This is a genomic window from Glutamicibacter sp. MNS18, assembly GCF_026107515.2.
Taxonomy (GTDB): Bacteria; Actinomycetota; Actinomycetes; order Actinomycetales; family Micrococcaceae; genus Glutamicibacter.
Genome location: NZ_JAPCHW010000012.1, coordinates 1 through 115,343, shown reverse-complemented (window position 1 = coordinate 115,343; position 115,343 = coordinate 1). Strand labels below are relative to the sequence as shown.

Below are 115,343 nucleotides of genomic sequence, written 5' to 3'. Positions count from 1 at the left end.
TTGTTTTGCACCGGCTGGTCGGTGAATTTGTTCAGCTGCGCGGCGTTCATCGCATCGATGACCTGCTCGCTGCGGGCCACCGAGTAGTAGAACGAGATGTTCTTGCCCTTGTCGACACCCTCGACATTCAGCGAGTCCTGCAGCAACAGGTCCACGCGCTGGTCGCCGTCGAAGATCTTGGCCTCGGTGACGTTGCCCGAGCGCAACTGGTTCAGCCCCACCGAGGTGTCCACCTGTGAACTGTTCTGCCCGAAGAGCATGGGCAGGAACAGCAGCATCGCGGTGACACCGACCAGGACCCAAATGATCCAGCTGTTAAATATTTTCTTGGTTTTCATCGATCCGGAGGTTCCCGTTCCTCCGCATCCCCCTCACGCAATCAATCGACGTCCGGGTTACGCCTGTCTATCGATGGTTATCAACGCACAAGGCGTCGAAAAGGTTCCCTAGGAGTAGATGTGCGGGGCCAGGGTGCCGATGCAGTCCAGGTTCCGGTACTTTTCCGCGTAGTCCAGACCGTAGCCGACCACGAACTCGTTGGGGATTTCCATACCCACGTACTTCACGTCGATCTTGACCTTGGCGGCCTCCGGCTTGCGCAGCAGGGTGCAGATCTCCACGCTGGCCGGGCCACGGGATTCCAGGTTGCCCTTCAACCAGGACAGGGTCAGTCCCGAGTCGATGATGTCCTCGACGATCAGCACGTGCTTGCCCATCAGGTCGGTATCCAGGTCCTTGAGGATCCGCACGACGCCGGAGGACTGGGTGCCCGAACCGTAGGAGGACACCGCCATCCAGTCCATGGTCACATGGGATTCCAGTGCGCGGGAGAGATCCGCCATGACCATGACCGCGCCCTTGAGTACGCCCACCACGAGGATGTCGCGACCTGCGTAGTCCTTGTCAATCTGCGCAGCCAGCTCTTCGATCCGTGCCTGGATTTCTTCCCTGGTGTACAGCACATTGGCCAGATCGGCCTTGATCGCATTTGAATCCACGTCGGATCTCCTGATTTTCGAGGGGTGGTACGTACCTAGATTGCCACAATCCGCGGCATTGTGTTTAGCCGGGTCGGGTGAAAACTATCACCGGACCCCGCCGGAAGGCGGCCACATGGCCTTCAAGCTGGATTGGTCCCGCGGATTTGCTCTTGGGATAACCCAGGCCGGCCAGCCGCATCAGCGCCTCGGTGCGCTCGCGCGTGGGGGTGGTGCCCCCGGCCGCGGCCGCGGCCAGCCGCAGCACCCGGGAGGACACGGCCAGGGGCAGTTCTCCCAGCTCAGCCAGCTCGAGGCTGCTGGAACCGCCCAGCTGGGCGTAGCATCGCTCAGCCCACTGGTCCAGGGCATCGGCATCCTGGGCGGCCAGCGTGGCGGTGGCGGCCAGGGCCTGGGGCAGGTGGGCCCCGAGCTCGGACTCCAGTAGCGGCAGGATGCGGTGTCGGATGCGATTGCGCCGGTAGCGCACATCGGTATTGCTGGGGTCCTGCCACCAGTCCAGACCGGCCTGGGTGCAGATCTGTTCCATGTCGCTGCGTTCCATGCCCAGCAACGGGCGCAGGTAAGGCCCGCGGCGGACCGGGATGCCGGCCACCGATCGGGTCCCGGAGCCACGCAATAACCCCAGCAGCACCTGCTCGGCCTGGTCGTTGAGGGTGTGGGCCAGCAGCACCGTCTGGGCGCCGCTGTCTTCCAAAGCGTGTTCGAAGGCCGCATAGCGGGCCCGGCGGGCGGCGGCCTCGTCGGGCCCGGTCTCCACGTGCCGCAGCAGTACCGGGTCCAGGCCCAGTGCCCGGCATTGCCCGGCAGCGGTGCGGGCGATGCCGTCGCTGCCCGGCTGCAACCCGTGGTCGACGATAATCGCCCCGGCACGCAGTTTCCCGGCACGCGCCAGTTCACCGGCGGCCACCGCCAGCGCGAGCGAGTCGGCGCCCCCGGATACCGCTACCAGCACGAACTGCCCGTGTGCCATCCGGTCAATGGCGGTGCGGGCCCGGGCCAGGGCGGTACTCATGCCATCCGGGCGACCCATTGCGCCGGGTTGTCCAGTTCCCCGGCGGTGGGGAAGTTCTCGCGTGCCTCGAAGATCCGGTTGAAGCCCTCGTACCCGATCTGCCCCACGATGTGACGGACGAACTTCTCCCCGCGCTCGTATTGCCGGGCCTTGGCGTCCATGCCCAGCAGCTTGCCGATCCAGGTGGCCAGCGCCCCCCGGTTCTGGCCGCGGGCGGCGAAGCGTTGCCTGATGGTCTTGATGGTGGCGATGTCGTGGACATCGTTCATCACCGCCATGGCGTGCCCCTCCAGCACGGACATGATGGCGGTGAGTTCACCCACCTCGCTGCGCAGGGCCTTCATCCGTTCCCCGATCTCGGCCATGGTGCGGGTCTTGCCGTTGGCTTCGGAGAAGATCGAGGCCAGGGATTCACGCATCACCCCGGGGATCCAGTGCGCCACCTCGAACTGCAACCGGTGGGTTTGCTCATGGGTGGCGATCCACAGGTAGAAGTCCTTGGCGTTCAGGTTCATCTCGCCGCGGATCTGGGTGATGGTCGGCGCATTGAGCAGCAACCGGGAACCCGAGTACGGGTCGAACTGGCCTAGCACCCGGGTGGCCAGGAAGGAGAGCACCGCACCGAGTTCGGCGCCTGCGATCACCGGCACGGTCGGTGGGGAGTGGGGCAGGTCCGGCATCATCGCGGCAAAGTTCTGGCTGACCGCCTTGGCCCACCCGGCACGGTCCACGACCAGCACCTCGGCCGGCCCGGAGGCCCGCAGGCCCGAGATCCGTTCGGCCTTGGCCAGTCCCAGGTCGGCCGCCTCGCGCAGGTCGGCGACGATCCGCGCCGCCTCGCCGGGGGACAGCCCCGGCCCGGCGGGGGTCAGTGCCTTGGCGGTGGTCAATGCCACGTCCCAGTCGATCCACTGGCTCATAAGTCTCTCCTGAAGTTCTTAGCGGCAGCCGCAGGCATGCAGGGTGCCGACCGCCTGGTCAATGGTTGGCCGGTGTGGGGCCAATTCCCCATCGGGGTTGAAGGAGAAGATGCTGAAGGCCACGGCCCGTCCCCCCGCGGTGACGGTCACCCCGCTGAGCGTGGCCACCCCCATCAGCGAACCGGTTTTGGCGCGGACCAGTCCCCGGTCGGCATCCTGGTCCAGCCGGCTGGCCATGGTACCGCTGTATCCGGAGATCGGCAGCGAATAGGCCAGCTCACGCAGCTCCGGTTTGCCGCTGGTGGCCGCAGCCGCCAGCAGGGTGGCCAGGTCCGCTGGCGGAACCCGGTTTCCCGAGGCCAGGCCGCTGGTGTCCAGCAGCTCAAGGTTCCCCGCACCGAATTTTTCGGCAACCGACTGGACCGCCACGGCGGCCTGCTCCGGTGGCAGCTGCCGGTTGATCGCCACCAGTCGCCCGATGGCCTCGGTCAGGTAGTTGTCCGAGACCAGCAGCATGTGCCTGATCTGATCGCGCAGCGGCGCCGAGCGTACCTGGGCCAGTTCCTCCCCGCCCTGGTAGGCACCGCGACCGCCTTCAACCACGGTAATACGCTGCTCTGGTGACTGGCTGGACGTCCCGCCAGCGGATCCTGATGGGACGGTCTGCTCGGCCAGGGCACGGCTGAACACCGTACGCACCTGGGCCGCTGCGTCATGTTCGTAGGTGGCACGCGGCGCTGCGGACACCCTGCCGGCATAGTGCGCGACCGGGTAGACCGGGGCGATGTTGTTGGTGGTGAACAGGGACTGTTCCCAGGCCGGATTAACCTGGGACTGCCCGAACAGGGAGTCGTCAAGCCAGACGCTGACCGTGTTGATACCGCGTTCCCGCAATTTCTCCGCGGTGAGTTCGGCCAGCGTTGCCAGCCCGGCGTATCCCACAGTGCCCTGCTCATCGGATGGCCCGTCACCCAGCAGCACGTCACCGCCACCACGCAGGACCAGGGTCTCCCCGTCCAGCAGCACGCTGGTGGCAAACCGGGCATCCCCGCCCAGGGTGTCCAACGCGGCCATCGCCGTGGCGATCTTCAGGCTGGATGCCGGGGTGCCCTGCTGCTGGCCGTTCTTTTCATAGAGCACCTTTCCGGTGTCGATGTCCAGCACCTGGGCGCTGAAGGAGGTACCGTCGCCTTGGGTGGCCAGGATGGCGTCGAGTTTCGCGGTCAGGATCGCGGTATCCGGCATGGGTGCATCCGCGTCCAGCCCGGTGACATCTGCCGGCTGCGGTTCGGGTAGCGAGGCACTGGCCGGGGTGAAAAAAGCCTCGGGTGAACCGGTGAAGAACCGGGGAGCACTGAGCATGGCGATGACCATGGCCACGGCGGCAACCAGCGCGGCCGTCAATGTCACCAGTCGTCGTGTGGACGCCTTCATGCGCGAGCGATTCCCTTCGGCGGTTTATCAACTGAGCGTCATTGGCATATACGCTTAGATCCGGATAACCCTAAGACTAGTTTAGGAGTGAGCTTTTAATGGGCCACGACGTAACCATCGAGATCCCCACCGGATCGCGTGTGAAGTACGAAATCGACCACGAAACCCACCGCCTGCGCCTGGATCGCGTGCTGTTCACCTCGATGCAGTACCCGACCCATTACGGTTACTTTGACGACACCCTGGGTGAGGACGGCGATCCGCTGGACGCCATGGTCTACATCCCGGGAGTCGATCTGATCCCCGGCGTGGTTGTCGAGGCCCGCCCCATCGGCGTGTTCAACATGACCGATGACGGTGGTGGAGATGCCAAGCTGCTGTGCGTGCCGACCGACAAGCGCTTCGACCACATCAAGGAGCTCGAGGATGTCGACCAGTGGCTGATCAAGGAGATCGAGCACTTCTTCACCCGCTACAAGGACCTGGAACCGGGCAAGTGGGTTAAGGCCGAGGGCTGGGAAGGCCGCGAGGCGGCCGAAGCCGAACTGACCCGTTCCATCGCACGCTTCAAGGGATAGGCTCCATCCTCCCGCTTGAAAGGCGGCAACTCCTCCAGGGAGTTGCCGCCTTTTGCTTTGGATCTGCCCGGCGTCCCGGGAGCAGGGTTGCTACTGCCGGATACCCAACAGCCGATAAACTTAATTTCCGCATAATTCTTACCCTGTCATTATTTGGGCAATAATGAGCATTAAATGGGATCTTGATTAACCTCCCTGAACAGCTCGGATTCAACCCCCATAATGATGCGGTCCCCCACCCTTGATGAACCCAGGAATTCATTGACGGTAGCCAGATCCGTGGAGATGCAACCCCAGGTTTCACTCATTCCCGCATGCAGGAATATCGCGAAAGTCCGACCATGTACCGCCTCCATGTCCGGCGGGCGGTTGTAGTTGATCACCGCGGCCTGCTCATAGTCGCCCTCCTGCATGTACCGCCACAGCGGCTCGTCGGGAAACCGGCCCTCGCCTTCGAAGTAGTGGTTGAAGTCCGGGCCGGGCCGCCCGCCCCAGTATGAGCTTTCCTTGAGCTGCCGGTAAGGGAGCGTGGTACCCGGGTTACTCCGCCCAAAGGCCTCGCTGACACTATAGGAGCCGGTGGGTGTCTGCAGGGAGTTGGTATAGACGGGGCCCGGGGCGGCGAAGCCCGCACTTCCGGCGAATCCCGGGGCCTGCCACTGCTGCGCATACCCCAGCGGCCCACGCAGGCAACTGGTGATCGTCACCCTGCTCTGCCCGTACCCGGAGGCCAGCACGAAGGTCAGGCGCGGCCCCGAACCCAGGGCGTATTCCGGCTTGAGCCGGTGCACCCTTTCGCACACTCCCGCCTCGCTGACGGCCAGATTCGGTGGCGGAACGGCCACCCCTGCGGTACCGGCAACCAGGCACGACAGCAGGACGCCAATCATCCGGTTGCGTACTCCCATATGCCCATCTTCGCAGATTTACCGTCGATATCGGACGGCGCGCTATGACCGGCACCGGGCATCCACGGCCGTTGACCAACGAGGAAATATTCGACATAAGTTCGTAACAATTCCAACCCGCCCCTCACTTGGAAGCAAAAAGATATTCGCGAAAATAAATGTCGAAAATGACGAATAGAAACCGAACCGAAAGTGAATAAAAGATGGCTCAATTGACCTTAGGGCAGGCATTGGTCATGATTTCCATAGACGACTCACAGATCCGGAAAGTCGGCGCGCGTTGGAGCGGGCCCCGGCTCGAGGAACACGACGCTCCCCTTTCACGGGGGCCGGTGGCAAGATCGGTGGGTCTCAAGGACTGGTGGCGGAGCCGCGGGTGAACACGATCGCTGGGGGCGATCCATCCGGAACCCGGCACAGGTCGAACAAGCAATTATTCTTGGGGGAAAATTGACTCATAGAGCTTATTCCGTGCTGCCCGAAGACCATTCGGGCAGCGCCGAAGCGGACGACATAGCCGGCGCCATCGCCGGCCTGCCGGAGGCGGATCCGATCCCGCCTCCGCAATTCGACAGTGGGCTGGCGCTGTTTCCCAGCACCACACCGGCACCGGCACGGACCCTGGTTGATGTCATCAGCACGACCATGGACATCTACCCGTCGGCGGCAGCCATCGATGACGGATCCAGCCTGCTGACCTACGAGCAGCTGCGCCAGCACGTCCAGGACCTGGCCAAACGGCTGTGGGCCATGGACGTCGGGGCCGGGGACCGGGTCGGGGTTCGTGTCCCGTCCGGCTCCAAGGACCTGTACATCGCCATCCTCGGCACCCTGTTCGCCGGGGCCGCCTACGTACCGGTTGATGCCGATGAGCCCGAGGAACGCGCCAGCACGGTGTGGGAGGAAGCCGGGGTCTGCGTGGTCATCGGCGAGAATCTCACGTTGACCCATCGTCACGGGGTGCGCACCCGCGGCAACAGCCCGGTCCCCTCACCCGATGACGATGCGTGGATCATCTTCACCTCCGGTTCCACCGGCAAACCCAAGGGTGTGGCGATCACGCACCGTTCCGCGGCGGCCTGGGCCGACGCCGAGGCCGAGATGTTCCTGCAACATGACCCGCTCACCCGCGGCGACCGGGTCATGGCCGGGCTGTCGGTGGCCTTTGACGCATCCTGCGAGGAAATGTGGTTGGCCTGGCGCCATGGGGCCTGCCTGGTTCCCGCGCCGCGCTCCATTGTGCGTTCCGGGGCGGATCTGGGCGACTGGCTGACCGAACGCAAGATCAGTGTGGTCTCCACGGTGCCCACCCTGGCCGCCATGTGGCCCGCCGAAACCCTGGAGAACATCCGGCTGCTGATCTTCGGCGGCGAGGCACTGCCACCGGAACTCGTCGAACGCCTGGCCGGCCCCACCCGCGAGGTGTGGAATACCTACGGGCCCACCGAGGCCACGGTGATCGCCTGCGGCGCGGCCGTGGACGGAAACGGGCCGGTGTCCATTGGTGTTCCGCTGCGCGGCTGGGACCTGGCCGTGGTCGATCCGGACGGGACTCCGGTCCCGTGGGGCGACGAAGGCGAACTGATCATCGGCGGTGTGGGCCTGGGCCGCTACCTGGATGCGGATAAGGATGCCGAGAAATACGCCCCGATGCCCACCCTGGGATGGGAACGCGCCTACCGCAGTGGGGATATCGTCCGTGCCGACCCCAACGGCCTGTTGTTCGTCGGCCGCGCCGACGAACAGGTCAAGTTGGGTGGGCGCCGCGTGGAACTCGGCGAAATCGACGAGACCCTGGCCGCCCTGCCCGGGGTGGCGCAGGCCGCCGCCGCGGTGCAGTCCACCCCGAGCGGCAACAAGGTGCTGGCCGGTTACCTGGTACCGGAATCCGGGTTGTCCCCCGATTTGGCGGACTACCGTACCCGGCTGGCCGAGGTGCTTCCGGCGCAGTTGGTCCCCGCCCTGGGGATCGTGGACGAGCTTCCGATAAAGACCTCGGGCAAGGTGGACCGCAAGGCGCTGCCTTGGCCGCTGCACTCCGGTGACGACACCGGAACCGGGCATACGCTGACCGGTACCGAGGGGTGGATCGCCGATATCTGGACCGATTTGCTCGGGCCGGTTCCGCTGGACGGGGACAGCGACTTCTTCGCCCTGGGCGGGGCCAGCGTGGCCGCCGCCCAGCTGGTGGGTATCCTGCGCACCCGGCACCCGGAGGTGTCGATCGCCGATGTCTACGCCCATCCGGCGCTCGGTTCACTGGCCGCGCACCTGGATGCCCAGGGCCTGAGTGAGGTCGAGGTCCGTGAGAACCGTCCCACCCCCTGGTGGACCGCGTTGTTCCAGGCGCCGGTCATCGGTGCCCTGTACTCCATCATCGGGTTGCGGTATGTCACCGGCATGGCGCTGGTGTGCTGGGTGCTGTTCAACTTCCTGGATGCCTTGTGGGTTCCGAACCCGCCACTGGTCCCGGTGCTTGTCGCCTGGGTGGTGCTTTATACGCTGCCCTTCCGACTGCTGTTTGCCGTCGTGGCAGCGCGCACCCTGCTGTACGGGGTGCAACCGGGTCGCTACCAGCGTGGTGGCAGTGTGCACTTGCGTTTGTGGGCCGTGGATCGGATCGTCACCTTCTGCAAGCTCGAACCGATCATGGGCACCCCGCTGGGCATCTGGTATGCCCGGGCACTGGGGAACAGGATTGGCCAGGATGTGCATCTGGATGCCATGCCACCGGTCACCGGGCTGGCCAGCATCGGCACGGATTCCTCGATCGAGTACGAGGTGGACCTGGCCGGGCATTGGCTGGACGGCGACGTCCTGGTCATCGACCGGATCCGTGTTGGCGAAGGGGTGCGCATCGGTACCCGCTCGACCGTGAGCGGCGGAGCCGTGGTGGAAAACGGTGTCGAGATCGAACCAGGCAGCTTCATCGATAGGACGGTGCCACGCGGTGAACGCTGGGCCGGTTCCCCGGTGGAGTACGTGGGACAGGCCGGGGACAACTGGCCCCAGCAGCATTTCCTGCCCGAACACCCCGAATCCCGCGGCCCGGTGCGTGGCCTGTACATGGTGTCGTTGGCCCTGTTGGGGCTCCTGCCCATGCTCTCGGTGCTGCCCGGCGGTTGGCTGATGTTCACTTTGGTGGACCGTACCGCGGAATTGGGCGAGGTGCTGTGGCAGCTTGCACTGCTGGCACCGGTGTTCATCGTCAGCACCGTGGTCTTCTTCCTGGGTTTGACCGCCCTCGCGGTGCGCTACCTGGCCCGGTTCCTGCGGCCCGGTTACCACAGCGCCCATGGGCGGGCCAGCTGGGCGGCCTGGCTGAGCAACCTGTTGCTGGCCAAGACGCTGATGTCGGTGTACCCGATCTACGCGAGCATCATCACCCCGTTGTGGATGCGGATGCTGGGTGCGAAGGTCGGAAAGCAGGCGGAGGTCTCCACACTGGAAACCATCCCCCACCTGACCGCACTGGGAGACCAGACCTTCATGGCCGACCACTCGCTGGCTTCCCATCCACGTGTCCGCGGCGGGTGGATCCACCTGGGTCCCACCCGGGTCGAGGAGAAGTCCTTCGTGGGCAACTCCGGCATCGTCGGACCGGATACGGATGTGCCCCGTGAGTCACTGATCGCGGTGCTCTCCTCGGCGCCGCGGGATATGCCCGAGCGCTCCAACTGGTTCGGTCGCCCGGCCATGGAGCTGCCCCGCCCGGTCGATGAGGCCGATTCCGGGCTGACCTACGATCCGCCACGCGCGCTGCTGGTGGCCCGTACGCTGGTGGAGATCTGCCGGATGCTGCCCATGCTGATCACCAGTTGGCTGGCACTGGCCACCGTCTGGGTGCTGGCCCAGGTGTTCCAGCAATCCGGGCTGGGCCTGACCCTGCTGCTCTCCGGTCCGATCCTATTGGCTTCGGCCACCACGGCCGCGCTGATCGCCCTGGTCGCCAAATGGGCTCTGGTTGGACGGTTCCGGGCTGAGGAGCATCCGCTGTGGACCTCCTTCATCTGGCGGAACGAACTGGCCGATGTCTTCAGCGAGTCGCTGGCGGTGGCCGGGGTTGTGCGGATGAGCCTGGGCACCCCGATGCTGAACTTCTGGTTCCGCTTGCTCGGTGCCCGGATCGGCCGACGGGTCTGGTGCGAGACCTGGTGGCTGCCCGAGCAGGACCTGGTCAGCATCGGCGACGGAGCCAGCGTCAACCGCGGCACCGTCTTGCAGACCCACCTGTTCCACGACCGCATCATGCGCATGGAACCGGTCACCGTGGGCGCGCACGCCACCCTGGCCCCCAACGGGGTCATCCTGCCCGGCAGCCGGATCAGCGACTCGGCCACCGTCGGCCCCTGCTCACTGGTCATGCGTTCCGAGGAAGTTCCGGAAAACGGACGGTGGCAAGGCAACCCCATCCGCAGCTGGTCCTGATTTCCCAGCCCTGATCCACTCATCCCTTCTGATATCGGGAGAAGCATCATGAATGCCAAGAACCAACAAATTGAACAAACCGCCAACCATTTCGGGCGTGTGCTCACCGCCATGGTCACGCCCTTCGACATTTCCGAATCGGTCGATCTGCCCGAGGTGGCTCGCCTGGCCACCCGCTTGACCGCCCCCGGATGGAATGACGGTGTCGTGGTCAACGGCACCACCGGGGAGTCGATTTCCACCGACGAAACCGAAAAAGCCGGGATCGTGGCCGCCGCCCGCCGCGCCCTGGACGGAACCGGCCGGACCGTGATCGCCGGGGTCGGTGCCGCGGACACCGCCAGCAGCATCCGCATGGCGCAGGCCGCGGCAACCGCCGGGGCCGACGGCCTGCTGGTGGTCGCCCCCTACTATTCGCGTCCCACGCAGCAAGGCCTGGTCAAGCATTTCCTGTCCATTGCCGAGAGCACCGAGTTGCCGGTGATGCTCTACGACATCCCGGGACGCACCGGGGTGGCGATCGAGCCGGACACCCTGATCCAGCTGGCCGCCCATCCACGGATCGTGGCGTTGAAGGACGCCAAGGGGGATCTGGAAGCCAGCTCCCTGGTGCTGCGGGAGACTGACCTCGCCCTGTACTCGGGCGATGACGCGTTGAACCTGCCGTGGCTGTCCCTGGGCGCCGTGGGCTTCGTTTCGGTGGTCGGGCATGTGGTGGGTGACCGGCTGCGGGAACTGCTGGACCTCTATTCTGCTGGACGAAATGCCGAGGCACGGGCGATGCACGAACAGTTGCTGCCGATCTACTCCGGCATGTTCCGCGCGCCGGCGGCCGCTTCGGTCAAGTCCGCCCTGGCCAGCCTGGGCCACCTGGACTCCTCGTTGCGTTCGCCGATGGTCCAACTGGGGGCCGAACAGGCCCGGGAACTACGGGCCGATTTGGCAGGCCTCGGGTTGCTGCCGGAATCCCACGTCGAATTGCTGGCACGGTGAAGGCCGCGACCGGTTCGGCAGTGAACCTGCCGCTGCGCGCACATCGGCGCTCCCGGATTGCGGGCATCGATGCCGCGCGCGGGCTGGCCCTGTTGGGCATGATCGCCATCCACGTCATGCCCCAGGCCACCGAGGACCTTGAGCCCACGCTCATCTGGCGGATCGCCGCCGGCACCTCCGCGGCCTTGTTCGCCTTCCTGGCCGGGGTCGGCCTGGCCCTGGGATCCAGGACGGCACGGCACAGTACCGTCGAATTGGCCGGAGCACGGGCGGCGCTGGCCGCCCGCGCCGGGCTGATCCTGACCCTTGGCATGGTGCTGGCCTTGATTGATATCCCGGCCAACATCATCCTGGCCTACTACGGGGTCATGTTCCTGTTGGCTGTCCCGCTGCTGGGATTCGGGGCCCGGGCCCTGTCCTTTCTCGCGCTGGGATTCGCCACCGTGGGCGCTGTCTTCAGCTGGTTGATCTCCGACTCGCTGCCCGGCCTGGGATCCTATGATCCGTCGCTGTCCACGCTGTTCTCCGATCCGGGCGCAACCCTGAGTGCGCTGCTGGTCACCGGCGTGTATCCGGCAATCCCCTGGATGGCCTACCTGTGCGCCGGCATGGCCGTCGGCAAACTGGACCTGCGTACCCTGGATTGCCAGTTGCGGCTGGGGATCACCGGCGCCGTGCTATGGCTAGGATCCTGGGCCACTTCGGCCCTGTTGCTCGGGCCGTTGGGAGGCAAGGATGCCCTGGTGCATTCGACCCGGCATTGGCTGTACCCCGGGGAGGTCGACGAGATCCTGGTCTTCGGCCCGATGGAGGATGTACCCATGGATTCGGGATGGTGGCAGGTCACGCTTGCACCGCATTCGACTACGGTCTTCGACCTGATCCACACCCTGGGTATCGCCCTGCTGGTGTTGGCGGCCATGCTCATCCTGGGCCAACGCTGGGGCTGGTTCTTCCGGCCGCTGTGCATCATCGGCTCGATGACGCTGACCCTGTACTCGGCCCACCTGTTGTTCCTGGCCACCGGCTTGGGCACCAATCACCCGGTGGCCTCGTTCTGGATCCAGATCGGCGCGGCACTGCTGTTGGCCCTCCTTTGGAGGAATATCTCCGGGTTCCGGCAGGGACCCATTGAGCTGCTGACCTCACGGATCAGTAGCGCGGCACGCATCAAGACACTCTCCCGCCGCACCGATTCGGTGGGCGGATAGCAACAAGGTTTCCCCCCTGGAAAGGTGAAGGCCGTACTGGTCCGCGATGGACCGGTACGGCCTTTGTTCCGTCCGGGGGCCGGCTTCCGTTCGCCATGAGATGCAGCACAGGTTGCCCTCGACGGGTCTGGTCAATTGCTTCTGGTGTCCCCGGTACGCGATACTCAATGCCGTGAACACTGCACGAGACCTCGCCGGCCGGGCGCTCTACGAGAGCCGCCTGAAGCACCTGACCGGGCTGATGATGCCCGGCGCCCCGGACTGGACGGAGCTGAGCGAGGATGACCGGGAGCGTTGGCGTGTGAACGCCGAGCATGAGGCCGCCAAGGCCGCCCGGAACCCGAAGGACTAGCCAACGGCTTCGGGGCGCACCGATTCAAGCAGATCGCCCGGTGTCACCTCGATGTTCTGCACATCACGCAGTTTGCGTTCCACCGCCCGGGTTCGGGTGCCTGCCTCGTTGACGGTATTCTGCGCGGCGGAAAGCTGTTTGCCCAGCTTGTCCCAGACATCGCCGTACTTGCGGAATTCCTGCTTCGCCGCGGCCAGCACCTGCCAGACCTCGGAGCTGCGCTGCTCGATGGCCAGGGTGCGGAAACCCATCTGCAGCGAATTCAGAAGGCTCATCAAGGTCGTCGGCCCGGTAACCAAAACCCGGTGTTCGGCCTGCAACCGACTGGCCAGTCCGGGACGGCGTACGACTTCGGCGAAGAGCCCTTCGGTGGGCAGGTACATGATCGCAAAATCGGTGGTGTGCGGCGGGGCGATGTACTTGCCGGCGATCAGCTTCGCCTGCTCGGTAATTGCCCGCTCCAGACCGCGCTGGGCCTTGTCGGTCTCCTGCTTGTCCCCGGATTCCTGGGCGTCAAGCAGGCGTTCGTAGTCCTCTTGCGGGAACTTGGAGTCGATCGGCAGGTAGATCGTTCCGGCTTCGCGCCCCGGTAGCACCACGGCGAACTCCACGCGTTCGCGGCTCGAGGGTACGACCGCCACGTTTTCCTGGTACTGCTCCGCGGTCAGGATGTCCTCCAACTGGCGTGCCAGCTGGACTTCTCCCCAGCTTCCGCGGCTTTTCACGTTGGTCAATACGCGTTTGAGACCACCGACGTCCTGGGCCAGTGTCTGCATTTCACCCAGCCCCTGCTGCACCATTTCCAACCGTTTGCTGACCAGTTCGAAGGACTCGCCCAGGCGTTTTTCCAGGGTGCCCTGCAGTTTCTCGTCCACGGTCTCGCGCATCTTTTCAAGCTTCGCTTCGTTGCCGGCACGCAGCTTGTCCATTTCCTCGCGTAGCAGCGTCTGCAACTGCAGGTGGCGAGCCGAATTCGAATCGGTGAGTCTGCCCAGTTTCTCGTCCAAGGTGGTACGGACCCCGTCGAGTTTGCGTTCGTTGTCCTGGCGCACTTCGTTCAGCACCTGGCGCAGTTCCGAGCGCTGGGCCACTAGATCCTGGCGCAATTCACCGTGTGTGGAACGCACCGCGTCAACGATCCCCTGTTGGTCCGTTTCCTGCCCGTCGGTGCGGCGAACGACCAGCAGGGCAAGAAATGCCGTTCCAAGAATATTCAGGATCACCAGTATGAACACGGTGATGAGCACAAGAATCGACCTCCAGGGCGTGGGCAGCTAGCAACACCTATAGTCATAGCAGCCGCCCCCGACAGTTTGCCGTCATAATGGATGCCATGCATATTCTGGTCACCGGTTTCGAACCCTTCGGGCAAGACAGCATCAACGCCAGCGCCCAGGTTTTGGAACGGTTGCCCTCCCGGCTGGCCGGGCACCGGATCAGCACCGCAATCCTGCCGGTATCCTTTAGCAGGACCGGCCCCGCACTTGAGGCGGCACTGGTCCAGCACCGTCCGGATGCGTTGATTTGCCTGGGGGAAGCCGGCGGACGCACCCGGATCACCCCGGAACTGTGGGCCTACAACCTGGATAAGGCGCGGATCGCCGACAATGACGGGCAGCGACCCGATTCAACCCCGATCGCAACCGATGGTCCCGAGAGGGTTCGTGCAACGCTGGACCCGGAGCCGATGCTCCAGGCGCTGCACGAGATCGGGCTGCCAGCGGCACTATCCCGGGATCCGGGACGTTTCCTGTGCAACCATACGGCCTACCGTGCCTACCGGTCGGCCGTGCCTGCGCTGTTCATCCACCTGCCGGCGGTGCGCGACGCAGGGCAGATGGCCCTGGTGGGTGCGGAAACCGACCAGGCCGCCCCGGTAGCCACCTCACTGGATTTCACGCGGCTGTCACAGGGTATCGAGGTGTGTCTGGGCACATTGTGACCCGGTGCAACTCCGGCTTTTGGGCGGCGCGCGCTGGCGGGCCTAACCTGAAGGGACCATGAGCCTGACAAATCTTTCCCCACTCCAGCAATTGCGTGCCGGTCGGCTGACCTTGCGCCTGGTGTCGTTGATCGTGGGTCTGCTGTTTTTCGCCCTGGCCATGGCCCTGATGATCCGCGCCCAATTGGGAGTGGATCCCTGGAACGTGTTGCATCTGGGCATCGCCAACCATGTGCCCCTGTCCCTGGGGACCATTGCCATTCTCACCGGGGCGTTGGTGCTGGTGTCATGGATTCCGCTGAAGCAGTGGCCGGGGCTGGGTACCGTGGCCAATGTGCTGGTCATCGGCCTGGGGCTGGACCTGTTCCTGGCAATCATCCCGCCCATCAGCGGACTGGGCTGGCAGATCACCGCGTTCCTGTTGGGTGTGGTCATCAACGGGATCGGTGGCGCCATGTACATCGGCAGCCACTTCGGCGCCGGCCCGCGCGACGGGCTGATGACCGGACTGCATCTGAATACCGGCCTGTCGATCCGGCTGATCCGCACCGGCATCGAGCTCACGGTATTGGCCATCGGCTGGCTGCTGGGTGGACCGGTGGGTCTGGGAACGGTGGCCTACGCGCTGCTGATCGGCCCATCGATCCAGTTCTTCATGCGTTTTATGATCATCAGGCTCCCCGAACCGGCCCCCGCTGCCGAACCGGAGACCTGCCGCTAGCCCCGATCGTGGCCGGCGGTCTCATCCAGCAGCCGCGCCAGCGGCACCGCACCCAGCTCCCGCGCCCGATCGGCCATCTGGCGTAGCACCGACAGGTCGGCGAGGCCGCGCAGGTAATCCACCGATACCTGCCGGGCATTGCCCTCGCGCGGCTCCACCGCGGACTGGGTGGCCGTCGCCGGGTCGGCCGACTCCACTTCACGCAGCACCGCTTCCCGATCCGCCTCCGTGGCCCGGGCTTCCAGCATGACCAGGCGCCCATAGACCGCGGGGTTGCCGATCTTGATCCGCCGGCCACCGATCAACTGTGAGAGCATCGGGGCGCTGATCCCCAGCACCTTGGCCAGGGAACGCTGGGATAGCGCGTAACTTTGCATCACGGAGCCGAAACGCTCGGCCAAAGTCGTGCCGTAGATCGCCCGTTGCTGTTCGATGGTGTTATCCATGTACCAAGCTTCGCATGGGTATTTGCAAATGCAAACATTTCCGATATATTTGCATCTGCAAACATCCATTACGGAAGGAACGACCGATGCCTCGCTACCTGACCCGGATAGTGGCACTGTTGGCCACCGGGCTGCTGGCCGTCAGCGGCCTGGGTGCCGCACATGCCGATGAAGCGCCCGCTGCCGAGCTCCAACCCGTCATGGTTGTCATGGACTATTCCAGTTCGATGCTTGAAACGGATGCCGATGATGCCGGCACCAGCCGCATCGATGCCGCCAAGACGGCAACCAAGCACCTGATCAACAACGCCCCCCAGGACGCCTCCATGGGATTGGTGGTCTATGGTTCGCGAACCCCGCAGAAATGCGATGACATCCTCACGGTGCAGAAGCCCGGACCGGTGGACAAGCAGGGTTTGTCGGCCAAACTCGATGACCTCAAGGCCGTAGGGGAAACCCCGATCGGTGCCTCGCTGCTGCATGCGGCCAAGGAGCTGGAGGGCATCGAGGGGGCCAAGTCCATCATCCTGGTCTCCGATGGCGAGGAGAACTGCTCCCAGCCGCCGGCCTGCGAGGCGGCCGAGGAACTGGCCGGACAGGGCATCGACCTGACCGTGCATACCATCGGCTTCAAGGTCAATTCCAAGGCCCGGGCGCAGCTGGAATGCATTGCCAAGGCCACCGGCGGAAGCTATGTCACCGCCGATGATGCCGAGGCGCTGCAGGAGGAACTGACCATCCGCACGCTACGCGCCTTCCAGGGGTACGCCGCCAGCGGCACCCCGATCGAGGGAAGCACCCAGATGCACCAGGCCCCGGCCATGGTCCCCGGACAATACCTGGACACCCTGGAAAAGGGCGAGACACGCAGCTGGAGCAGCAAGGACGGCACCACCAAGTACTACAAGATCGGTCCGCTTTCCCCCGGCGAGCGCGCCCACCTGTCGGCCACGATGATCCCCGACCAGTCGCAGATGCGTACCGGACCGGCCATCGACCATGGCCGGGTGAGCGTGGCACTGGTCAATGGCCAGGGTCGAGAGTGCAGTGTGGGACGCAGCGAGATGACCAACACCACCCAGCTCGGACGGCCGATGAGCGGCTACGTGCACAACCCCGAGTACCGCCAGGATTCCTCCAGCGGGTGTTTCGCCGATGGCACCGGTGAGCTGTTTGCCAAGGTGACCCGCGACGGCGACCTGCAAAAGGACACCCCGATGGATGTCGAGTTGCGCTACGTGCTGGAACCGGCGGTGGACCCCATCCTGCTCGGTGCCGCGGCCTCCGGTCGTGACAATCCGCAATCGGTGGCCGTGACCGGCAGTGCCGAACCGGTGTCTGGGGGTTCGAGTTTCAACGACGCGCTGGCGGTCGAATCCGGGAAGATCTACGCCGACTCGGCCCTGACCAACGAGGCCCGCTACTACAAGGTGCATGTGGGCAACGGCCAGAAGCTCAATGTGCGGGCCACCGGGGGCAACAACACCGAGGCGGGAACCAACGAGGTCCGCTTGCGGGTCTACTCCGCGGTCCGCGACCAGGTGGACATGCTCGGGCAAACGCAGCTCTCCCGCCACCGCCCGGAGGACACCGTGACACTGAATATGGCCACCGCGGTGGACCAGTCCAACCGCGACGGCGGGGTCGGTTCGGATGCCTACCTGGCCGGTGACTACTATGTGGTGGTGCATTCGACGACCTGGTCGCTGGAGACCAACGGGGTTCCCTTCGACTACGAGCTGGCCTTCGAGGTGACCGGCACCGAACAACCCTTCGCCGGGGCAGCCCCGGTTTTCGAAGCCGAGCCGGCCGGCGGGCAGCAGCAGGAACCCGCAGTCGACCCGACCGAGCCGGGCGCCGGGGACGATCCCGATTCCGGAGCCGTGCAGGATGCCACGGATGAGCAGGAGCTCGCGGTCGGCCCCGCCAGCGACAGCAGCCGGGCACTATGGCCCTGGTTCACCGCCGGGCTGGTGGGCACCGCCGCCCTGTTGGGCATCGGCGGTTTCCTGATGCGCCACCGTGCCACCGCCAGGACGGAAACCCCCGCCCAGGACCACACCCAGCCAGGAGGACGGCCATGAAGAAGACAACCTGGGGTATCTGCCTTGGCGCATGCCTGGCACTGACCTCACTGGTGGTCCCGGCACACGCCGCCGGTGACTCCTCCGAATCCAGCGACTCGGTGATCCTGCGGCACCAGAGCGTGGGTGAGCAGGCCGCAGGCAGCCAGGACCTGGGCGGTGCACCGCAGCTGGAGGCCGGCGCCTGGCAGGATCTGCTGCCGGTGACCGGGGAGGACTCGGCCCGCTACTACAGGTTGCCGGCCGTCCAGGAGGGTGAGAACATCAATGTCAGCGCCCAGTTGATCATCGACCCGATGAACCAGCCCAGCAGCCGCGAAAACATCAAGTTCGCCGGCGAGCTGGTGACCGGTGACGGCCGGCGCTGTGCCTCCACCGGCACTGCCACGGTCTCCCGCGACTGGTTCGACCGGCTGGCCCTGGCCAGACTGGACACCGGGGCCAAACGCAGCGACGGCTACACCGGTTGCCTGGCCCAGGGCAATGACGAGGTCTACCTGAAACTCGAGCGCACCGGCACCTGGCAGGCCGACACCGGGATCCCGGTGGAGCTACGGGTCATCGTGGAACCGGCCGTGGATCCCACCACGCTCTCCGGCCAGATCCCTACCACGCTACCTCCGGCCAATGTCACCCTCTCCGGAGCAGCCGAACCGATCAGCGGCGGCAGCGGGTTCAGCAATGCCACCGAACTGGCCGGGGAGTCGATCCATGCCGATTCCGTGCTTCCCTTCGAGATCAAGTACTACAAGGTGCACCTGGCCGAGGGCCAGCGGCTGAACTACCGGCTGACCATGGGCGACTCCCGGGACGCCAGCGCCAACCGGCTGGTCACCCGCACCTACAGCCCGCTGTTGGCCGGCAATGTGGTGGAACGCGATAGCGCGGAGTTATCCCGCGAGGATGTCGGCGCCTCGGTCACCCGCAGCACCCTGAGCGAGGTTTCCCGTGATCTGGTGGATTCCGCGGGCCAGCTGTCCGGGTTACGCACCCCGGGTTACTACTACATCACCGTGGTCGGTGCCGCCCGGGACCCGCGTGGGCTGAATCCGCTGGAGTACGAGCTCGCGGTCCAGGTCACCGGCGAGGCTGGCGGCGGCGGGGCCTGGGAACCGGCCCTGGATACGGGAACCGGTGGCGGCGGGGTCTTGGGCACGGCTACCGGCGGCTGGTGGCCAACGGCCGCACAGTTCGGTGCCCTGCTGGGAGGGGCCGCGGTGGCCCTGGCGGGGTTTGCCGGGCTGTGGCTGCTGCGCCGGCGCAGGCGGACCTAGTCCGCTTCCTGCCAGCGGTGGGCGGCACCCTCGGGCATGCATACCAGGGTGAGGCCGTCGGCGCCGTCCACGGTTAACCCCTCCTCCAGTGCGGTACACTCCTGGCCACGGCGGGCTGTGGAGCTGATCCCCACCTCCAGTGCGGTGCTGGTGGCGCTGTGGGCGGCTGTGGTGGCCGGGGCCGCGGGTTGCTGCGATTCGGTTCCGTCCGGCCGGTCCGTTGCCCGGGTTGTTTCGGCATCCGGTGCCTGCGGGGTCCCGGTGGCCTGCGGGGCAGGGTTCGCGGCATCGGATGCCCCCTGGTCGGTGTCCTGGCCGTAAACCAGCCACAGCGACACCGCCCCCAACAGCAGCGCCACCAGCAGGAAGACCCACGGCTGCCATGGCGGCCGTCCCTTCGGCCCCGGGGACGTGTCCTGCGGCGCGGAACGCTGCGCCGGGGCCGGCGGCCTGGTCTCTGCCCGGGTCGACGCCTCGGGTTCGGCTTCGGGATCGGATGGATGCAGGCCGTCATCGGCGAAGTGGTCGAACACCTCGAAGACCTCCCCGGAGGCGACCCGGTAGCCCTGCCTGTTGCGCAAGGGGTGCAGTTGTTCCAGGGCCCGGCCGGCGGTGTCCTCGCGGACCCCCGGGTCGGTGTCGAGCAGCCCGGCCAATACCGGGCCCAGCGGCGCGGAAGGCAGGTCATGGTGCGATGTTGCCAGTTCGGTGCAACGCCGGCGCAACGACTCCCCGCGCAGCGTGGGATCGAGCAACTGCACCGCAAGGGCACCCAGCGCGTAGAGGTCCTGGGCGGCGTCGGGCTCCTTGCCGGCACGTTGCTCAGGGGCCAGGAACCCCTCGGTACCCACCGTGAGGCCCACTTCGGTCAGCCGCGGGGCATCCTGGTGGGTGGCGATACCGAAATCGGTCAGGCGGACCTTCGGCACCCGGGCAGCGGTCGTTTCCAGCAGCACATTGGCGGGTTTCACATCCCGGTGCACCCAGCCCGAGGCGTGCACATGGCCCAACCCGTCCAACAACTGGGCCAGGATCTCGGCCACCAGTTCGGGCGAAAACGCCCCGTAGTCCTGCATGGCGGTATGCAGGTTCCCCCCTCGCATCAGCTGCGAAGCGATGAGCACCCGGTCATCCACCGCGGCCCACCCGTAGGGGGTCAGCAGGTACGGGTGGTCGAATTTGACGCCTTGTTCGCGCACGAAACGCAGGATCTCGCCGCTGTAGCTCTGCTTCATGACCTTGGCCGCGCAGCGACTGGAGCGCTGAAGGTCGCGGGCCAGCCATACCGACCCGGATCCGCCCTCGGCGATGTGTTCGATCAGCTCGAACCGCCCGGCTATGACCTCTGCTGCCATGCGCTCTCCTTAGCTTCCTCCAGATACCAGCCTAGGACACGCGCCCCCGGTACCACGGTCATATCCGGCCAAACACAGGACAAAGCAGGTGCAACAGGCAATACTTAAGCCATGTTTGTCGTTGCGCTCAGCCCCAGGCCCCGCTCGGTGACCGACGTGGCTGCCGCCAGTGAGGCGTTGTGGCGGCAACTTGAACAGGTGGGCACCCATGCGCCCTTTACCGCGCTGTCCGGCCGCCTGCTGCTCGGGGTACCCAGCGACGCCCCGGCGGCCGTGGACGCGATCCTGCGCACCGCCCGGTTGAACTTCTGCAATATCGGACTGGGCATCGGCCCGCTCTACGAACCCGTCCCCGAGGACGCCGACCTGGTCGATGGACGCGCGGTTCGCCGGGCATTGGGCGCGTTGGACGCGGCCGGGCACCGCGGGGAGCGTGTTCCGATCTGTGTCTCGGGCCCCGATGAGCAGCTGGACACCGGTATCGAGGGACTGCTGCGGCTACTGGGGCAGTCCATCCGCACCCGCAGCGAGGCGGAATGGGCGGTGGTGGATCTGATGATCCCGGGGGTGCGTGGCCAGCAGCGGGCCATCGCCGAGGCCCTGGACATCACCCCGCAGGCGGTATCCGCGGCGATCGTGCGCTCCGGCTTCAACGACGAATACGACGCCCGCGCCGGGATCGCCCGGCTGCTTGAGTTGGCCGACCAGTCCTAGCTATCCAGCACGCCCTGCAGCACGGCCACCAGACCGTCCTCGTCCACCGAGGTGGTCACCGTATCGGCCGCGGCCTTGACCTCGTCCGGGGCCTGGCCCATGGCCACACCGGTTCCGGCCCACTGCAGCATCTCGATGTCGTTTCGCCCATCCCCCACGGCCAACGTGGCCGCTGAGTCGAACCCCAGGGTGCCGCGCAGGCGTTCGAGCCCGCTGGCCTTGGTGGTGCCTTCCGCGGCGATATCCAGCCATGCGGTCCATCCCACCGAATAGGTCACCCCGGATAGACCCAGGCCGTGGACGGCTTGTCCGAACTCCTCGGCGGTCGCGTCCGTGGAGAACACCACCACGCGCACCGCCTTGCTGTTGACCAGTTCGTCGAATCCGACGACGCGGGCCGGGGCACCGAAACTGGCATCGCTGAAATCGTCGCTGGAGAGGAACTCGCCCTGTTCGTTCTCCAACGCATATTTGGCATGGGGCATGGTGCGCCACAGCGTGGCCAGGACCAGCGAGGGGTCGAATACCTCACGGTGGATCACTTCCACCTCTGTGCCGGCGATCTTGGCGATCACCCCACCGTTGCAGGCCACCACGTAGCCGCGGTCGATACCCAGCTCGCGGGCCACCGGCAGGGTCGCGCCCAGCGACCGGCCGGTGGAGACCACGACCTCGTGCCCTGCGGCCACCACGTCACGGGCGGTGTGCCGGACCGGCTGGCTCATTTCGCCCCGGTGATTCACGATCGTGCCGTCAACGTCTAGGCACACCATTAATTTTCCATTGGTCAACCGGTCCTCGTTGCCGGTCTTCGTCATAACAGTCATGGAACCAGTGAACCATCTTGTACCCAAATTGGCGATGACCCGGGGCACACCGGTGATGAACAGCCGGTTAAATGACCGGGAACCGGTGGTTGTCCACCGGTTCCCGGGTACGGGCGGGCCAGCCTGCCTAGGACAGGACTTCCAGTCCACCGAGGTAGGGCTGCAGCGCCTTGGGCACGTTCACGGTACCATCGGGGTTCTGGTGGTTCTCCAGGATGGCGACCAGCCAGCGGGTGGTGGCCAGGGTGCCGTTCAGGGTGGCCACCGCACGGGTCTTGCCGGCCTTGCCGTCCACGATTTCGCGTTCGCGGATGTTCAGGCGGCGGGCCTGGAAGGTGGTGCAGTTCGAGGTCGAGGTCAGCTCGCGGTAGGTCTGCTGCGTCGGCACCCAGGCCTCGCAGTCGAACTTGCGCGCGGCGCTCATGCCCAGGTCGCCGGCTGCGGTGTCGATGACCCGGTAGGACAGCTCCATCTTGGCCAGCATTTCCTCTTCCCACGCCAGCAGGCGGGCGTGTTCGGCCTCCGCCTGCTCGATGGTGGTGTAGACGAACATTTCCAGCTTGTTGAACTGGTGCACACGGATGATGCCGCGGGTATCCTTGCCCGCGGCCCCGGCTTCGCGGCGGTAGCAGGAGGACCAGCCGGCGTACCGCACCGGGCCGTCGGACAGGTTCATGATCTCATTGGCGTGGTAGCCGGCCAGGGCCACCTCGGAGGTACCCACCAGGTACAGGTCATCGCGTTCGAGCTTGTAGATCTCGTCATCGTGTTCCACATCGAAACCGGTACCCTGCATGATCTCCGGGCGCACCAGGGTCGGGGTCATCATCGGGATGAAGCCGTAGGAGACGGCCTGGTCCAGTGCCATGTTCATCATGGCCAGTTCCAGGCGGGCACCGATGCCCTTCAGGAAGTAGAAGCGCGAACCGGAGACCTTGGCGCCACGCTCCATGTCAATGGCACCCAGCTTCTCGGCAATCTGCAGGTGGTCCAGCGGCTCGAAGCCCTCGGCGGCGAAATCGCGCGGGGTTCCCACGGTCTTGATCACCGAGAAGTCCTCTTCACCGCCGGCCGGGATCCCCTCGATGATCAGGTTCGGGAATGACCGCTGCAGCCTCTGGCAGGCCTCGGCGGCCTCGTCCGCGGCCGCCTGCGCCACCTTGACGCGGGCGGCAAGGTCCTTGACCTCCGCCAGCAGCGCGGCGCGCTCCTCGCCCTTGGCTTGGCCGACCTTCTTGGAGAATACGTTCTGTTCGGAACGCAGCGATTCGAAGGCGGCGATGGTTTCACGGCGCGCCACATCGGCTTCCAGCAGTGCATCAACGAGGGATTCGTCGGCGCCGCGGGCACGTTGGGATGCGCGGTATGGATCCGGATTATCGGTGAGCATTTTCAGGTCGATCACACCATAAGCCTAGCAACCCTGAGTACGATGTAGTCACTATGCATAAAAACCGCGTGATCCTCGCCTCGCTGGCAGGCGGTGCCGGAGTCGCAGCAATTCTAAGCTGGATCTCGGTCCGCCGGCTGTCCGAACCGAGCAGCCCCTTGATCCGCAAGCCCGAAGCGGTCGAGCAGACCGCGGCGAAAAAAGTCGCCTTGATCATCAACCCCTCCAAGTCACAGGGTGATCAGGCGCATGCCGCGGTGCAACGGGTCTGCGAGGAAGCCGGACTGGAGGCGCCCCTGTTGCTGGAAACCAGCCTCACCGATGCCGGCCAGGCGATGGCCCAACGGGCGCTGGATGAGGGCTATGACACGGTTCTCGCTGCGGGAGGGGACGGGACGGTGCGCGCGGTCGCCGAAAGACTCGAGGGAACCGACGCAACATTGGGGATCCTGCCGCTGGGTACCGGGAACCTGTTGGCCCGCAATCTGGAGATCCCGATCGATGACCTGCAGACCGCCGCCCTCCTGGCGGTGCGCGGCGAGGTGCGTCGGATCGATGTGGGGCACCTGAAGCTGCAGCACCTGAACGGGACCGTGGCGGACCACGCCTTCCTGGTGATCGCCGGGGTCGGCACCGATGCGGACCTGTTCGACGACACCGACGAGAAGCTGAAGAAGAAGGTGGGGTGGCTGGCCTATTCGGAAGCGGGTCTGCGCCAGTTGCCCGGCCGCCGCAAAAAGGTCTCCTTCCAGCTTTCCGAGGGAAACTGGCAAACCCGTCGGGTGCGTTCGGTGCTCTTTGCCAATTGCGGCAAGTTGCAGGGCCTGGATTTCGTGCCGGATGCCAAGCTCGATGACGGGCTGCTGGATGCCGTGGTGCTCTCCCCGCGGTCCGCGGCCGGTTGGGTATGGATCTTCCTGAAGACCGCCTTCCGGGCCAGGAACAAGATCCCGGTGATCTCCTACTACAAGACCAAGAAACTCTCATTGCGCTGCACCGAACCCATGAACACGCAGATCGACGGGGATCCGACGGGCATGGTCAACAACCTCGAGGTATCGGTCAGCCCGTCGGCCCTGCGCATCCGGACTGCCTAGAGCCGGTTGAGCAGCTCGGCAACCCATTCGCGGGCCTGCACAAAGGCCTCGTTGGAATTATGCGAGTCGATGGTGGGAGTGATCCCCTCGGCGGCATTGTAGGAACCGAGGAACTTCAGGTCCGGGCACAAGCGGTGCAGGCCGGTCAACGCCGCAGCCACCCGCTCCTCGGCCAGGTGGCCATCGATGTCCACGGAGAAGAAATAGCTACCCAGCCCCTGGCCGGTGGGCCGGGACTCGATGCGCGAGAGGTTCACCCCGCGGGCGGCGAACTGTTCCAGTAGCGCCATCAGCGCACCGGGACGGTCCTCGGGCAACGGGACGATCAGCGTGGACTTGTCCACACCGGTGGGTGCCGGAAGCGGGCCCGGCCGGGTGACCAGGAAGAATCTGGTGACCGCACCGACATTGTCCTCGATCCCCTCAACCAGCACCTTCAGGTTGCGTTCGTGCGCCACCAGGGGCGAACAGATCGCGGCCTCATGGTGTTGTTCCGGGTCCTGCAGGCCCAACGCCCCGGCCGCCGTGGATGAGGCCTGGATGAATTCCGCCCCGGGAATATTCGCATGGGCCCAGCCCCGGCATTGCGCCCAGGCATGGCCATGGGTGGAGACCTTGGTGATCTGGTCCAAGGTCTCGATCCCGTCCCTGACAGCCAGGACGAAACTGATCGGGATCAGCACCTCGCGCACAATCTGCAGGTGGTCGACCCGGGCGATCGCGTCCAGTGTGGCCGAAACACCACCCTCGACGGAATTCTCGATCGGCACCATGGCCCCGTCAACCGAACCGTCCAGCACCATCGCCAGGGCCTCGTCCACATTGGCTGCCGGAACCCGTTCGGCGTCATCCGCCCCCGGCACCTGCAGCAGCGCCGCTTCGGTGAAGGTCCCCGCCGGGCCGAGATACGCGTATCTCATCGGACGGTTGGCTCCTGGCCGTTCTCCGCTTCCATGGGCAGCTTGCCTTCCAGCCAGGCATCAGTACCCCCGGCCACATTGAAGGCCGAAAAACCCATTCCGGTCAGCCAGGCCGCGGCCTGTGCCGAACGTCCACCGGTACGGCAAATGACATAGGTGTCGGTATCCATGTCCAGTTCCTCGAAACGCTCGGGAAGCAGGCCCAGCGGAATATGCACCGCACCGGCGGCGTGCCCCTCCACCCACTCAAAATCCTCGCGCACATCCAGGATCAGCGCGCCCTCGGGCACCTCGGTGACGGCAACGGTTTCGAAGTCACTCATGATTGGCGTTCCTTTCGCATAGGGTGTTGATCCCCAGCCTAATTAATATCGCGGCCGAAAGCAGACACCGCGCGCCTTCGAAACGATACCGGTCGCGCGGGCCGCCAACCCAGTAGGTCCGGCCCACGATTGCTACGATGTTGTTTTGATCTCCCGGCTGCGCCGGAGACCATACGGTCAAGATGTCTGGAGGTGTCGCTATCGCTGGTGACCCGGGGCCCCGTGCTCCCATTGACTCGATCAACGCGGCGAAAATGCCCTCGGCCCTGACTTTGCGTAACCAGTTGGCCGCCGGTGAGATCTCCAGCCGCGAGGTCACCGAGCATTTCCTGCGCCAAAGCGAGCAGTTCACCTCGCTCGGGGCCTTCACATATCTCTCCGAGCGGGCATTGGAGGCCGCCGCCCTGGCCGACCGACGGTTCTCCCGCGGGGATATCGGGCGTTTGCACGGTATGCCCACCGCCTTCAAGGACCTGAACGAGGTGGCGGGGATGCCCACCACCTATGGTTCGGCCGCGGTCAAGCACGTCACCGCGGTCCGTGACCACCCGATGGTGGCCCGGTTGCGGGCCGACGGGGTCATTTTCACCGGCAAGACCCAGGTCCCCGAGTTCGGGTTGAGCAGCTATTCGGAGAACCTGATCGCGCCACCGTCCCGGAACCCGCTGAATCCCGCCTTGTCCTCCGGTGGCTCCTCGGGCGGCCAGGCCGCGGCGGTTGCCGCGGGCATGATTCCCTTCGGTCCGGGAAGCGACGGCGGCGGGTCGGTGCGGATCCCTGCCGCCGCCTGCGGCCTGGTGGGCCTGAAACCGTCATTGGGCCGGGTTCCGGCCGATGTGCAGGATGGCTACTTCGACTCCAACGGGGCACCGAAGTTCACCGTATCCGGGCCGATTGCCCGGGATGCCACGGATGCGGCACTGTTGCTGGATGCGATGACCGGCGCCGATCGCTATCTGCCGATGCTCCAGGACGGGCCGGTGGATGCCTTGCGCGGGCTGCGCATCGGCTACAGCACCAGTTCCCCGTTCGAGTCCGTGTACGACATCAGCTTGGGCAGCGCGGCCCGCGAGGCGTTCGACACCGGATTGCGTCTGCTGGAGCCCCGTCACCGTCTTGCCGAAGCGAGATTGAACTATGCCCAGGACTACCCGGAAACCTTCCTGACCATCTGGACCCAGGGGCTTGCACACCTGAATCTGGTCGACGAGAAGCAGCTGGGCACCCTGGCTACGGGCTTCCGCCGCCGTGCCAAACTGCGCAGCGAGGCCACCGTCTTGACCGCGGTGGCGCGGATCAAGCAGATCGCGGCTGATTTCATTTCGCAGTGGTCCGCCTTCGACGTGGTGGTGACCCCGGCCATGGCCCATACCCCGCCGGAGATCGGCTACTACACCAGTCATGGTGCCGAGACCGATTACCGTCTGCAATGCCAATACACCCCCTACACCTCAATGGTGAATGTTGCAGGCTGCGCGGCGATCACCGTCCCGGTGTCGACATCGACGGACGGGATGCCGATGAGCATCCAGCTCATTTCACCCCACGGGGACGAGGGCAAGTTGCTCATTTTGGCACATCAGCTGCTGACCGGAGCCTAGAATCCTGTGACCCACCAAACCATGTGAAATCCCTCTCAGAAGTAGGCATCAAAGTCAACAGAGGCGGAGAATATTACGCATGTCTACTGTTACCCCGAGTACCCAGAAAGCTGGAAGGACCTTTTTTGGTCATCCCGGTGCTCTAGCCAATCTCTTCAGTGTCGAGATGTGGGAGCGTTTCTCCTTCTACGGCATGCAGGCACTGCTGGCCTACTACATGTACCACTCGGTCACCGAAGGTGGCCTGGGCATGGACCAGGGCTTGGCCCTCTCACTGGTTGGCGCCTATGGTGGCGCGGTCTACCTGAGCACCATCCTCGGCGCTTGGATCGCCGACCGCTTGTGGGGCTCGGAACGGGTCCTGTTCGTTTCCGCGGTAGTCATCATGGCCGGTCACCTGGCCCTGGCCTTCCTGCCAGGCTTCCTCGGGTTGGCTATCGGCCTGGTATTGGTGGCCGTGGGTTCCGGTGGCCTGAAGGCGAACGCCACCGCCCTGGTCGGCTCGCTGTACTCCAGGGAGGATCCGAAGGCCGATGCCGGGTTCTCGATCTTCTACATGGGCGTGAACATCGGCGGTCTGCTCGGCCCGCTGCTCACCGGCCTGTTGCATAAGCAGTACGGCTTCCATGTCGGTTTCGGTGCGGCGGCCATCGGCATGGCCCTGGGTCTGGGCATCTACATGTTCGGTCGCAAGAACCTGCCCGCGTCGGTACGCACCGTCGCCAACCCGCTGCCCGCCACCGAACGCAAACGGTACGTACTTGTCTTCGCCGGTGTCATCCTGGCCGTCGTCCTGGCCTTCTCGCTGAAAATCGTCACTCCGGCCAACCTCGCCTCGACCATCGCCTATGTGGTGATCGCCGCCTCGGTGCTCTACTTCGTGCTGATCCTGCGCAGCCCCCGGGTCACTGCCCCCGAACGCAAGCACGTATATGCGTTCATTCCGTTCTACATCGCCTCGGCCGCGTTTTGGGCCCTGTTCCAGCAGCAGTTCACCTTCATTGCCGCGTACTCGGACGCCCGGCTGGACCGCCACCTGTTCGGGTGGGATATGCCGGCGAGCTGGGTCCAGTCCATCAACCCGGTGTTCATCGTCCTGCTGGCCGGTGTCTTCGCCGCCCTGTGGACCAAGCTGGGCACCCGCCAGCCACGCACCAGCGTCAAGTTCGGATTGTCCCTGATCGTGGTGGGCATCGCCTTCCTGTGCTTCATCCCGCTGGACTCGCTGGCCAAGACCCCGCTACTGGCCATGGTCGGCATCCTGCTGCTATGCACCATCGCCGAGTTGCTGCTGTCCCCGATCGGCCAGGCCGTGACCACCAAACTGGCACCGGCCGCTTTCGGTACCCAGATGATCGCCTTGTTCTTCCTGTCGGTCTCACTGGGCACCACGCTGTCCGGTGTGTTGGCCGGCTATTACACCGAGGGCAATGAGATCCCGTATTTCATCGCCATGGGCGGCACCGCCGTCGTGCTGGGCGTGGCCATGGTGGCTGCGACTCCGGCCCTGAAGAAGCTGATGGGTTCGGTGCACTAGCCGTCCCGGGCCCTCGCAAGGAGGCCGGACCGCACGGGAACACCGTGGCGGTCCGGCCTTTTTCGTCATGGCCGCAGGACCAGCAGGTCGCCGATCTCGCATTCCAGTGCGGCGCAGATCGCGGTGAGGGTGGAAAAGCGGATGGCCTTGGCCCGGTTGTTCTTCAATACCGACAGGTTCACCACGCTCACATCCACCAATTCGCTCAGTTGGACCAGGGTCAGTCCGCGCTGCTCCAGCAGTTCCCCCAACCGGCAGCGCACGTTCCCGACTTCCACCCCTAGACCAGCCCGTCGGTGTCGTCCTGCAATTGGCGGTGCGCATCGTCCAGCGCCACCCCCGCACCCACCAGCTCAACCACCACCATGATCCCCAGGGCCATGAAGAACGGCCCGAAGTCGACACTGACGAACAACGTGGGAATCGGCCATGGTGCCGCCAGCTCGCCGGCCAGCCCTTCGGCGGCCCAACCGGTGACGGCCAAGGATTCTTGGCCGGCGCGGCTCACGGCAAGGCCATGGATGACCTGCCCGGCCAGGCTACCCAGGATAACGATCGCCGCGGTAATCCGGCCGGTGCGTCGCAGGCTCTGGCTGAAGGGTCGTGCGGCCCGCAGGCCGTTGCACAGGACGATGACGGCGATCACGACCGAGAGCACCGCCGCTCCCTGCAGTAGCGAACCGGTGGCCAGCAGAATCCGCGTGGTCAGCGACAGGACACTGCTGGTGATATGAACTTCGGTGATTTCATTGTGTACGGCATCCCCGCGGTCCGGCTGCACATCGGTGATATTCGGATGCTCGGGCCAGTACGGCTGGACAGGCACGGTGACTTCCACACCTTCGCCAGCCAAACTGCCAACCACCGCCCAGATATTGGCGATACCCAGCAATACCACCGCGACGATGGCCACGAATCTGGTGAAGCCAACCACTGATCCCGCTGGCCCCGCTGGTTTCCTGATATTTAACACCAACGCACCCACTGCGGCCACCGCCAGACCCGTGGCCAGAAAAATGACCAGAACCCCGTACACCATGGCAAACCAATCGATAGTCGTTATTAACGATAATCGATACGGTATGCCGCCAGTGGCATGAGGTCAACAGCCCGCCGCGGTCGGCGGTACCGGGTGCGGGTTAGGCGAACCCGCAGTCGGTGACCTCGTAGAACTCCCCGAAGATCGAGAACGAGGCGTAGATGGCCCAGATAATCAGGGCAAGGGCCACCACCGAGAGGAGCAGGCTGATCCAGGAGAGGATCAGGCCGGCCAATGCCATGCCCTGCCCGGTCCGTTCCCGCGCGTAGCCGTAGTGGCCGACGATCACCCCGGCCAGCGGAACGATCATGGTGACCCACAGCCCGAGGATCGACAGGATGCCCAGCACCAGCGCGGCGATCGACATGCCGCGTGGTTCGGGACGCTGCGGGTAGGGGTTCTGCGCTTGGTACGGGAAGTATGTCATCGTCTCCATTCTACGAACCTTTCCTTGTTTCCCGGGCACGGGCGACGGGCGGAACCAGGTGATCGGGCTTAGCCCCGGCCCGTATCCTCGATATGATGCCTGTGGGAGCGAACGGTCTGTTCACCCCAGCACAGGTGATTCCCGACTTCGAAGGACGGTTATGGCACACGAACGCGCCGGACAACCAGCACAGGCAGAAGACCTCATTGACCTGCGGGCCGTGCTGGATGCGTACACGTCGATCGTGCCCGACCTCTCCGTGCCGGAACAACGCGTCGCCTTCGGCACCTCCGGGCACCGCGGCAGCTCGCTGAACGGCTCCTTCAATGAGGCCCATATTGCCGCCATCACCCAGGCGGTCGTCGATTACCGGCAATCCGCAGGGATCACCGGCCCCATGTTCGTGGGCAAGGACAGCCACGCGCTGAGTGAACCGGCCTACCGCACCGTCCTGGAGGTGCTGGCCGGCAACGGGATCCGTGTCCTCGCGGAGGACGGATTGACCCCGACCCCTGCCCTGAGCCACGCCATCCTGGTTCACAACGCCGGCGGCGGCGAGCAGGCAGATGGGTTGATCATCACCCCATCGCATAATCCTCCCGCGGATGGCGGGATCAAGTACAACCCTCCCCATGGTGGCCCGGCCGAATCCGAGATCACCGGCCCCATTGCCGCAAGGGCCAACGAGCTGATGGCCTCGGGGCGCATCAACCGGGGTACGGCGAATGCTACGCCCTTTGACTTCCGCGAACTGTACATCGCCGATCTGGCCCGGGTCATCGACTTCCCGGCGATTGCCGCTTCCGGGATTTCCATCGGAGCCGACCCCTTGGGTGGCGCGTCGGCCCGCTACTGGGGCGAGATCGGCCGGCGTTACGGGCTGAACCTGGTGGTGGTCAACGAAGAGGTGGATCCGCGCTTCGGGTTCATGACCCTGGACAAGGACGGCAAGATCCGCATGGACTGCTCCTCGGCCTATGCCATGGCCTCGTTGGTGGCCAACCGGGACAAGTACGACATCGCCACCGGCAATGACGCCGACGCGGACCGCCACGGCATCGTCACCCCGGATGCCGGACTGATGAACCCCAACCACTTCCTGGCGGTGGCCATCGACTACCTGCTCACGCACCGCCCGCAATGGCCTGCAGATGTGCAGATCGGCAAAACCCTGGTCTCCTCTTCGCTCATCGACCAGGTCGTGGCCTCCCATGACCGGGTACTGCGTGAGGTGCCGGTGGGCTTCAAGTACTTCGTCGAGCCCCTGGCTTCCGGCCGTGTCGCATTCTGCGGCGAGGAGTCGGCCGGGGCCTCGTTCCTGGATGTTTCCGGCCGAGTGTTCAGTACCGACAAGGACGGGATCATGCTGGCGTTGCTGGCCAGCGAGATCCGTGCGGTGACCGGAAAGTCACCGAGCCAGCTGCATGCGCAGCTGGTGGAACGCCACGGCGAGAGCTTCTACTCCCGGTTCGACGCTCCGGCCAACCTGGCACAGAAGAGCGTGCTGGCGAAACTGGATCCGTCCATGGTCCAAGCCGTGGAACTGGCAGGGGACCCCATCACCGCCAAGGCCACCGAAGCGAGCGGTTTCGCCATCGGCGGGTTGAAGGTTTCCAGTGACCGGGCATGGTTTGCCGCCCGCCCGTCGGGCACCGAGGACATCTACAAGATCTACGCCGAATCAAACGTCAGCGAAGCGCATCTGGAACAGGTCCTGGCCGAGGCACGGGTCATCGTCGACGCGGCGCTGGCCGGCTGACCGGTCCTGCGGCCGATTTCTTTAATTCTCCCGAGAGAATATATCCAGGTCAGAAGCGCTACATGAGTTTGTTGATGATCTTGCGTTTCGCCCAGGAATACGGCGGGTAGATCGCGTTCATCGTGTCGATCACGGTGGTCTTGCTCAGTTCGGGTCGCATCTGGGACAGCCGCTCGAATCCGAACCTCCCGTGGTAGGCCCCCATTCCACTGTCTCCGACCCCTCCGAATGGCAGCGAGGGAACGATCAGGTGGGTCATCGGGGCGTTGTGGACGATCGCTCCGGCCTGCACACGATCCGAGAAGATCGCCTGCAGGCGGGGGTTCTCGCTCATCAGGTAGGCGGCCAGGGGGGCCGGGCGCTGGGCGATGAAGTCCAGGGCCTCGTCGAAGCCCTTGACCTCGACAACCGGGAGGATCGGCCCGAAGATCTCCTCGGTCATCAACGGGCTGTCAAGATCCACATTGCGCATCACCGTGGGGGCAATCCGCAATGTCGCCGTATCCGTTTCGCCACCGACGACCACGTCCCCGTGCCCCATCAGCGCCGAGAGCCGGTCGAAATGTTGCTGCGAGACGATCCGGCCGTAGTCCGGATGCGCCATGGGTTCCCTGCCGTAGAAGCCGGTGATGGCCTTTTCCAGCCGATCAACCAGCGCATCGGTATCCCCCAGTGACAGGATGTAGTCCGGCGCCACGCAGGTCTGCCCGCTGTTCATGAACTTGGCATAGGCGATGCGCTTGGCCGTGGCCGGTAGGTGGTTGTCCACCACGGTGGGGCATTTGCCGCCTAGTTCCAGGGTGGTCGGGGTCAGATGCTCGGCCGCCGCGCGGGCAATGACCTTCGCGACCTTGGCCCCGCCGGTGAAGAAGATGTGGTCCCAGCGGTTGGCCAACAGTTCGGTGGAGGTGTCCACCCCGCCTTCGCATACCGCATACACCCGCGCATCCAGATACTGCGGAAGCAACCGCGCCAGCACACCCGAGGTGGCCGGAGCCAGTTCCGAGGGCTTGAGTACCGCGGCATTGCCGGCGGCAATGGCTGCCACCAGGGGCGCCAGGACCAGCTGCATCGGGTAGTTCCATGGTCCGATGATCAGCACGACTCCCACCGGCCGGGGCTCGATCCTGGCCAGGGCCGGCTGGAGGGCCACCGGGACCTTGACCGAGACGGGGTCCATCCATTCGGCAAGGTGGCGCTGGGCGTAGTCGATTTCGGCTCGCACGAAGTCGATTTCGCTGAATCTGGCTTCCGTGGCACTCTTGCCCAGGTCATCGGCGAGCGCCTGGACGAAGTCCGCCTCGCGCTCGATGAGCATCTTTTCCAGGGCCTTGAGCTGCTGCATCCTGAAGCGCCGCGGATGGGTGATCCGCGCGTTCACGGACTGGCGCAAATGGGCCAGGATATCGGCGATCCGCGCCGGATGCTCATCCATTGGCGGCGCGGTATCCCCTACGGGTTCGGGGAGTTGATGAGAGGTGAAGATGCCCATATTTCGAGGGTACGGCATCCCTCATTCAAAAGTACGATAACTTTTGTATCAATTGATTGGTACATTGATACAAACGTTAGGAGCACGCATGAACATGAACGGCCTCTCCGACCAGTTCGGCACCTTCGCCGTCACTGCGTTGCTGGTCTACCTGGTGTTGCGCGCCGTCGGTTCACGGCGTGAGGGACACCAGCTGGCGTTGGCGCGCCGGCATGCCTGGTGGTGTGCCGTGATCGCGTTTTTCGCCAGCAGTTCATCCAGCTGGTTCTCCACGTTCTATGAGATCCCCAATGAACCGTTTAATGAATACAGTCTCACTGCGGCATTGGGAACCGCGGCAACCCCGGCCGCATGGATCCTGTTCGTCTACGTCGCCGGCCAGTTCACCTGGCCGCGCAAACTCAAGCCCCAGCGCAGTGCCTCATTGCAGCCACGCACCGTCACGGGTCTGATCCCCAGGACCCTGCTGGCACTGCTGGTTGCGGCTTTTTCCGCGGCCGGCATCGCACTGTGGGCGGTGCGCGACGTCACCGGCCTGCCACCCCAGCGGGAACGCATCATCGAAGGCGAAGACTACTGGGCCCAGGTTCCGGACCAGCCTGGCATCCGGGCGGCCGCGGACAGCACGCCCATGGTCCTGGCCTGCCTGGGACTGCTGCTGATGGTCACGGTGATCGTCACGATCCTGGTGATCTACCGCAAGCCGCTGCCCGGGATTTCCGACCACGATAACCGCCTGCTGCGCAGGACCTGGCTCAACAGGCTGTATCGCACGGTCATTGTCGTGGTTGTCTCTACCGCCGGTGAGCTGCTGCACTACAAGGCGCGCTGGTTCAGTCGCATATCCGATGGCTTCATGACCGACACCGGCTACGACCGGGACAGCTCCGAATACTTCACATCCCTGGTCGGCACCTGGGACAGCGTGGCGAACTATGCGGTGACCGGTGTCGCCGTCCTGATGTTGTTCTGGCGGCCACCGGGCAATTTCAACGGCCTGCCGGCCGTACGTACCAACCCGGTCGCACGGTTGCGCGACCAGTTGTACTCGGTGAATTTCGTGACGACCGCCATCACTTTCATCCTGTTATCCGCGTTCTATGCCCGGGCGGCCTGGGTCGAGCAGACCCAGTCCTTCCCCACCCCGGAGCGCGGGGAGAAGATCATGCTGCTGCTGGCCCTGGCCGCCCTGTTCTATCTGGCCTCCAATGCGGCGGTCATGGCCTATGTCAGCTACAGGTCACGGGGTGTGGCCGCACTGCCACGCCACAGCGGACCGTTGCCGAAATGGTGCTACGCGGTGGCGATCGTGCTGGTGCTGGGCTCAGTGTACGTGACGCTGAATCCGCCCCTGGACTACCTGTGGGGCCTGGTGCCGGCCAGGCCACTGGTTCCCCTCGGACTGGTGCTGCTCCTGGTGCTTGGTTTCACCGGTTTGGCCTGCTTTGCCCGGAGGATGGTACTGCCGTGGGACGTATCGGCGGATATGGAAACCTGGTACCGCAAGGTCCTGGAGTTGCGTGCCCTGCGGGCAGTGACCGCCGCCGTCCTCGCCATGCCGCTGATCGGGTATCCGTTCCCGGACGGTGTCGGCGCCTTCGCACTTGTGGTGTTCTTCCTGCCCTCCGCGCTGTTCCTTGAACGTCCCGCGTTGCATGCCGCGTCCGCGGTTCCGGCAGGGCCGCGGCAATGAACAGCAATGTCACCGTGGATCTGCTCAGTGCGGTCCCGCCCTATGAGCAAATCCGTACCCAGATCGCCACGCTGATCCGGGTCGGGGAACTGGCCGACGGTTCACGGTTGCCCACCGTGAGGGCCCTGGCCATCGACCTGGGAGTGGCAGCCGGAACCGTGGCCCGCGCCTACAAGGAGTTGGAGTCCTCCGGGCTGGTGGTGTCCAGGCGTCGCGCCGGAACCATGGTGACCGCACCGCAATCCGCCACGGAACAGCACGGGGAGCTGGTACAGGCGGTGGACCAGTTACTGGTGCTCGCCCGGGCCGAGGCGGTCGACCTGCCAACCCTGATCACACTGCTCCAACGGCGCGCCGGCCGATAGGGTCACCTTCCCGGCCGGAGTTTGTCAACGCCCGGGCAATTGCGTACGCTCAATCAGAAGTGACACGGGGTGTCGGCGCCGCCGACTGAGATAAGACCCGTTGAACCTGAACTAGTTCAAACTAGCGGAGGGATGTCGCCATGACGCTGTCTGTCGTGATCGAATCCATGCGGGCCACCAGCCCCCTGGTGTTCTGCCTGACCAACCATGTGGTCACCAATTTCACCGCCAATGCCCTGTTGGCCGCCGGGGCCGCCCCCGCCATGACGAACCTGCCCGGTGAGGCCGGGCCCTTCGCCCGGGTGGCCTCGGCGGTGCTGGTGAATCTGGGAACCCCGAGCACCGAGCAATTCGCCGCCATGGACGAGGCCGTTGAGGCCGCATCCGGGGCCGGGACGCCGTGGGTGCTCGACCCCGTGGCAGTGGGCGCGCTGCCGGTGCGGACCGATTTCGCGCACCGTATCGTCACCCTTAAACCCACGCTGATCCGCGGCAACCCCTCGGAAATCCTGGCCCTGGCCGGGCGTGAATCCTCCGGGCGCGGTGTCGACTCCGCCGATACCGTGGAAGCGGCCATCGCCGCCGGGCGTGAGCTGGCTTCACATTTCGGATCCGTGGTGGCCATCTCGGGACGGGCCGACGCGATCATCAGCGCGGATCGCACCGTACTGGTGCAGACCAACGGCATCGAACTGACCAGGGTCACCGGTGGCGGGTGCGCCCTGGGCGCCTTCACGGCGGCGGCCATTGCCGTGTCCGGGGATGTCTTCACCGGGGCCGTGGCCGCCCACGCCTACTACGGCCGTGCCGCCGAACGCGCCGCCGCCACCAGCCTGGGTCCGGGCAGCTTCGCCGTGGAGTTCCTGGACGCCCTGGCACTGACCGATCCGGCCGAGGTGGACTCGGTCCACCTCGAAGAACTCTGATTCCAAGGACTAATATGCGAGAACATGGTGTTTATCTTGTCGCCAATACCGCCAGTTGCACCCCTCACTCCACCCTCGAGGTGATCCGCGCCGCCGTCGCCGGCGGCGTGCAGTGGGTCCAGCTGCGCGCCAAGGAGGAAACCGCCCGCGAGTTCCACGAACTGGTGCTGGCTGCCGCCCGGATCACCCAGGGCAAGGCCGAGCTGCTGGTCAATGACCGGGTGGACGTGTTCCTGGCCGCCCGGGCTGCCGGGGCCGCGGTCACCGGCGTGCACATCGGCCAGAAGGACCTGCCGGTGGACGTGGTCCGCGGGCTGATCGGGGGTGCCATCCTGGGGCTGAGCGCCTCCACCGATGAGCAGCTGCACGCCGCCAATACCCAGTCGGAACTCATCGACTACCTGGGTGTCGGTGCGATCCGGGCAACCCCCACCAAGAAGGACCATCCGACCCCGATCGGGCTCGACGGGTTCGCCCGCGCCAACAAGATCTCCCAGCTGCCCTGCGTGGCCATCGGCGCCCTGGAAGTCCAGGATGCCCCCTTCCTGCGCAGCACCGGTGCCGCGGGCATGGCCGTGGTGCGGGCGATCTGCGCGGCGACGGATCCGCAGGCCGCCAGCCGTGAGCTGGTCTCGGCCTGGGAGGCCGCCAAATGACGAAGAACATCCTCTCGATTGCCGGTTCGGATCCTTCCGGTGGGGCCGGCATCCAGGCCGACTTGAAGGCCATCGCCGCCACCGGCGGCTACGGCATGGCGGTCATCACCGCGCTAACCGCGCAAAACACGCGCGGTGTGGACGGGGTGCAATCCGTTGACCCGCAGTTCATCACCGCGCAGTTGCAGAGCATTGCCAATGACGTGCGTATTGATGCGGTCAAGATCGGAATGCTGGCCAATGCCGGGATCATCCGGGCTGTGGCCCTGTGGCTGGCGGAGCAGCCGGCCGGGTTGCCCGTGGTGTTGGACCCGGTCATGATCGCCACCAGCGGCGACCGGTTGCTCGATGATGCCGCCCAGCAGGCCATCGAGGCCCTGTTGGGCCAGGCGAGCGTCATCACCCCGAATATGGACGAGTTGGCCGTGCTGCTGGGCGAGAAACGTGCTGGCAGTTGGGACTCGGTCCTGGACCAGGCCTCCCGGCTGGCCGCACGCCATGATGTGCTGGTGGTGGCCAAGGGCGGGCACCTGGGCGGGGACACCTGCCCGGATGCGTTGGTCGGCCCCGACGGGGTGCTGGCCGATTACCCCGGCCTGCGCATCGAGACACCCAACACCCACGGCACCGGGTGCACCCTGTCCAGCGCGTTGGCCAGCTTCCATGCCCGCACCGGCGAATGGCCGCAGGCACTCAAGGCGGCCAAGGACTACCTGGCCCACGCGATCTGCGCCTCAGGCACGCTCGAGGTGGGCGGCGGCCATGGCCCGGTCAGCCACTTCGACGCCCTGTGGAACGCGCAGGGCATCCCGCCGGCCCACGACGCGATGGCCGGGTGGTGGGATGCCATCAAAACGATCCGCACCGGGATCGACGAACTGTCCTTCATCAGGCAGCTGGCCGACGGAACCCTGGACCGGGATGATTTCGGCTACTACATCAACCAGGATGCCCTGTATCTGCGCGGCTATGCTCAGGTCCTGGCCCGGGCCAGCATCATCGCCCCGGATGCCGCATCCCAGCGTTTCTGGGCCGCCGCGGCCTCGGCAACCTTCGAGGAGGAAATGGTGTTGCACCGCGAATACGCGGTGGACAGCACCGCACTGTCCAGCGACACCACCGCGAACTACGTGAACCATTTGGCTTCCTGCTCGGATGACTATGCCGAACTGATCGCCGCGATCCTGCCCTGCTACTGGATCTACCAGGATGTCGGTACCCGGCTGGCGGCAGCCAACCATCCCGGGCACCCCTACCGGGACTGGTTGGCCACCTACTCCTCCCCCGAATTCGACGCGGCCACCACCGCGGCGATCGGGATGGTGCGTGAGGCATACCGGACCGCCAGCGATGCAACCAGGTTGCGCATGTGGCGGGCCTTCGAATCCTCCTCCCGCCACGAACTGCTGTTTTTCGCGCAAAGTGCTGCCAGGGCATAAACTACTGGACGGCCCACAGTCACGGAGGACACGCAATGAAATGGTCGATCCACGGTAACGGCAAGACGATCACCCCCGGTGAGGTGGTGGCCCCCGAGGAGCGGCTGCACTGGCCGCAGACCATTTCCATTGGCGCCCAGCACATCCTGGCGATGTTCGGTGCCTCGATCCTGGTGCCGACCATCACCGGGTTCCCGGTGACTACCACGTTGCTCTTCACCGGAGTGGCCACCATCATCTTCCTGTTGATGACCCGCAACCAGGTGCCCAGCTATCTGGGCTCCTCCTTCGCGCTGATCGCCCCGGTGCTGGCAGCCACCGCCGCCCATGACATGTCCGCGGCCCTGGGCGGCATCGTGATGACCGGGGCGGCGTTGTTCCTGGTCGGGGCGATCGTGCAGAAGACCGGGACCGGGTGGATCCATGCGTTGATGCCACCGGTGGTCATGGGCACCATCGTGGCGCTGATCGGACTGAACCTGGCCAGTGCCACGCTGGAGCCGATGCAGCTGTTCCCGGCAACGACCTTCCTCACCGTGCTGGCCGTGGTCGTGGCCACCGTGGCGTTCAAGGGGCTGCTCGGCAGGCTGTCCATCCTGGTGGGCCTGGCGGCCGGCTACCTGATCGCGCTGGCCCAGGGGCAGGTGGATTTTGCCCCCGTCGCCGACGCCTCATGGCTGGGTTTGCCGGACTTCCACACCCCGACCTTCCAGTTCGATACCGCCCTGCTGTTCCTGCCGGCGGTCTTCGTGCTGATCGCCGAGAACATCGGGCATGTGCGTACCGTCGGGGTGATGACCGGACGCGACCTGTCGAAGTTCAACGGACGGGCCCTCATGGCAGATGGTGCCGCCAGCGTGCTGGCCGGCTTCGGCGGCGGGTCGGCCACCACCACCTACGCCGAGAACATCGGTGTGATGGCGGCCTCCCGGGTGTACTCCACCGCCGCCTACTGGGTGGCCGCGATCGTGGCGATGGCATTGGCGTTCATGCCGAAGTTCGGCGCACTGATCGGCACCATCCCGGCCGGGGTGATCGGCGGGCTGGGCATTGTGCTCTACGGCATGATCGGCATTGTCGGGGCCCGGCTGTGGATCGAACACAAGGTGGACTTCGGCAACCCGATCAACCTGATGACCGCGGGTACCGGGCTGATCATCGCGATCGCGGTTACCCAGGAGCTGAGCTTCGGCCAGTTCCAGCTCGGCGGCATCGCGCTGGGCACGTTGGCCACCCTGGTGGTCTTCCACGTGATGCGCACCGTGGCGAAACTGCGCGGTAACAACCTGGAGTCCGTCACCCACGGCAGCGAAGCCACCGGGGGCTGATCCGCCCCGGCCGCATGGCGAATTCCCTGGCACGCGGATTCCCGCGGGGCCGGGTGGCACGCTACTTAGGGTAGACCCACCCCTCCGCATTCACCCGCGCCTTCAGTGCCGTGCACGGGCAGAGCCCCTCGAGCCTGGGGCCGGCCCGGGGGCTGCCGTTGGACAGAACCGGTTAGAGCACCTGCGGGGGCTGCATCACGTCGGCGGAGTCCTCGCGGTGCAGGGCCACCACATGTTCCATAGTGGGCCGTCCCCCGCGATCCGCCCCGTGACCATCAAGCACGATCTCCACCGGCTCGCTGGCCGAAAGCGAGTAGTTTTGCCCGCGGACCTCGAAGTACAGGCTGCCACCGCCTTCCATGGTCAGGCGCATCGACTCCTGGTTCAGGCGCACGGTCACCATCGAGCCCTGCCAGGCCAGCCGGTAGGACAGCGACTGCCAGTTCGCCGGAAGCCGGGGATCGAAGCTGAGCACATCCCCGTCGTCGCGCAGCCCGCCGAAGCCGTAGACGATACTGGCCCATACACCTCCGGTGGAAGCCACATGCACCCCGTCGGCGGTGTTCTTGTGCGAATTGCGCAGATCCACGTGCAACGCCTCGTCGAAGTACTCGTAGGCCAGCTCACGGTAGCCCACCTCGGCGGCCACAATCGACTGCACCGCCGCCGACAACGAGGAATCCCCGGTGGTCAGCGGATCGTAGTAGTTGAAATCCGCGAGCTTCTCCTGGGCCGTGAAATCCCCCGAGCGCAGCCAGAGCGCGAGCACGGTGTCGGCCTGCTTGATCACCTGGAAACGGTAGATCACCAGCGGGTGGTAATGCAGCAGCAACGGCAGCTTCGCGGGATCGGTCGTGGACACATCCCAGATTTCCCGGTTCAGGAAGTGCTCATCCTGGGGGTGGATCCCCACCCTTTCGGAGAAGGGGATATGGAAGCAGTCAGCCGCCTTGCGCCAGTTCTCCGCCTCGTCCGGGGCCAGGCCCAGTTTCCGCGACAGATCCTCCAGGTACCGCGGGAACCTGTTGGCCAACAGGTCCACCATGTCGGCGGCGCAACGCAGGTTAAAGCGCGCCATGACATTCGTGTATACGTTGTCATTGACAATCGCGGTGTACTCATCAGGGCCGGTGACCCCATGGATATGGAAGGTCTGCTTCTCTCCACTGGTCCGCCAGAACCCCAGGGACAACCACATCCGCGCGGTGCCGATCAGGATTTCGGCTCCCCCCGAGCGCAGGAATTCCTCATCCCCGGTGGCCCTGATGTACCGGTTCAGCCCGTAGGCTATATCCGCGTTGATATGGTACTGCGCGGTACCCGCCGGGTAGTAGGCGCTGGCTTCCTCACCATTGATGGTCCGCCAAGGGAAGAGGATCCCGGCCTCGTTCATGGTCTGCGCCCGGCGCTCGGCCGCAGGCAGCATCGAGGCCCGGGCGCGCAGGGCGTTGCGCGCCCATTGCGGATTGGTATAGGTCAAGAACGGCAGCACGTAGATCTCGGTGTCCCAGAAATAATGCCCGGAGTACCCGTTGCCGCTGGTTCCCTTCGCGGAAATCCCGAGCCCGTCCGCCCGGGCCGAGGCCTGCGCCAGTTGGAAGATGTTCCAGCGGATCTTGCGTTGCAGGGACTTGTCATCGCTTTCCACCCGCACATCGCTCCGCCCCCAGAACTCGCCCATGAACCTGCGCTGGGCCCGGAAGTGGTCATCGGCCCCGCGCGGAACCAGGTGGCCCAGTGCGCGGTGTGAGCGTGCGAGCATTTCGCGGGCGCTGTGCCGGCGGGAGGAGTGGTAGACCACGAATTTACTCAGTCGCAGCCCCTCCCCCGGTTCCAGGCTGGCGCTGGCCACATGGTCGGCCCGTTCGGCGGTGACCTCGACACCGCTGGTGACCTCGGCCTGGGAGCCTCCGGTCACCGAAATCCGGTGCTCGACCACGGTGGCGACGCTCATTCCCGAGCCGCGTACGGTGTAGGCCAGACCCGTCCGGCCTTCCCGCTCGTGGTGTCCGGCCGGTTGCAGCGGGTTGCGGCCCGAGGATTCGGATTTGCGCGGATCCTCGATCGGAACGGCCCCGGAATCCAGGTCCGCCGGGGTGGGGACCGGGGACGAGGTGGCAATGCCGATAACCGAGGACTGCACCACCACATGACCCGGCGCATCGAGCAGGCGGACGTTCAAATCCTGGACCGCCAGGTGCCGGTCCGTGAAGGAGACCATCGAGCGGCTGGTCACCGCGACCCGGTGGCCTTCGGCGGTCCGCCACAGCGTGTTGGCCACCAGTGTCCCGTCACGGAAGTCCAGACGCAGGTCATCGCGCACCATTTCGGTTCGCCCGACTTCCAGCGCCTCGTCGTTGATGTACACGCGCAGGGTGCGGAAGTCAGGGGCGGCGATCATGGTCTGTCCGGTGGAGGCCAGACCATAGGCGTTTTCGGCGTAGCGGATCTCCCAGGTTTCGTGTAACCCGTTGATGAAGCTTCCGCCCACCTGGTCGCCGACACCGATCATCGGGGCCTTGGCACCGAGGAAGCCGTTGCCCAGGGAGAACACGGTGTCCTGGGCGCCATTGCCGTCACGGGCCTCGTCGCGGGTAATCGACCACGGGTCGAAGTTCAGCGCATCCTCGGAGTCATCGGTCATCACCTCGGACAGGTCGGTGACCACAAAATGGGCCCCGGCCTCCGACAGCGCGGCCGCGTTGTCCTCCCGGGCCACGCCGATCACCCGGAATCCACCGGCCACCGCGGCCTGCACCCCGGAGACCGCGTCCTCGATGACCACGCATTCCTCGGGCCGCCATCCCAGGTCCGTGGCCGCGGCCAGGAAGGTATCGGGCGCCGGTTTGCCAGGCAATCCACGCAAGGTGGCCTCGGTACCGGAGACCACGGTGGAGAAGAATTCGGCGATTTCCGCGGCATTCAGGACGGTGCGGGCGTTGCGGGAGGAGGACACCACCGCCACATCCAGCCCGGCATCCAGTACCTGGTGCAGGAAATCCAGGGACCCCTGGTACGGGGCGATGCCCTCGCGTTCGAGGATATCGATGAACACATCGTTTTTCAGGTTGCCCAGGGCGCAGACGGTTTCGAATCCCGGCAGGTCGCGCCCGGTGCCGTGCGGCAGACTGATGCCCCGGGAATCCAGGACCGCCTGGACCCCGTCATACCGGGGACGCCCGTCGACCAGTTCGAAGTAGTCCTCGGTGGTATACGGCTCGCTCTCCGGGTGCACGGCCGAGAGGAAACTGTCGAACAGTTCCTGCCAGGCGTGTCGGTGTACCAGTGCGGTCGGGGTCAACACCCCGTCCAGGTCAAAGAGCACTGCCTTGAAGTCGCGGTGTCGGTATGCAGGTCGGGGTGTGTTCACAATCGAAATCCTTCGATGGAGGACAAAACAGGCCGTAGCCCCACGGTAGCAACAACCACGGTTTGCGACGACATACTACGATGGGAAACGTGGCTCATTGGATAGACGTGTGGAACAGCAAGGAATGGCGTGAGGACACCGCCGCCTGGATTGATGCCGCCTGCGAGGCCTACGGCATCCACCGCGAAGGGGAGATCGAATTCTGGCCTGCCGCCTTGCAGCAGATCAGTGCCCTGGTGCATACCGACGCAGCCGATCTGGTCTTCACCGCGAATGCACCGGGGCTAAGTGCCGAACCGTCCATCACGGTGGTGGCCGGTGAACTGGTACCCGAACGGGTGGTGATGCCGCTGGCTATCGACCGCAACGCCGGCTACATGCTCAGCCCGGACTTCGGGCACACCATGGATGCCCTGGAAACCACCGTGGAGAACTGGGAATTCGCCTTGCGGTCGCTGGCTTCCCTGCAGGTTGCCCTGATGGGACAAGAGGAGGCGTTCTTCGATGCCGGAATGCCGGTGATCGATCCGCAGTTCCTACCTGACCAGTTCGACCAGGCACTGATGTTGCACGTCTCGTTGGATGACGGGCATCCATTGGGAATTACCGGCACCCAGGCCGATGAGTTGTTTTCCGGGACCCACGCCCTGCGCGAGGCCTGCGAGCTGCTCCACGCCTCACCGGTCCCGTTGAGCATCGAGCATGGAGCCTTCGGTCTGGACCAGGTGGTCATCCCGGCGGAACCGGGAACCCCGGGACGCATCCTCGGGCTGGGAGCCGCCCATTGGGCCCACCCGCTTTCCTCCCTGGCCCAGCCATTGGGGGAAATGTGCGAACTGTGGAACTGCGACATCGATGACGAACGGATCATGCGGGCCCTGTTCGCGTACCTGGAGGAGTTCTCCGACTACGGAACCCCCGATGAGCTCTACCCGCTGATTGCTCCGGCATGCCTGGTAGCCCCGCTGGCCCAACACGAGTCCTGGCTACGGCTGCTGGTTGACGCCGACACCTCGGAAATCGAGCACTTTGCCCCGCAAATCCTGCAAACACTGAAAATCGGCTAACCGCAAACCACAATGGATGCCGGGACTTCCCCGCTGAGCGAAGAGGTCCCGGCATCCATTGTGACCCTCGGCGGACCGGTGCGGTTCTAGGCGATGGTGCCCCTCGTGTCATAGGACATCCGCGCCTCGTAATAGCCCACGTATCCCGGCTTCTTGACCCACTTGCAGTTCTGCGTCACCCAGACCTTGTAGTATTTGCGCTTCAGCCTCTTCAAGTCGTGATTGAGAATGATCGAGCAGCCCGAGGCCTTTTTCTGGCGCACCAGGTGGCTGCGCACGGTCGATGTTGCCGCCTCGGAGACCGGCGGGGCGCCCGCGGTGGCCAGTACCATTGCCTGGCTGGCTGAGGCCGGTGCGGCCACACCGAATAGCGAACCGGTCAGCAACAGGGCACCGGCAGCGCTTCCCGCCAGAACGGAGTGCAGGTTCCGTGACATGTCTTTTCCTCCTAATGGTGGATTAAATACTTTCGAGCACCACCCTAGCAACAGTGCTTACTCACGCGTCAAGGAAAAGATGGATATTAACTAAATTTGATCTGTAGGTTTTTTCGCTTATTTCTGGAATATCTCGCGGAAAGCACTGATCAGGACTCCCGGCAGCCGCACCCTTCGCAGATGGCTCACCGCGCAGATTTCGCCGCGTAAACTTCGCCGTGACCCGGACCGATACGGCGATACGAATGGTTTCGCTTCGGTTGGAGATGGCGGAATGGACGAACCGGCCTCGGCTTCACAAGACTGAAGCCGAGGCCGGTTCTAACCCGTATCACACTCGTTATAGAGAATTTTCGTGCCTGCTCTAGCTGATGGCCGCCTCCATTTCCGCAATGGCCTTCTGGGCCGCCTCATCCGGGGTCTGGCGCTTGAAGAACACTTCAAGTTCGTAGCGGTAGGCGATATCCTGGATGGCGCTGAATCCCATTGGCGGGATCGGCTCGGCACCACTGAGATCCTCTTCCAGTTCGGTCACGAACCGGGCCGACAGCGCTTCAAGGTCATCGAGTTCGGCGACCACCAGTTCACGCACCTCGGTATTGGCAGGCAAACCGCGATCCATCTGGTTGAGCTGTCCGGCAGTCTCCGAATTGACCATGTAGTCGATGAACTTCTGGGTCTCTTCGGGGTGCTTGGTCCGCGCGGACGCCGACATCAGCATCGAGGACTTGTACCAGAGTCCGGAGTCCTTGGGGTTTCCGGTATGGGTGGGCAAACGCAGGGGAACCAGATCCACACCCGAGGCAGCCGACAGGGCACCGAGCTGGTTGCTCCACCACATGCCGAACGCTGCTGTTCCCGTACCGGTCATGGAACGGTCGGGGCCCGAGTTCTGGTCCTCGGCCAGCCCCGAAGCCCCGGGGTAGGAACCGTTCTCCATCAGGTCCAGGTGGTGTTGGAAGTACCCGCTCAAATCGCTGGCCTCGAAGCCCAGGACCCCTTCATCGGTGGTCAGGTGCTTGCCGCCCTGGCGCAGCCAGCTCTGCAGGCCGGCAGGCTCATTCGGTGCGGCCGCCCCGTACTTGCCATCGACCTCTGCGGAGATCTTCTCGGTGATCTCACGGTAGTCATCCCAGGTCCAGGTGCGGTCATCCGGCATCTCTATACCCGCTTCGGCCAGGATCTCCGGGTTGGTCGTCAGGGTGAAGGAGTTGATTCCGGTGGTAATACCGAATACGCCATCCTCGGTCCGGCCGTTTTCCACTGCCACGTCTTCGAACTTGGAGGTGTCGACATCCGACAGATCCAGCAGCGCGCCGCGGTCCGCGTATTCACGCAGGTATTTATCGTCCATCTGGATGACATCGGGGGCGTCATTGGAGGCCACCTGGGTGGCCAGCTTGTCCCAGTAGCCGCTCCAGTCACCGTATTCACCCTGGATCTTGATTCCCGGGTTTTCCTCTTCAAAGGCCTTGATGATCTCGTTGGTGGTGGTGGCGCGGGCATCGGAACCCCACCAGGAGAAGCGCAGGACAACGTCCCCATCTTCACCCGAGGCATTCGAGCCGCCTCCGCAAGCGGTGAGGGCCATGGCGGCCACGGCTGTCACCGCGATGAGCCTACTGAGTTTTGTTCCGTGACGGCCACGGCGCGAGTTTGAGCTGGACAATGGATTCTCCTTGATAGTCATGGCCATCGGCTTGGTCTGACAGTCGGCCAGGCTGGAAAGCGCTTCCCCAATAATCTAAATGTGATGGTACTCACGCGTCAAGGGGTTTGCTGCGAAAGGTCAATCCCACAATTGGATCGACCGTTGCCCAAAAGGTATCACTGCCGGTGAAGCACTTCGGTGCTCTGCCGGATCACCGGCACACCTTCGATCACCATGCGCTTGGGCTCGCCGCCGGCAAGCACCATTTCACCGGCAAGTCTCCCGATCTCCTCCAGTGGCAGGCGGACCGTGGTCAACGAGGGCACCACGTCGGCCAGCGTGGGGATGTCATCGAAGCCCGCGATGGCCACATCCCGCGGGACATGCACGCCGCGTTCACGCAGTGCCACCAGTGCACCGAGCGCCATCACGTCGCTGACGCACACCACACAGACCTGGCCATCTTCCAGCCCCAGCTCCCCGCTGGCGAGCAAATCGGACATCGCCAGATAGCCCCCCTCCCGGGTGAACGCGCCCTCCTTGACCAGCAGCGGGGTGATTCCGGACTTTTCGAGTTTCGAGATGAACCCCTCGGCGCGGTGTTTGGCCGTCACCAGCTGCTGGTTTCCGGCCAGCACCACGAACCGCCGGTGTCCCAGCCTGAGCAGTTCGGCGGCCAGCAGGCCGGCCGATCCATAGTTGTCGATCTGGATTCCCCCGGCCACCGAGAGGGGCTGGCCCACCATGGCGACCGCACCGCCATTGGACTGGTAGTTCTCCAGCGCCGCGGCCATTTCCTCATCCCCGCTCACCGGGCGCGAACCGGCCAGGATGACCGCCCCGGTGCGGTGCGACATGAAGGAGCGCAGGGCGGACAATTCCAGCTTGGTGTCGGAGCCGGTACTGGAGAGCAGCAGCTGCACCCCGGTATCACCCAATCCGCGCTGCACGCCCTTGGCAATGGACGAGAAGTAGGGGTCGGCGATGTCATGGACCAGCAGACCGATCAGCTGCGTGGAACTGCGGGCAAGCGCTTGCGCCTGGGCATTGGGAAAGTACCCCAGTTTCGTGGCCGCGGCGCGCACCCGTTCGGCAATTCCCTCGGCCGGCTTGCGCGCCGAGCCATTGAGGACACGGGAGGCCGTTGCCAGGGAAACCCCGGCTTCACTGGCCACATCCGTCAATCTGACTGCCATTTCGACTCCTATGCAACGCCTTACCATGGTCTGCCAATGGGGACAAGCATATCTTGGCATATGCCGCCTGTTGACACCTCCGAATGCTATCACTATCGTGGAAAGCGCATTCCAACCATGTTTCCCTTACACGAGGAGTTCCCATGACCGAGACTCGCGTCTTGCGTATCGCCATGAACGGCATCACCGGCCGGATGGGTTACCGCCAGCACCTGATGCGTTCGATTCTTCCCATTCGCGACCAAGGCGGGATCACCCTGGAGGACGGCACCAAGGTGAACGTCGAACCGGTGCTCGTGGGGCGCAATGAGTCCAAGCTCAAGGAACTGGCGGCCCTGCATAATGTGGAGCACTACACCACCGATCTGGAAGGGATCATCCACGATCCCTCGATCGACATCGTCTTCGACGCCTCGATGACCAGCATGCGCTACGCCACCTTGTCCAAGGCCATTGCCGCCGGCAAGCACGTCTTCACCGAGAAGCCCACCGCCGAGACCCTGGAGGAAGCGGTTGACCTGGCCCGCCAGGCCCGGGATCGGAAGATCACCGCAGGTGTCGTGCACGACAAGCTCTACCTGCCCGGGCTGGTCAAGTTGCGCCGGCTGGTGGACGAGGGATTCTTCGGCCGGATCCTGTCGATCCGCGGCGAATTCGGCTACTGGGTCTTCGAAGGAGAAATCCAGGAAGCCCAGCGTCCGTCCTGGAACTACCGGCTGGCCGATGGCGGGTCGATGACCACCGACATGTACTGCCACTGGAACTACGTCCTGGAAGGCATCATCGGCAAGGTGAAGTCGGTGAATTCCAAGACCATGACCCATATCCCGACCCGCTGGGACGAGCAGGGCCAGGCGTACGAGGCCACCGCGGACGATGCCGCCTACGGCATCTTCGAACTGGAAACCCCCGAAGGCCACGATGTGGTTGGCCAGATCAACTCCTCCTGGGCGGTCCGCGTCTACCGTGACGAACTGGTCGAATTCCAGGTCGACGGCACCCTGGGCTCGGCGGTGGCCGGGCTGAACAAGTGCGTTGCCCAGCAGCGCGCCCATACCCCCAAGCCGGTCTGGAACCCGGACCTGCCGGTCACCGAGTCCTTCCGTGACCAGTGGCTGGAAGTCCCGGCCAACGCGCAGCTGGATAACGGCTTCAAGCTGCAGTGGGAGGAATTCCTCGCCGACGTGGTAGCCGGACGCGAACACCGCTTCGGTTTGCTCTCCGCCGCCCGCGGGGTGCAGCTGGCCGAGCTGGGCCTGAAATCCGCCGCCGAACGACGCACCATCGATATCCCGGAGATCACGCTATGACCACCCCGAATGACGGTACCCTGCCGGTCATCGTCCTGCCGCACCCCGACGGCGGGAGCTACGACTACCAGTTGCGCGGGCCCGGGAACTTCAGCCGCCCCAGCGAACCGATCACCTCGCGCAAGGTCTACGCCGCGGCCCATGTGGTTCCGGTAATGACGGCCGATAACACCCCGGGCGCCCCGGCAGCCCTGGACTGGGACGCCACCTTGGCCTACCGCCACGAGCTGTGGTCCTACGGGTTGGGAGTGGCCGATGCCATGGATACCGCCCAACGCGGCATGGGGTTGGACTACGAGGCCACCAAGGAACTGATCCGCCGCTCGGCCGCCGAAGCGGCCACGGTCATTGCCCAGGATCGCTACCCGGCGCTGCGCGGCCGCTCCGTCCGGGACCTGATCTCCTGCGGGGTCGGAACCGACCAGCTGGATCCGGCAGTGATCGAGCGTGGACCCGAAGGCCTGGAGAAGGTCACCGCCGCCTACCTGGAAATGCTCCAGGTTGTTGAACAGTCCGGGGCCAAGGTCATCATCATGTGTTCGCGGGCCATGGTGCGTGCGGCATCCGGCCCGCAGGACTACCTGGACGTGTACGGCAGGCTGCTTGCCGAGGCCAGTGAACCGGTGATCCTGCATTGGCTGGGCGACATGTTCGACCCTGCCTTGGCCGGATACTGGGGAAACCGGGATGTCGAGGCGGCCACCGCCACCTTCCTGGAACTGATCAATTCCAACCCCGGCAAGGTCGACGGGGTGAAGGTCTCGCTACTGGATGCGGCCCACGAGACCGCGCTGCGGACCGCACTGCCGGCCGGGGTGCGCCTGTATACCGGGGACGACTTCAATTACCCGGAACTGATCCATGGCGACGGGACCCTGCACTCGGACGCCCTGTTGGGTATTTTCGCGGCCATCTACCCGGCGGCCTCCACGGCCCTGCAGGCCTTTGATGCCGGCCAGGCCGAGCACGGACGCCGGATCCTGGAAGACACCCAGGAACTGGGACGCCACATCTTCTCGGCACCGACCTTCTACTACAAGACCGGAATCGCGTTCCTGTCCTGGCTCAATGGGCACCAAACCGGGTTCCAGCTGGTAGGCGGGCTGCACGCCGGACGTTCCATCGGCCATCTGGTACGCACCTTTGTCCTGGCCGACCAGGCCGGTCTGCTGCTGCAGCCCGAATTGGCCGCCGAGCGCATGCGGAACCTGCTGCGCGTCAACGGCTTGGACGCCGATATCCCATCCCTGACAGGAGTCTCATGAGCTTCGAACTTTCGCTGAATACCGGCACCACCACCACGCTGGACCTGCGCCAGGCCGCCCAGGCCGCGGCCGAAGGCGGGCTGGCGCATATCGGTCCCTGGCGCCACCTGATCGAGCAAGCCGGCGGGGCGGAGGCCTCGGCACGGATCATCGCCGAAGCCGGGCTGAGCGCCACCACGCTCTGCCGCGGCGGTTTCCTGACCGCGGCGGAAGCCGAAGCCCGGACCGCGGCCCTGGAGTCCAACAGGGCTGCTATCCGCGAGGCGGCGATCATCGGTGCCAACGAGCTGATCATGGTGGTCGGCGGGTTGCCGGCGGCCGCCCATGTGCTTGGCGGCACCGGCGAGCGCCATGACAAGGACATCGCCGCGGCCCGCTCCCGGGTGGCCCGCGGCCTGGATGAGCTGGTCCCCTACGCCAGGGAACACGGGGTGCGGCTGGTGCTGGAGCCCCTGCACCCGATGTACGCGGCGGACCGGGCGGTGCTCTCCACCCTGGGTCAGGCACTGGATTTGGCCGCACCCTACCCGGCGGCCACCGTCGGGGTCGTGGTGGATACCTTCCACGTGTGGTGGGACCCGCAGCTGCAGCAGCAGATCCGGCGTGCCGGGGTCGAAGGCCGTCTGGCCAGCTACCAGGTCTGCGATTTCAACCTTCCCATCGCCTCCGATGCCCTGAAGTCCCGCGGCATGATGGGCGACGGTTATGTGGATTTCGCCAGCATTTCCCAGTGGGTGGCCCAGGCCGGTTACCGGGGTGCGGTGGAGGTCGAGATCTTCAACGAGGAAATCAATGCGCAGGATGCCGGACTGACCATCTCCACCATGTCCCGGCGCTATGCTGAACTGGTCCTGCCCCACCTGCACAGCGCTGCCGGTTTGATCACCGAGCACAGCGCCTCCTAGCCAACTTCCGCACCAGCTTCCGAAGGACTCCCATGGCTCCGATGACAGAGAACCCCAACCTCGCAGCAGCGAACCGCGCGACACGGACAGTTGACGCGCCGACCATCGCCCTGATCGGCCTGAACGGTTTCGGGCGCCAGCACCTGCTCAACATCCACCGGCTGGTCAAGCTGGGCAAGGCCCGGCTGGTGGCCGGGGTCAGCTCCAACGACCCCGGGGCCGATATCCGCGGTGAGGGCGTGCCGGTCTATGCCACGCTTGGCGAGATGGCCGCTGCCGGGATCCGTCCCAGCATCATCATCGCCTCCACGCCCATCAACACCCACCATGATCTGGCATTGCAGGCCCTGGATCTGGGGGCTGACCTGTACCTGGAGAAACCGCCCACCGCAACCCTGGAACAGTACGAGGACCTGTTGCAGGCCGCGCGGCAGGCCGGGCGGCTGGTCCAGGTGGGTTTCCAGGCCGTGGGGTCCAAGGCACTGGGCGAAGTGGCCTCCTGGTTCGCCGAGGCGGAGTCGAGCCCGATCGGCGCGTTGCGGGCCGTCGGTGCCAGCGGCACCTGGGTCCGCACACGCGGCTACTACGATCGTGCGCCCTGGGCCGGGCACCGGGTACTGGACGGGGTGCAGATCGCCGACGGGGTGACCACCAACCCGCTGGCGCACGCGGTGATGAGCGCACTGCACATTGCCGGAGCCAAGGCCTCCGGGGATGTGCAACGCATCGAGGCGGAGCTGCACCACGCCCACGATATCGAGGCCGATGACACCTCGGTCATCCGCTTGCGTACCACCGCCGGGATCCCGGTAACCTGCGCATTGACCTTGTGCTCCACCGAGCAGCGCGACCCGTGGATCACCATCCACGGGACCGAGGGCAAGGCCGTGCTCTACTACACGCGGGACAGGTTGGAGATCACCCCGAACCCCGATCTGGGCGGCCAACCGTCGACAATCGAGTTCGGCCGGGTGGACCTGCTGGAGAATCTGGTCGACGTGCAGCGCGGGGATGCCGAGGCGTTGCTCTGCCCGCTTGAGGCCACCGGCGCGTTCATGCGGGTGCTGGAAACCGTGCGCACCAGCCCCGAACCGCAGGCCATCAAGCCACGGTTCGTCGACGTGGTCGGCGAGGGGCCGGAGGCCCATCCGGTGATCCCGCAGATCGAGAACCTGGTGGACCGTGCGGTGGCGGCCCAGAGCGGATTCTCCTCCCTCGGCGCGCCCTGGGCATCGGAACCGGACCACAGCGGCTTCCTGCAGGTCCCGGATCCCGCCACGGGCACCGGGCAACCGGTGGCCAGGCTGCGGACCGGACATGACATCAGCCCGACCAACTCCCCGCGTCCGTTCCTGGACCAGCTGCGCACCCTGGGTGGTGTCCGGGTCAGCGACCAGCAGCCGCTGGACCACACCTGGCACCTGGGTGTCGGGGTCGCCCTGCAGGATGTCAACGGCAACAACTTCTGGGGCGGTCGCACCTATACCCGTGACCACGGCCGTTACATCTGGCGTGATGACCACGGGGTCATCCACACCCGCCAGGAAGTACTCTCCGCCGACGGTTCGCGGTTGGAGGCGGACCTGGAGTGGATTGGCCGCGACGGGCAGGTGCTGCTGCACGAGCAGCGCACGGTGAAGGCCACCGGCTTCACCCGTGGATCCGGCCACGAACAGGGGTGGATCCTGGATTTCACGTTCACCCTCAGCGCCCCCGGCAACACCGTGGAGTTGGGATCACCCGGCACCAATGGGCGGGACAAGGGCGGCTACGGCGGATTCTTCTGGCGCCTGCCGCAGCTGGACGGTGCCCGGATCCTGTCCGCCGAGGCCGAAGGAGAGGAAGCCACCCACGGTCTGGTCAGTGACTGGCTGGCCATCAGTGCGCGGTTCCAGTCCGATTCGGCGGCGTTGGACCAACTCGGCCAGGCACACGGCCCGGCCACCCTGGTCTTCCTGTCCCGGGACAACGACCCCTGGTTCGTCAGGTGCGCCGGTTACCCGGGTATCGGTTCCTCGCTGGCCTGGGAACGCCCGGTCACGGTTCGTCCCGGGGAACCGGTATCCCGCAACGTCAAGGTCCTGCTCAGTGACGGGGTCCTGGACAAGTCCCGGATCGAGCAGCTGGCTGCACACTACGGCAAGTAATCCGCCGGGCCACGGTGGTTGTGCGCACCCTCCGGGGTACGCGCAACCACCGTGGCCCTTTAACGACCAGAAAGTCCCCCCATATGACACAGAACGACCCCGAACTGTCCTCGAAGCACCAGGCCCTGATCGCGCTCATGGAGTTGCACCAGGTGGATGCGATCCTGCTCGAAACCCAGCCGAGCATCGCCTGGTACCTGTCCGGGGCCCGGGTGCATGTCTCGTTGGCGGCACCACCGGTGGTGCGGGTTCTAGTCCACCGGGGCGGAACCGAGGTGGCCACCCCGTTGGCCGAGGCGGACCGGCTGCAGGCCGAGGAACTGCCTGCCGCACCGGGCCTCGGCCTGCATCCCCTGGACTGGTTCGCCGATCCGGGGCAGGTCGGCACCTGGTTCCCGGACGCCGCCGGCTGGCTCATCGCCTCGGAACAGCAGCTGGAAGCCCCGCTGCGGGCCCTGCGCCAGATCCTCTCGGTGACGGAGATCGCCCGCTACCGGCAGCTGTGCCGGGATGCGGCCGAACTGATGACCGACACCCTGTCCGGGGCCACCGCGCAGCTGACCGAACTCGAACTGGCGGCACGGCTTGCCGCAGGGGCCGTACGGCTGGGCGCCGAACCCACCGTGGTGCTGGTGGCCGGGGCCGGGCGCTACGCCTATCGTCATCCGCTACCCACCGGTGCCGTACTGGGGCGCCGGGCCATGGCGGTGCTGTGCCTACGCCGCCACGGATTAATCGCCAACATCACCCGGTGGGTGCACTTCGGCCCCCGCACCGCCGCGGAGGCCGGGCATGATCGGGCGATCCTGGAAGTGGAAGCCGAGATCTTCGCGGCCCTGCAACCGGGACGGGGGCTTGGGGAACTGCTGCCGGTCATCCAGCAGTCCTACCCCCGGCATGGTTTCGACGCCCGGGAGTGGAGCCGGCACCACCAGGGCGGGATCGCCGGGTACAACGGGCGGGACCCCCGGTTGGCTCCGGGGGCGCAGGATCCCATCCGCGCCCGGCAGGCCTTTGCCTGGAATCCCAGTGCGGCTGCGGCCCCCGGCCAGACGGTCAAGGTGGAGGACACCGTTCTGCTCACCGAGGAGGGCCGGATCGAGGTGCTGACCAACGACCCGCGTTGGCCAAGTGTTGCCGTCGGAACGTTGCAGCGCCCGGTTCCGTTGGAGCTCTAGCCGCCGAAGCCAATGACCCGCCCACCGGCCTGGAGGGCCGGTGGGCGGGTCATTGGCGTTGTCCTGGGGGCCCGGTTTAACGGTGTACGGCGGCTTCCTGTTTCAGTTCGGTACGCCAGCTGCGCTTCGGTTCCCAGCCAAGCACCCGACGGGCCTTGTCGATGCTGAAGGCCGGGGTCGAGCCGGTGAGCCCGGCGGCCAGATCCGCCAGTTCCGGATAGATGCGCGGGATCACTTCGCTCAGCGGTTCGCTGGCCATCGCGTCGGCCGCTCCGACGAAGAAGACCGATCCATTGTCCACGACATCGAATTTCTCCAGCAGCAACAGCAGGAAATCCGCCACATCACGGGCATCGACGTAGTTGAACAGCGCCGGCGCCGACAGGGCCGGATCGGCCAGCCGCTGCCGCACGGTATGCCCCTGTTGGGTTGCGGCACCGGCCCATTCCTCCTCGGCGATCACGTAGCAGGGGCGGAAGGAGGCGAATCTGACCGGGCCATCCGGCCCCTGCGCCGCGGCGAACATCGCCGCGATCTGCTCGGCCACGTATTTCGACAACCCGTAGGCATGCCAGGGGCGTGGGACCAGCTCCTCATCCAACGGCAGGCGTTCGGGGATCCATCCGCCGGGGGAACCGTAGCCCATGATGGAGGGGCTGGAGGCCAGCACCACCTTGCGTGCCCCGCCGGCCACCGCCGCGGCGGTGACATTGTGGGCGATCGCGGCATTGGTGGTCAGCAGGACCTCTTCCGGGGCGCTGAACGGCACCGCGATGGCGGCCAGGGAAACCACCGCATCCGGGCCGAGGTCGGCAAACAGTTCGCTGGTGGCCGCGGCATCCAGCAGATCCACACTGCGGTAGTCCACGCCGTCCACCGGATGCTGCGGCCGCTGCCGGTCCAGGCTCGTCACCTGGTAGCCGGCCTGCGCGAAGCCCTGGACGACGCTGCGTCCCAGCCGCCCGGACCCGCCGGTAATGATTACCTTTGCCATCGTCGGTTACACCGCCACCTTGCCCTGCGCGGCCAGGTCGATACCGAAGTCGACCTCGGCCACGGCCACCGGCGCATTGCCGGCCAGGGACTGGTTTGCGCACACGCCGACGGCAATGGCGTTGATGCCGTCGTGCAGCCCGGCCTGCCGCTGGTAACGGTCGTGGCTCACGCCGCGGAACAGCTCGGCCAGCAGCAGCTTGTCCCCGCCACCGTGGGTTCCCTCGCCGTTGACGATCTCGATCTCCCGGGCTTGTTCCCAGTGGCGTTGCAACACCAGCCGTTCGGACTTGTGGCGGACCAGACCGTCCTGTGCGTCTTCGGACACCGAGGGATCCACGGGGCTGCCACCGGAGGTGGGCAGGACGGCCGCGCGTTCAACGACCTCCAGCTCGATCCGCCCTTCGGTTCCGTTCACTGCCACCCGGTAACCCTCCCAGGGGCTGTGCGCGTTCAGCGAGTAGTTCAGCACCGGGCCCTTGGCGTATTGGACAAGGACCGCGAGATTGTCCTCGATGTCGATATCGCCCTGGAATACCCCCTGGTCGCGCTGGTATCCGTCATGGTGCTCGTTCTTCAGGTACAGGGCGGCCAGCCGCTGATCGCTGCGCAGATCCAGTGCGAACGGGTCGTCCTGGGCCGTGTCGGCGGTCCCGCGTTCGGTGCCGTTGATGCCCCGTTTCGCTGAGCTCTCGGCACCGTAGAACTTCAGCCCCCCAACGGCGTATACGCTTTGGGGAATATCTTCTATCCACCAGTTGACCAGATCGAAATGGTGGGATGACTTGTGGACGAGCAGTCCGCCGGAGTTCTGTTTGAGCCGGTGCCAGCGCCTGAAGTAGTCCGCCCCATGCACGGTGTCCAGAACCCAGCTGAAGTCGACCGAGGTCACCTTGCCGATGGCCCCATCCTGGATCGCCTGCTTCAACGCGGTATTGCGCGGCGAGTAACGGTAGTTGAAGGTCACGATCACCTCGCGCCCGGTATCCTCCACGGCCGCGGCAATGCGTTTGGCCGCCGCGGCATCAACGGTCAACGGCTTTTCCACGATCACGTCGGCCCCGGCCCGCAAGGCGGTGCACACCAGATCCGCATGGGTGTAATCCGGGGAGGTGATGACCACCCGGTCGATCCGCTGGTCCTGGATATACGATGCCAGCTGTTCGGCGGGGAATCCCTGGACCCGCTGGCCGTAGGTCTGCTCGATCACATCCTGGTAGTACTCGATCCGCCCGGGGTTGGTATCGGCCAGTGCCACCAGTTCGGCGACCTCGGCGTGCTCACCGAGCATGGCGTGGATGTACATTTCACAACGGTTGCCGGTTCCGACGATGACATGTCGTGTACGTGGCTGTTCGCTCATTGGGTCAATGGCTCCTTGCAGGATGGATGGGGGTTATTTCAGGCCGGTGGTCGCGATGCCCTTGATCAGGAACTTCTGCCCGAACAGGAAGGCCAGGAAGACCGGTATCAGCGTGACGATCGACATGGCGAACAGCGATCCCCAGTTGGATTCGCCGGTGGAATCGATGAAGGCGCTCAAGGCGACCGGCACCGTGTAGTTGCTCGGGTTGGTCAGGTAGATCAGCGAGGTGAAGAAGTCGCTCCAGGTCCAGATGAAGGTGAAGATGGCGGTGGTCGCCAGCGCCGGCACCATCAGCGGCAGGATCACCTGCAGGAAGGTGCGCAGGTGACCGGCCCCGTCGATGCGCGCCGCCTCGTCCATGTCCTTGGGGATGCCCCGGATGAACTGGATCATCAGGAAGATGAAGAACGCATCGGTGGCCAGCAGCTTGGGTACGATAATCGGCCAGAAGGTATTGACCCAGCCGATCTGGGAGAACATCACATACTGCGGCACGATGATCACGTGGATCGGCAGCATGATGGTCATCAGCATCAGTGCGAACATGGTCTTCTTGAACCGGAAGTTCAACCGGGCAAAGGCATAGGCCGCCATCGAGCAGGAAACCAGGTTACCCAGGATGCACCCGAGGACCACGATGGCCGAGTTCAACAGGAACTGGCTGAAGGGGTGCGACAGCGCGTTCCAGCCGTTGACGTAGTTTTCCCACTCGAAATCCTGCAGCAACAGGCCCGGCTCACGGAAGATCACATCGTTGGGGCGTAGCGAGCTGACCAGCATCCACAGCAGCGGATAGATCATGACCAGGGCCGCGGCGATCAGCAGCACGTGCTTGATGATCGACCGGGTCCGGGCCGCCGGGGTGGGACGGTGGCCGCGGGCCTTCAGGCCCTTCTCATCCGTGCCACCCACGGGCGGATTACCACCCAACAGCGCCTTTTCGTCCAGCGGGCCGCCAGGGGCCGCGGTCGTTTGCGAAATCGAGGTCTGGTTAGTCATCGTAGAACACCCAATACTTTGAGACGAAGAAGTTCACTGCGGTGAAGGCACCGACGATCAGGACCAGCAGCCAGGCCATGGCCGAGGCGTAGCCCATATCGAATTGCTTAAAGCCCTGCTGGTAGAGGTAGAGCGTGAAGAACATGGTTGAATCCGCAGGGCCGCCCGTGCCGTTGGAGACGATGAAGGCCTGGGTGAAGTTCTGGAAGGAACCGATCACCTGCAGCACCAGGTTGAAGAAGATGATCGGGCTGAGCAGCGGCAGGGTGATGGCGAAGAACTGCCGGCGCTTGGTGGCCCCGTCAATGGACGCCGCTTCATAGTACATCCGCGGGATCTGGCGCAGGCCGGCCAGGAAAATCACCATGGGCGAGCCGAAGGTCCAGATGTGCAACAGGATCAGGCTGCCCAATGCGGTGTCCGGGTTGGAGATCCAGCCCATGCCCTCGATGCCGAAGAAGGCCAGGAACTGGTTGACCAGGCCGGTGGTTCCGAAGATCTGCTTCCACAGGACCGCGATGGCCACCGAGGAACCGAGCATCGAGGGAAGGTAGAACACCGAGCGGTAGAACGGCAGTCCGCGCATGCCACGGTCCAGCAGCATCGCGACTGCAAGGGCGGTCATCAGCTGGAGTGGGACACCAACCAGCACATAGGTGAAGGTCACCTGCAGCGAGTTGTGCAGCCGCTCGTCGTTGAACATCCTCTCGATATTCTCCAGGCCGCTCCATTGCGGTGCCTGCAACAGGTTGTAGTCGGTGAACGAGAGGTACAGGGACATCAACATCGGCCCCAGGGTGATCAGGAACAACCCCGCGGTCCAAGGCAGCAGGAACAGATGCCCGGCCTTGTTGTCGCGGTGGTTGACCTTCACACCCTTGGACTTCTTCAGGTTCTGCAGTTCGGCGATGGCACTCATTGACCGCTATCTCCTGCCACGCCGGCACCCCTGTGCCGATCACGGGTTCGCAACAACATGGTTGACTCCTTGGATTGGTGTTCTACTGATGTAGCTCGCAAAGCTGGAATGCGCTTTCCAAACGGTGTTCCCTAACGCTAAACTAAACACCATCGTGAGGTCAACCACATTCCGGATCCGGCATCGCCTTCATGTCATCCACAGCCGGCCCCACGGGTCCCGCAGGGAAACAACAATCCCGCCTTCCTCCGCCACGCAACGATTGGAATCGCATTGCACCAAGTCAATGAGCTGGAACACGGCACCATCAAGACTATCGAGATCATGGTGACTTCGATCGGTTTCTCCGCGCGACGCAACGAAACGACATATGCAAACTCGGAATCCATCGATGCCTTCAACGCATCATCCCGGGAATTCACCTCCATGCAGTGCCTGCTGGTCAAGGTCATCACCCGCGATGGGCTGGTTGGCTGGGGTGAAGCCTTCGGCCACAAATCCAACCCCGCCACCCTGGCCGCCCTGGGGGAGATCGTCTGCCCGTTTTTCATCGGCCGTTCGAGCGACCCGGTCACCCAGACACCGGCCGCGGAGCGGGCCTTCCACGCCTTTGGCCGTACCGGCCCGGTGCACTATGCCCTCTCCGCGGTGGACACCGCACTATGGGATATCACCGCGCAACGCGCCGGCCTCCCCCTGCGTAGGCTGCTCAACCCGGAAGCCCGCAACACCATCACCGGCTATGCCTCGCTGGTGCACTACGGGGAAGACCCGATCCAGGTGGCCGACCAGCTTCGCCTTGCCCAACGGCACGGTTTCCGCGCCTTCAAGCTCCATGAATCCACTCCCACGGCGATTGCCGCGGCCCGTGAAACGGTCGGCCGGGCACCGCTGATGGCGGATGTGAATTGCAAATGGACGGTACAGGAGGCCGAAGCCGTGCTGACGGCCCTGGAGCCACTGGAGTTGTTGTGGATGGAGGAACCCGTTTTCCCTCCCGATGACTCGGCGGGCCTGTTCCGGCTGAACAGCAGGCATCGAAATATCGCGGCCGGGGAAAACCATTCGGGAGTCCGCGCACTGATCGCGGATATGGAATGTGGTGCCCTGGCCTTCGCCCAACCCAGCGTCGGCAAGATCGGCGGGGTCAGTGCCATGTTCGAGGTCATCGCCGCGGGCCGGCGTGTGGATGCCGCAGTGGTCCCCCACAATTTCTACTACGGACCGGCCCTGCTGGCCACGGCGCAGCTGATCGCCACCAGCGCGGCGAATGACCTGCCCGAGTTGGAGATCCCGTTCCTGCACTGGGATTCGCTGCTGCACCCGTTCCATGCCCCGCACCAGAACGGTGTACTGGCGGGGGGCAGCATCCCCCTGCCCGACGCACCGGGCCTGGGCTTCAGCCCCGATCCCCAGGTGCTCGAACGCAGCCGGATCACCCACCGTGTCATCGACTAGGCACCCCGGAGGTTGGCCCGCTAGCCGCGAAGGACCCTGGCCAGTGTCGGGGCCTCGTCGCTGATCAGCGCGTCGACATCCCGGGCCAGCAACCTGCGCATACCCGGTTCGTCATTGACCACCCAGACGTGAACCTGCATCCCGGCGCGGTGCACCGCACGGATGAAACACCGGGTGGTGACCGGGACGATACCGCGGCGCTGCGGCACCTGCACCGCCCAGAATTCGGCGGCGTACTTCGCCGGAACCCGTCCGGCCAGGTGCGCCCAGAGCCAGATGCGGATCATGTCCGCGGTTCCCGGGCTCCGCCGTACCGGCTTCGAGAGCAGGTGGGCGGTCGCACGGGTACGGGCCGTATCAAAGGAGGCCAGGGCAACCCGCTCATGGCTCGCGGTCTTCTCGATGACCCTGGCCAGCGGCGCGATGACCGCCTCGTCCTTCACATCGATATTGAAGGTGACATCCTCGAAGGCCTCGATCAGTTCCTGCAGCCTGGCCAGCGGCTCTCCACCGGCACGCAGCCGGACCACCTGCTCATCGAGCAGCTCGTTGAACCGGCCGCGGCCGTCGGTGATACGTTCCACGCTCTCGTCGTGGAAGGCGTAGACCACCGCATCCGCGGTACATCGTACGTCGGTTTCGAAATGCCGGATACCGGCGTTGTAGGCCCGTTCGAAGGCCAGCCGGGTGTTCTCCTCCGCCCCGTGGCGGTAGCCGCGGTGGGTGAATCCGTAGCTCACTTCAACAGTCCCTCGATCACCTGGGCCACCCCGTCCTCGGCGAAGGGCGGGGCGATCAGTTTCGTGGCCGCCAGGGTTTCGCGGTGCCCGGAGGCCATGGCGTAGCCGTGGCCGGCGTATTGCAGCATCTCGATGTCGTTGGGCATGTCCCCGAAGGCCATGATCTCCGCCGGTTTGATCTGCAGGCGGCGGGCGTATTCATCAAGGGTATTGGCCTTGTGGATCTGCAGGTGCGCCATTTCCAGCAGCGAGACCCCGGTGGCCGAGTGGGTGAGCCATAGTAGCCGGGACAGCTCGGGGAACACCGCCGAATAGAAGGCCTCCACGGCCAGGCCCGGCGAGCGCGCCAGGAACTTGACGATGCCTTCGGCATCCAGTTCCGGGCTGTGCAGGTCCAGTTCGGCCAGCGAGCCCAGGGTGCGTCCGGTTTCGGCGAATCCGGCCCCCAGGTGCAGTCCCTTGGTGGTTTCGGCTGCGAAGCTGGCCTGCGGTTCGTGGTGCAGGATGATCTGCTGGGCCTCGACGGCGGTGGCCGCGTCGATGGTCCGGGACCAGAGCACCTGGTCGTTTTCCAGGTCGTAGAGCACCGCCCCGTTGGAGCAGATCACGGTGCCCAGTCCGCCGAAGGCGTCCACGATCGGGGTCAGCCAACGGTAGGGGCGCCCGGTGACGAAGACAATGTGGATCCCGGCTTCGCGGGCGGCCAGGAAGGCATCCCTGGTGCGGGTCGAGATCTTGCCGGTGGACGAGACGATGGTGCCATCCAGGTCGGAGGCGATCATCTTGATCACGCCAGTTCCTCCCGCCAGGGCGGGTTGGCCCCGGCCCGGGTGACGGTGATAGCCGCGGCCCGCGAGGCGAACTGCAGGGCCTGGCGCAGTTGATCCGTACCCAGAGCGGCCAGTTCGCCGCGTCGGCTTGCACCCATCAGCGAATGGTCGGCCAACCAGCACAGCAGGGCGGCGGTGAAGGAGTCCCCGGCCCCCACGGTGTCGGTGACCTCCACCAGGGTGGAGGCGTGTTCCACCGTGCCGGCGCGGGTGACCCCGAAGGACCCCTTGGAACCGGCGGTGGCGACCACCACGGCCGGTCCGAGGTCCAGCCAGGCGCGGGCGCTGTCATGGACCGAGCGCAGCGGGTAGAGCCAGCGCAGGTCGATGCCGGAGACCCGGACCACGTCGGCGGCGGCAACGAAGCCTTCCACCTGTTCCACGGTCTGGGCGTGGTTGGATACCAGCGAGGGACGCAGGTTGGGGTCGTAGCTGATGGTTGCGTGGCTGCGTGCCCGGGTCACCATCGACAGCAGTTCCCCGGGGCTGAACAGGGTGGCGATGGATCCGGTGTGCACCAGCTGGCTGCTGGAATCCAGTTCCGTACCCAGGGTGGGCAATTGCCAGTAGGCGTTGAAGGCGAAGGTGGCCCCGCCGGCGGGATCCAGCATGCCGTGCGCGATCACGGTGGCCTGGTCGTCGGGTCCGCCCACGAAGCTGACCCGGTTCTCGGCCAGGTAGTCCTCGATGGTGCGCCCCTTGTCATCGTGCCCCCAGCGGGAGACCAGGGTTCCGGGGTAGCCCAGCCGGGCCAGGGAGACGGCGACATTCAGCGGGCTACCGCCCACGAATTCCTGGGGCGCGGAGATTCCCGGGGCCAGGACATCGACCAGCGCCTCGCCGATCACCGTCGGGTTCATCGTGTTCCTCCAAAATGCCAGGGGGCCAGTTGTTCCACGCAGGCCTGCCACTGCTCGGTAGCCGGGTCGATCCAGGTGAAATGGTCTCCGTCGAAGTACCGGGTGTGGTGTTCCTGTCCGCACCCGATCGCCGCACGGCTGGCGTGTTCGGCTATCACGGGCGGGACATCCTCATCCTGGGTCCCATGAAAGATTATGACACGTGCCGCCATTGGCCACTGCGCCACCGGGTTGACCTCGTCCAACGGGGTGTCTGCCAGCATCTCGCGCACCGCCCCCTGGCTCAGCTCCAGGTCCGCGGCCAACTGCAGATCCAACAACCCGGCCTGGCTGATGACCAGGGTGACGCGTTCCTCTGCGGCGGCCAGCAGGCAGGCCAGCTGGCCGCCGGCGGAATGCCCGATCACGGTAACCGGCCCGGGGTCGGGAATGGCGGCCAGCGCGCTGCGCGCGTCCTGGAGCATCCGCAAGGCACTGCCCGGGCCGCGGCGGTATTCGAGGTTATAGGCCTGCAGCCCGCGGGCCGCCAGGTCCTCGGCCAGGCTTTCGCCCAGGCCGGCATCGTAGGTGGTGCGCCAGTACCCTCCGTGGATGACCAGCACCGCCCCGGTACCCCGCGGGGTGCCGGGGGTATGGCTGTACAGGTATTGGTCGGGGTGCGTCCCATAGCGGATTACTTGCCGGGGAATTGTGCTTTCCTCTTTTCCACGAAGGCGGCCCGGCCTTCCACCGAGTCCTCGGTGTCGAAGGCCTGGCGGAAACTGGCCACTTCCACGTCCAGTCCGGCGTGCACGTCCACGTCCATGATCCGGTTCAGCGCGGTTTTCACATTGGCCACTGCTGTGGGCGAGACCGCGGCGATCTCCTCGATGGTGGCCACCGCGGTATCCAGCAGCTCCTCGGCCGGGACCACCTTGTTGGCCAGCCCGATGCGCAGGGCCTCGGCCGAGGTGATCCGCCGTCCGGTGTAGATCAGCTCCCGGGCCATGGCCACCCCGACGCGGCGTGGCAGCCTCACCGATCCGCCGAAACCGGGAACCAGGCCGAGGTTGACCTCCGGCTGCCCGAAGCTGGCGTTCTCCGAGGCGTAGATGAAGTCGCAGGCCAGCGCCAGTTCGCACCCGCCGCCCAGGGCGAAGCCGTTGACCGCGGCGATCACCGGCAGTTGCAAGGCCTCCAGTTCCTCGGTGACCCGGTGCATGCGCCGCCCGTAGGCCTCGGCGGCATCGGCGTCCATCGCGGACATCTGCACGATATTGGCCCCCGCGACGAAGGATTTGTCCCCGGCCCCGGTGATGACCACCCCGCGGTGTTCGAAGGCGCTGCCCTTGAGGTGTTCCACCAGTCGCTCCAGGTCGGCCACGACTTCCAGGGCCAGCGCATTAAGCGAGGCCGGCTGGTTGATGGTGACGACCAGGGCGTTGCCCTGCGTACGTAGGCTCAGTGTGTCGAATTGCTCCATGATCCCACCTTCTCACGGGCAACCGTTGTCCCACTAGACTTCTTTGCCACCGGCGAAGCGATTCAGCGGCGCTTGCGTGGTTTGGGCCGGGCGGGGCGTTTCGGCCCCGGGCCCTTGCCCGGCTTTCCGGAGGACGGCTTGCCGGTGCGCCTGGCCTTGGCCGAACCCTGCTGCTGTTTATCGCGGACCGAACCCTGCCGGGAGCTGCTGGCGCTGCGCCCGCGCACCACCCCGATGAATTCGTCGATCAGCTCCGACTTGTCCGAGTCCACCAGCCAGGCGATGCCGATGTGCGTGGGTTCCGCATCCTGGATGACGCGGTAGATGACATCCTTGCGTGCATGCAGCCGGGCCAGGCTCATGGGCATCCGGGCCACGGATGCGCCGCTGGCCACCACCTCCAGCGCCATCGCCACTCCCCCGGCCACCTCGGGGTAGTCGGCCAGGTCCAGCTGCGGGAAACCGGACGCGTCGGCCGCCGGGATCGTCTCGTCGTAGTACTCGACGTCGTGGTCCTTGGCCGCGCAGAGCACTGGCAGTTCCTCGTAGAGCGGGATGACATGCCGGGTCTCGTCGCGTGGATTGTGCCCGGGAGCGAACCGCACGAAAACCACATCGGCCTCGCCACCGGCCAGCAGGGGCAGCGGATCGCCCTCATCCAGCCGTTGCGCCCGCAGCTCGACCCGCGGATACCGTTCGGTGAAGCGGTCGATCCATTTGCCCGGTACCACCCCGGCGACATAGGTAACGCGTAGCTGTTGCACGTTAAAAGACTACTGCGTGGCGGCCGGGATTCCGGCGGCCACGCAGTAGTGCGGGTGCTTACTTGTCGGTCTTGACAACCAGGACGTCGCACGGGGCGGAGTGGGCGACCGAGGAGGCCACCGAGCCGAGCACGCGGCCCAGGCCCTTCATCCCCACGTTGCCGACCACGATCATCGCCGCGTTGCGTGCAGCGGCTTCAGCGATCAGCACCTCGGCCGGCTTGCCGTGGCCTGCCGCGGCGCTGATGTTGGCCTCGGGCTGGGCGTCACGCACATCGCGGGCCACGCGCTCGGCGAGCTTGCGGGCCTGCTCGGCATCGTCCAGGATCCAGGTGTCGGAGCCGATGGAAACGACTTCGGTGTTGTCCGAGGCATGGGCGGTGACCACAACCAGCTCGCCGCCGAGCTTGGTGGCCAGTTCGGCACCGCGGCGGGCGGCCTTCAGTGCGGTTTCGGAACCGTCGACACCAACGATGATGGTTTCAGACATTATGGGTTTCTCCTTGTGGGTTCGAGCTGTTTCTCGTCTTTGTGTAGCACACTCTATGTGACGTGTGCCACTACATGGTCCTTATGCGGCGTTCTCGCGCAGGAATTTTACGGCGCGTTCCCACGCCAGTGCGGCCTCGGCGGCCTGGTAGTTGCCGGCCGGGTTCTCGTCGTTGTGGAAGGCGTGGTCCGCATCGTAGTAGTGGAAGGTGACCTCGGCGCCGGATTCGTCGCGGATCTGCTGCTCCTGGGCGCGGGCGCTTTCCACCGGGTAGAAGCCGTCGCGGATCGCGTAGTGCCCCTGGATGGCGGCCTTGACCCCGGAGTAGTCCTCGGGAACCCCCTGGCCGACCCCGTAGAACGGGACGGCGGCCGAGATCCTCTGGCCTTGCTGTGCGGCGAGGTTCAGCACGAACCCGCCACCCATGCAGAAACCGATGGTGCCGACCTTGTCGGAGGTCACCTCGTCACGGCCGAGGAGGTAGTCCACGGCCCCGGCCAGCAGGCGGGCCCCTTCGGCCTCGGGCAATTCGCTCATCATCTTGCCGGCTTCGGCCCCGTCATGGGTGATCCACCCGCCGTACAGGTCCGGGGCCAGCGCCACGAAGCCCTCGGCAGCCAGGCGGTCGGCGATGTCGCGGATATGGTCGGTCAGCCCCCACCATTCCTGGATCACGATCACCCCGGGGCCGGTCCCGGATTCGGGTAGCGCGAGATACCCGTGGGCCTGCCCGTTGGCGGAGTCGAAGGTGACGTTCTGATGCGGGGTCTTGACAGCCATGACACAACCTTTACTTCGATGAGCTCAAGTTCATGTTCAGTCTATGTAATCCGGTGGCCATTTGGCATTGATCGCTGTCACAAATCATCGGCCGGGAATAGTGGCGCTGACTACTTTTTGCGTGGTCATTTCGGGCACCCCGGGTGATATGCGGCATCCGGGTCAGCGTGCGCAGGCCCGGGAGGGTGTTTCCGCCGGCTCCACCTCGCCGATATTCTCCAGCGCCTGGATGACCAGATCCCAGAAACGCCGGTGGTCCAGCTCCACCGCCACCGAGGTGTGGCAATCCGCGGCGGCCGGGGTGCGGAAATCCGTCACGGTCATGCCCAGGGTCAGCCCGCCCTGCAATTCGATGTCCACCGGTGCCTTGACGGTGCGCACCACGCTGGGGTCGATGACATAGGCCACCGCGCAGGGATCGTGCACCGGAGGGGCGTCGAAGCCCTGCGCCTGCCTGTAGGCCGTGCGGAGGAATTCCATCAATTCGCCCACGAACCGTGCCGGCAGGGTGCCGATCGCCCCGATACGCGCCACCACCTCGTCGGTGGCCAGCGCCTGGTGGGTCAGGTCCAGCCCGACCATGACCACCGGCCAGGACTCGTTGAAGACGATATGCGCGGCCTCGGGGTCGATCCTGATATTGAACTCGGCCACGGCACTCCAGTTCCCGGTATGGTAGCCCCCGCCCATCAGTACCACCTCGCGCACCCGCGGCACGATGCGCGGCTCCTTGCGCACGGCGAGCGCGATATTGGTCATCGCCCCGGTGGGCACCAGGGTGATCTCCCCCGGCTCGTGGTCCATGATGGTTTCGATCAGCAGGTCCACCGCGTGACGCCCGTCCAGGGTGATGGTCGGTTCGGGCTGCGCGGGCCCGTCCATGCCGGACTGCCCGTGGATGTCGTCGGCGGTTTCCATCGTGCGCACCAGGGGACGCGCACATCCGGCGGCGAAGGGCACGCCGGTGATCCCGGCAACCGTGCCCACCGCCAGGGCGTTGGCGCTCACCCTTTCCAGGGACTGGTTGCCGGCCACCGTCGTGACGGCCAGCAACTCGATCCGCTCACTGCCATGGGCCAACAGCAGGGCCACCGCGTCACCATGCCCGGGATCGCAGTCCAGGATGATTTTTCGTGGCGTGCTACTCGGGTTGGCTTCGGCCATGTCGGCTCATCCCCCTCGGGGTTCGGGAACAGGTGTTCCACGGGCACTTTTCCCAGAATTCCCGGAATCCCGGCTTGTTTAGGCACTATACGTCAAACGCTTGACTTCATGGTGTCCATGGCCGCCCGGCCGCGCGGGACCCCTGGGCCATGAACGTGACCGGCCGCACTAGGATAGATCCCATGAGCGCCCCGGACCCGACAGCACCCAGCACCACACCGCCTCGACGTGTCACCGCGGCCATGGTGGCGCAACACGCCGGGGTGTCCACCGCGACGGTCTCACTGGTGGCCAACGGCAAATCCGCCGGCCGGGTCTCGGAACGCAACGTGATCCGGGTCCGCGAGGCGATTGCGGACCTGGGGTACGTGGTGGACGGTATCGGCAGCTCACTGGCCCGCGGGGTCAGCTCGACGATCATCATGGTGGCCCCCGATATTTCCAATCCCTTCTTCGCCCGTCTGATCGCCGGGGTCCGCCAGGTCCTGGGTTCGGAATACCAGCTACTGCTGGCGGTCACCGACCCCGGCCAGGCACCGGGTATCGCCGAGACCCGACGGCTGCTGGGATTGCGGCCGGCGGGCCTGCTGATCGACGCCCCCAACCCCCGGTTCATCGGGGAGCTGGGTGCCCCGGTGCCGGTGGTGGCAGTGGATGCGCCCGATGCCCCGGGGAATGTTCCCGCGGTCAACCTGGACGTGGCCCAGGGGGCGCGGGATATGGCCGCGCACTTCGCCCGGCTGGGACACCGCAAGGTCGCCTACCTGGATGCCATCAACGACACCGCCACCATGCGCCAGCGCCGGACCGCCTTCGCCGCGGCGGCCGCCGAACTCGGCATGCAGCTCCCGGAAGGTGCGGTGACCTCCTGCACCATCGAACTGGGCCAGGCCGCCAGGCACTTCGCCCTGCACTGGCCACGGTGGCGCGAGCTGGGAATTACCGCGGTCGGTTGCGCCACCGACACCCACGCCTATGGCGTACTGCAGGAAGCGCGGGCCGCCGCCGTGCGTGTGCCCGAGGACCTGGCCGTTGCCGGCTTCGATGACCTTCCCTACTCCGCAACCACTAACCCGCCGCTGACCAGTATCAATCTGGATGCCACCGAGCTCGGTCGCACTGCGGCCACGCAGTTGCGCCAGCTGATCGAGGGTCACCCGCTGGAGCAATCGCATGTGACCCTGGCCGGGCGCCTGATCGAGCGCGGCTCCACCCTCCGGCTGTAGGCGCCACGAGGGAAAGCCCTTTCCGGGGTGTTGCCAAGTGTGGAAGGTGTGCAATAATCGCAGTTACCCATATCACTTTCACTACGGATCGTCGGGCACGTACCTGCCCGTGAAAGGAATGTCATCATGGCATCTGTGACTTTTGAGAAAGCCACGCGTATTTATCCCGGGGCCCTGGTCCCATCGGTCGACGCAATCGACCTGGAGATCGCCGACGGGGAGTTCCTCGTTCTGGTCGGCCCCTCGGGCTGCGGCAAGTCCACCACCCTGCGTATGCTCGCCGGGTTGGAAGACGTTGATGGCGGCACCATCCGCATCGGCGACAAGGACGTCACCAATGTTCCACCCAAGGATCGCGATATCGCGATGGTTTTCCAGAACTATGCCCTCTACCCGCACATGACCGTCGCCGAGAATATGGGCTTCGCGTTGAAGATCGCCGGGGTCGACAAGGACGAACGGGCCCGCCGCGTACTGGAAGCGGCCAAGCTGCTGGATCTGGAGAAGTACCTGGATCGCAAGCCGAAGGCGTTGTCCGGCGGCCAGCGCCAGCGTGTGGCCATGGGCCGCGCGATTGTGCGCTCCCCGCAGGTGTTCCTGATGGATGAACCGCTGTCGAACCTGGATGCCAAACTGCGTGTGCAAACCCGCACCCAGATCTCATCACTGACCCGCCGCCTCGGTGTCACCACCGTGTATGTGACCCACGACCAGGTCGAGGCGCTGACCATGGGCGACCGCGTGGCGGTCCTCAAGGACGGTACCCTGCAGCAGGTCGGCACCCCGCGTGACCTCTACGACCACCCGGAGAACGTCTTCGTGGCAGGGTTCATCGGCTCACCGTCCATGAACCTGATTGAGCTGACCGCCGCCGACGGCCACGTCGCCTTCGGCAACGCCAGCTACGCCGCTCCCGGTGCCACCGGCGGCACCACCTTCGGCATCCGTCCCGAGGACCTGCGCCTGGCCGCCGACGGGGAAGGTGCACCACTGCATGTGGACGTGGTGGAGGAACTGGGCGCGGACGCCTACATCTACGGCACCATGCACCTGGAGGGCAAGGACCACTCGATCGTCATGCGCGTGGACGGGCGCAAGCCCCCGATGCGCGGCGAGACGTTGAACGTCGTACCCGAGCCGGGACATGTCCACCTCTTCGATACGGCCAGCGGCCAGCGCCTGCCGTAGGGCAGGGTTTTCCCCGCGAATGCCAGGGGGCGGCAGGACCAAGCCGGTCCTGCCGCCCCCTGGCGTTTCCCGGCGGATTAGGCCTGCTGGTTGTGCATAACGTGCTTGGTACGCGAGTAGTCATCCAGTGCGTACGCCGACAGGTCGCGGCCGTACCCGGAGCCCTTGAACCCGCCCCACGGCATTTCCGTGGCCAGTACCAGGTGGGAATTGACCCACACGGTTCCGGCATCCAACGCCGAGGCCAGACGGTGGCTGCGGGCCGTATCCCGGGTCCAGACCGAGGCGGCCAACCCGAACGGCACCTCGTTGGCCCGTTCCATGGCCTCGCTCTCCTCCTCGAAGGTTTCCACCGTGACCACCGGGCCGAAGATCTCTTCCTGGGTGCAGGCAGCCCCCTGCGGGACGTCGGCGAGCACGGTCGGGGCGATGAAGTAGCCCGGACCATCCAGTGCACCGCCGCCGACTGCCACCCGGGCCCCGTCCGCGGCGGCCCGTTGCAGGTGCTCGAGCACGCGGTCGTAGTGCTGTCTGGAAATCATCGGCCCGATTTCCACCTCGGATCCGGCGCCCGGTTCCCCGACAACCATTGACGAGACCTCATTGACCAGCAAGGACGTGAATTCCTCGGCCACGGAGGCATGGACCAGCACCCGGCAGGCCGCCCCGCATTCCTGGCCTGCGTTCCAGTATCCCGCGGTGCGCAGCGCGGCCGCGGCGGCGGCTAGGTCGGCATCCGGAAGGATCACCACCGGCGCCTTGCCGCCCAGTTCCAGGTGCACTCGCTTGACGCTTCCGGCGGCAGCCCGGGCCACCGCACTGCCCGACCCCACCGATCCGGTCAATGCCACCATGGCCACATCCGGGTGTTCGGCCAAGCGCTGCCCGATGACCGATCCGCGCCCGGTCACCACGTTGAACACCCCGGCGGGCAACAGGTCCGCGGTCAATTCCGCGAATTTGAGGGTGCTCAACGGGGTACTCTCGGAAGGTTTGATCACCATGGTGTTCCCTGCAGCCAGGATCGGGGCGATCTTCCATACCCCCATCAGCAACGGGTAGTTCCACGGGGTCACGGCGCCGACCACGCCCAGCGGCTCCCGGAGGATCAGCGACAGGTGGCCTTCGGCATACTGCCCCGAGGCCACAGTGGTGGTGGAGCGGGCCGCCCCGGCCATGAAACGGAAGGAGTCCACGGCGCTGGCCACATCATCGGCCGCCACGGCCGGCGGCTTGCCGGTATTCCAGGATTCCAGGGCTGCCAGTTCGGCGGCGTGATCCTCCAGGCGCTGGGCGAGGCGCAATAGGATCTGCGCACGTTCCCTGGGCACCAGTGCACCCCAGGATCGTGCAGCCTCCTTCGCCGCGGCAACTGCCCGGTCGACATCCGCGGCATCGCCCCGTGGAACAGTGCAGATCTCCTGTTCGGTGCCCGGGTCGATGACCACCGCCTGCTCGGAGCCATGCGATGACTGCCATTGGCCGTTGATGAACAGATCCGTTGGCGGCAACAGGCGGGTATCGTCCTGCACGGGACCACGAAGTACCTCGCGGTCTTGGGCATTCACAAGTGCCATTGCGTTCCTTTCACGAAAAATGGGTCCGGCTAGGAGATGAGGGAGTTCTCTGGCAATTCCTGCAGGGCCCGGACCACCAGTTCGGCCTGCTCCGGCGTCAACGGCGAAACCGGGTGGCGGGGGTCACCCACCGGGTGTCCCTGGATCTTCAACGCCTCCTTGATCGCCGAGATGAACGGCAAGGAGAGCAGCGAATCGATTACCGGGTACACCCCGCGCCACTGCTGCAGGGCACCGGTGATATCTCCGGCCCCGATCCGGCGTGCCACGTCCACCAGCTGTTCCGGCACGACATTGGCCGCCCCGGCCATCACGCCGGCCGCTCCCTCGGCCAAGGCCGAGAAGGTGTAGGCGTCCCAGCCGATGAAGGTGGCGATATCCTGCGAGTGGTGATGGATCAGCTGCAGGGCCTGTTCGAAATTCGCGCTGGAATCCTTGACGTAGCGGATGTTCTCCACCTCACGTGCCAATGAGGAAATCGTCTGCGGATCCAGGTTCACCCCGGTGGCATCGGGGATGTTGTAGAGCATCACCGGCAGCGACACCGCTCTGGCCACCGTCTTGATGTAGTCGACGGTTTCCTCCAGCGTCAGCGCCTCATAGTACGGGGTGACCAGCATCAGCACATCCGCACCGGCCGCTTCGGCGGCCTTCGACAGCCGAATCGCCTCGACGGTGCTGGTGGCGCCGGTCTGGGCGATCACCGGAACCCGGCCCGCCGTATGCCTGATCACGGTTTGCACGACAAGTTCGCGTTCGGCCGTGCTCAAGGCGGCGAATTCGCCGGTGGATCCTCCGGCTACCACGCCGCCCACACCTGCATTGACGGATCGGTCCACGAGGAAGCGCAGCTTGGGCAGATCCAGCTCACCGCTCTCGGTGAAGGGGGTGGCCAGTGCGGTCAGTACCCCGCGCAATTCGGTAGTCATTGGATATCTCCTTGGTTGTCGTTTGGTTCAGGCCTGGATGGTGGCGTGTTCTAGTTCCGGGGCCAGCAGGCTGGCCGCGTGGGTGGCTGCAGCGAAACCCGAGGAAATCGCGGTTTCGGTATACAACGTGCCCAGGTAGTCCCCGGCCAGGAAGATGCGCCGTGCGGGATTGGTCAAAACCGGTTGGAGTGCGGCACGGCCGGGGAAACAGTAGGGGGCACCGGTGCGCCAGCGCTGCACCACTGCCTCGGTCACGTCGGCACGGAATCCGGGCAGGGCGTCGTCGAGGTCCCTGAGGTAGGTTTCGGTGATTTCCTCGTCGCTCAGGTCGATGAGCTCGCGGGCCAGGCTGGCCGGGGAGAAGACCATGAGGCTGCCGCCGGGTTGCCGGGTTGAATCCCCGCCGCGAACCACATTGCCCATGTTCAGGGCGATATTGAACGACCGCTTGGGAGTGGCGATCCCGTAGGCACCGTCCCAGGGTCGCGGTGAGGTCTCGTTGGTCAGGAATGCCGCCGACACGTATTCGCCGTACCTGATCTGGCCCAGGGCCTGGTGAAGCTCCTCGGGCAGACCCCGGGTGACCCGGTGGGTCACCGTGGCCGGGGTGGCCATCACCACGGTGCGGGCCTCCACCTCGTGGGCCTTCCCGTCGCGCTCGTAGCGCACCAGTACCGAATCCTCGCGGTGGATGACCTCGGTGACCTGTGCACCGCGTTCGATGCGCTCACCCAGGCAACCGGCGATATTGCCGATCAGCGTGGACGGCCCGCCGGCAATGTGCTGGTTCAGCCCCTGGCCGACGTTGAATACCAGGGAAAAATACCCGATGCCCGCCCCGGCGGCCAGCTGGTCCATATCGGCCGCCGAACGGGTGACCGTCGGCTTGAACAGGGCCTCGACATCCGGGGACAGGTCACCGACGTAGTCCTGGAAGGACCGGGTGTTCTCGAAGTCGTAGATGCGCTGCTGGCGCATTTCCGGGGTTTCCCCCGCGCGTTTGCGGACAACCCTGGCGTAGCGCAGCACATCCAGGCCCACCCGGGCGCCGGTCTTCAGCAGTGCCACACGGGAGGACAACGACATCGGCACCCGGAAAGGGTAGCTGGCGATCTGCCCCTTGAGCAGCAGCTTCCCATTCATCTGCAACCCAGCCAGGACCCCGGGAACGGTCACGGCCCGGGTGCCGGTTTCACCCAACAATGCGTGGGTGCTGCTGCCCTCACCGGCAAAGACGTGTCCGCCCCAGTTCAGGAAGTAGCGGCCGCGCTTTTCCGAGCGGATTCGCCCACCGACCCGGCTTTCCGATTCCAAAACCAGGGTATCGAAGTGGCGGAGGCGCCACGCTGCGGACAGCCCGGCCAGTCCACCGCCAACGATGATGACATCTTTCATCGTAGTTTTCCTTTCAAGAAGTGATTCAGGGTCAACCCGAAGCCAAGGGGCAGGTTCCCTGAAATGACGCCATCTCGAACCCGCGGCCCACCACATCCACCAGATGTGCGCTGCGTCTCACAAGCATAAGATGTGATCACAAATCACACAATAGCTTTCGGCGATCTATTTTCATCGAACCGCTTCCACTTCCGCATTCCATGGAAATCAGGCACGAAAAAGGCCGCCCGGTCGGTGCTAAACCGATAGGGCGGCCGAGGTAGGGGCCGGGGTCGGCAGGCGTCTAGTCGCCGCTCATGGCGTTCATGGCATCCTCGATGCGGCTGGCCGCTTCATCCAGCGAGGCCGCCGTGGCCGTGACGGCGCGCTGGGCATCGTGGGCCCGGACCGCCTCGATCAGTTCCGCCTGGTAATGCCACAGGGCAGGGCTGACGCCGGCGTCCACCGCCTCTTGGGCCCCCACGAGCTTGTATGAACGGCAGCGTTTCCACAGGTTCCCAATCAGTTCGCTGAGCACCGGATTTCCGGCAGCCGCGTAGAACTCCTCGAGCAACGCCTCATCACGATCCAGGTATCCAGCCACATCCCCCTTGGACAAGGCATTCTTCATGAGTCCGAACTCCTCGGTCATCCGCTGGATGGTCTGGCTCGAGGCATTCAATGCGCCCAGCCTGGACGCCTCGATCTCCAAGAGCCTCCGGGTGGAGTAGACGTGTTCCAATTCCTGCGCAGTGAAGCCCTTCACCACCGCGCCGCGGTACGGCACGGTCTCAACCAGCCCGATCTCCTCCAACCGGCGGATCGCTTCGCGCACCGGCATGACACTGGTACCAAGCCCCTCGGCCAGGTCGCGGATCCTCAGGCGGTAACCCGCCTTGAAGTCACCGTTCATGATCGCGTCATGGATGGCGGTGAAGGCCTGGTCTCCGACCAATGCGTTGGGTTCAAGTTTCCGGATGGGCATATCGCCTATTCTATGGTCCGTTGTCTCCACGCGAAGTCCGCCCCCTAAGCTCTGGTCATCGCGTGTTGTTCCCACCCGGGATCACAACGGCCTTCCCGGCAGCCACCCGGTTCTTCTCGACCCAGTAATCCGCCCCCTGGATATCCAAGGCCAGCGGGTCGAAGGTGGGATCGAGCCCCAGCTTGCGTTGGCGGTCGTAGTCGCGCACGATCTTGCGGATAATCGGCGTCAGCAGAAGAACACTGGCCATATTCAACCAGCCGATGATCCCGTAGCCGATATCGCCCACAGCCCACATCGCCTCGGCTTGCACCACACAACCGATGAATGAAATGGACAACGCGCCAACTTTCAACAGGCTTTCCAGCAGCCGGTTGCGTCTCTCCCCGAGCAGGAACACCAGGTTGGTCGTGGCCACGTAGAAGAAGAACACCTGGGAGGTGAAAGCGAACAGGAAGACCGCGATTGCCACGAAAATGGATCCCCACCCCGGAAGCGTCTGGTCGATCCCCAGTTGCACGAAGTTCGGTCCGGCCACGGCCCCCGGGACGTGGTTGACCAGGAAACCCCCGGCCTTGTCGAGCACATGGTAGGAGTTGGTGACAGTGATGATCAGCCCGGTAGACATGCACACCAGCAGGATATCGATGTAGATGCTGAAGGCCTGGACAATGCCCTGTTTGCCCGGATGTGTGGTGTCCGCGGCTGCCGCCGCGAAGGTTCCCTCACCCAGTCCGGTAGCCGAGGCGAACACCGCCCGACGCACACCCCAGGCCACCGCATAGCCCAGCAGGCCACCGAACATCGGCTCGATCCCCACGCCGCTTTGCACGATCATGACAATGGTCTCCGGCACCCGAGGTAGGTTGAAGCAGATGACAATCAAGGCAGTGAGCATGTAGCCCACCGCCATGATCGGCACGATCGTGCTGGCGACGCTAACGATGCGCTTGGTACCACCGACAATGACGATGGCCAGCAGGGAGGTGATCACCACAGCAGTGATCCACGGGGTGAGGTTGAAGGCCTGTTCGACACTCGAGGCGATGTTGTTGGCCTGGATTCCCGGGAACACGAACCCGTAGCCGATCACGGTGACGGTGGCAACAACCGCTGCCAACCAGGGGGCTTTGAGCCCGTACTTGATGTAGTAGGGCATGCCTCCGCGGTCCTCGCCCTGGACCCGGCGCTTGAACACCTGGGCCAGGACCGCTTCGCCATAGGCGCATGTCGCCCCCAGCAAACCGGTGATGGCCATCCACATGATCGCTCCCGGGCCTCCCGCGGCGATCGCTGTCGCCACGCCGGCAATGGAGCCCACGCCCATCCTCGAGGACAAGGTCAACGCCAACGTCTGGAACGAGGACAATCCGCCATCGCCGGATTTGCTCGACTTGAGTTGACGGATCATGTCGGGCAGGCGTCTGAATTGAACACCCTTAGTCAGCAAGGTAAAGAAGACGCCGATCCCCAGCGCAAAGTACGCCATGGGATTCCAGATCCAGGAGCTGATGCTGTTAATGAGTTCCATTTGTCTCTCCAGATGGTCGGTTGACACCCGCACCTGTGGACAAGAAGCGATACTACACGTGATCTGTGATCAGAAACACCCCCTGGAAGGGATTAGTATTTTTCTCAGTGGACCATTGTGTGATTTGTGATCACATATTAGAGTGGTGGTTCAGGGTTCACTATCCGGGCATACTTCCTTCCCTCTGACACCCGCCGAAGGTATGCCCTCCCGTTACGGAAACATCCGTGAGATCCAGCACGCCACGGCCAGTGAACCCTCCACGCCGCAGCGTGGAAAACGGAAGCTACCCGCGCAATGCCCCGGGGCCGGACCCGCAGGCGGCAATCGCACGGCGGTGACACCACCGTTGGATGAACCCGTCCTCAGGCACCGCGGAAGGGCCCAATCCACCCCGGCTTGGCACGCACCGTCGGATCCCGGCATCCCCTGCAGGCCAACAGGGGGCCGACTGGATCCGCGCGGGAAGTTCCGGGGAAACGAAAATGACCCTGGACCGTGAGAATTTCTTCTCTGGTCAAGGGTCATTTCCTTATTGTGCGCGAGGGGGGACTTGAACCCCCACGCCCTTGCGGGCACTGGCACCTGAAGCCAGCGCGTCTACCAATTCCGCCACTCGCGCTTGTTCGCTACTCTCGCAGCAACGAGAATAATCTTATACATACTCGTTTCGATTCTCCTAATCGATCCACCCCGATGTGTCCACCAACACAATCGAAACTCTTTCGACACGCTATTCGTTGGCCTATCGTCGGACTGCGCGCAGGATACTTTCTGCAATTCCACAGCTGAAAACAGTAAGATCGACAATGAAGTTCCGTGCCATGATGGCGGGAGATCCAGACAACCTGTCTGCGACATGCATGTATCCGAGGAAAGGAGCGCTCGAAATGAGCTTTCTCGACAACGTCGAACGTGGTCTAGAGAAGGTCGTCACCAGCTTCTTTCGTGGCAACAGCAGCGCAGCGATCAAACCGGTGGAACTCACCACTGCGCTGCGCAACGAGATGGACCGGGGAATCATGGCCATCAGCGAAGGTCGCAGCCTGGCACCTAACGACTTCGTGGTCCGCCTGAGCGCGGACGACTACGAGACCGCCAAGGGTTGGGGGTCGGAAGTCGTCAACGAAATGGCCAAGGTCACCGCAGACCATGCCGTGAGGCAGGGTTATTCGGTCCAGGATGACATCCGCATCCACTTCGTGAGTGAAGAGGAACACCGTCGCGGTGAGTTCGAGATTGCCGCCGCGATCAAGAAGGGGTCAACGGATGCAGCCGCCTCGGCAGCCGTCAAGGCACCACCTGCCGCGCCGGTGGCACCCACACCGGCCCCGACATCGACCCCGAACCCGGCCAGGACCATGGCACAGCCACGGACCCAGGCTTCCCCGGCGCCGGCGGCCCCCTTGGCCAAGCAGGCCGTCTTGGAAGTCGGCGGCCAACGCTATGCCCTGCACCATCCCTCGATCGTGCTGGGACGCTCGAACTCAACTGACATCCCCATCGAGGATCCAGGGGTCTCGCGCCAGCACTTCCGGGTGGAAAAGCGCCAGAACGGCTACGTCGTGGTGGATTTGGGCTCCACCAACGGAACCTACGTCGACGGTCGGCGGATCACCGGCGAAACGCGCGTCTCGGATGGTTCGGTGATTTCCCTGGGCAAGACCAAGGTCGTCTTCCGCCTCATCACCCACAAATCAGGAGGACACGCATGAACGACCTGGTGTTGGCCCTGTTCCGTCTCGGTTTCCTGGTCCTGCTGTGGCTACTGGTACTCAGCGTGGTTGGTGCCATGCGCCGCGATCTGGTCATCGGAACCCGGGCACGCACCGGTGAACCCAGCGCCCGTGCCAAGAAGAAGAACCCGCAGCTGGCGGAACCGGAACCCACGGCCCGGAAGGCTGCCACCGCGCTGCTGGTTCTCGAAGGCCCCCTGTCGGGCCGTGAAATCAAGCTTGCAGGCACCCCCATCCTCTTCGGCCGCGCCCAGGACGCCACGGTGGTGCTGGATGACGACTATGCCTCCGGGCGCCACGCCCGGCTATTCCCGCAGGGCTCACGATGGTTCATTGAGGATCTGGGCTCCACCAACGGCACCTTTGTCGGGGAAAACCAGCTGGCCCGTCCACAGCAGGTGGAAATCGGCCAGCGCATCCGGATCGGCAAGACCGTGCTGGAGTTGAAAGCCTAGCCTATGGCGTTGAAGCTCAAATTTGCCGCCCTATCCGACGTGGGCCGCGTGCGTTCGAAGAACGACGACTCGGCCTACGCCGGGGAGTACCTCGCGGTTCTGGCCGATGGCATGGGCGGTCATGTTGGCGGGGATGTCGCCTCGGCGTCCACTGTGCTGGATCTGATCCATCTGGATCGACCTCACACCCCGGATCCGCAGAACGCGCTGCCCGACGAGATCCAGGCCGCCAACCTGGTGCTGAACGAATTGGTGGCAGCGAACCCCAAGCTCTCGGGAATGGGCACCACGGTTACCTCGGTCCTGCTTGCAGACCAGGTGCTGCACCTGGCCCATATCGGCGATTCACGGGCCTACCGGCTCAAGGACGGGGTCTTCGAGCAGATCAGCCGCGACCACACCTTTGTCCAACGTCTCGTTGAGGAAGGTCGGATCAGCCCGGCCGAGGCGCTGGTCCATCCGCATAAGAACGTGCTGTTGCGGGTGCTGGGCGATTCGGATGCCTCTCCGGAACTGGATATCCAGCAGTTGCCCGCCGCCGCAGGTGAACGCTGGCTGCTGTGCTCCGACGGGCTGACCGATGTGGTCCCGGATGCCATTATCGAGCAGACCCTGCGGACCACCCACGACATGAACGAGGCGGTGGCCGACTTGGTGGCCACCACCTTGCACAACGGCGCGCCGGACAATGTCACCATCGTCATTTTTGATGTCATTGATGCCGCGGAAGAACCCCGCATCGCCTCCGCCTCGGATGATCCCGAACCGGATACCGGGCAATTGACCATTGCCGCCGAGGGAGATGTCGAGGCCAGCGCCTCCTTGTTGCGCCATGAGATCTCGCAGCGGCCCCACCTGCTGGTGGGCGCAGCGGACCTGGCCACGCAAACCGGCCAGATACCCGTGGTGACGCAGAGCACCGGCGAACGCCGGGCAGCCGCGCTACTGACCCACCGTTCTCCCGAAGCCAGCGACATGCTCGATCCGCTGGAGAGCACCGCACCGCGTCGGCGCTGGTTCCTCCCGGTGTTGCTGACCCTTATGAGCGTGTTGGTGGTCATTGTCGGCGCCTGGGGATACCTCTGGACCCAGACGCAGTACTTCGTTGCCCCCAAGGACGGCAATGTGGCCATCTACCGGGGGGTACCCCAGGAACTGGGGCCGATTTCGCTCTCCGAGGTCGAATCCGTCAGCAACATCCCGCTCGAGGCCCTGCCGGCCTATTCACGCCAGCGTGTTGAGGGTGCGTTGCATGCGCAGGACCTGAACCATGCCCAGTCGATGGTGCATGAGCTGCTGGTGACCGCCAAGCAGAACTGTCCGGTCCAGGCCCCCGGGGGCGATGAATCGGACCCCGAGCAGGAAACCGTACCCGCCTACTGTGAGGAGATCATGCAATGAGCGAATTGCAGACCGCACCGGTCCCCCGGCGCAATTTCGAGCTCCTGTTGCTGGTCCTGGCACTCGGGGTGGGTTTTGCCGCGTTCTACCTGGTGGGTAGCGCCACGGACGAGGTGGATCATACCGACTTCATCGTGGAGATGAGCATCCTCAGCGGATTGGCCCTGCTCTTGCATGTGCTGTTGCGGATTTTCGCCAAATATTCCGATCCGGTAATACTTCCGATCACGGTGGCCTTGAACTCCCTGGGGCTGGCCATGATCCACCGGATCGACCTGTCCCGTTCCACCGAGCAGTCCTTCCGGCAGCTGATCTGGACCGGTATTGCGATGCTGATCGCGGCGGTGGTGCTCTGGGCCCTGCGGGATCACCGTAACCTGCGCCGTTTTACCTATATCGCCCTGCTGGTATCCATCCTGCTGTTGCTGCTGCCGATGATCCCGAAGCTCGGAGTGACCATCAACGGTGCCAGGATCTGGGTACGCGTTGCCGGATTCTCGCTGCAGCCCGGCGAACTGGCCAAGATCACGCTGTCCATCTTCTTTGCCGGATACCTGTCCTCGAACCGCGACCTGATCCTGATGGCAGGGCGCAAGTTCGGTCCGATGCAATTTCCGCGGATGCGCGATATGGCGCCCATGGTGATTGCCTGGCTGGTGTCCATCGGAGTCCTGGTGGTGCAACGTGACCTGGGCTCATCAATCCTGTTCTTCGGCCTGTTTATCGTGATGATCTACGTGGCCACGGCCCGGATCTCCTGGGTGGTGATCGGCCTGCTGATGGTGGTTGTCGGTGGCCTGTTCGCCGCCACCACGATGTCCCATGTGACCCGCCGCCTGAATACCTGGATCAACGCCTTCGACCCGGAGGTGTACCACGCCCAGGGCGGCAGCATGCAGATTGTCGAGGGCCTGTTCGGCATGGCCGACGGCGGGCTGGTCGGGACCGGGCTGGGCAACGGCTCCCCGTATCGGGTGCCGCTGGCCAACTCCGACATGATCATCGCCTCCTTCGGCGAGGAGCTGGGACTGATCGGCTTGGCCGCCATCCTGATGCTCTTCCTGCTGCTGGTCACCCGGGGCATGCGCGCGGCACTCGGTTCGCGCGACACCTTCGGCAAGTTGCTGGCCACCGGCCTGTCCTTCACATTGGCCCTGCAGTGCCTGGTGATCGTCGGTGGTGTTACCCGGTTGATCCCATTGACCGGCTTGGCCACACCGTTCATGGCCGCCGGCGGCTCCTCGCTGTTGGCCAACTGGATCATTGTGGCCTTGTTGCTGCTGATTTCACATAATTCCCGCAGGCCGATGTCCGGCAGTGTGGGGCCCACCGATGAGGTCGCCACACCCGGCGCGGCAAGTACGAAGGCGGTGAAAACCAAGTGAACCAGGCTATTCGACGCGTCTGGATCGCGCTGGTGCTGTTATTTGTCATCTGTTTCGGTGGATTGAGCTACATCCAGTTCTTCGCCGCCGAACAATTGGCCGGCAACTCGCTGAACAAGCGCCAGCTCTATCGTGAATTCGACCTGCCCCGGGGGGCGATCCTGGTCGATGGCAAGCCCATCGCCGAATCGGTTCCCACCGAGGACGGCCAGTTCACCTACCAGCGCACCTACAACGAACCCGAAGCCTATGCGCATCTGACCGGTTTCTACTCGCTGGCCAATATGTCCACGCACCTGGAAAGCGAATTGAACGGCTGGCTGACCGGAAACGATTCCGATCTGCTCTTCGACCGGCTCTCGGCCATGTTCACCGGCAACTCCTCCGAGGGAGCCTCGGTGGAGTTGACCATTGATGACCGGCTGCAGCAGGCCGCCTTCGCCATGCTGCCCGATGACGTCATGGGCAGCATCATCGTCACCGAGGTGAAGACAGGCAACATCCTGGCCATGGCCTCCAAGCCCAGCTTCGACCCGAACGATCTGTCGGTGCACTCCACCAAGCTGGCCAACGAGAACCTGAAGGCGCTGACCGAGGTCAGGGGCTTGAGCCCCTATATCAACCCTGCCATCGGCAATCGTTTCAACCCCGGCTCGAGCTTCAAGATCCTGGATCTGGTTGTCGGTCTGGAATCCGGCGAATACGATCTGGACACCGCGATCGCGAATCCCAACGAGGTGAATATCGCCGGGGCGAGGATCAGCAACTTCGCCGAAGGCCGCTGTTCGACCCGGACCGAGGCATCCCTGCGCTGGATCACCGCCAACAGCTGCAACACCCCGTTCGCACTGATGACCGAGAAGCTGGGCAATACCCCGTTTGAGGATGTGGCGGAGCGTTTCGGGTTCAACCAGCAGCTGAGCATCCCGCTGTCGGTGATCAACAGCCAGTTCCCGCCGAATATGGATGCAGGTCAACTGGCGCAGGGTTCCATTGGCGGGTTCGACAACCAGGCCACCCCGTTGCAGATGAACATGGTGGCCATGGGCATCGCCAACGGCGGGGTGATCATGCAGCCGAACCTGATCAAGAAGGTCATCGCTCCGGATCTGCGGGTCATCGAGGAACCGCAGCCCAAGGAGTTCTCCACCGCCACCACCGAGGAGATCGCCGACCAGGTGGCCGAGCTGATGAAGGAACCGGTGCAGAACGGCACGGCCGTGCGAGCCCAGGTTCCCGGGGTGGATCTGCGGGCCAAGACCGGCACGGCGAATTACGACGTAAACGAAGAAGGGCACGGTCGCACGGTGAACTCCTGGATTACCGGGTTCGCACCGGGCAATGACCCGGAAGTGGCCATTACGGTGGCCTTGCAAAGAGTTGACTACAACACCCACTCCCGGGTGGCAGTAGACCTGATGAAGCAAATGACAGAGGCGGTGTTCAACCAGTGAGACCAGTAACCGGGACAACCCTGGGAGGTCGCTACAAGCTGACCGACCGCATCGCGATCGGTGGCATGGGCGAGGTCTGGAAAGCTCGCGACCAGGTGCTGGGGCGCCTGGTCGCCATCAAGATCCTCAAGGAGGAGTACACCGGCAACGAGGGGTTCCTGACCCGCTTCCGCGTCGAGGCCCGGCATACCGCCTTGCTGAACCACCCGGGGATCGCCGGTGTCTTCGACTACGGCGAAGAAGACGGTTCGGCCTACCTGGTCATGGAACTGGTGCCCGGCCCGCCGCTGTCCACCATCATCGAGCGCGACCGCAAGCTCGATGTGGACCGCACGCTCTCGCTGATTGCGCAAACCGCCCGGGCCCTGGCCGCCGCCCATGAACACGGTCTGGTCCACCGGGATGTGAAACCGGGAAATATCCTGGTCACCCCGTCGGGCAAGGTGAAGATCACCGACTTCGGCATCGCGCGCCTGGCCGACCAGGTCCCGCTGACCGCCACCGGCCAGGTGATGGGTACCGCCCAGTACCTGGCGCCCGAGCAGGCCACCGGTCAGACCGCCACCGGCAGTTCCGACATCTACGCCCTGGGTGTCATCGGTTACGAGCTGCTGGCCGGACGCCGGCCGTTTACCGGAGAATCGCAGATCGCGATCGCGCTGGCCCAGGTCAACGACGCTCCCCCGCCATTGCCCGAGTCCATCCCGGGCCCGGTACGCCAGCTGATCATGTCGATGCTGGCCAAGGATCCTGCCGAACGCCCGAAGAACGCCAATGCCCTGGCCGAGGCCGCCGAGGCCCTGCGGGTCGAGGATACCCGCACTGCGGTCATCGCCGTTCCGGGCATGCTGCTTACCGGCATCGATGACGCCGCAACCCAGGCCCTGGGCCTGGGTGATGACGCCACCCAGGTGCATTCGCAGCAGACTTCCGTCCATGAGGCCTCACCGGCCACCAGCGCCCTGCCGGTGGCCGGACCGGCCGACGAGTCCTTCCAGGCTTCCGCGGGTTACAGCGACTTCGACTCCGATGACCTGGCAGACCACGAGGACGAGCACGACGCCGATGAAAAGAAGTCCAGCCCGTGGCTGATCCCGTTGGTGGTGCTGGTGGTGCTCGGTGTGCTGATCGGCTTGGGCGCCTGGCTGATGCCGCTGCTCACCGGGAATGATGAACCTGGGGAAACCAGCTCCCCCTCACCAACGGTGTCCGTGACCGAAAGCAGCGAGCCGACCACCGAAACCACCGAACCGACCCAGGAGACCACCGAACCGACCCAGGAATCCAGTCCGGAATTGGTGACGGTCCCGGACCTGACCGGACAGCACATCGATTCGGTCACCTCGCAGTTGGAAGGCCTGGGTTTGACGGTCAACGCCACACCTGTGGAATCGGATACCACTGAACCGGGAACCGTAACCTCCATGCGTCCCATGGGCACGGTGGCCCCGGGCTCGACGATCAGCGTCAGCTACGCGATGGCGCCGGAAATCACCGACGTGGAAGTACCCAATGTAGTGGGCCAGCAGTCCAGCCAGGCCCAAACGGCGTTACAGAATGCCGGCTTGGCAGTGGGATCGGTGACCGAACAACCGGACTCACGGGTCGCTGGTACCGTGCTGCAGCAGGATCCCTCAGGCGGTGAGGTACCCCAGGGGACGCGGGTCGACCTGGTGATTTCCTCCGGACCCACAACCAGCCCCACCCCGACGACTACACCCACCGAATCCGCCACGGATGGTAGCGATACGGAGCCGGACGAAGACTGATGAGCGAGCACTCAGCGCTTCCACCGGGGATCCCCGCCCTGATCAATGACCGCTATGAGGTCCAGTCCTTGATCGGGCGTGGTGGCATGGCCGACGTCTACCTGGGAACGGACCGTGTCCTTTCCCGCAAGGTGGCGATCAAGCTGCTGCGCCCCGATACCGCCCGGGATTCGATGGTAGTCACCCGGTTCGAACGGGAGGCCCGGGCCGTGGCCGGGTTGAGCCACCCGAATATCGTGGCCGTCTACGACACCGGGGTCATCGAGGCCGAGGGGCAACGGGCCGAGGACCTGCCGTACATCGTCATGGAGTACGTCACCGGTCAGACGTTGCGCCAGCTGTTGAAGGACGAGGACCTCCAGCCGCAATTCGCGGTGGATGTCATGCACGGGGTCTGCCAGGCCCTGGAGCACTCACATGCCAAGAACGTGGTGCACCGCGATATCAAGCCCGCCAATGTCATGGTGACCGAGGACGGTCACGTCAAGCTCATGGACTTCGGGATTGCCCGGGCCGTGAACGATGCGTCGGCCACCATGACCCAGACCGCCGCCGTCGTGGGCACGGCCCAATACCTGTCCCCGGAACAGGCCCGTGGAGAGATCGTTGATCACCGGACCGACATCTATTCGGCCGGATGCCTGCTCTATGAGCTGCTGGTGCACAAGCCGCCGTTTACCGGCGATTCACCGGTATCCGTGGCCTACCAGCATGTGGGTGAGGATCCGGTTCCCCCCAGCCAGGCCAATCCGGACGTACCGCAGATCTACGATGCGGTGGTGCTCAAGGCGCTGTCAAAGGAACGTGACTCACGTTTCGCCTCGGCTGGGGCCCTGGCCAGTGCCCTGGATGATGCCTACCAGGGAATCCCCTACCGGGATGCCACGCAGGACACCTCGAGCCAGCAAACCGTGGCCCTCTACCAGGATGCGCCGACCAGCAGCTACGCTCCGCTCCAGACCAGCCACGCTGCACATCCCGCCACGGATGAGCACCCGGTTTTCGCCACCCGTCAGCAACATCGGGACAATACCAGCAAGACCAGGTCGAACCGCGGCATGCTGTGGCTGATCTCGATCATCGCGGTGCTCGCAGTGGTCTTCGCCGGCTTCATGGTATTCCGGATGATCCAGATGGAGCAGGAACGCAATGCTCCGGTACAGATCCCCGCCGTCGCCAACATGTCCGAGGACGACGCGTATGCCCAGCTGACCGCCTTGAATTTCACCGTACAGGTCGAGCACGAGTTCAGTGACGAGGTGGATCAGAACCTGGCGACCCGGACCGATCCTGCGGAGGGTGTCTCGATCCCACCGGAGTCCTTGATCCGCCTGTATATCTCCGATGGATCCGAGCAGCGCACCATCCCCGAATCCCTGGCGAACCAAACCGAGGTGGCCGCCCGTGAGGCCCTGCGGGCCGCAGGGCTGGAAGTCGGTGAGGTGACCCGGGAGAACCATCCAAGCATTCCTACCGACTGGGTGGTCAAGACCACTCCCGAGATGGGTTCCAAGGTCAAGGCCGGCACCAAGGTGGATCTGGTGCTGTCCACCGGAAAGGTCACCGTTCCCGGAGTCCTGGAGCTGACCCTGGAAGAGGCCACAGAGAAACTGGAGGCCGAGGACCTGGGGCTGAAGGTGCAGTACAGCTACGAGGAAAGTGATGATGCCGAGCCGGGAACGGTGATCAGGCAGTCCTCGGGTCCCAATGAGGACGTGGCCCAAGGCAGCATCATCCAGTTACTGGTGGCCAGCGAGCCGGTGCAGCCCTCCCCTTCCCCGACCGAGGAAGAAAGTGAAAGTCCCGAGGAACCGACAACGCCCCCATCAGCGGAGGATGAGGGCGATGCGGACGAAGATTAGTCGGTGACCTGACTATTCGGCACTGAACAGCGGGCTGAGTGTGGTCGCCTTCGAGGCGGCTCCACTCAGCCCCACGTGCTCGAGCCAGTTCCCCAGCATGAGATATCCGTCCTGGGTCAAGACCGACTCGGGGTGGTACTGCAGACCCCATAGTGGCTTGCTCCGGTGGGCCAGGCCCATCACCACTCCCCCGTTGGTTTCCGAGATGATCTCCAGTTCCTCGGGAATGGTCTCCCGCACCGCAGCCAGCGAATGGTAGCGCGTGGCGGTGAACGGGTTGGCGACATTCGAGAAAATCGGGTGTCCGGTGTGTTTCAGCTGCGAGGTCTTGCCGTGCATCAGTTCCTCGGCATGGGTGACGGTGGCGCCAAAGGCCTCGGCCAACGCCTGGTGGCCCAGGCAGACCCCCAGCATGGGCTTTGAGTGCTCGCCGCACCACTTGATGAGACCAATACTGACACCGGCCCCCGCAGGGTCCCCGGGACCGGGAGAGACCAGGATGCCGTCATGTGCTGTTGCCATCCCGATCACCTCATCCAGGCTGTACTCGTCATTTCGGATGACGGTGGTTTGCGCACCGAGTTCCTGCAGGTAGCCGACCAATGTGTAAACGAAGCTATCGTAGTTGTCGACTACCAGGATCTTCATCGTGCTCACAGTATCCTCAAACCAATCGTCGATTCGGTAAATGGGCTGAACTGGGTCAGCCACGGAAAAACGTACACCATCAGTAATAGCACGGTGGCCGCGATCAGAATCATCGCAAAGATGATGCGAAGCCACAATGGGCCGGGAAGATTACGAAATATCCATGAATACATGTGCTGTCCCTACGAAGTTGCGTCCTTGACCATATCCCGGATCTCGGCCGGTGGTCCGGCCTCCAACGGCCGCCAACTGGTCAACTCGGAATAGGCGATGATCCGTTCCCGGGTGGAGAACGGTGGGTGGCAGCTGGTCATGGTCAGGATCGAGCTTGTCGGCTCGAGACCATACTCATGTGGAACGGGAAGCAATACCTCACCGGCACTCGGCTGCACAATCTCGGTCGAACGCCAGGTGTAGGTGTAATAGCCTTCCTTGGTTTGCAGGTAGACGCGATCTCCCTGGCCCAACTTGTCGATATCCCAGAACACCTGGCCATGGGTCTGACGGTGTGCCGCTACCGCAAAGTTCCCCAGTTCCCCTGGTTGCTGGGTCTGCGGATAGTGCCCGATCCCGACCCGGTTGATGACCTCAGGGCCGACCCCGTTGGTCACCGGGTGGTGGGTTCCGTTACGGCCGAATGTGGGAAAGTACATGATTCCAAAGGTTTCCCCGTCATTGATCTGGGTCACCGGAGCCGGTCCGTAATCCTTGTCATCGTCCCCATCTTCGGGAATGTGGACGTCCCCCAGGTTCTGCACCAGCTCGTTGGTCACTTGCTTCTGGGCTTGGGCCGAGTCGATATTCGTCCACCACAGTTCCCACGCCACATAGAGCATCAGGACGATTCCAAGGGTGATCAGGATTTCTCCGAAGACACCGAGAATCCGGTTGCCAACGCTAACCTGTGGCCGGGCAGTTCGCCGTCCAGGTTGTGTGACCGTTCGGTTCACTATGCATTCCTCGCAGGAGTAGGCAGATAGGTGCAATGTACTTGGCATAGAAGCGGATTCAACGAGATTCATCGCGTCGGAAACCGCTAGTATGGAAGCTAAGCGAAGTACAGGCGTTCGATTGCCGGCACTTCGCCCTTAAGACTACCGGGAACACCTTGGTGCTTCCCGATTACTACATTGGGCTGAAGAAGCTAGGGAGCTGCACATTGCCTGAATCGAAGCGTCGCACGGATAAGCCGGGGAACAACAAGCAGGCGGCACACAGCGCTGAGACGACCAATCCTGCCTGGTACAAGCCGGTCATGTTCGGCCTCATGTTGCTGGGCCTGGTGTGGGTAATGGTCTACTACATTTCGCAGACCCTCTACCCGATCCCGAATATCGGTGGCTGGAACATCGTCATCGGCTTCGGCATCGCCATGGTCGGCTTTTTCATGACCACAAACTGGAAATAGCTGGCTGGTACCCCCGATTTTCCGGAAACCCCGGTCAGTAACATGCTGACCGGGGTTTCCGCTATACCGGCCACGCTCGATTGCTGCCGCCGTTCACAACGTGCGCAGACCGGCATCACACGACGCCGCCAACAGCATCCGTCCCAGGTCATCCAGGGCGGAGGACGCCACCGACCATCGTTGCCAGTACAGCGGCACCTCGATCATCCACGCAGGATGCAGGACCCGCAACCCCGGCAGCCTTCGCAGTTGCACCTCGGGAAGCATCCCCCAGCCCATTCCGGCCTCGATGGCAGCGGCAAACTGCCACGAGTCCGGGACATAGTGGACCGGGACGTCATCCCAGCGGCGCGTGCCCGTGACCTGTTCGAGCAGATCCTGCTGCAGGGGATCCTCGCGGTCGAAATTCACTACCGGCAGAGCGGAGAGCATCCTGGCATCCAACGCGCCCTGTCCATTGCCGGAGACCAGCGGGTCAGCGGCCACCGCACGGTAGCGCATGGTCCCCAAGTGTTGGGAGGTGCAGCCCTGCAGGGCCTCTGCCCGGGTGGTCACCACTCCACTGGCTTTGCCTTCCTTGAGCAACCGGGAGCTTTGATGCTCATCGGCTCTGATGAACTCGCAGCTCAGATCTCGGCGTTGCGCCAGTTCAGTGAAAACCGGCGCGAACCAGGTGGCCAGTGAGTCGGCGTTCACTCCCACGGTGATGGCCACACGGCCCGACGAGTGGCCGTCACCTTGCAGCTCGGCGCCCAGTTCCCGACCCAACATGGTGATCTGCCGGGCATATCCCAGAATCCGGTGTCCTTGATCCGTAGCGGTTACCGGCCTGGAACGGACGAGCAGCACCGCCCCGGCCCGTGATTCCAGGGCTTTGATCCGCTGGCTGACGGCCGAGGGGGTGATCCCCAAATCGATTGACGCGTCCTCGAAGCTTCCAGCATCGACGACCGCCAGCAGGGTCTGTAACTGCTCAAGATCGAAATTCACATTAGCCATTCTAATGTGGGTTTAGTTAATTAAGTTCGACAGGAAATCCGGACCATCCTACTGTTATCCCATGCTCATTTCCCCAGCCCTGACGGGATTCGGTACCGGTTTGTCCCTGATCGTAGCCATCGGTGCGCAGAACGCCTACATACTGCGCCAGGGCATTACCCGGCAGCATGTCTGGGTTGCCGTGGCCCTGTGCGCAATATCGGATGCGCTCTTGATTGCCGCGGGAATCGCCGGAATTGGTGCGCTGATTGAACGAGCGGCATGGATCCTTCCCATCGCCCGTATTGGCGGGGCGGCATTCCTGGCCAGCTACGCTATTTTCGCATTACGGCGGGCGTTGAAACCCTCGTTCATATCTGCGGGGCAAAATCCTGCCAGCTCCTCCCTGGCTCGGGTCATCCTCACTACCCTGGCCCTCACCTGGCTCAATCCCCACGTGTACCTGGACACGGTGTTACTACTGGGATCTATCGGCAATTCATTCGGCACCGATCGATGGATTTTTGCCATGGGCGCCATCGGCGCCAGCCTCGTGTGGTTCAGCGCCCTGGGCGCAGCTTCGGGAATGCTCTCCAAGGTGTTCTCAAATCCCCGGGCCTGGCAAGTCCTGGACCTGGTGATCTGCATCTTCATGTGCTATCTGGCCATAGAACTGGCTCGACCGCTCTTCTAACAAGACTTATCAACACTTTTCCACAGCTATCCACAGCCATTGTGGACAGTCCAGCCCATATGTTGTTCACAACCTTATCCACAAGTGGGGATAAAGGGGTCGCCCTCAGTGGACCGCGCTCGAAAATCCGCCGAATGACAGTGTTTTCCGGATCTGAATTACAGACCTGTAAGTTATTAACACTGTGGATTACCACTGTGGATACCGTGCGCGAGAGGCCCCAGCCTCCCCGGTTCGGCCATGTCAACCTCGGTTCGCATAAAAATTCGAAGAAATTGCCGGAGCACTGCGCTCGCTCGCAACGACTCTTATCTACACCCCCTGTTTAAAAGTTATCCACAGATGTGAATTAAACTGTGCACAATAGCGTTTGGTGTCGTGGATTTGGCGAAAAACAGGGCATGCACGGCCTCCGGCGGCCGTGCATGCCCGTGAATTACATGTGTGTAAGTTATTAACAGTGTGGACAAGGCTTGTGGATAACGGTTGTCGTCGATGTTCGAATTACAGGTAAGGCCAGCGAATCGCAAAGGCCGAGATGGACAATATGCCGATCACCAGCGCGCTGAGAATCCCCAATAGCACGAACTGAACGGTGGATCGTTTGGGTCCCTTGGGGATAAGTGTGATGGCAGCAGCAGCCACCGCACCGACAACCGCTCCGCCCAGGTGCCCTTGCCATGAAATCCCGGGAACCACGAAACCCATGATCGCGTTCAGGGCCAGGACGATGCCCATTTGACGCAGAGCCGATCGGTTGGTCCTGAAGACGACGAACAGCGCGAGGAACAGCCCGGAGAGTGCACCGGAGGCTCCGAGTGTGGCGCTGAGCGGATCGCTGAGCAGCATAACGCCAAGCGACCCACCCAAAGCGGAGACAAGGTAGAGCCAGATAAACCGCAGTCGGCCCAGACGTGGTTCCAGCAAGGTTCCACAGATATAAACACCGTACATGTTCATCGCGATATGCAGCAGCGACCCCTGGGAGTGGGCGAAGGCGCTGGTGAGGATCCGCCACGGCTCCCAATACGCCAACGTGCCGACCAGCACTATCTGCTGGGTAAAGTTCGGCACGATCCACTGCAAGAGGTACATCAGGGCATTGAGGCCAATGATCCCATAGGTAATGACCGGCGCTCCGGCCCGCGCGGTGCCACCATACTGGGTTTTCGCCTGGGGGATGGCCTTGTTGGCGGCCCGCACGCACTCGATGCATTGGACACCAACAGGAGCCGGGACCTGGCACTCGGGACAGACCGGGCGGCCGCAACGATGGCAGGAGACATAGGAAATCGTCTCGGGATGCCTAAAACAAGTAGGTGCGTGCGTCGGGCCTGGGGACACTTGCCCATATGACATATGGTTTCCCACCTCGGGTGTCGGAGAATCGGTCGGTTTTAAAGGACAAGGCCCCGGTGCTCCCAGAATCGGGGAACTACCGGAGCCTCGGGCGTCAGCGACGCAACAACGATCTAGAGGGCTTCGATGTCGATCGAGTCGATGACAACGTCCTCGAGAGGCTTGTCGCGGCCGTCGGTGGCCACGGAGTTCAGGGAATCGACGATCTTGCGGGAGGCTTCGTCGGTCACTTCACCGAAGATGGTGTGCTTACCCTGCAACCAGTTGGTGGCGATGGTGGTGATGAAGAACTGTGAGCCGTTAGTGCCGCGTCCCATACGGATTCCAGCGTTCGCCATGGCCAGCTTGTAGGGGGAGTTGAAGTCCAGTTCCGGATGGATTTCGTCATCGAACTGGTAGCCCGGCCCGCCGAAGCCCTGGCCCAATGGGTCACCACCCTGGATCATGAAGTCGGCGATGATGCGGTGGAAGATGGTTCCGTTGTACAGCGGGGTATCGGTCTTCTTGTCACCGGTCTCAGGATGAACCCACTCCTGCTTACCAGTGGCCAGGCCGACGAAGTTCTCAACGGTCTTCGGGGCATGGTTGCCGAAGAGGTTGACGACGATGTCGCCCTGATTGGTGTGAATCGTAGCTTTATGCGTAGCAATTGCAGTCATGCGTTCATTCTCCCATGAGGTGATGCGGCACCGCTAAAGCCACACTACGCGTTGAGTGAAAACCGATCCTTTTCACCGCGGTACCTTCGAATCGCATAGCCCGTTGGCCCAAAAGTACCTAGGCTGGATGAGGAACAGGTTAACCGGAGTCAAGGAGAACTGATGGCAAAGAAGAAGTGTGGTTTCACGAAGTTCCTCATCGTCGGACTGATAGCAGCTGCGGTGGCCGCATTGGTCGCCGCGTGGAAGGCATCGAATCCGATCGATGATCCGTGGACGCTGCCGACTCCCAAGGCCACGACACATGACCCGGTTGGAGAAGCCAAGACAGCCAGCGTCGATGAGATCCGCGACCTGGCGTCGGAAAAATAGATTTACGCCAACCGACAAGCCTGTATGCGAATTGACGCATATAGGCTTGTTGGTTTAATTTTCTAGTTTGGGGACTACTTGCTGCGCCTGGCCGCGGATGACCAGCACCAAACCACCAAGGATGATCACCAGACCCAGCACCGTGCCGGCGGGCACCAGCTGACCGATCATAAGTGCCGCGATAAAGGCCGCACCCGGAATCTCGAGCAGGATCAGCGTGGAAACCGTGAGTGGTCCCAGAACGGTCAGCAAGTGGTTGAACGCCGTATGACCTAGTATCTGGGCGCACACGGTCAGTGCGACGATCCCGAACCAGCCCCAGGCATCGAAACCCCAGATTTGCTCACCCGTGACGAGGCAGATCACCAGCAACACGACCGAGGTGATGGCGTAACATACCGAGGTATAGGCCCCGGTGCCCATGGTTCGCCGGGCAACCGAACCGGCGAGGGTATATGCCCCTGCAAGCATTCCTCCGGCTATGGCCAGCAAATCCCCAATGATCGCTTCGCGGCCCTGACCCAGGTCGAACCCGGTGATAACCACGACGCCGACGATTGCCAGGGCGATCCCCACGAATACCTTGGCGGTGTACCGCATGCCGCGGAATCGTTGGAAGAGGACGATCCAGACACCCTGGATGCATACCAGGGCGGTGGCGGCGGCAACCGAGGTCATCCTGACCGAGTACATGAAACAGACGAAGTGCAGGGCCAGCGAGACACCGGCGATGGTACAGAAGATCCATTCTCGCCGCCCCATCCGACGGAAGGATGCAGGATCCTTTACGACCGTGGGGGCCGCCAGCACCGCGGTGGCACCCAGATTGCGCCAGAGAGCCATGGCCAGTACCGGTACGGCGGGGAAGGCTGCAATCAGGGGACCGGACGCCGAGACTCCGAGCACACCGACGATTACAAGAAGTATGGTCACCAGCTAAGGTTACAGTTCGCCGACGGGAATCGATATTCGCTCTCCGGTACGGGCACCGGGCCGCGTCGCGGGGCCGGTATCTGGCGCCACCGGCCGGGTCACGGCGGTCGCGGAACCCCACGCCCTGATCGGTCCGGCATGGCCTGATTCCGGATGTTCACCGACGTGGTACCCCGGGTTCATATGGCAGCCATGGGTACCATTCATCCTTGAAACGTGAAGGTCACCATAGTTGCCGAGTCTTTCCTGCCACATATGAACGGTGTCACCAACTCCGTGCTGAAGACCCTGGAGCACCTTCGTGCCCGCGGGCATCAGGCCGAGGTCATCACTCCGGCAACGTCTCTGGCCGATATCCGTCGCCAGCGACCGGTTCCCGACCAGTATTGCGGATTTCCGGTCCGTACGGTGCCATCCATGGCTTTGGCGAGCTATCCGAGCGTCAGGCTTGCTCCGGGCCCGGTGGCATCGCTACGCCGGATGCTCAGCGCGTCGGCCCCCGATGTGGTGCACCTGGCCAGTCCCTTCCTGTTGGGGTGGCGTGCCGTGCGGGCAGCGGAGGATCTGGGCATACCCAGTGTGGCGGTTTACCAGACGGAGGTTCCCAGCTATGCGGCCCGCTACCAGGTGCCCTGGCTGGAGAACCGGCTTTGGGAACACGTCCGTGTTCTGCACAGCACCGCCGACCTGACCTTGGTTCCCAGCAGCTTTTCCCTGGACCAGCTCGAGCGGCTCCGGGTGCCGAGACTGGCCCTCTGGCGCAGGGGAGTGGACACCTCGCTTTTCACCCCATCACGGCGTGATAAAGAGCTGCGGGCCACCTTGGCCCCCAACGGGGAGCGGATCATCGGCTACGTCGGACGGTTGGCCGCTGAAAAACAGGTCGCGGACCTGAAGGTGCTGGCGGACCTGCCGCAAACCAAACTGGTGGTGGTCGGTTCCGGGCCGTTGCGTGAATCCCTGCGCCAGGAATTGCCCGGAGCGTATTTCCCGGGTTTCCTGTCCGGTGGGGAACTGGCCGGGATGCTGGCCAGTTTCGACCTGTTTGTCCATCCCGGAGAGTCGGAGACCTTCTGCCAGACCATCCAGGAGGCCATGGCCAGCGGAGTCCCCGTGGTCGCGGTGGGGCGCGGTGGACCGGTGGACCTGGTGGATTCCTCACGCACCGGGTGGTTGTACGCCCCGGGGGACCTGGCAGGGCTGCGTGCGAAGGTTGCCGACCTGGTGTACGACGATGCCAAGCGCCTGGCCTTTGCCAGCGCCGCCCACGCCAGCGTGCAGGATCGCTCCTGGAAGTCGATCGGGGACCAGTTGCTGGGCCATTACACCCGGGTACGCGAAAGGGCCTACCTCGGTTAGGTAGGCCCCCTGATCCCGGCTACGGGCCGGGTTCCACCGGTGGCGGCCCCTCCCCGCGGCGTTGGCTGCGTGGCATGTCCCGCCAGCTGATCCGGCCGCGGCTACGACTCATCCGGTAATCGATGCGGTCATCCACGTAGGTGCGCAACTCCGGATAGTCCTCGATATTGTCCATGAACTCGCCCGAGATGTGTTCGGTGACCCGCGCCAAGCGCAGCTGCATCTCCTGGTGCTCGAGCACCCGGCTCTCGTAGCGCAGTCCACGCACCGTGGAGATGCACATCAGGATCAGGATGACACTGAAGGGCAACGCCGTGGCCAGTGCGGCGGCCTGGAGCGAGGACAGCCCTCCGGCCAACAACAGGGCCAGCGCCACGAATCCCTCGATCAGCGACCACAGCACACGTGACCAGATTGGCGGGTTGGGGTGTCCGCCGGAGGCGAGCATGTCCACGACCAGCGACCCGGAGTCCGAGGAGGTGATGAAGAAGATCGCCACGAGCACGATGGCCAGGACCGAGAGGATCTGTCCCAGCGGCAGGTCGCCGAGGACCTGGAAAAGCACTCCCTCGGCCGACACTCCGCCGTCCTGGACCAGGTCACCCTCGCCGAAAATCTGTCGGTAGATTCCCGCCCCGCCGAGGACCGAGAACCAGATGAACCCCACGACCGTGGGAACCAGCAGCACCCCGGCAATGAATTCGCGGATCGTTCGGCCCCGGGAAATGCGGGCAATGAACACCCCGACAAACGGCGCCCAGGAGATCCACCAGCCCCAGTAGAAGACCGTCCACCCGGAGAACCAGGTCTGTGAGGCATCATCGCGTTGGAAGGCCCCGACGTCGAAGGTCATGTTCAGGGCATTGGCCAGATAGGCACCCAGGGACTGCACCAGGTTCTGGAACAGGAACAGGGTCGGCCCGAGCAGCAAGACGCTGATCAAAAGGATCCCGGCCATGGACAGGTTGATATTCGACAGCCACTTGATGCCCGCGGTCAGGCCCGAGACCACGCTCATGGTGGCCAGGAAGGTGATGGCTGTGATCAGGATGACCAGCAGCATATTGTCCACGGTGTCCACGATGCCAATGGCATGCAGCCCCGCGGCGATCTGTTGCACACCCAGCCCCAGGGAGGTGGCCACACCGAAGACGGTACCGAAAATGGCCAGGATGTCGATCAGGTCCCCGACCCAGCCCTTGACCTTGTCGCCGAACAAGGGCTCCAGGGCCCAGCGGATGGACACCGGCCGGCCGCGCCGGTGGATCGCGTAGGCCAGCGAAAGTCCGATCACCGCGTAGATGGCCCAGGGGTGCAGACCCCAGTGGATGAAGGTCTGGGCCATGGCCAAGGCCGCCAGCTGCCCTTCGGTGCCTTCCCAGCCCGGTTTGGGGTCCACCGTGGCATAGGTCAACGGTTCGCCCACACCATAGAACACCAGTCCAATGCCCATGCCCGCGGCGAAGAGCATGCAGAACCAGGTCACCATCCCGAATTCCGGTTTTTCGTTATCCGGACCCAGCCGTATCCGGCCGAGCTTGGAGAATCCGATGATAATGGTTAGCGCCACGAACGCGCCCACGACCAGCATGTAGTACCAGCCCAGGTTCTCCACGATCCAGTCCTGGATCCCGGAGAAGGCGGTCTCGGCGGAGTTCGGAGCCAGTACCGCGAAGAACGCTACGGCGAGCACCACGAGCAGGCTTGGCCAGAAAACCGCCGGGGCCACCCCGAAGCGGCCCAACCGCACACCTTGGCGTCGCAGTTTCTCGGTGATCTGCTCGTCGGTATCATCCTCGGCGATATGCATATGCACCGGGATGGGGGCCGCGGAGAGGTCCTCGGGAGGCGGTACCAGAGCAGCCTGGCCCTTCGTGGTCTCGGCCTCGTCATCTTGCGTTGTACTCATGAAGGTATCCGTCCTATGCAGTCTTAGTGCGGCTTATTTCCCCAGCCTTGTATGCTTTGGCCGAAGTTACAAGAACCAACCCCCAAACCGGGGCCGAATTTTCCGTGTTCCATGCGATGGGGTTGAACCGTGCCCCATAACGGGCCGTACCCGGGCCTTAACGCAAAAAAGAACCCCATCCAGCCGGATGGAGTTCTTTTCTTCTGGTGGAGGTAAGGGGACTCGAACCCCTAACCCCCTGCTTGCAAAGCAGGTGCGCTACCAATTGCGCCATACCCCCGAAAGGTTCAGGAAACCTCGTCGGTGACCTGTTGCCAGGTTTCCTTGGTCTCCGCAGAGCCCTTGGCCTTCTTGATCAGAACCACTGCTGCGGCCGCAATCGATCCGAGAATCAGGAGCTTTTTCATGACTGCCTCTTTCTCGACGGTAAGGATTCCGTGGGCGTACCAAGACTTGAACTTGGGACCTCTTCGTTATCAGCGAAGCGCTCTAACCGCCTGAGCTATACGCCCTTACCATTCCCTTCGGAACGAAATAAAACATTACCGGGGTTTGGTCCCGGACACAAATCGAGCCCCGGTGGCATCCATCACAGTTGCTCCCGGGGCCCGATTCGGTGGCTGATCAGTCGTCAGTCAGGGTCACGCCAACGCCGCCGACCAGCGAGGAGGCGATGTTGTACAGCACCGCTCCAAGCATCGAGATCACGCTGATGACCACCACATTGACCACCGACAGGATGGTCGCATAGGAGGCCACCTGGCCCAGCGAGAAGGCGTCGCGCAGATCGAAGCTGCTCTCTGCGCCGATCGCATCGCGCATCAGCTGGTTGAAGCTGTCGAAGGTGCCGGTCAGGTCCAGCACGGCCCAGAAAGCCACGGCGGCAACCACGGTCAGTACACCGAAGGCCACCGACAGCAGGAACGCCAGCTTCAGCACCGAGAACGGCTCCACCTTGGAAACCAGCAACCGTGCCTTGCGCACCTTGGCCTTGGGGGCCGGACGCACCAGCTTCTCCTGGCCGGCGGCAGGGCGGTTGCCCGGGGCTGCCGGGCGGGACCCGGTGGGACGCGCCGCGGCGCCTGCCGGGCGGGCACCGGCGGCCGGACGACCGGCAGCGGTCTGCGGGCGCGCGGGGGCGGGGCGGGGTGCCCCGGGGCGCGGGGCTGCGTTGCCCTGTGCCGGGCGTTTCACCTGGGTGGTTCGTGGTGTCGCATTTGTTGATTCACCATTACCGCTCGGGCGAGGCGTCGATGGTGTGCTCATGCGTTACCTCCGTCAGTGCTTTCATCCACGGCACCCGGCTCTGCGGGGATTGCTGCCACGGATGATTCATCGGTCGTATTTTCTGGATTCAACGGTACTGCACTTTCCTCCGAGTTCTCTTCGAGCTCGGCCTCGGAGTTCTTGGCCACCGCAATGATGTGGTCCTTCTTGTCCGGCTTGGCGAAGATGACACCCATGGTGTCGCGGCCCTTGGACGGCACCTGGGAAACGGCCGAACGCACGACCTTGCCCGAGCCCATCACCACCAGCACCTCGTCGCTGTCCTCAACCACCAGCGCGCCGACCAGCTCGCCGCGTTCCTCATTCAGCTTGGCAACCTTAATTCCCAAGCCACCACGGGATTGCACACGGTATTCGGCGACTTCGGTACGCTTGGCATACCCCTCGTCGGTGACCGTGAAGACGTAGGAGTCATCGCGCACCACATCGGCGGCCAGCAACTGGTCGCCATCGCGGAACTTCATTCCGGTCACCCCGGAGGTGGCACGTCCCATCGGACGCAATGCGGCATCGGTGGCGGTGAAGCGCACCGACTGCCCCTTGCGTGAGACCAGCATCACGTCGTCGGATTCGCTGATCAGCTGTGCGGAGACCAATTCGTCGTCCTCGCGCAGCTTGATGGCGATGACCCCGGCAGTGCGGTTGGTGTCGTAGTCGGACAGCCTGGTCTTCTTCACCAGCCCGTTGCGGGTGGCCAGCATCAGGTACTCGGCGTCCTCGTAGGTCCGCAGGTCCAGCACCTGGGCAATGTGCTCATCGGGTTGGAAGGCCATGACATTGGCCACGTGCTGGCCCTTGGCGTCGCGTCCCGCCTCGGCCAGTTCATAGCACTTGGTGCGGTAGACCCGGCCGTGGTTGGTGAAGAACAACAACCAGTTGTGCGTGGAGGTGACGAAGAAGTGCTCCACCACATCGTCGCCGCGCAGGTTGGCACCCTTCACGCCCTTGCCGCCACGGGCCTGCGAGCGGTAGTTGTCGATACGGGTGCGCTTGACGTAGCCGCCACGGGTGATGGTGACGACCATTTCCTCTTCGGGGATCAGGTCCTCGACGCTCATGTCCCCGTCGTAACCCATCAGGATCCTGGTGCGGCGATCGTCCCCGTGCTTATCGACGATCTCGGCCAGTTCCTCCGAGACGATGGTGCGCTGGCGCTGCGGGTCGGCGATGATGGCCTTGAATTCGGCGATCATCACCTCCAGTTCCGCATGCCGGTCCTGGATCTTCTGGCGTTCCAGGGCAGCCAGGCGGCGCAACTGCATGTCGAGGATGGCCCGGGCCTGGTCCTCGTCGATGTCCAGCAGCTCCATCAGCCCGTCGCGGGCCGCCTCGGTGGTGGGGGAGCGGCGGATCAGCGCGATGACCTCGTCCAGGGCATCCAGGGCCTTGAGCAGCCCGCGCAGGATGTGGGCTTCCTCCTCGGCCTTCTTCAGCCGGTACTTGGTGCGCCGCACGATCACTTCGATCTGGTGGGTGACCCAGTGGCGGATGAACCCGTCCAGCGGCAGGGTGCGTGGCACCCCGTCGACGATCGCGAGCATGTTCGCGGAGAAGTTCGACTGCAGTTCGGTGTGCTTGTAGAGGTTGTTCAGCACCACCTTGGCCACTGCGTCGCGGCGCAGGATGATGACCAGCCGCTGGCCGGTGCGGCCACTGGTTTCATCGCGCATATCGGCGATGCCGCCGATTTTCCCGTCACGGACCAGATCGGCGATCTTCATCGCCAGGTTGTCCGGGTTGGCCATATACGGCAGTTCGGTGATGACCAGGCAGGTGCGGCCCTGGAGTTCCTCGACGTTGACCACCGCGCGCATGGTGATCGAGCCGCGCCCGGTGCGGTACGCGTCGGCGATGCCCTTGGTGCCCAGGATCATGGCCCCGGAAGGGAAGTCCGGGCCCTTCACCCGCTGCATCAAGGCGGCCAGCAGCTCCTCGCGGGAGGCCTCGGGGTTCTGCAGGTACCATTGCACACCCTCGGCGACTTCGCGCAGGTTGTGCGGTGGGATATTGGTGGCCATACCCACGGCGATGCCCGAGGAACCGTTGACCAGGAGGTTCGGGAAACGGGCCGGCAGAACCGTGGGTTCCTGGTTCTTGCCGTCGTAGTTGTCCTGGAAGTCAACGGTGTCCTCGTTGATGTCCCGGACCATTTCCATGGCCAGCGGGGCCATCTTGGTTTCGGTGTAACGCTGGGCGGCGGCCCCGTCGTTGCCCGGGGAGCCGAAGTTGCCCTGGCCCAGGGCCAGCGGGTAGCGCATGACCCAATCCTGGATCAGGCGCACCAGCGCATCGTAGATCGCGGTGTCACCGTGCGGGTGGTACTGGCCCATGACCTCGCCGACCACGCGGGCGCACTTGTTGTAGGCGCGTTCCGGGCGGTAGCCGCCATCGTACATCGCGTACAGCACGCGGCGGTGCACGGGCTTGAGCCCGTCACGCACGTCGGGCAGGGCGCGTCCCACGATGACCGCCATCGCGTAGTCCAGGTAGGACCGCTGCATTTCGGTTTGGAGGTCGACCTGGTCGATACGGTCGATCGTGTCGCCGGCGGCTACGATCTCACCGTCGATCGGCTCGTTCTCAGGAGTCTGCTCGTCGCTCATTTCATCCCTTTGGGTAAGTCAAGAATTCTTTGGTGCTGGGGGTGCAGTTCTTCGGCTGCGGATCCTAGATGTCCAGGAAGCGCACGTCCTTGGCGTTCTGCTGGATGAAGCTGCGGCGGGACTCGACGTCCTCGCCCATCAGCACCGAGAAAACCTCGTCGGCCGCGGCCGCGTCGTCCATGGCGACCTGGCGCAGGGTGCGATGGGCCGGATCCATGGTGGTGTCCCACAGCTCGGAGTAGTCCATCTCGCCCAGGCCCTTGTAGCGCTGGATGCCGTTTTCCTTGGGCAACCGCTTGTTCGATGCCGCGCCCTTGGCCAGCGAGTCATCGCGCTCCTTGTCCGAATACACGTATTCGTGGGCGGCGTTGGACCACTTGATGCGATACAGCGGCGGCTGGGCCAGGTAGACGTAGCCGTGCTCGATCAGCGGGCGCATGAAACGGAAGATCAGCGTCAGCAGCAGGGTGGTGATGTGCTGTCCATCCACATCCGCGTCGGCCATCAGCACGATCTTGTGGTAGCGCAGCTTGGCCATGTCGAATTCCTCGCCAATGCCGGTACCGAAGGCGGTGATCATCGCCTGGACCTCGGCATTGCCCAGGGCACGGTCCAGCCGGGCGCGCTCCACGTTCAGGATCTTGCCACGCAACGGCAGGATCGCCTGGGTATGCGGATCGCGGCCGCGCTTGGCCGAACCGCCGGCCGAGTCGCCCTCGACGATATAGACCTCGCACTCCACCGGGTTCTTCGATGAGCAGTCCGAGAGCTTGCCCGGCATGCCGAAGGATTCCATGGGGGACTTGCGGCGGGCGTTGTCGCGTGCCTTGCGGGCTGCCAGACGCGCCTGCGAAGCCATCTGCGCCTTGCGGATGATGTCCTTGGCCGCGGACGGGTTGCGCTCGAACCAGTCGCCCAGTTCCTGGTTCACGATGCCCTGCACGAAGCCGCGGGCCACGGAGTTGCCCAGCTTGGTCTTGGTCTGGCCTTCGAACTGCGGTTCGGAGAGCTTCACCGAGATCACCGCGGTCAACCCCTCGCGGGCGTCATCCCCGGTGAGGTTGTCGTCCTTTTCGCGCAGGATCTTGTTATCCCGGGCATACCGGTTGATCAGCGAGGTCAACGCGGCGCGGAAGCCCTCTTCGTGGGTACCGCCTTCGTGGGTATTGATGGTGTTCGCGTAGGTGTGCACGGATTCGGCGTACGCGGTGGTCCACTGCATGGCCACCTCGATGCTGATCCCGCGTTCGGTGTCCTCGGATTCGAAGGCGATGACCTCGTCATGGACCAATTCGATCTTCTTGGCCTGGTTCAGGTGCTTGACATAGTCCAGCAGGCCGTTTTCGTAGAAGTAGTCCACCACGCGGGGCTTCGGTGCGGCATTCTCGCCGGTCTCGTCCTCTTCGGTCTCGACCTCGTTGTCCAGAACCCGTTCGTCGGACAAACGGATACGCAACCCCTTGTTCAGGAATGCCATCTGCTGGAAACGGGCACGCAGGGTCTCGAAATCGAACTCGACCGTGTCGAAGATCTCCGGATCCGGGTAGAACGTCTGCTGGGTGCCGGTGGCCTCGGTGGCCCCACCCTGGGTCAGTTCTTGCCGGGTCACCCCGCCGTCGGCGAAGGAGATGCTCCATTCGTGGCCCTGGCGGCAGATCTTGGTCTCCACCCGTCGGGAGAGCGCGTTGACCACGGAAATACCCACACCATGCAGGCCACCAGAGACGGCGTAGCCGCCGCCACCGAATTTGCCGCCGGCGTGCAGGATCGTCATGACCACTTCCACGGTGGGTTTGCCCTCGGTGGGATGGATATCCACCGGAATGCCGCGGCCGTTGTCCTCCACGCGCACACCACCATCGGACTGCAAGGTGACGTTGATGGTGTCGCAGTATCCGGCCAGTGCCTCGTCCACGGAGTTGTCCACGACTTCATAAACCAGGTGGTGCAGGCCGCGCGGACCGGTGGAACCAATGTACATGCCGGGGCGTTTGCGGACCGCTTCCAGCCCCTCGAGCACGGTGATGTCCTGTGCGCCGTAGGTATGCTCGACTTTGGAAGACATCGATTCCGTGGAGCTAGGGCTGTTGGCCGGCTCCTGCGGTGAAGCGTTTTCGGTAGACACGGGTGCTACGTACTCCTCGAATTTTGATGCGCAGACCGACGGCCCGGATCGCTCCGGTATCTCCGCGGTCAAGTTCTTGTGTCCGGCTGGATGGAAAACTATCCGCACAGCAACGACACACTTGCTTCAATTCTACCCGGTAGATAGAAAATTGCTGGGATCGGCAGCACAAAACAGGCCACTAAACGCACAAGAACCGACATCTGAGCGTTTTGGGGTGATCATCTGAGGGGGGATCCAGCATGGGGGTGCGTGGGTGCGCCATATGGCGCACCAGCAATTGTCAGCCGTAGGTGTCCCGGGGGCCGCGTCCGGTCACCGAGCGCCGACCATGGCGCCAGGATGGGGCATTCGGTCCGAGAACCCGGATCACGGTGACGATCCCGGTTCCCAGTTCGGCGTCGAAACGCTTAAGCAGTTCATGGCTGAGCAAGCGCAGCTGGGTGGCCCAGGAAGTCGAATCACAACGGACCACCACCACGGTGTCCTCGAAGGATTCGGGTTTGCAGTGGGCGGCGATTTCCTCGCCCACGATCTCGGACCAACGCCCCAGTACCGACCCCACTGCCACCTGGGTGCCCCATCCCCGGGATTTGGACAGCCTGCCAATGACTTCGCCGATGGCTCGGGGGTCACGCCCTGCCGTGCCGGGCACCGATGGTGCCGGTTTGGTTCCCGCGTTTCGGGCGGACTTGCGTTGTTGGACCCGGGCCATCCGGGCCGCGTCGATACGCACCTCGCCGCGTTCCTCGGCCAGTTTGCGCATCCGGTTCAGCAGCGCCTTGGCCGGGTCGATTTCCTCTTCAGGCGTCATCGACTTGTCCCGGACTCACTTGGAAGAACGCACCTTTCAGAGCCTTCGGAACATCCTCTGGCACCGCGGCTGTCACCAGCACCTGCTCCGCACCGGCCACGATATGGGCCAAACGGTCACGTCGCGTGGCGTCCAGTTCCGCGAACACATCATCGAGAATCAGGATCGGACCGGCACCGGGTCGGGGGTCGTCATCACCGAAAACCCGGTAGGCGGCCAGCCGCAGAGCCAAGGCAAAAGACCAGGTTTCCCCGTGGGATGCATACCCCTTGGCTGGCGTGTGGCCCAGATACAGTGCCAGATCGTCGCGGTGCGGGCCGAAGAGGGTGATGCCACGTTCCAGCTCCCGGCTCCGGTTGGCTTCCAGCGCCTGCAGCAGCAGTTCCTGCAGCTGGTCCTGGCCCAATTGCGGAAGTTCCGAATGGTCGAGTTCAGCGGTAGGCCCCTCGGAGCTGATGGAGCTGAGATACTGCATGCTGGCGGTCTTGGCCCCATCGGCCAGATCAGCATAGGCAGCGGCCATATACGGCTCGAGCAGTTCAAGAATCTTCAACCGGCCGCGCATGATCCTTGCACCGGTAGCAGCCAGCTGAAGATCCCAAGCCTGCAATGTCGCTTCCTGCGAGGTGCTTAATGCGGACCTACCGCGCACCGATTTCAACAGGGCATTTCGCTGTTTAACAATCCGGTCGTAATCGGTCTTGGTTCCAACCTCCACCGGTCGGAGTGAAAGCAGCAAATCATCCAGGAACTTGCGACGAAATGAAGGTTCGGATTTGATCAGGGATAAGTCTTCGGGCGCGAAAAGCACGGTGCGCACGATTCCCAGGATCTCACGTGCCCGCACCGGGTTTGCCCTATTGATCCGGGCCTTGTTGATCTTTCCGCTGGTGATCTCCACCTCGAGGGACGAGACACGATCGGCATGATGCACGGTTCCACGGATAACCGCCCGTTCGGTCCCGAAACGCAGCAACGGTCCATCATTGCTCACCCGGTGCGATGACAGGTTAGCCAGGTATCCGATCGCCTCGACGATATTCGTTTTACCTACGCCATTGGGACCGATTAATACGTTGATGCCCGGCGATAAACGCACGTCGGCTTGCGCATAGGAGCGGAAGTCGGTGAGCGAAAGCTGAGAGATATACACCAAGGTCCCTGAAATGAATTGCGGTGGGTGGCTTATCCGCCACCCACCGCAAGAAGTTGTTAGTTCGCGTTTGGAAGGCGGACCGGCATGACCAGGTAACGGTACTGGTCCTGGTCTTCTTCATCCAGTGACGCCTGACCGGTCATCATGGCCGGTTTTGGTGCGCTAGTGAAGGAAAAACGCACGAATTCGGTATTAAAGGAGCTCAGACCTTCACCCAGGAACGTGGGGTTGAATGCCACGGTGATGTCCTCGCCGGATAGCTGCGTTTCGATGGCCTCCTCGGCCTGGGCATCTTCACCGGTGCCGGCATCCAAGGTCAGCTGTCCGTCGGTAAAAGCCATGCGTACCGGGGTGTTGCGTTCGGCCACCACTGATACGCGCCGAACCGCTTCACTGAGTTCGTTGGCACGCACTGTGGCATGGATTGGCGTATTTTCCGGGAACAGTGAACGGATCTTGGGGTAGTCTCCGTTGATCAGCAATGACGTGGTGCGCCGGTTTGAGCTTTCAAAGCCCACCATTTCCCCGTTGTCGCTGATGGCGATCTTCAACTCCCCGGCGTGCGCCAACGTCTTGGCGACCTCATTTAAGGTCTTGGCCTTGATGAGCAGGGAAGTGGAAATCTCCGGCTGGTTCGGCTTCCAGTTCAATTCGCGCATCGCCAAACGGTACCGGTCCGTGGCCAGGAAAGTGATCAGGTCATTTTCGATTTCGACCTTGATTCCGGTCAACACCGGCAATGTGTCGTCCTTCGAAGCTGCGACAATAACCTGGGACACCGCCTCGGCAAAACGTTGCCCGTCGACAGTACCGGTGACCTCGGGAAGCTTGGGAAGATCCGGGTATTCATCAACAGGCATGGTAGCCAGGTGGAACCGGGAACGGCCGCAGCTGACGGTGATCTTTGATCCCTCGGTCTCAATAGTCACCGTGGATTGCGGAAGGCTGCGGGTGATATCGGCCAAAAGACGTCCCGAGACAAGAATCGCGCCTTCTTCAGCAATCTCCGCAGGAATCTGGATATGCGATGAGATCTCGTAATCGAAACCTTCAAACCGGACCAGCCCTTGTTGGGCAGTGAGCAAGATGCCTGCCAGAACCGGTGAAGGCGGACGCTGCGACAAAGACCGAGCGGTCCAGGATACGGCTTCAGCCAATACATCCTTTTCAACGCTGAACTTCACGAATCAATCCGCCTTTCGGAGCGTACAAGTTTTACTTCAAGCCTGTGGGCAAGCTTTACCGAGTTCTTAAGCATAGACAACGAACCCAAGACCAATCTCAATCTTGCCACGTTTAGAGTCCTTGATCTCACTCGGGGATGGGGATTCTGGATTCTCGGTGCGGAGAGTACCGAAATAGTTGGTTTTCGGTACTCACGAAGTGGGCGAACGGGGAAGGACTCGTTATTTGAGGATCTAGGTATTAAAGGTAGGAGTGTTAATAACCCCTGTGGATCCTGTGGATAAGCCCTTAAAGGCCAACCAGGTTCACGATTGTGCATGTGTACAGTTTGTTACTAACCGTGGAACTCAGTTCCATTGACCTGTTGATACTCAGTTCCACGGATTTTGGAGTCCACAGGGACCCCTCGAGTTATCCGCAGGCAAGCACGGACCTATCACCATTTCATCCACAGAATTATCCACAGCTGTGATTATCGTTTCTGTCAATGCTCGCGCTGGCTCTGCTTGATCCGGTTGGTCAGCTCCGTGACCTGGTTGAAAATGGCCCGTCGCTCGGCCATTAATTCACGGATCTTCCGGTCCGCATGGATAACGGTCGTATGGTCGCGACCGCCGAGTTCGGCACCGATCTTCGGCAAGGACATATCAGTCAGCTCACGGAGCAGGTACATGGCGATTTGGCGTGCCGTCACCAGTGTGCGGGTTCGTGATTTGCTGTTCAGCTCATCGATGGATAGCCCGAAATACTCTGCGGTCTGCTTGATGATGGTGGAAGGAGTGATTTCCTGCGCACCATCTTCGCTAATCAGGTCCTTGAGAACGGTTTCCGCCAAGGCCAAGTCAACCTGCTGGTTGTTCAAAGAGGCGAAGGCGGTGACTCGAATCAGCGCACCTTCCAATTCACGGATATTCGTTGAGATCCGCGAGGCAATATACTCCATCACATCACTGGGCGCCGACAGGTTTTCCGCATCCGCTTTTTTACGAAGAATCGCGATGCGTGTCTCGAGCTCCGGAGGCTGAATGTCCGTGAGTAGGCCCCATTCAAAACGCGAACGCATCCGGTCCTCGAACCCCTGCAGCTGTTTGGGCGGCAAGTCAGAGGTGATCACTACCTGCTTATTGTGATTATGCAAGGCGTTGAAGGTATGGAAGAACTCCTCCTGGGTGGCATCCTTGTTGGCCAAGAACTGGATGTCATCGATCAGCAGTATGTCCACATTGCGGTAGGTCTGCTTGAAACTGGCACCTTCATCGTCGCGAATCGAGTTGATGAAGTCGTTGGTGAATTCCTCCGAATTCACGTAGCGAACCCTGATGCCCTTGTAGAGATGACGGGCATAGTGGCCAATGGCATGCAACAAGTGGGTTTTACCCAGACCAGAATCACCGTAGATGAACAGTGGGTTGTACGCCTTTGCTGGGGCTTCGGCCACCGCCACGGCTGCAGCATGGGCGAAGCGATTCGACGAACCGATGACGAAGGTATCGAAAATGTACTTGGGATTCAGTCGTCCGAACTCCTGGGAGTTCGACGGGGGAGTGGGTTGCGGAGCAGGTTTAGGGCGAGGGCCGGTCGCCGTGGGTGATTCCTCATCCTCGATCAGGACCGTGGGCGCTGCCGGTTCTTCCTCCGTGGCCTCGTCCTCGGAATCCTCGAGCGTGAGATCCACGCTCACCGCACAGCGGATTTCCTTCTGGAACACGATCCGCAGAGCATCATCGAGGGGCTCACGCAGTTGTGTTTGCAGAATATCCCGGGTGAAATCGTTGGGTACGGCGACCAGCAATGTGCTGCCGATCAGGCCTTGTGCCTTGGCCAATGAAACATACGGCCGGTGCCTGGCCTTAACACGATCGTCGTTCTCGATCTGACGGATCACCTGACGCCATGAGCTGCCAATGGTATTGGTCTCGTCACTGCTCACGTAGGTGCTCCACTTCCTTAGGTAATGCAAGATTGGTCACATTGATGCACTGAAACGGGCACCAAACCACCTCGGTTGACCGGGGCGTGAACTCTGATTCTAGCGCTCATCCACAGCGTTATGCACAGATCTGGGGAAAAAGTTGGCATGATGCCTGTGGAAAACACCTTTTCCCTTGATATCAGCGCTTTTTGAAGGCCGGGATGACGTGGAACTTCGCGGATGCTTGTGAAGTTTGTTTCGTTTTCCAGTGCGTAATCCACAGATTGAGGGTAGATTGTACACAGGTGCCCGGCCTAGCTTTTGGCAGTGGAGCGGATTGTGCTGCGAATTTGACGTAGGGCGCATATTTTTCTATCGTTATTTAGTCCTATGCGTGTGTTTTGTGCCCTGCTCAGAACATTAGAAGAGCCCACGAAACCTCGCATTTTTAACGTACGAGCGTCAGCCTGTTGTTTGCTTACTTCTAGTAACGGGCAAGTCGCATCCCTAGATCGTCTTGGAGATATACCGTGAGCAAGCGGACTTACCAGCCAAATAACCGTCGTCGTGCCAAGAAGCACGGCTTCCGTCTTCGTATGCGTACCCGTGCGGGCCGTGCCATCTTGTCGGCACGCCGCACCAAGGGCCGCAGCACGCTGTCCGCATAACCTTGCGGCAGCTTTTGGTCACAGGGCGATTGCCGGAGCGAATGGGTTCCGAATAGCCAGCCATGTTGCCAAAGAATCAGCGACTGCGACTTTCGCAGGACCTTTCAGCCACAGTACGTTCCGGTGTCCGAAGCGGGCGCCGGAACGTCGTGCTATATGCACGTCGCCAGAGTGAGCCTGGAAACGGCGACCGGGTTGGTTTTATTGTCTCCAAAGCTGTCGGCATTGCGGTGAAACGCAACCTGACCAAGCGGCGGATGCGGGAAATAGCCCGCGAATTGCGAACCGACGATGGCAATCTGGATATCGTTGTGCGCGCCCTTCCGGGAGCCGCGGAACTCGACTGGGTCGAGCTCAAGACGCAGGTATCCACCGCATGGGCTTCGGTCGTACGGAAATGCGGCGATCGGTAATGCGCATGGACACTGAACCTCGCACTGGGCCGCTCTGGTTCGTAATTGATATTCCGCGCAATATCCTGATTGGCCTGCTGATTGCCTATCGCAAGATCATCTCCCCGCTGTACGGGGATGTGTGCAGATACTTTCCCAGCTGTTCGGCCTACGGGCTGGAAGCCGTGACCCAACATGGAGCGGTGAAGGGCATAGGGCTTACCGCGTGGCGAGTATTGCGGTGTAATCCCTTCAGCCATGGCGGAGTTGACCATGTACCGGACGGCCGGCGGATTTGGCCAGAAGGTAAACTGCCCAAGATCATAGTTTTGAATCATCCTGTGATTCCCGACGATGAAGACACCGCAACGTGCGGACACAAGGAGCCTGACCGGTAATGAATTTCTTAGACACGATACTGACACCGTTCACGTACGTTGTCTCGTGGATCCTTTGGGCATTCCACGAATTGTTCACCCTCATTGGCATGGACGAAGGATCCGGTGTTACCTGGACACTTTCGATCATCTTCCTCGTGTTGCTGATCCGTACTGCGCTGATCCCGGTCTTCGTGAAACAGATCAAGGCCCAGCGTGCGATGCAGGCACTGCAACCGGATCTGCGGAAGCTGCAGGCCAAGTACAAGGGCAAGACGGATCAGATGTCCCGTCAGGCCATGGTGCAGGAACAGCAGGCCCTGTTCAAGAAGCACAAGACGAGCCCGCTGTCTTCGTGCTTGCCCCTGTTGGTGCAGATGCCGTTCTTCTTCGCACTGTTTCGGGTGCTCAACACTGCGGCATCCGCGAGCAATGAAGGACGAGGAATCGGCGCCCTGGGTGCCGATCACATCAGGAGTTTCGATAACTCGACCATTTTCGGTGCTCCACTGTCCGAGACCTTCCTTGGAACGATCAACTCCGGTTCCGTCAACTTCGCAGTGATCATCGTTGCCATCTTCATGATCCTGGCAATGACCGCTTCACAGTTCATCACCCAGCGTCAGCTGATGACAAAGAACATGACCAAGGAAGCCCTCGAGGGCCCGTTCATGCAGCAGCAGAAGATGATGCTGTACATCCTTCCGCTGGTCTTTGGCATCGGTGGTATCAACTTCCCTATCGGTGTGCTGATCTACTGGACTGCCTCGAACCTGTGGACCCTGGGACAGCAGTTCTGGGTCATCCGGAATAACCCCACCCCAGGTTCCGAAGCAGAACGCGAACTGAACCGTCGACGTGCGGACAAGGGACTTCCTCCCGTGGGACAGAAGAAGGTCGAAGAAGAACCTGTTGTCGAGCCCAAGGTCCAACGTCAGCAGCCACAGCGCAAGAATCGTAGGAAGAAGAAGTAGCAATGACTGCAACTGAAAATCCAGAGGTTTCGGAAACAGAAGATCAGCTGGAAACCATCCCGCAGGACATCGTTGACGAAGGCGAGGTAGCAGCGGACTACCTCGAAGAGCTGTTGGATATCGCAGATCTCGATGGTGATATTGACATCGAGGTTCGCGGTGGACGCACCTACATTTCCATCGTCACCGAAGACGACGAAGCAGACCTGTCCAGCCTGGTTGGCCAGGACGGCGAAGTGCTTGATGCACTGCAGGAATTGACTCGTCTAGCTGTATTGAGCGCGACTGGTGAACGTTCACGCTTGGTACTGGACATCGCCGGCCACCGGGCTTCACGGGCCGAGAAGCTCCGTACCCTCGCCGAACAGGCGATCAGCGACGCCCGCGAGTCGGGGGAAGCGGTACATCTGGAACCAATGAGCGCCTACGAGCGGAAGCTCGTCCACGACATCGTGGCTGACGCCGGTTTGCATTCGGAGTCCGAGGGTGAAGCCGCCCGCCGTCACATCGTAGTATCCACACTTTAGCAATCAAGGAGCCCACCATTCGGTGGGCTCCTTTGTCCCAGGGAGATAGTTTTCAATGGATCAGGATCTGAGCCTGACGGCTGAAGAGGTCGTTGCCGCCGAGCGGATCTTCGGAGACCGCCTGGAGCTTGCCAAGCGATATGTAGAGCACTTGGCTACTTCCGGGATCGAGCGAGGCCTACTGGGCCCTCGCGAAGTGCCCCGCCTATGGTCCCGTCACGTGTTGAACTGCGCGGTGATCGAATCCCTAATGGGTCAGGATGCCGAAGTCGCCGATATCGGCAGTGGCGCGGGTTTGCCTGGCTTGTGCTTGGCCATAGCCCGCCCGGACCTGAAGCTGACATTGATCGAACCCCTGGAACGTCGTTGTATCTGGCTTAGCGAAGTCATCGACGACCTGGAATTGCAGAACGTGACCGTCATGCGTGGCCGTGCAGAACAGATGGTTGATGTGGTCAATGCGGACTACGTGACAGCCCGTGCGGTATCTGCCCTGTCGAATCTTGCGGGTCTGACCATCCCCCTGTTACATGGAAACGGCGAATTGATTGCCATCAAGGGCCGCTCGGCGGCTGAAGAGGTTACGAAGGCCGCCAAGGTAATTCGCAAGCTTGGTGGGACCGCCACGGAGGTCCTGACGATCGGAGAGCAGCTGCTCGAGGATCCTACAACGGTGGTTCGTATTAAGGTTGGTTAGCCGCAAGGCGATAGTCTAGTAACTGATAATGGTATCTTTCAGGACATTCACACCTTAGCTCCTGTAAAACAACTATTATCATTTGATCTTTTTGTTTCACGTGAAACATGAAAGGTGTCTACACCAGAACGTAGAACACTTATTCACGAGAAGGAGTGCCAACTTTGACCAAGGGTAAGAATTCGTCGAGTAACGTCTTCGATATTAACGATGCGTCTTCCCCGTTAGCTAGTCAGCTGGCCAGCGAGCATCGCCGCCGTGAGGCTCTTTCGGAAAAGTCGGTGCCCATGCCTGAGAAAACTCGCTATTTCACGATATCCAATCAGAAGGGCGGGGTAGGAAAGACCACCACTACGGTCAACCTGGCCGCTGCATTGGCCAAGAACGGCCTGAACGTCTTGGTGATTGACATTGACCCACAGGGCAACGCCTCGACTGCGCTCGGCATTGAACACCACGCTGATGTCGACAGTATTTATGATGTGCTCATCAATGATTTGCCATTGAATGAGGTTGTTGCCACCTGTCCGGATTTGCCCAGCCTACAAGTCGCTCCCGCAACCATCCACCTGGCCGGTGCCGAGATTGAGCTCGTGTCGGTGGTTGCTCGTGAACAACGCCTGCAGAAGGCCTTGGACGCCTATGCGCGCTGGCGTCAGCGCGAAGGCCTGCCCCGCCTGGACTACGTATTCATAGACTGCCCTCCGAGTCTGGGCCTATTGACCGTCAATGCTTTCGTGGCAGCCAGGGAAGTTCTGATTCCCATCCAGTGCGAGTACTATGCCTTGGAAGGGTTGAGCCAGCTACTGAAGAATATTGAAATGATCCAGAAGCATTTGAACTCGCGATTGACTGTTTCCACCATCCTGCTAACCATGTATGACGGACGCACGAATTTGGCCGCCCAAGTCGCCAATGAAGTCCGGGAGCATTTCCCGGAACAGGTTCTGACTGCCGTCATTCCTCGAAGTGTTCGTATTTCAGAAGCACCGAGCTATCAGCAGACAGTCATCACGTATGACCCGAATTCGACTGGGGCCCTGTCTTACCTGGAAGCTGCTGTGGAGATGGCTGAACGAGGCGCGCCCAAATAACTCCTGTTTACCCTTGCAGTCGGTACTAAACAAGGTGATTTCGTTTGGATCTGAGCTTATTTGCAAACAAAATTCGCTGACTATGTGTTTGTTGATGTTCGCAAAGTGATCCTTGCAATGACTTGCCAAGTTCTAAGCCCATTCACCAGTAGACTAGTTAACGGTTGAGGTTAAAGCATGAAAGGGCGTGCCAACACGATGGCTGAAAAGAAGCGTGGCTTGGGTCGGGGACTTGGAGCTTTGATTTCCAGCTCTCCCGCGGTCGCAAACGAGCCCGAAGAGACTGTTTCACGTGAAACATCATCGAAGAGCACCACAAAGCCAGAAAGTGCCTCGGAGAAGTCCCTGCGCCCCGTAGATATGTTCTTTGAACCGGGACGCAAAACCAGTGCAAGCTCGGGAGCAGCGGGTTCTTCACGTGCTTCTAAACGCGGACGTGCGCCCATGCCAGATCTGACGTCAACTGTGAAGCCAAGAGCCGTCGTTCCTAAGCCAGCCGAGCAAGAAGGCACCGTGGAAGCAGCGTCAAAACCTCCACTCAAAGTCGCATCTGACCTTGATGATGGGCTGGTTGATGTTCCTGGCGCTAAGTTTGCTGAAATCAGTGTCACTGACATTCATCCGAATCGGAAGCAGCCTCGGTCTCATTTCGATGAAGAGGACATGGATGAGCTAGTTCATTCGATCAAGGAGATCGGGCTACTCCAACCGATCGTCATCCGTCCGTCGAGGGAAAAGGGCGCAGAGCCCTACGAGCTAGTCATGGGCGAACGCCGTTGGCGTGCCACACAAGTCGCCGGCCTCGCCACGATACCGGCGATCATCCGTGACACCCAGGATACTGACCTCCTGCGTGATGCACTGTTGGAGAACCTGCACCGTTCCGAGTTGAATCCTCTTGAAGAGGCTGCTGCTTATCAACAGTTGTTGCAAGAGTTCGAATGCACGCAAGAAGTGCTTTCGGCACGGATTGGACGATCACGCTCACAGATTTCCAATACAATTCGCTTGATGAAACTTCCAGCGTTGGTGCAACGGCGTGTAGCTGCGGGAGTCCTCTCGGCGGGACATGCCCGTGCGCTGTTGGGTCTCGCTAACAGCGAGGCCATTGAGCAACTGGCGCAGAGGGTAATTAACGAAGGTTTGTCAGTTCGTGCTACGGAAGAAGCCGTGGCGTTGAGTGACGACAAGCCAACAAAGAAGCCGGCCTCCAAACCCCGTGAAACAGTGAGAAATGAGCGTTTGGATTTCCTTGCATCATCCTTGTCGGATCGTCTGGATACCAACGTCAAGATTGCGTTGGGTAGCCGTAAGGGCAAGGTAAGTATCGAGTTCGCTTCGGTCGAAGACCTGAATCGAATTATGGATGTACTTGCACCGGAGATATCCGAAAAGTAGCAATTCCATCCACCGCAATGGCCATGTTTCACGTGAAACATGGCCATTTGCTTTAATGTCTTGGCCGTTCCACTCCGTACAGTTGATCTGCTTCTTCTTGCCGAACGGACCTTGGTCATGGAGGCCCGCAACGTATCTGATCAAGCTTCTCAGTTCTCCGAAATCACCATTCGAGAGGGAAATCCGGTGCCCACCTTGAATCGTTCCTCGAATTATTCGTTCAGTGGCCAAGCCGCTGTAAGCGCTGGTTACCAGCGGCATACGTGAAACGGTCAGTGATCTCTGAGGATACACCGGCGTATTCATCCGGGTGCGTGGAAAAACTGCCGTACGGAGTCCAGATGGAACCAGTGATTGAATAGGATTTTCGTGCATTGGTGAGGATCTCCTTTCACCTCGGGCCTAGAGAGGAAGGTTGGGGAAGCGCATCACTGTAGGTGCCGAAACTGCCAGGATTTGAGCCTTGTAGTGAGGATGGTCTTCCATTGCTCTGATGTTCAAAGACGTAGTGTCATAGTCCCTACAAGCTATGTCGGGAACAGACAAGCGCTGCCCCGTCCCGATTTGAGGTCTATGAGCACGAACGTTTCACGTGAAACATTCCGTGATGGGTGGAACGAGTTTCCCGGCGTAATTGGACATCGCCAATATTGATGCGGGGGTTGCTGTCTCGCACGGAGTGGGGGAGTGGATGCGTAATCCCGCGGTGTAACCAAACGGTAGCACTGATGTAAGTACCCGGTGTGTAAGTACCCGGTAGCATCTCAGACGTTGTGGGACGGAAGGACGAGCCTCACCCACGGCCACCAGGTCGTGACCGGTGAAAGGAAACCCTTCATGCCCGACTGCAATAAAATCATGGACTTGTTGGTCCAGGGCCACTCCTACGGCCAGGTCCAAGCCCTGGCCGGTTGCTCTCATCGAGCAATCTCCAAGGCCAACCGCGTACTGGACGAAGAGCAGTTCAGTACCCGCGAACAGCTTCGCGACCTCTCCGCCAAAGAGCTGGACCGGTTCTTCAGTGACGAAAGTAGGCAGGCTGCCAGCCAGTTCGTAGCTATCGATGTTGAGGCAGTGCTCAAGGCCCGCATCGGGCGTAAAAAACTTGCGTTGACGGTTCTTTGTGCCCGGTATCTGGGTTCCGAAGGTACCGGTAAAACACGTTTTTACTGGTATGAGCGGTTCTGAATGCTCGACTCCCGGAGATCCGCCCAATACTCTTGTTCAGTGCCACCCTGCGTCAGTATGTTTGGTGGACGTAGAGCTGGTGCGGGAGCGATTTTCCAGCTTTGTTTTCCAAGGGGTGACGGAATGTGCCGGCGTTTCCGTCCGTGGCATCGTCGAAAGTTCTGTCGTCGAATCCCTATGGCAGTTCGGGCCTTCCAGCGCTGTGAAGGGTC

103 protein-coding genes, 3 tRNA genes and 1 riboswitch (1 of these 107 running past the window's edge) are annotated in these 115,343 nt (G+C 63.4%); of the genes, 49 read left to right on the top strand and 57 right to left on the bottom strand.

The genetic code is table 11. The features are described 5' to 3' along the window. The 5 genes from ftsH to OK351_RS14600 all read right to left on the bottom strand — a co-directional run. Positions 1-338: the beginning of an ATP-dependent zinc metalloprotease FtsH gene (ftsH, locus tag OK351_RS14620; RefSeq protein ID WP_265160368.1), read on the bottom strand. Its footprint begins 1,591 nt before the window's first position; only the first 338 of its 1,929 coding nucleotides appear in the window; its start codon is at positions 336-338; its stop codon lies beyond the left edge, outside the window. Positions 339-446: 108 nt separating this feature from the next. Beyond that, positions 447-998 carry a hypoxanthine phosphoribosyltransferase gene (hpt, locus tag OK351_RS14615; protein ID WP_265160365.1) on the bottom strand — a complete coding sequence of 184 codons (552 nt, stop codon included), beginning with the start codon at positions 996-998 and terminating at the stop codon, positions 447-449. A 64-nt stretch (positions 999-1,062) separates the two neighbouring features. Further along, positions 1,063-2,013, bottom strand: coding sequence for a tRNA lysidine(34) synthetase TilS (gene tilS / locus OK351_RS14610; protein WP_265160362.1), 951 nt, complete (start codon positions 2,011-2,013; stop codon positions 1,063-1,065). Continuing rightward, positions 2,010-2,933, bottom strand: coding sequence for a zinc-dependent metalloprotease (locus tag OK351_RS14605; RefSeq protein WP_265160359.1), 924 nt, complete (start codon positions 2,931-2,933; stop codon positions 2,010-2,012). The genes tilS and OK351_RS14605 overlap by 4 nt, the downstream gene beginning before the upstream one ends. Positions 2,934-2,951: 18 nt before the next feature. Further along, positions 2,952-4,367 carry a D-alanyl-D-alanine carboxypeptidase/D-alanyl-D-alanine-endopeptidase gene (locus tag OK351_RS14600; protein WP_265160357.1) on the bottom strand — a complete coding sequence of 472 codons (1,416 nt, stop codon included), beginning with the start codon at positions 4,365-4,367 and terminating at the stop codon, positions 2,952-2,954. 98 nt (positions 4,368-4,465) lie between these two features. Between OK351_RS14600 and OK351_RS14595 the strand changes: the two genes are divergently transcribed. Further along, positions 4,466-4,945 carry an inorganic diphosphatase gene (locus tag OK351_RS14595; RefSeq protein WP_265160355.1) on the top strand — a complete coding sequence of 160 codons (480 nt, stop codon included), beginning with the start codon at positions 4,466-4,468 and terminating at the stop codon, positions 4,943-4,945. Between the two features lie 170 nt (positions 4,946-5,115). Here OK351_RS14595 and OK351_RS14590 read toward each other — a convergent pair whose 3' ends face one another. Beyond that, the gene (locus OK351_RS14590; protein WP_265160353.1) at positions 5,116-5,853 is read right to left on the bottom strand and encodes a hypothetical protein; all 738 of its coding nucleotides are present in this window, start codon (positions 5,851-5,853) and stop codon (positions 5,116-5,118) included. 450 nt (positions 5,854-6,303) lie between these two features. On the opposite strand from OK351_RS14590, the gene OK351_RS14585 reads away from it, so the two are divergent. From OK351_RS14585 to OK351_RS14570, 4 genes are all read left to right on the top strand, one after another. Next, positions 6,304-10,281: a Pls/PosA family non-ribosomal peptide synthetase gene (locus OK351_RS14585; RefSeq protein ID WP_265160351.1), complete on the top strand. Its 3,978-nt coding sequence runs from the start codon at positions 6,304-6,306 to the stop codon at positions 10,279-10,281. Between the two features lie 48 nt (positions 10,282-10,329). Beyond that, entirely contained in the window at positions 10,330-11,274 is a 945-nt protein-coding gene (gene dapA / locus OK351_RS14580) for a 4-hydroxy-tetrahydrodipicolinate synthase (protein WP_265160348.1), read from the top strand. Further along, on the top strand, positions 11,271-12,485 hold the full coding sequence (locus tag OK351_RS14575) for a DUF1624 domain-containing protein (protein WP_265160346.1): 1,215 nt from the start codon (positions 11,271-11,273) through the stop codon (positions 12,483-12,485). Before dapA (OK351_RS14580) ends, OK351_RS14575 begins: the two co-directional genes overlap by 4 nt. Positions 12,486-12,657: 172 nt before the next feature. After that, positions 12,658-12,837 carry a hypothetical protein gene (locus OK351_RS14570; protein WP_265160343.1) on the top strand — a complete coding sequence of 60 codons (180 nt, stop codon included), beginning with the start codon at positions 12,658-12,660 and terminating at the stop codon, positions 12,835-12,837. Here OK351_RS14570 and OK351_RS14565 read toward each other — a convergent pair. After that, complete coding sequence (locus tag OK351_RS14565) at positions 12,834-14,084, bottom strand: DNA recombination protein RmuC (protein WP_265160341.1); 1,251 nt, start codon at positions 14,082-14,084, stop codon at positions 12,834-12,836. The genes OK351_RS14570 and OK351_RS14565 overlap by 4 nt on opposite strands. 86 nt (positions 14,085-14,170) lie before the next feature. On the opposite strand from OK351_RS14565, the gene OK351_RS14560 reads away from it, so the two are divergent. Together OK351_RS14560 and OK351_RS14555 are read left to right on the top strand one after the other, a co-directional pair. After that, positions 14,171-14,779 carry a pyroglutamyl-peptidase I gene (locus OK351_RS14560; RefSeq protein WP_265160339.1) on the top strand — a complete coding sequence of 203 codons (609 nt, stop codon included), beginning with the start codon at positions 14,171-14,173 and terminating at the stop codon, positions 14,777-14,779. Positions 14,780-14,837: 58 nt separating this feature from the next. Further along, positions 14,838-15,500 (top strand): membrane protein YczE, encoded by a 663-nt coding sequence (locus tag OK351_RS14555; RefSeq protein WP_265160337.1) that lies wholly within the window; start codon positions 14,838-14,840, stop codon positions 15,498-15,500. On the opposite strand, the gene OK351_RS14550 is transcribed toward OK351_RS14555, so the two are convergent. Further along, complete coding sequence (locus OK351_RS14550) at positions 15,497-15,946, bottom strand: hypothetical protein (RefSeq protein ID WP_265160334.1); 450 nt, start codon at positions 15,944-15,946, stop codon at positions 15,497-15,499. The genes OK351_RS14555 and OK351_RS14550 overlap by 4 nt on opposite strands. Positions 15,947-16,032: 86 nt before the next feature. Between OK351_RS14550 and OK351_RS14545 the strand changes: the two genes are divergently transcribed. Both OK351_RS14545 and OK351_RS14540 read left to right on the top strand, forming a co-directional pair. After that, positions 16,033-18,030, top strand: a complete 1,998-nt coding sequence (locus tag OK351_RS14545) for a vWA domain-containing protein (RefSeq protein WP_265160331.1) — start codon at positions 16,033-16,035, stop codon at positions 18,028-18,030. Next, positions 18,027-19,304, top strand: coding sequence for a hypothetical protein (locus tag OK351_RS14540; RefSeq protein WP_265160327.1), 1,278 nt, complete (start codon positions 18,027-18,029; stop codon positions 19,302-19,304). The genes OK351_RS14545 and OK351_RS14540 overlap by 4 nt, the downstream gene beginning before the upstream one ends. Here the strand turns inward: OK351_RS14540 and OK351_RS14535 are convergent. After that, positions 19,301-20,659 carry a serine/threonine-protein kinase gene (locus OK351_RS14535; protein ID WP_265160325.1) on the bottom strand — a complete coding sequence of 453 codons (1,359 nt, stop codon included), beginning with the start codon at positions 20,657-20,659 and terminating at the stop codon, positions 19,301-19,303. The two genes, OK351_RS14540 and OK351_RS14535, sit on opposite strands and share 4 nt — an antisense overlap. 111 nt (positions 20,660-20,770) lie before the next feature. On the opposite strand from OK351_RS14535, the gene OK351_RS14530 reads away from it, so the two are divergent. After that, entirely contained in the window at positions 20,771-21,373 is a 603-nt protein-coding gene (locus OK351_RS14530) for a hypothetical protein (protein WP_265160323.1), read from the top strand. Here OK351_RS14530 and OK351_RS14525 read toward each other — a convergent pair. Together OK351_RS14525 and serS are read right to left on the bottom strand one after the other, a co-directional pair. Then, positions 21,370-22,200: an HAD family hydrolase gene (locus OK351_RS14525; protein WP_265160320.1), complete on the bottom strand. Its 831-nt coding sequence runs from the start codon at positions 22,198-22,200 to the stop codon at positions 21,370-21,372. The two genes, OK351_RS14530 and OK351_RS14525, sit on opposite strands and share 4 nt — an antisense overlap. Before the next feature lie 127 nt (positions 22,201-22,327). Continuing rightward, positions 22,328-23,605, bottom strand: coding sequence for a serine--tRNA ligase (gene serS / locus OK351_RS14520; protein WP_265160317.1), 1,278 nt, complete (start codon positions 23,603-23,605; stop codon positions 22,328-22,330). Between the two features lie 38 nt (positions 23,606-23,643). On the opposite strand from serS, the gene OK351_RS14515 reads away from it, so the two are divergent. After that, positions 23,644-24,687: a diacylglycerol/lipid kinase family protein gene (locus OK351_RS14515; RefSeq protein WP_265160315.1), complete on the top strand. Its 1,044-nt coding sequence runs from the start codon at positions 23,644-23,646 to the stop codon at positions 24,685-24,687. Here the strand turns inward: OK351_RS14515 and pheA are convergent. Together pheA and OK351_RS14505 are read right to left on the bottom strand one after the other, a co-directional pair. After that, positions 24,684-25,607: a prephenate dehydratase gene (gene pheA, locus OK351_RS14510; RefSeq protein ID WP_265160312.1), complete on the bottom strand. Its 924-nt coding sequence runs from the start codon at positions 25,605-25,607 to the stop codon at positions 24,684-24,686. The genes OK351_RS14515 and pheA overlap by 4 nt on opposite strands. Then, the gene (locus OK351_RS14505; RefSeq protein WP_265160309.1) at positions 25,604-25,930 is read right to left on the bottom strand and encodes a rhodanese-like domain-containing protein; all 327 of its coding nucleotides are present in this window, start codon (positions 25,928-25,930) and stop codon (positions 25,604-25,606) included. Before OK351_RS14505 ends, pheA begins: the two co-directional genes overlap by 4 nt. A 182-nt stretch (positions 25,931-26,112) precedes the next feature. Here OK351_RS14505 and OK351_RS14500 point away from each other — a divergent pair, with 182 nt between their 5' ends. Both OK351_RS14500 and OK351_RS14495 read left to right on the top strand, forming a co-directional pair. Next, complete coding sequence (locus OK351_RS14500; RefSeq protein ID WP_265160307.1) at positions 26,113-27,531, top strand: amidase; 1,419 nt, start codon at positions 26,113-26,115, stop codon at positions 27,529-27,531. A 79-nt stretch (positions 27,532-27,610) separates the two neighbouring features. Then, the gene (locus OK351_RS14495) at positions 27,611-29,068 is read left to right on the top strand and encodes a peptide MFS transporter (protein WP_265160305.1); all 1,458 of its coding nucleotides are present in this window, start codon (positions 27,611-27,613) and stop codon (positions 29,066-29,068) included. 65 nt (positions 29,069-29,133) lie between these two features. Here the strand turns inward: OK351_RS14495 and OK351_RS14490 are convergent, their stop codons facing one another. The 3 genes from OK351_RS14490 to OK351_RS14480 all read right to left on the bottom strand — a co-directional run bounded on the left by OK351_RS14490 (position 29,134) and on the right by OK351_RS14480 (position 30,534). Continuing rightward, a complete protein-coding gene (locus OK351_RS14490) occupies positions 29,134-29,346 on the bottom strand; it encodes a helix-turn-helix domain-containing protein (RefSeq protein WP_265160304.1) in 213 nt (70 codons plus the stop codon). Positions 29,347-29,348: 2 nt separating this feature from the next. Further along, the gene (locus OK351_RS14485) at positions 29,349-30,107 is read right to left on the bottom strand and encodes a hypothetical protein (RefSeq protein WP_265160302.1); all 759 of its coding nucleotides are present in this window, start codon (positions 30,105-30,107) and stop codon (positions 29,349-29,351) included. Between the two features lie 100 nt (positions 30,108-30,207). Continuing rightward, positions 30,208-30,534 (bottom strand): DUF4190 domain-containing protein, encoded by a 327-nt coding sequence (locus OK351_RS14480; RefSeq protein WP_265160300.1) that lies wholly within the window; start codon positions 30,532-30,534, stop codon positions 30,208-30,210. 160 nt (positions 30,535-30,694) lie between these two features. Here OK351_RS14480 and pgm point away from each other — a divergent pair, with 160 nt between their 5' ends. Further along, positions 30,695-32,293 (top strand): phosphoglucomutase (alpha-D-glucose-1,6-bisphosphate-dependent), encoded by a 1,599-nt coding sequence (gene pgm, locus OK351_RS14475; protein WP_265160297.1) that lies wholly within the window; start codon positions 30,695-30,697, stop codon positions 32,291-32,293. A gap of 58 nt (positions 32,294-32,351) precedes the next feature. Here the strand turns inward: pgm and OK351_RS14470 are convergent, their stop codons facing one another. Beyond that, the gene (locus tag OK351_RS14470) at positions 32,352-33,785 is read right to left on the bottom strand and encodes an aldehyde dehydrogenase family protein (protein ID WP_265160295.1); all 1,434 of its coding nucleotides are present in this window, start codon (positions 33,783-33,785) and stop codon (positions 32,352-32,354) included. Between the two features lie 88 nt (positions 33,786-33,873). Between OK351_RS14470 and OK351_RS14465 the strand changes: the two genes are divergently transcribed. The 6 genes from OK351_RS14465 to OK351_RS14440 all read left to right on the top strand — a co-directional run bounded on the left by OK351_RS14465 (position 33,874) and on the right by OK351_RS14440 (position 40,192). Next, a complete protein-coding gene (locus OK351_RS14465) occupies positions 33,874-35,478 on the top strand; it encodes a hypothetical protein (protein ID WP_265160293.1) in 1,605 nt (534 codons plus the stop codon). Further along, positions 35,475-35,843 (top strand): GntR family transcriptional regulator, encoded by a 369-nt coding sequence (locus OK351_RS14460; protein WP_265160290.1) that lies wholly within the window; start codon positions 35,475-35,477, stop codon positions 35,841-35,843. Before OK351_RS14465 ends, OK351_RS14460 begins: the two co-directional genes overlap by 4 nt. A gap of 55 nt (positions 35,844-35,898) precedes the next feature. Beyond that, positions 35,899-35,993: riboswitch (TPP riboswitch) on the top strand. Further along, the gene (gene thiM, locus OK351_RS14455; protein ID WP_265160288.1) at positions 35,984-36,769 is read left to right on the top strand and encodes a hydroxyethylthiazole kinase; all 786 of its coding nucleotides are present in this window, start codon (positions 35,984-35,986) and stop codon (positions 36,767-36,769) included. It overlaps the preceding riboswitch by 10 nt. A 14-nt stretch (positions 36,770-36,783) precedes the next feature. Continuing rightward, positions 36,784-37,425, top strand: coding sequence for a thiamine phosphate synthase (gene thiE, locus OK351_RS14450; RefSeq protein ID WP_265160286.1), 642 nt, complete (start codon positions 36,784-36,786; stop codon positions 37,423-37,425). Beyond that, a complete protein-coding gene (locus tag OK351_RS14445) occupies positions 37,422-38,864 on the top strand; it encodes a bifunctional hydroxymethylpyrimidine kinase/phosphomethylpyrimidine kinase (RefSeq protein WP_265160284.1) in 1,443 nt (480 codons plus the stop codon). The genes thiE and OK351_RS14445 overlap by 4 nt, the downstream gene beginning before the upstream one ends. A gap of 35 nt (positions 38,865-38,899) precedes the next feature. Continuing rightward, a complete protein-coding gene (locus tag OK351_RS14440) occupies positions 38,900-40,192 on the top strand; it encodes a uracil-xanthine permease family protein (protein ID WP_265160282.1) in 1,293 nt (430 codons plus the stop codon). 172 nt (positions 40,193-40,364) lie between these two features. Here the strand turns inward: OK351_RS14440 and OK351_RS14435 are convergent, their stop codons facing one another. After that, entirely contained in the window at positions 40,365-43,562 is a 3,198-nt protein-coding gene (locus tag OK351_RS14435) for a beta-phosphoglucomutase family hydrolase (protein ID WP_265160280.1), read from the bottom strand. Positions 43,563-43,651: 89 nt separating this feature from the next. Here OK351_RS14435 and OK351_RS14430 point away from each other — a divergent pair, with 89 nt between their 5' ends. Continuing rightward, positions 43,652-44,629: a hypothetical protein gene (locus tag OK351_RS14430; protein WP_265160278.1), complete on the top strand. Its 978-nt coding sequence runs from the start codon at positions 43,652-43,654 to the stop codon at positions 44,627-44,629. A gap of 86 nt (positions 44,630-44,715) precedes the next feature. Here the strand turns inward: OK351_RS14430 and OK351_RS14425 are convergent, their stop codons facing one another. The 3 genes from OK351_RS14425 to OK351_RS14415 form a co-directional block, all read right to left on the bottom strand. Next, positions 44,716-45,066 (bottom strand): hypothetical protein, encoded by a 351-nt coding sequence (locus OK351_RS14425; RefSeq protein WP_265160276.1) that lies wholly within the window; start codon positions 45,064-45,066, stop codon positions 44,716-44,718. A gap of 364 nt (positions 45,067-45,430) precedes the next feature. Then, a complete protein-coding gene (locus OK351_RS14420; RefSeq protein ID WP_265160274.1) occupies positions 45,431-46,735 on the bottom strand; it encodes an ABC transporter substrate-binding protein in 1,305 nt (434 codons plus the stop codon). Between the two features lie 158 nt (positions 46,736-46,893). Beyond that, entirely contained in the window at positions 46,894-47,913 is a 1,020-nt protein-coding gene (locus OK351_RS14415; protein ID WP_265160271.1) for a LacI family DNA-binding transcriptional regulator, read from the bottom strand. Positions 47,914-48,056: 143 nt separating this feature from the next. Between OK351_RS14415 and OK351_RS14410 the strand changes: the two genes are divergently transcribed. The 5 genes from OK351_RS14410 to OK351_RS14390 all read left to right on the top strand — a co-directional run bounded on the left by OK351_RS14410 (position 48,057) and on the right by OK351_RS14390 (position 54,718). Beyond that, on the top strand, positions 48,057-49,223 hold the full coding sequence (locus OK351_RS14410) for a Gfo/Idh/MocA family protein (protein ID WP_265160269.1): 1,167 nt from the start codon (positions 48,057-48,059) through the stop codon (positions 49,221-49,223). Between the two features lie 20 nt (positions 49,224-49,243). Continuing rightward, positions 49,244-50,488, top strand: coding sequence for a dihydrodipicolinate synthase family protein (locus OK351_RS14405; RefSeq protein WP_265160403.1), 1,245 nt, complete (start codon positions 49,244-49,246; stop codon positions 50,486-50,488). Next, on the top strand, positions 50,485-51,393 hold the full coding sequence (locus OK351_RS14400; protein WP_265160267.1) for a sugar phosphate isomerase/epimerase family protein: 909 nt from the start codon (positions 50,485-50,487) through the stop codon (positions 51,391-51,393). Before OK351_RS14405 ends, OK351_RS14400 begins: the two co-directional genes overlap by 4 nt. Before the next feature lie 32 nt (positions 51,394-51,425). Then, complete coding sequence (locus OK351_RS14395; protein ID WP_265160264.1) at positions 51,426-53,540, top strand: DUF6807 family protein; 2,115 nt, start codon at positions 51,426-51,428, stop codon at positions 53,538-53,540. An 83-nt stretch (positions 53,541-53,623) separates the two neighbouring features. After that, the gene (locus tag OK351_RS14390; protein ID WP_265160262.1) at positions 53,624-54,718 is read left to right on the top strand and encodes a M24 family metallopeptidase; all 1,095 of its coding nucleotides are present in this window, start codon (positions 53,624-53,626) and stop codon (positions 54,716-54,718) included. Positions 54,719-54,794: 76 nt separating this feature from the next. Here the strand turns inward: OK351_RS14390 and OK351_RS14385 are convergent, their stop codons facing one another. From OK351_RS14385 to OK351_RS14370, 4 genes are read right to left on the bottom strand one after another with little or no spacing between them, the layout of a single operon-like run. After that, complete coding sequence (locus OK351_RS14385; RefSeq protein WP_265160260.1) at positions 54,795-55,712, bottom strand: NAD-dependent epimerase/dehydratase family protein; 918 nt, start codon at positions 55,710-55,712, stop codon at positions 54,795-54,797. Positions 55,713-55,718: 6 nt separating this feature from the next. Then, entirely contained in the window at positions 55,719-57,074 is a 1,356-nt protein-coding gene (locus OK351_RS14380; RefSeq protein ID WP_265160258.1) for a Gfo/Idh/MocA family protein, read from the bottom strand. Between the two features lie 33 nt (positions 57,075-57,107). Continuing rightward, positions 57,108-58,076, bottom strand: a complete 969-nt coding sequence (locus OK351_RS14375; RefSeq protein ID WP_265160255.1) for a carbohydrate ABC transporter permease — start codon at positions 58,074-58,076, stop codon at positions 57,108-57,110. Continuing rightward, positions 58,069-58,995: a carbohydrate ABC transporter permease gene (locus tag OK351_RS14370; RefSeq protein ID WP_265160252.1), complete on the bottom strand. Its 927-nt coding sequence runs from the start codon at positions 58,993-58,995 to the stop codon at positions 58,069-58,071. Before OK351_RS14370 ends, OK351_RS14375 begins: the two co-directional genes overlap by 8 nt. A 273-nt stretch (positions 58,996-59,268) precedes the next feature. Here OK351_RS14370 and OK351_RS14365 point away from each other — a divergent pair, with 273 nt between their 5' ends. Further along, positions 59,269-60,453 carry a mandelate racemase/muconate lactonizing enzyme family protein gene (locus tag OK351_RS14365; protein ID WP_265160249.1) on the top strand — a complete coding sequence of 395 codons (1,185 nt, stop codon included), beginning with the start codon at positions 59,269-59,271 and terminating at the stop codon, positions 60,451-60,453. Positions 60,454-60,473: 20 nt separating this feature from the next. On the opposite strand, the gene OK351_RS14360 is transcribed toward OK351_RS14365, so the two are convergent. From OK351_RS14360 to OK351_RS14320, 9 genes are all read right to left on the bottom strand, one after another. Further along, the gene (locus tag OK351_RS14360; RefSeq protein WP_265160247.1) at positions 60,474-61,193 is read right to left on the bottom strand and encodes a glycerophosphodiester phosphodiesterase family protein; all 720 of its coding nucleotides are present in this window, start codon (positions 61,191-61,193) and stop codon (positions 60,474-60,476) included. Further along, on the bottom strand, positions 61,190-61,975 hold the full coding sequence (locus OK351_RS14355) for an HAD family hydrolase (protein WP_265160401.1): 786 nt from the start codon (positions 61,973-61,975) through the stop codon (positions 61,190-61,192). Before OK351_RS14355 ends, OK351_RS14360 begins: the two co-directional genes overlap by 4 nt. A gap of 5 nt (positions 61,976-61,980) precedes the next feature. Continuing rightward, positions 61,981-62,883: a carbohydrate kinase family protein gene (locus OK351_RS14350; RefSeq protein ID WP_265160245.1), complete on the bottom strand. Its 903-nt coding sequence runs from the start codon at positions 62,881-62,883 to the stop codon at positions 61,981-61,983. Continuing rightward, complete coding sequence (locus OK351_RS14345; protein ID WP_265160243.1) at positions 62,880-63,485, bottom strand: alpha/beta fold hydrolase; 606 nt, start codon at positions 63,483-63,485, stop codon at positions 62,880-62,882. The genes OK351_RS14350 and OK351_RS14345 overlap by 4 nt, the downstream gene beginning before the upstream one ends. A 71-nt stretch (positions 63,486-63,556) precedes the next feature. Further along, complete coding sequence (locus OK351_RS14340) at positions 63,557-64,345, bottom strand: enoyl-CoA hydratase/isomerase family protein (RefSeq protein ID WP_265160240.1); 789 nt, start codon at positions 64,343-64,345, stop codon at positions 63,557-63,559. 62 nt (positions 64,346-64,407) lie between these two features. Continuing rightward, positions 64,408-65,109, bottom strand: a complete 702-nt coding sequence (locus OK351_RS14335; protein WP_265160238.1) for a LysR family transcriptional regulator substrate-binding protein — start codon at positions 65,107-65,109, stop codon at positions 64,408-64,410. 58 nt (positions 65,110-65,167) lie between these two features. Beyond that, the gene (locus OK351_RS14330) at positions 65,168-65,599 is read right to left on the bottom strand and encodes a universal stress protein (RefSeq protein ID WP_265160236.1); all 432 of its coding nucleotides are present in this window, start codon (positions 65,597-65,599) and stop codon (positions 65,168-65,170) included. Between the two features lie 81 nt (positions 65,600-65,680). After that, the gene (locus OK351_RS14325; protein WP_265160233.1) at positions 65,681-66,379 is read right to left on the bottom strand and encodes a dienelactone hydrolase family protein; all 699 of its coding nucleotides are present in this window, start codon (positions 66,377-66,379) and stop codon (positions 65,681-65,683) included. 162 nt (positions 66,380-66,541) lie between these two features. Beyond that, positions 66,542-67,543, bottom strand: coding sequence for a uridine-preferring nucleoside hydrolase UriH (locus OK351_RS14320; RefSeq protein ID WP_265160230.1), 1,002 nt, complete (start codon positions 67,541-67,543; stop codon positions 66,542-66,544). A 182-nt stretch (positions 67,544-67,725) separates the two neighbouring features. Here OK351_RS14320 and OK351_RS14315 point away from each other — a divergent pair, with 182 nt between their 5' ends. Together OK351_RS14315 and OK351_RS14310 are read left to right on the top strand one after the other, a co-directional pair. Continuing rightward, positions 67,726-68,769: a LacI family DNA-binding transcriptional regulator gene (locus OK351_RS14315; protein ID WP_265160227.1), complete on the top strand. Its 1,044-nt coding sequence runs from the start codon at positions 67,726-67,728 to the stop codon at positions 68,767-68,769. A 126-nt stretch (positions 68,770-68,895) separates the two neighbouring features. Beyond that, the gene (locus tag OK351_RS14310; RefSeq protein ID WP_265160225.1) at positions 68,896-69,957 is read left to right on the top strand and encodes an ABC transporter ATP-binding protein; all 1,062 of its coding nucleotides are present in this window, start codon (positions 68,896-68,898) and stop codon (positions 69,955-69,957) included. Between the two features lie 77 nt (positions 69,958-70,034). On the opposite strand, the gene OK351_RS14305 is transcribed toward OK351_RS14310, so the two are convergent. From OK351_RS14305 to OK351_RS14280, 6 genes are all read right to left on the bottom strand, one after another. After that, a complete protein-coding gene (locus OK351_RS14305; RefSeq protein ID WP_265160222.1) occupies positions 70,035-71,534 on the bottom strand; it encodes an aminobutyraldehyde dehydrogenase in 1,500 nt (499 codons plus the stop codon). A gap of 29 nt (positions 71,535-71,563) precedes the next feature. Beyond that, positions 71,564-72,463 (bottom strand): 4-hydroxy-tetrahydrodipicolinate synthase, encoded by a 900-nt coding sequence (dapA, locus tag OK351_RS14300; protein ID WP_265160219.1) that lies wholly within the window; start codon positions 72,461-72,463, stop codon positions 71,564-71,566. Positions 72,464-72,490: 27 nt separating this feature from the next. Beyond that, positions 72,491-73,858: a flavin monoamine oxidase family protein gene (locus OK351_RS14295; protein ID WP_265160217.1), complete on the bottom strand. Its 1,368-nt coding sequence runs from the start codon at positions 73,856-73,858 to the stop codon at positions 72,491-72,493. 283 nt (positions 73,859-74,141) lie between these two features. Further along, positions 74,142-74,822: a GntR family transcriptional regulator gene (locus tag OK351_RS14290; protein ID WP_265160214.1), complete on the bottom strand. Its 681-nt coding sequence runs from the start codon at positions 74,820-74,822 to the stop codon at positions 74,142-74,144. A 55-nt stretch (positions 74,823-74,877) separates the two neighbouring features. Beyond that, positions 74,878-76,353, bottom strand: coding sequence for an alanine/glycine:cation symporter family protein (locus tag OK351_RS14285; protein ID WP_265160212.1), 1,476 nt, complete (start codon positions 76,351-76,353; stop codon positions 74,878-74,880). Between the two features lie 538 nt (positions 76,354-76,891). Further along, positions 76,892-76,975 (bottom strand) — tRNA-Leu (locus OK351_RS14280). Between the two features lie 268 nt (positions 76,976-77,243). Between OK351_RS14280 and OK351_RS14275 the strand changes: the two genes are divergently transcribed. Genes OK351_RS14275 through pknB form a run of 7 tightly spaced genes read left to right on the top strand, consistent with a single transcriptional unit; the run spans position 77,244 to position 86,415 of the window. Continuing rightward, positions 77,244-78,068 (top strand): FhaA domain-containing protein, encoded by an 825-nt coding sequence (locus OK351_RS14275; protein WP_265160209.1) that lies wholly within the window; start codon positions 77,244-77,246, stop codon positions 78,066-78,068. Continuing rightward, positions 78,065-78,544, top strand: coding sequence for an FHA domain-containing protein FhaB/FipA (locus OK351_RS14270; RefSeq protein ID WP_265160206.1), 480 nt, complete (start codon positions 78,065-78,067; stop codon positions 78,542-78,544). Before OK351_RS14275 ends, OK351_RS14270 begins: the two co-directional genes overlap by 4 nt. 3 nt (positions 78,545-78,547) lie before the next feature. Then, complete coding sequence (locus OK351_RS14265) at positions 78,548-79,945, top strand: PP2C family protein-serine/threonine phosphatase (protein WP_265160203.1); 1,398 nt, start codon at positions 78,548-78,550, stop codon at positions 79,943-79,945. Continuing rightward, positions 79,942-81,330 carry an FtsW/RodA/SpoVE family cell cycle protein gene (locus tag OK351_RS14260; protein ID WP_265160201.1) on the top strand — a complete coding sequence of 463 codons (1,389 nt, stop codon included), beginning with the start codon at positions 79,942-79,944 and terminating at the stop codon, positions 81,328-81,330. The genes OK351_RS14265 and OK351_RS14260 overlap by 4 nt, the downstream gene beginning before the upstream one ends. Then, a complete protein-coding gene (locus tag OK351_RS14255) occupies positions 81,327-82,784 on the top strand; it encodes a penicillin-binding transpeptidase domain-containing protein (protein WP_265160198.1) in 1,458 nt (485 codons plus the stop codon). The genes OK351_RS14260 and OK351_RS14255 overlap by 4 nt, the downstream gene beginning before the upstream one ends. Then, positions 82,781-84,553 carry a protein kinase domain-containing protein gene (locus OK351_RS14250; RefSeq protein WP_265160196.1) on the top strand — a complete coding sequence of 591 codons (1,773 nt, stop codon included), beginning with the start codon at positions 82,781-82,783 and terminating at the stop codon, positions 84,551-84,553. The genes OK351_RS14255 and OK351_RS14250 overlap by 4 nt, the downstream gene beginning before the upstream one ends. Further along, a complete protein-coding gene (gene pknB, locus OK351_RS14245) occupies positions 84,553-86,415 on the top strand; it encodes a Stk1 family PASTA domain-containing Ser/Thr kinase (protein ID WP_265160194.1) in 1,863 nt (620 codons plus the stop codon). The genes OK351_RS14250 and pknB overlap by 1 nt, the downstream gene beginning before the upstream one ends. 12 nt (positions 86,416-86,427) lie before the next feature. On the opposite strand, the gene OK351_RS14240 is transcribed toward pknB, so the two are convergent. Then, complete coding sequence (locus OK351_RS14240) at positions 86,428-87,072, bottom strand: anthranilate synthase component II (protein WP_265160192.1); 645 nt, start codon at positions 87,070-87,072, stop codon at positions 86,428-86,430. A gap of 173 nt (positions 87,073-87,245) precedes the next feature. Further along, positions 87,246-88,013 carry a class E sortase gene (locus OK351_RS14235; RefSeq protein WP_265160189.1) on the bottom strand — a complete coding sequence of 256 codons (768 nt, stop codon included), beginning with the start codon at positions 88,011-88,013 and terminating at the stop codon, positions 87,246-87,248. Positions 88,014-88,222: 209 nt separating this feature from the next. Here OK351_RS14235 and OK351_RS14230 point away from each other — a divergent pair, with 209 nt between their 5' ends. Then, positions 88,223-88,471 (top strand): cell division protein CrgA, encoded by a 249-nt coding sequence (locus OK351_RS14230; RefSeq protein ID WP_265160186.1) that lies wholly within the window; start codon positions 88,223-88,225, stop codon positions 88,469-88,471. Between the two features lie 93 nt (positions 88,472-88,564). On the opposite strand, the gene OK351_RS14225 is transcribed toward OK351_RS14230, so the two are convergent. Further along, positions 88,565-89,461: an ArgP/LysG family DNA-binding transcriptional regulator gene (locus OK351_RS14225; protein WP_265160183.1), complete on the bottom strand. Its 897-nt coding sequence runs from the start codon at positions 89,459-89,461 to the stop codon at positions 88,565-88,567. A 70-nt stretch (positions 89,462-89,531) separates the two neighbouring features. Between OK351_RS14225 and OK351_RS14220 the strand changes: the two genes are divergently transcribed. Further along, entirely contained in the window at positions 89,532-90,143 is a 612-nt protein-coding gene (locus OK351_RS14220) for a LysE/ArgO family amino acid transporter (RefSeq protein ID WP_265160180.1), read from the top strand. Positions 90,144-90,647: 504 nt separating this feature from the next. Here the strand turns inward: OK351_RS14220 and OK351_RS14215 are convergent. Both OK351_RS14215 and OK351_RS14210 read right to left on the bottom strand, forming a co-directional pair. Further along, positions 90,648-91,346 (bottom strand): rhomboid family intramembrane serine protease, encoded by a 699-nt coding sequence (locus OK351_RS14215; RefSeq protein WP_265160177.1) that lies wholly within the window; start codon positions 91,344-91,346, stop codon positions 90,648-90,650. 269 nt (positions 91,347-91,615) lie between these two features. After that, positions 91,616-92,161 carry a peptidylprolyl isomerase gene (locus tag OK351_RS14210; RefSeq protein ID WP_265160175.1) on the bottom strand — a complete coding sequence of 182 codons (546 nt, stop codon included), beginning with the start codon at positions 92,159-92,161 and terminating at the stop codon, positions 91,616-91,618. Positions 92,162-92,323: 162 nt separating this feature from the next. On the opposite strand from OK351_RS14210, the gene OK351_RS14205 reads away from it, so the two are divergent. Further along, entirely contained in the window at positions 92,324-92,533 is a 210-nt protein-coding gene (locus OK351_RS14205) for a hypothetical protein (protein WP_265160405.1), read from the top strand. A gap of 54 nt (positions 92,534-92,587) precedes the next feature. On the opposite strand, the gene OK351_RS14200 is transcribed toward OK351_RS14205, so the two are convergent. After that, on the bottom strand, positions 92,588-93,466 hold the full coding sequence (locus tag OK351_RS14200; protein ID WP_265160173.1) for a DMT family transporter: 879 nt from the start codon (positions 93,464-93,466) through the stop codon (positions 92,588-92,590). Between the two features lie 216 nt (positions 93,467-93,682). Here OK351_RS14200 and OK351_RS14195 point away from each other — a divergent pair, with 216 nt between their 5' ends. Continuing rightward, a complete protein-coding gene (locus tag OK351_RS14195) occupies positions 93,683-94,825 on the top strand; it encodes a glycosyltransferase family 4 protein (protein WP_265160171.1) in 1,143 nt (380 codons plus the stop codon). Between the two features lie 19 nt (positions 94,826-94,844). Here the strand turns inward: OK351_RS14195 and OK351_RS14190 are convergent, their stop codons facing one another. The 11 genes from OK351_RS14190 to dnaA all read right to left on the bottom strand — a co-directional run bounded on the left by OK351_RS14190 (position 94,845) and on the right by dnaA (position 107,834). After that, a complete protein-coding gene (locus OK351_RS14190; protein WP_371931458.1) occupies positions 94,845-96,734 on the bottom strand; it encodes a BCCT family transporter in 1,890 nt (629 codons plus the stop codon). A gap of 204 nt (positions 96,735-96,938) precedes the next feature. Then, a tRNA-Ala gene (locus OK351_RS14185) sits at positions 96,939-97,014 on the bottom strand. 7 nt (positions 97,015-97,021) lie between these two features. Continuing rightward, positions 97,022-97,141: a DLW-39 family protein gene (locus OK351_RS14180; RefSeq protein ID WP_265160168.1), complete on the bottom strand. Its 120-nt coding sequence runs from the start codon at positions 97,139-97,141 to the stop codon at positions 97,022-97,024. A gap of 31 nt (positions 97,142-97,172) precedes the next feature. Then, positions 97,173-97,246: transfer RNA gene (locus OK351_RS14175), tRNA-Ile, on the bottom strand. 112 nt (positions 97,247-97,358) lie between these two features. Beyond that, entirely contained in the window at positions 97,359-98,000 is a 642-nt protein-coding gene (locus OK351_RS14170) for a DUF3566 domain-containing protein (protein WP_265160165.1), read from the bottom strand. Beyond that, positions 97,997-100,624 carry a DNA gyrase subunit A gene (gene gyrA, locus OK351_RS14165; protein WP_265160163.1) on the bottom strand — a complete coding sequence of 876 codons (2,628 nt, stop codon included), beginning with the start codon at positions 100,622-100,624 and terminating at the stop codon, positions 97,997-97,999. Before gyrA ends, OK351_RS14170 begins: the two co-directional genes overlap by 4 nt. Positions 100,625-100,688: 64 nt before the next feature. Further along, positions 100,689-102,689: a DNA topoisomerase (ATP-hydrolyzing) subunit B gene (gene gyrB / locus OK351_RS14160; RefSeq protein WP_265160396.1), complete on the bottom strand. Its 2,001-nt coding sequence runs from the start codon at positions 102,687-102,689 to the stop codon at positions 100,689-100,691. A 343-nt stretch (positions 102,690-103,032) separates the two neighbouring features. Further along, complete coding sequence (locus OK351_RS14155; protein ID WP_265160161.1) at positions 103,033-103,563, bottom strand: DciA family protein; 531 nt, start codon at positions 103,561-103,563, stop codon at positions 103,033-103,035. Continuing rightward, complete coding sequence (gene recF / locus OK351_RS14150; protein ID WP_265160159.1) at positions 103,553-104,716, bottom strand: DNA replication/repair protein RecF; 1,164 nt, start codon at positions 104,714-104,716, stop codon at positions 103,553-103,555. Before recF ends, OK351_RS14155 begins: the two co-directional genes overlap by 11 nt. A 59-nt stretch (positions 104,717-104,775) precedes the next feature. Further along, positions 104,776-105,903 (bottom strand): DNA polymerase III subunit beta, encoded by a 1,128-nt coding sequence (gene dnaN, locus OK351_RS14145; RefSeq protein ID WP_265160157.1) that lies wholly within the window; start codon positions 105,901-105,903, stop codon positions 104,776-104,778. Between the two features lie 485 nt (positions 105,904-106,388). Next, the gene (gene dnaA, locus OK351_RS14140; protein ID WP_265160154.1) at positions 106,389-107,834 is read right to left on the bottom strand and encodes a chromosomal replication initiator protein DnaA; all 1,446 of its coding nucleotides are present in this window, start codon (positions 107,832-107,834) and stop codon (positions 106,389-106,391) included. Positions 107,835-108,346: 512 nt separating this feature from the next. Between dnaA and rpmH the strand changes: the two genes are divergently transcribed. From rpmH to OK351_RS14095, 9 genes are all read left to right on the top strand, one after another. Next, a complete protein-coding gene (gene rpmH, locus OK351_RS14135; protein WP_265160151.1) occupies positions 108,347-108,484 on the top strand; it encodes a 50S ribosomal protein L34 in 138 nt (45 codons plus the stop codon). Between the two features lie 62 nt (positions 108,485-108,546). Next, positions 108,547-108,897: a ribonuclease P protein component gene (rnpA, locus tag OK351_RS14130; RefSeq protein WP_265160149.1), complete on the top strand. Its 351-nt coding sequence runs from the start codon at positions 108,547-108,549 to the stop codon at positions 108,895-108,897. Then, positions 108,897-109,274 carry a membrane protein insertion efficiency factor YidD gene (gene yidD / locus OK351_RS14125; protein WP_265160394.1) on the top strand — a complete coding sequence of 126 codons (378 nt, stop codon included), beginning with the start codon at positions 108,897-108,899 and terminating at the stop codon, positions 109,272-109,274. Before rnpA ends, yidD begins: the two co-directional genes overlap by 1 nt. Next, positions 109,274-110,227: a membrane protein insertase YidC gene (gene yidC / locus OK351_RS14120; RefSeq protein WP_265160147.1), complete on the top strand. Its 954-nt coding sequence runs from the start codon at positions 109,274-109,276 to the stop codon at positions 110,225-110,227. The genes yidD and yidC overlap by 1 nt, the downstream gene beginning before the upstream one ends. A gap of 2 nt (positions 110,228-110,229) precedes the next feature. Beyond that, on the top strand, positions 110,230-110,754 hold the full coding sequence (locus OK351_RS14115) for a Jag family protein (RefSeq protein WP_265160144.1): 525 nt from the start codon (positions 110,230-110,232) through the stop codon (positions 110,752-110,754). A 55-nt stretch (positions 110,755-110,809) separates the two neighbouring features. Further along, positions 110,810-111,451 (top strand): 16S rRNA (guanine(527)-N(7))-methyltransferase RsmG, encoded by a 642-nt coding sequence (gene rsmG, locus OK351_RS14110; protein WP_265160141.1) that lies wholly within the window; start codon positions 110,810-110,812, stop codon positions 111,449-111,451. Positions 111,452-111,615: 164 nt separating this feature from the next. Then, entirely contained in the window at positions 111,616-112,545 is a 930-nt protein-coding gene (locus tag OK351_RS14105; protein WP_265160139.1) for a ParA family protein, read from the top strand. 198 nt (positions 112,546-112,743) lie between these two features. Beyond that, positions 112,744-113,943 carry a ParB/RepB/Spo0J family partition protein gene (locus OK351_RS14100; protein WP_265160136.1) on the top strand — a complete coding sequence of 400 codons (1,200 nt, stop codon included), beginning with the start codon at positions 112,744-112,746 and terminating at the stop codon, positions 113,941-113,943. Between the two features lie 837 nt (positions 113,944-114,780). Further along, entirely contained in the window at positions 114,781-115,131 is a 351-nt protein-coding gene (locus tag OK351_RS14095) for a hypothetical protein (protein ID WP_265160133.1), read from the top strand. Positions 115,132-115,343 lie beyond the last annotated feature (212 nt).

Bases quoted from the DNA above. Each gene is read 5' to 3' on its own strand.
- tilS (WP_265160362.1), bottom strand. From the start codon at position 2,013: ATGAGTACCGCCCTGGCCCGGGCCCGCACCGCCATTGACCGGATGGCA.
- OK351_RS14605 (WP_265160359.1), bottom strand. From the start codon at position 2,933: ATGAGCCAGTGGATCGACTGGGACGTGGCATTGACCACCGCCAAGGCA.
- OK351_RS14600 (WP_265160357.1), bottom strand. From the start codon at position 4,367: ATGAAGGCGTCCACACGACGACTGGTGACATTGACGGCCGCGCTGGTT.
- OK351_RS14595 (WP_265160355.1), top strand. From the start codon at position 4,466: ATGGGCCACGACGTAACCATCGAGATCCCCACCGGATCGCGTGTGAAG.
- OK351_RS14590 (WP_265160353.1), bottom strand. From the start codon at position 5,853: ATGGGAGTACGCAACCGGATGATTGGCGTCCTGCTGTCGTGCCTGGTT.
- dapA (WP_265160348.1), top strand. From the start codon at position 10,330: ATGAATGCCAAGAACCAACAAATTGAACAAACCGCCAACCATTTCGGG.
- OK351_RS14560 (WP_265160339.1), top strand. From the start codon at position 14,171: ATGCATATTCTGGTCACCGGTTTCGAACCCTTCGGGCAAGACAGCATC.
- OK351_RS14555 (WP_265160337.1), top strand. From the start codon at position 14,838: ATGAGCCTGACAAATCTTTCCCCACTCCAGCAATTGCGTGCCGGTCGG.
- OK351_RS14550 (WP_265160334.1), bottom strand. From the start codon at position 15,946: ATGGATAACACCATCGAACAGCAACGGGCGATCTACGGCACGACTTTG.
- OK351_RS14545 (WP_265160331.1), top strand. From the start codon at position 16,033: ATGCCTCGCTACCTGACCCGGATAGTGGCACTGTTGGCCACCGGGCTG.
- OK351_RS14540 (WP_265160327.1), top strand. From the start codon at position 18,027: ATGAAGAAGACAACCTGGGGTATCTGCCTTGGCGCATGCCTGGCACTG.
- OK351_RS14535 (WP_265160325.1), bottom strand. From the start codon at position 20,659: ATGGCAGCAGAGGTCATAGCCGGGCGGTTCGAGCTGATCGAACACATC.
- OK351_RS14530 (WP_265160323.1), top strand. From the start codon at position 20,771: ATGTTTGTCGTTGCGCTCAGCCCCAGGCCCCGCTCGGTGACCGACGTG.
- OK351_RS14525 (WP_265160320.1), bottom strand. From the start codon at position 22,200: ATGACTGTTATGACGAAGACCGGCAACGAGGACCGGTTGACCAATGGA.
- OK351_RS14515 (WP_265160315.1), top strand. From the start codon at position 23,644: ATGCATAAAAACCGCGTGATCCTCGCCTCGCTGGCAGGCGGTGCCGGA.
- pheA (WP_265160312.1), bottom strand. From the start codon at position 25,607: ATGAGATACGCGTATCTCGGCCCGGCGGGGACCTTCACCGAAGCGGCG.
- OK351_RS14505 (WP_265160309.1), bottom strand. From the start codon at position 25,930: ATGAGTGACTTCGAAACCGTTGCCGTCACCGAGGTGCCCGAGGGCGCG.
- OK351_RS14500 (WP_265160307.1), top strand. From the start codon at position 26,113: ATGTCTGGAGGTGTCGCTATCGCTGGTGACCCGGGGCCCCGTGCTCCC.
- OK351_RS14495 (WP_265160305.1), top strand. From the start codon at position 27,611: ATGTCTACTGTTACCCCGAGTACCCAGAAAGCTGGAAGGACCTTTTTT.
- OK351_RS14485 (WP_265160302.1), bottom strand. From the start codon at position 30,107: ATGGTGTACGGGGTTCTGGTCATTTTTCTGGCCACGGGTCTGGCGGTG.
- OK351_RS14480 (WP_265160300.1), bottom strand. From the start codon at position 30,534: ATGACATACTTCCCGTACCAAGCGCAGAACCCCTACCCGCAGCGTCCC.
- pgm (WP_265160297.1), top strand. From the start codon at position 30,695: ATGGCACACGAACGCGCCGGACAACCAGCACAGGCAGAAGACCTCATT.
- OK351_RS14470 (WP_265160295.1), bottom strand. From the start codon at position 33,785: ATGGGCATCTTCACCTCTCATCAACTCCCCGAACCCGTAGGGGATACC.
- OK351_RS14465 (WP_265160293.1), top strand. From the start codon at position 33,874: ATGAACATGAACGGCCTCTCCGACCAGTTCGGCACCTTCGCCGTCACT.
- OK351_RS14460 (WP_265160290.1), top strand. From the start codon at position 35,475: ATGAACAGCAATGTCACCGTGGATCTGCTCAGTGCGGTCCCGCCCTAT.
- thiM (WP_265160288.1), top strand. From the start codon at position 35,984: ATGACGCTGTCTGTCGTGATCGAATCCATGCGGGCCACCAGCCCCCTG.
- thiE (WP_265160286.1), top strand. From the start codon at position 36,784: ATGCGAGAACATGGTGTTTATCTTGTCGCCAATACCGCCAGTTGCACC.
- OK351_RS14445 (WP_265160284.1), top strand. From the start codon at position 37,422: ATGACGAAGAACATCCTCTCGATTGCCGGTTCGGATCCTTCCGGTGGG.
- OK351_RS14440 (WP_265160282.1), top strand. From the start codon at position 38,900: ATGAAATGGTCGATCCACGGTAACGGCAAGACGATCACCCCCGGTGAG.
- OK351_RS14425 (WP_265160276.1), bottom strand. From the start codon at position 45,066: ATGTCACGGAACCTGCACTCCGTTCTGGCGGGAAGCGCTGCCGGTGCC.
- OK351_RS14415 (WP_265160271.1), bottom strand. From the start codon at position 47,913: ATGGCAGTCAGATTGACGGATGTGGCCAGTGAAGCCGGGGTTTCCCTG.
- OK351_RS14410 (WP_265160269.1), top strand. From the start codon at position 48,057: ATGACCGAGACTCGCGTCTTGCGTATCGCCATGAACGGCATCACCGGC.
- OK351_RS14400 (WP_265160267.1), top strand. From the start codon at position 50,485: ATGAGCTTCGAACTTTCGCTGAATACCGGCACCACCACCACGCTGGAC.
- OK351_RS14395 (WP_265160264.1), top strand. From the start codon at position 51,426: ATGGCTCCGATGACAGAGAACCCCAACCTCGCAGCAGCGAACCGCGCG.
- OK351_RS14390 (WP_265160262.1), top strand. From the start codon at position 53,624: ATGACACAGAACGACCCCGAACTGTCCTCGAAGCACCAGGCCCTGATC.
- OK351_RS14385 (WP_265160260.1), bottom strand. From the start codon at position 55,712: ATGGCAAAGGTAATCATTACCGGCGGGTCCGGGCGGCTGGGACGCAGC.
- OK351_RS14380 (WP_265160258.1), bottom strand. From the start codon at position 57,074: ATGAGCGAACAGCCACGTACACGACATGTCATCGTCGGAACCGGCAAC.
- OK351_RS14375 (WP_265160255.1), bottom strand. From the start codon at position 58,076: ATGACTAACCAGACCTCGATTTCGCAAACGACCGCGGCCCCTGGCGGC.
- OK351_RS14370 (WP_265160252.1), bottom strand. From the start codon at position 58,995: ATGAGTGCCATCGCCGAACTGCAGAACCTGAAGAAGTCCAAGGGTGTG.
- OK351_RS14355 (WP_265160401.1), bottom strand. From the start codon at position 61,975: ATGATCGCCTCCGACCTGGATGGCACCATCGTCTCGTCCACCGGCAAG.
- OK351_RS14350 (WP_265160245.1), bottom strand. From the start codon at position 62,883: ATGAACCCGACGGTGATCGGCGAGGCGCTGGTCGATGTCCTGGCCCCG.
- OK351_RS14340 (WP_265160240.1), bottom strand. From the start codon at position 64,345: ATGGAGCAATTCGACACACTGAGCCTACGTACGCAGGGCAACGCCCTG.
- OK351_RS14330 (WP_265160236.1), bottom strand. From the start codon at position 65,599: ATGTCTGAAACCATCATCGTTGGTGTCGACGGTTCCGAAACCGCACTG.
- OK351_RS14325 (WP_265160233.1), bottom strand. From the start codon at position 66,379: ATGGCTGTCAAGACCCCGCATCAGAACGTCACCTTCGACTCCGCCAAC.
- OK351_RS14320 (WP_265160230.1), bottom strand. From the start codon at position 67,543: ATGGCCGAAGCCAACCCGAGTAGCACGCCACGAAAAATCATCCTGGAC.
- OK351_RS14315 (WP_265160227.1), top strand. From the start codon at position 67,726: ATGAGCGCCCCGGACCCGACAGCACCCAGCACCACACCGCCTCGACGT.
- OK351_RS14310 (WP_265160225.1), top strand. From the start codon at position 68,896: ATGGCATCTGTGACTTTTGAGAAAGCCACGCGTATTTATCCCGGGGCC.
- OK351_RS14305 (WP_265160222.1), bottom strand. From the start codon at position 71,534: ATGGCACTTGTGAATGCCCAAGACCGCGAGGTACTTCGTGGTCCCGTG.
- dapA (WP_265160219.1), bottom strand. From the start codon at position 72,463: ATGACTACCGAATTGCGCGGGGTACTGACCGCACTGGCCACCCCCTTC.
- OK351_RS14295 (WP_265160217.1), bottom strand. From the start codon at position 73,858: ATGAAAGATGTCATCATCGTTGGCGGTGGACTGGCCGGGCTGTCCGCA.
- OK351_RS14290 (WP_265160214.1), bottom strand. From the start codon at position 74,822: ATGCCCATCCGGAAACTTGAACCCAACGCATTGGTCGGAGACCAGGCC.
- OK351_RS14285 (WP_265160212.1), bottom strand. From the start codon at position 76,353: ATGGAACTCATTAACAGCATCAGCTCCTGGATCTGGAATCCCATGGCG.
- OK351_RS14275 (WP_265160209.1), top strand. From the start codon at position 77,244: ATGAGCTTTCTCGACAACGTCGAACGTGGTCTAGAGAAGGTCGTCACC.
- OK351_RS14270 (WP_265160206.1), top strand. From the start codon at position 78,065: ATGAACGACCTGGTGTTGGCCCTGTTCCGTCTCGGTTTCCTGGTCCTG.
- OK351_RS14265 (WP_265160203.1), top strand. From the start codon at position 78,548: ATGGCGTTGAAGCTCAAATTTGCCGCCCTATCCGACGTGGGCCGCGTG.
- OK351_RS14260 (WP_265160201.1), top strand. From the start codon at position 79,942: ATGAGCGAATTGCAGACCGCACCGGTCCCCCGGCGCAATTTCGAGCTC.
- pknB (WP_265160194.1), top strand. From the start codon at position 84,553: ATGAGCGAGCACTCAGCGCTTCCACCGGGGATCCCCGCCCTGATCAAT.
- OK351_RS14220 (WP_265160180.1), top strand. From the start codon at position 89,532: ATGCTCATTTCCCCAGCCCTGACGGGATTCGGTACCGGTTTGTCCCTG.
- OK351_RS14210 (WP_265160175.1), bottom strand. From the start codon at position 92,161: ATGACTGCAATTGCTACGCATAAAGCTACGATTCACACCAATCAGGGC.
- OK351_RS14205 (WP_265160405.1), top strand. From the start codon at position 92,324: ATGGCAAAGAAGAAGTGTGGTTTCACGAAGTTCCTCATCGTCGGACTG.
- OK351_RS14190 (WP_371931458.1), bottom strand. From the start codon at position 96,734: ATGAGTACAACGCAAGATGACGAGGCCGAGACCACGAAGGGCCAGGCT.
- OK351_RS14180 (WP_265160168.1), bottom strand. From the start codon at position 97,141: ATGAAAAAGCTCCTGATTCTCGGATCGATTGCGGCCGCAGCAGTGGTT.
- OK351_RS14170 (WP_265160165.1), bottom strand. From the start codon at position 98,000: ATGAGCACACCATCGACGCCTCGCCCGAGCGGTAATGGTGAATCAACA.
- gyrA (WP_265160163.1), bottom strand. From the start codon at position 100,624: ATGAGCGACGAGCAGACTCCTGAGAACGAGCCGATCGACGGTGAGATC.
- gyrB (WP_265160396.1), bottom strand. From the start codon at position 102,689: ATGTCTTCCAAAGTCGAGCATACCTACGGCGCACAGGACATCACCGTG.
- OK351_RS14155 (WP_265160161.1), bottom strand. From the start codon at position 103,563: ATGACGCCTGAAGAGGAAATCGACCCGGCCAAGGCGCTGCTGAACCGG.
- rnpA (WP_265160149.1), top strand. From the start codon at position 108,547: ATGTTGCCAAAGAATCAGCGACTGCGACTTTCGCAGGACCTTTCAGCC.
- yidD (WP_265160394.1), top strand. From the start codon at position 108,897: ATGCGCATGGACACTGAACCTCGCACTGGGCCGCTCTGGTTCGTAATT.
- yidC (WP_265160147.1), top strand. From the start codon at position 109,274: ATGAATTTCTTAGACACGATACTGACACCGTTCACGTACGTTGTCTCG.
- OK351_RS14115 (WP_265160144.1), top strand. From the start codon at position 110,230: ATGACTGCAACTGAAAATCCAGAGGTTTCGGAAACAGAAGATCAGCTG.
- rsmG (WP_265160141.1), top strand. From the start codon at position 110,810: ATGGATCAGGATCTGAGCCTGACGGCTGAAGAGGTCGTTGCCGCCGAG.
- OK351_RS14100 (WP_265160136.1), top strand. From the start codon at position 112,744: ATGGCTGAAAAGAAGCGTGGCTTGGGTCGGGGACTTGGAGCTTTGATT.
- OK351_RS14095 (WP_265160133.1), top strand. From the start codon at position 114,781: ATGCCCGACTGCAATAAAATCATGGACTTGTTGGTCCAGGGCCACTCC.